The following is a 95437-nucleotide window of genomic DNA, read 5'->3' on the forward strand; positions in this document are numbered from 1 at the left end:
TATCCGATTTAATGGTGGTATAGACTATTTATTAAACCAAGTCACCAAACGCGTAAATTCCAAGAAGAAAGCGGAATTAGGCATCGCTTTTTTGGTTAGTTTAGTGAATTTAGCCATTGCAAATAATACAATCACCATCATCATTGTAGGGCCAATAGCGAAAGATATCTCCGATAAAAATGGATTAAATGGGCCTCGTGTAGCCAGTATTCTGGATACTATTTCCTGTTTCATTCAAGGTCTAGTTCCATATGGCGCTCAATTACTTGCTGCATTAGCGGCAGCAAATTTAGTCTTAAGAGATCAACAACAAGATTTATTGTCCCCTTTGGAAGTGATGCAATATTTATATTATCCCTTTTTAATAGGGCTCGTAACCTTTCTATTTATTCTATTCAGAAAGAAACAAGAAGCTTAACCTAAAATCGAATCCATCAATTTTAATTTGATGGATTCGTCTCGTTTATTTCAATTTTATAAATGGTTGATTATGTCTAAGATTAGAGGATAGGTGTTTTCTTTAACCTTTTTAATATCCGCTACCTCAAGCCATTCCGCTTGATCGATATCTTCTTCTAATTGTGGCGTTAATTTAGGGGTTTTATTTACCCCCATATCATACCATTTGGTTTGTTTAAGGACAAATTTATTACGCATATAATACGTATGATAGGTTGTTTTGATTTTCTTGCCTAGATAATCAATTTTTATACCGCACTCTTCTTCCACCTCTCTTAGGGCAGCATCTTTCATCTTTTCTCCTTCTTCCACTTTACCTTTTGGCAGGTCCCATTTGCCTAATCGATGAATAAATAAGTATTGACCATGGCCATTTCGAACCAAGCCTCCAGCAGCTCGAATAATTTTGTTGGTTGAAAATAGAGTTTTAAAAACTTTTTCAACATTTTGATGTATGTATAAATAAATGGTTTTTTCAGGTTGCTGGGATGATTCAATAAAAAGTTTTTCCAAATCAATGTCTTGTAAACCAATCGTTTGAACGTTTTCTTTAATATGAGGTGCGAAATCTGCCAAAATTAACAGAGATTGGTTCATATAAATTTTATAAATTTGTGCCATGAATTATTTAAATGAGGTTGAACAAAAAGTTGCTGAATCCTTATTGCAAATTAAAGCAATAAAATTACAACCTAAAAGTCCTTTTACTTGGGCATCGGGTTGGAAGTCTCCAATATATTGTGATAACCGTGTTACACTATCTCATCCAGCGATTCGGACATACATTAGACAAAAACTTTCTCAGCTTATTCAAGAGGAGTTTGGATCTATCGATATGATTTCGGGAGTTGCTACAGCTGGGATACCTCAAGGTGTGCTTGTAGCTCAGGATTTAGGATTGCCTTTTTCCTATGTACGCAGCAGTGCAAAAGATCATGGAAGACAAAATCTAATTGAAGGTGAAGTCGTAAGCGGTCAACGTGTTGTGGTGATTGAAGATTTGGTTTCTACCGGAAAAAGTAGTTTAGTTGCTGTTAAGGCATTACGTGAGGCGGGTTGTAATGTAGTAGGTTTAGTTTCTATTTTCACTTACGGTTTCGAAGAAGCACGTAAGAACTTTGAAGAAGCTAAATGTGCTTTGCATAGTTTATGTAATTATGATGCTTTAATCCGTGTTGCTGCATCCAACAGTTATATTCTAGAATCTGATATTGAATTTTTAGAGAAATGGCGTCAAGACCCAGCTAATTGGAATCCAGAAAATTAAGCTATGACCATTATTCAAAATACAACAGTTATTCAAAAACCGCTGCATGAGGTGTATACCTTTTTAGCAGATTTGAATAACCATGAACAATTGATGCCAGAAAACATTTATAATTGGACATCTACAGCTGATGAAGCTAGTTTCACTATTCAAAATATGGCTAAATTAGCATTAAGAATAAGTGAACGAATAGTGGATAAAGAATTGGTTTGTGTGCCATCTGCTGAAGCTCCATTTGCAATAACTTTGCGCTGGAAATTAGATTCTGACTCGGAAAATTCTACTCAAGCGACTTTTGTGATAGAAGCTGAATTGAATATGATGATGAAAATGATTGCTTCAGGACCATTACAAAAATTGGTTGATCATCAAGTAACTAGACTAAAGGAAGTGTTGGTTTAAAGCTGGTATTTTTCTTTTGATAACAATATTTAAGCAGCGATTCGCTGCTTTTTTTGTGTTAAGCAGCTAGCATAGGGATGATTTTTAATCTAGCAATGGCTATGGCTTTGTATAGCTATTGAAAATTTTACGTAATAGCGATTTATTGTTGAAGAAGGATTTTAAATGTGACAAATAGATTTAGTATTTTTGTACACTTTATCATTAAGTAATTAAAATAGAAATGGAGTTAAACCTTAAACGCCCTTTGGCATTTTTTGATTTGGAGACAACTGGTGTAAATGTATCGTTGGATCGAATAGTTGAAATATCCATATTAAAAGTATCACCAGGAGGGAAAGAGGAATCTTTAACTTTGCGTGTTAATCCAGAAATTCCAATTCCCGCTGAATCTTCCATGTTTCATGGAATTTATGATGAGGATGTACAAGGAATTCCTGCATTTAAAGAACGTGCTCAGGAAATTGCGGATTTTATAGCTGATGCGGATTTAGCGGGCTATAACTCAAATAAGTTTGATGTGCCTGTGTTGATGGAAGAATTTCTACGTGCAGGGATTGATTTTTCATTAGAAGGACGTGCCTTTGTAGATGTTCAAAATATCTTTCATCAAATGGAACAACGCACGTTAAAAGCTGCTTATAAGTTTTATTGTGATCAATCCTTAGCTAATGCTCATCATGCGGAGGCGGATGTACGTGCGACTTATGAAGTTTTGAAAGCGCAGTTAACCAAATACGAAAATGTACAGTATGAGGATAAGCATGGACTGGTTAGCCAGCCTGTAGTGAATGATGTGTTGGCATTACATGAATTTACCAATTTGAGTAAACCGGTGGATTTCGCAGGTCGGTTGGTTTATGACTCGGAAGGAGATCCAACCATTAATTTTGGAAAGCATAAGGGTAGAAAGGTTGTGGATGTATTTGAAGTGGAGCCAAGTTATTATGCTTGGATGCAAAATGGGGATTTTCCATTGTATACGAAAAAGGTATTGGAAAATTTATGGAATACGTATCGAAATAAAAAGAAAGAATCTAAGCAACAACTACAAGAGAGGGTGCCTGCTCAACCTAAACCGGCACATGCAGTAGAAAAGAAGGAAGTAGTGAGTAAACCAATTACTGAAAACATGCTTAAGGGTTTACAAGATAAATTTAAGAAATAATTGAACCAATAATATGATGTTATCAAAAGAAGAAGTGTTGGAACGAGTTCCTTGTTTAATCATTGGATCAGGCCCAGCAGGCTATACGGCTGCAATTTATGCTGCTCGAGCAGATATGAAACCGGTAATTTATACGGGTTTGGTACCTGGTGGACAATTGACGCAAACGACTGAAGTAGATAATTTTCCTGGTTATCCTAAAGGAATAACCGGACCGATCATGATGGAAGATTTGCGTGCGCAAGCGGAACGTTTCGGTACAGATGTACGTTTTGGATATGCTACCAAAGTAAATTTTTCAAAAGATGGAGGAATTCATCAAGTTGAAATTGATGGAATAAAAACAATAGAAGCAGAAACGGTAATAATTGCTACTGGAGCTACCGCAAAATGGTTGGGCTTGGAATCTGAAGAGAAATATAATGGGTTTGGAGTGTCAGCTTGTGCGGTATGTGATGGGTTTTTCTTTAAAGGGCAAGATGTAGCTATCGTGGGTGCTGGAGATACGGCAGCTGAAGAAGCTACTTATTTAGCGAAATTATGTAGAAAAGTGTACATGTTGGTACGCAGAGATGAATTTAGAGCTTCTAAAGCTATGGTTCACCGGGTTATGAATACCGCTAATATCGAAGTGTTGTATAATGCGGAAGCAAGTGAGATATTAGGTGATGGTCAAGTTGTGACGGGTGTTCGCGTAAAAAATAACCAAAGTCAAGAAACGAGAGATTTGGATGTTACAGGATTTTTTGTTGCTATAGGTCATAAACCAAATACGGAATTGTTTCAAGGAGTATTGGAAATGGATGAGACGGGCTATTTAATTACGAAAGCTGATAGTACTGCTACAAATATCCCTGGAGTTTTCGCTTGTGGCGATGTGCAAGATCACATCTATCGTCAAGCTATTACTGCGGCTGGAACGGGCTGTATGGCCGCTTTGGAAGCGGAGCGCTATTTAGGTGCGAAGGCTGATATTGCATAATATACGTACGTTATTTTATAAAAAAAGGAGAACTTAGCGTTCTCCTTTTTTTATGATATAATTTTCAGCTAATATTCATTAAATGAGTTGAAATTGTTTAAGGGCATTCCATATGCCATCTGAATCCACATCATCCGTGATATAATTTGCGATTTCTTTTACTTCTGGATTGGCATTGCCCATAGCGACTCCAATTTGTACATGCTCCAGCATACTAATGTCATTTCCACCATCACCAAATGCCATGGTATGTGCGATGTCTATACCAAAATGCTTGCAGAATATATCAATTCCGATTTTTTTACTTTGACCTTTTGGATTGACATCTGCAAATAGTGGGGTCCATCGAGAGGCTAATGAATTAGGCATTACCTCGTTCATGAATGCGGGTTCTTCTTCTGGTCCTAGAAATATATTTGTTTGGAGGATGCTAGCGGTATCTACGAGATCTAAATCAACCAACTTAGGTACTGGAAGGTTTAAATGGGCGTACATCCCTGCGATTTCTGGTGTTACATCATGAATCGTAATTTCATTTTCTGACATAAAGGAGAAACTTAAGGAATTGTTCTTCGCATAATTCAACACCGATTGGATGTCTTGACTATCAATGGTTTGTCTGTATAGGATTTCCATGTCTTTGGTGACGCAGTATCCTCCATTGAAGGTGATGTAACCATCAAAATCTAAAAATTTGACATGATCAATACTATTGATAGATCTACCAGTGGATAAAATGGTTTTAATTCCTTTGGCTTGTAAAAGACGGATAGCTTCTCTGCTGGATGGAGAAACTTCATGAGTTTTAAAACTCAATAAAGTACCGTCAATATCGAAAAATACGGCTTTTATGGGTGACTTTTGCATAATCAAAGTTAAGGCTATAAAATTTAATAAGCATTCTTTTCTTGTGATTATCCACGTAAAATATTGGCGATAATTTTTATGGTCAAATATTTGAATCCCGGATTAGATTATCTTGATTATCTTTGTGGGATAATTTCCCATGTATGTCGGTTTACGAAAAATTTATTTCTCAGCTTGAAACACAAATTCAACAACAAAGCCTTGTAAAACTATCTTTAGGTAATTACCATGGGGTGGATGCAGATCTCAAACAAGTGATTGGGAAATTGGTATTAATTAAAACGGAATTGAGAATTTCTGTCATATTTCGATATAAAACAAAAGATATCACCAAAAACTACTTCATTAATGAGTTTGTCGATTTACTCGCTACGCTGCTGGGATATAAAGGTTTTCGATCTATGCATGCGCTTTATCAGCATGGGGAAACACAATTGCAGATGAATAAAAAGGCGGAGTGGAAAGTGACCGAAAAAAACATCGTTACCGACCGTTCTATAGATCTTCAACACGACAAACAAAAAGAGCGAAAATTAAAAGATAGTAATCAAAAATACCTCCATAGCCTTAACTTAACCGATGCGGAAGGTGAAGTGTATAAAAATGCACAGCATAAATGGAAGCAAATCAATCATTACATCGACTTATTGTCGCAACCTTTGCAAGAGCTCCCGAAAACTAAAAAGTTGCAAATTGTAGATATGGGTGCAGGGAAAGGTTACCTTACTTTTGCGCTGTATGATTATTTACAACGTGTGCTAAATCGAGATGTAGAAGTTGTGGGTGTGGAATATCGGAAGGATTTAGTTGATTTTTGCAATCAAGTCGCTTTGGATGCTGGGTTTCTAGGCTTGAAATTTAAAGAAGGAAGCATTGAAGGGTTTGTTCCTGAGCAAAATTTAGATGTACTTATCGCTTTGCATGCCTGTGATACGGCGACAGATGATGCTATTTTTAAAGGTATTGAACATCAAGCATCTTTAATTGTGGTGGCTCCTTGTTGTCATAAACAAATCCGTAGGGAGTTAGAGCGCATCGAAAAGAAGAATGATTTGGATTTTATGATTCAATACGGCATATTTCTTGAACGCCATGCAGAAATGCTAACGGATAGTATCCGTTCATTAATACTGGAATATTTTGGGTATGAAACGAAGGTGATGCAGTTTATTTCGGATCAACATACGCCTAAAAATGTGATGATTGTAGCGAGTAAAAAAACAATCGATTCCAACAAACAACAAGAAATATTAGCTAAATTAAAGCAGATTAAGCACTATTTTGGCATAGAGAAGCATCACTTGGAAGTGTTGTGCCAACTGGACACGTTATCATAATTTATTTTTTTCTTTCGGTATAATTTCAATGGAAGGATGATTTACCTATCAGCCATGAACCTATTTTTCTGAAAATTTCAATTTATAAGTTGTTCAATTCAAATGGTTTGGATAGAATAAGTACTTGTATATAAGCCATAAATTAGCTATTTTTAGTTATCTAAAACAATTTAGTTTTTCATCATTTCCGATAAGTTTTTGTTATTGTAAAATGTGAGAGGCTGAATTGTGTTATAGACAAATCAACCAAATAAACTAAGGATTATGAATAATTGGAAAGTACCCGTTTCAGTAGGCTTTTTTTTGGCTATCTGTGGAAACCTCACTGCACAAAGTATAAATAATGTAAAAACCACGTTTCAAACTTCCCGTGAATGGAGGCCTACGATAGATAATCGCGCAGATGCGGTTATGGTCTATGGGATAGGTGGAAATCCGTCGGATAAACATCGTCGAGTTCCTTTTGCAGATCGTGTGAAATCGTGGAAAGACCGTGGCTATATCGTGCATTTTATGACTGGCATCGCCTGGGGTGAGTATCAAGATTATTTTACTGGAAAATGGGATGGTAAATGGCATTTGGATGAGGGGCAAGTGACACAAAATCAAGACACCATATGGCATGGACATATGGTTCCCTATATCGTTCCTACCGATAATTTTATAAAATATTTGAAAGAAATGCATGTTAAACCCGTAATAGATGCAGGTATAGATGCTATTTTTATGGAAGAGCCTGAGTTTTGGGCAAGAGCTGGTTACAGTGAGTCTTTTAAAAAAGAATGGAAAAAATATTATGGTTTTGATTGGAGACCTCAGCATGAATCTCCTGAAAATACTTATCTCTCCAATAAATTAAAGTATTGGTTGTATTATAAAGCGCTTAAAGAAGTGTTTAGTTATGCTAAAGCGTATGGAAAAACAAAAGGAATGGATGTGAAATGCTATGTGCCTACACATTCTTTAGTAAATTATTCTCAATGGCAAATTGTATCTCCTGAGGCAAGTTTGGCTTCCTTACCGGAGGTGGATGGCTATATAGCACAAGTTTGGACTGGTACTTCTCGGGAGCCCAATTTTTACAATGGTGTAGAAAAAGAACGTGTTTTTGAAACGGCTTACCTAGAATATGGGTCTATGGAGTCCATGACCGCTCCAACGGGACGAAAGATGTTTTTTTTAACGGATCCGATTGAGGATAGGCCTAGGGATTGGGTTGATTATAAAAAGAATTACGAAGCTACTTTTACGGCTCAGCTTTTATACCCCAATATTGCAGACTATGAAGTAATGCCTTGGCCAGAGCGTATTTATGAGGGCTTGTATAAAACGAGTGCGGATAGTGAGCAGAAAGAACGGATACCAAGGCATTATTCTACGCAGATGCAAGTGATGATCAATAGCTTGAATTCTATTCCGATCAGTACGAATAAATTATCGGGTACTAGCGGATTGTCCGTGTTGATGGCAAATTCTTTAATGTTTCAACGGTTTCCAGTTCATGCGAGTTACGATGACCCGCAATTAGCCAATTTCTATGGTCAGGTACTTCCATTTTTAAAATTAGGGGTACCAATTAAAACGGTTCACCTAGAGAATGTGGGTTATCCGGAGGCGTTAAAGGAAACGAAGGTGCTATTGATGACTTATTCTAACATGAAGCCTCTAGACCCATTGTCGCATGATCATATCGCCAATTGGGTAAAAGCAGGCGGTCAGCTGATTTTTAGTGGGACTGATACGGATCCTTTTCAAGGAGTTCAAGAATGGTGGAATACAGCAGGAAATAATTTTGCAGCACCTTCTGACCATTTGTTTAAATTAATGGGGATGCCAGCCTCAGCAATAGCGGGAACATATTCTTTCGGAAAAGGTCATATTCAAGTGCTTCGAAATGACCCTAAAGAATTTGCGACGCAGCCAAATGCAGGTAAAAAATTAATTGATGCAGTGCAAAAAAGCTTTGCTACTTTAAATGAAAAGTTGTTGTTTAAAAATCATTTTTATTTGAATAGGGGCGTTTATGAATTGGTCGCGGTATTGGATGAAAGTCTAAATCAAGATGCTTATACATTGAAAGGAACCCTGATCGATTTGTTTGATCCGAAACTTCCAATTTATCATGCTCGTCAGATTTTGCCCGGGACGCAAGGATATTTTTTAAATATTGATTTAGTTCAAGACAAAAAGAAACCTCAAGTGCTGGCGGCTTCCAGTAGGGCTTATGAGGAAAAAATAAACAGTAAGGGTTATTCTTTTGTCGCAAAAAGCCCGATTGAAACCAATAATGTTTCTAGAGTATTATTGCCTTCAAGGCCAAAAAGTGTTTTGATAGCTGGAAAAGAAGCTTATGATTTGAAGTTGTGGGACAAAGCTTCAAATACGTATTTGCTAGAGTTTGAGAACAATCCAGATGGTGTAATGGTTGAATTTAGTTGGTAATCCGGATTTTTACGCTTAAAATAGAATACAATTATCCCTGTGAAATCGCTCTCAAAATCCTATCTTTGTTTTCTGAAAAAATGAGGCATGAGAATTTCATATAATTGGTTAAAAAATTTTATAGATATAAATAAAACTCCAGAAGAATTATCTTTAATCCTAACAGATATTGGTTTAGAGGTGGAATCATTGGAGGTTGAACAGCGTATTCCTGGTGGCTTAGCAGGTTTAGTGGTCGGTGAGGTCATCACTTGTGAACAGCACCCTAATGCTGATAAGTTAAAAATTACTACTGTTCAAGTTGCTGGAACGGAGTTGTTGCCGATTGTTTGTGGTGCACCGAATGTTCGTGTAGGATTGAAAGTGATTGTAGCGCAGGTGGGTACGACTTGTTATCCAACGAGTGGGGAGCCATTTAAAATTACTAAATCTAAAATTCGTGGCGAAGTTTCTGAAGGTATGCTTTGCGGTGAGGACGAAATTGGGTTAGGGAACTCTCATGCAGGTATAGTAGAATTGAACAGCGATGTGGTGGTCGGGAGCTTGGTGAAAGATTATTTTGACATGCAAGATGATTACTGTTTCGAAATTGGTTTAACCCCAAATAGAGCAGATGCAGCATCGCATCTTGGTGTGGCGAGAGATTTGGCCGCTTATTTAAGAATCCCTTTAAAACCTATAGATAATTCCAATTTTACTGAAGCATTTGAGAAAGGTACTTCTGTAAATGTAATCGCTATAGATGATGCTCCTCGATATTCAGGATTGAATATTTCTGGGATTACAGTCGGAGAATCACCAGCTTGGTTAAAGGAAAAATTGCAGGCAATTGGTGTTCGAAGCATCAATAATATTGTGGATGTGACCAATTATATCTTGCATGATTTAGGTCAACCTTTACATGCATTCGATGCAGGTAAAATTTCTGGAAATCAAGTGCTTGTGCGTAAAGCAAAAGCAGGAGAGAAGTTTGTTACATTAGACAGTATAGAACGCGAATTGTCCGCAGAAGATTTGGTGATTGCAGATGCTGAAAAGCCGATGTGTATCGCAGGAGTTTTTGGTGGTGCGTATTCAGGTGTAACGGAAGAGACACAGGATATCTTTTTAGAATCTGCTTATTTTAATCCGGTTACAGTTCGTAAAACGTCTAAAAGACATGCGTTAAAAACAGATTCTTCTTTCAGATTTGAGCGTGGTACAAATCCTGATATTACAGTAGATGCGCTAAAAAAAGCAGCTTTGTTAATTGTTGAAATTGCTGGTGGGCAAATTAGTTCAGCAATTATCGATCAATACCCTACAACTATCCTTCCTTTTGAATTTCCGATTCGTTATGGAAACATTCAACGGGTGATAGGTAAGGCAATTCCTGAAGATACCATCAAAGAAATTATTTTAGGTTTAGGTATAGCCATAAAAAATGAAACGACAGCGGGATTTGATGTCTTGGTTCCTCCTTACAAAGTGGACGTTACACGCGAAATTGATATCGTAGAAGAGGTTTTGCGCATATATGGTTATAATAATATTGAATTAAAATCTCAAATTAAAGCTTCACTGAATACTTCGGAGAAGCCAGATAAGGAGTTGGTTTTGAATCAAGTGGCCGATTTCCTTATTGCGAATGGATTTCGAGAAATATTGTCAAATTCGTTGACGAAGGACTTGTTTTTAGAAAATCCTAATACAGCAGTGAAGTTATTGAATCCATTGAGTTCGGATCTGGATGTTATGCGTCAGAATTTGCTGTTTTCTTCTTTGATTTCCATAGGTTATAATCAAAAGAGAAAAAGTGCTGACCTCAAAATTTTTGAATATGGTCGTTCTTACCAATTGATTGAAGGGAAATATGTGGAAAAACAACTATTTTCTATTGCATTAGCTGGTAGAAAGAATGTAGAGCAATGGAATAACCCGGCTGTAGATGTTAATTTTTATGACATTAAAGCGGTTGTGGACGGTATTATCAAACGTTTGAACGTAGAAGGGATTCGTGTTGAGGATTATGAAGGAACATATTTTGATTTCGGTTTAAGTTATAAAAAAGGGGAGAAAGTCCTTGTTAGCTTCGGATCTGTTGCAAAAGACAATCTAAAGAAAGCGGATGTTTCTGGAGCGGTATTTTTTGCGCAAATAGATTGGGATTTGTTATTGAAAGTAATTAAAAAGAATAAAATCACGTATAAAGAAGTCTCGAAATTCCCTTCTGTACGTAGAGATTTAGCTTTATTGCTTTCTGATTCAGTGACTTTTGACCAATTGCGATTGATTGCCAACCGTACGGAGCGAAAATTATTGAAAGATGTTCAGATTTTTGACGTGTATAAAGGGGATAAATTACCCGAAGGTAAAAAGTCTTATGCATTAAGTTTTATCCTGCAGGATGAAGAAAAAACGCTCACGGATAAACAAATTGATGGAATAATTCAAAAATTAATTATTAACTTTGAGAAAGAAGTAGGTGCTTCGGTACGTTAACTTATTTTTAATAATTGCGAAATACTATGGCGTCTTTATCTTCCCAAATGAATGTTATCGTTGAGAAAACGAAAAATTTAATTCAATTGTGTGAAGCCCTTCAAGAGGAAAATGACCTATTAAAATTGGAAGTTCAATCCTTGCAAGTGGCGTTTGAGACGAGTTCTGAAAAAGTTAAACAACTGGAAGAGAATGTGAAAGCATTGGCAGTTGCAAAAACTTTAGATAATTCGTCCATTGATAAGGAAGCTATAAATGAAAAAGTACTTGACACAAAACAAAAAATTAACGATTTTGTGCGAGAAATCGACAAATGTATCAATCTTTTGAGGTAGCTATGAAGAAGTTGGAAAAAGATTTACAATGTTATAAAGCTCAATAAAATGGGAGATATTTCCATAAAAATAAATATAGCTGATCGCGTTTATCCATTACGTGTTGACACGGAAGAGGAGGAAGTTATTCGATATGCAGCTAAACTTATAAACGAAAAAATTAAAGAACTGCAAGACAATTATGCGGTTCGTGATAAACAAGATTTATTGTCCATGTGTGTGTTACAGTACGCTACAGGGATGATAAAAGCAGAGAAAAATGCACAACAACAAGATGTTGGTCTTGAGAAATCAATTCACGAATTGGATAATATATTGACAGATTTCTTTAAAAAATAAACGTTTACGTTCTTATTATTTAGAGCTTGTAACGACGAATTTGCCGCAATTAAATTCGGGTTGTCACTATTTTAAACTTAACGCTTCAATATCACGAGCAATATAAGATGAAGGCCATTTTGCGAAAGCCATCTAGGTCATGATCATACGCTCAAATCATGTGTAATCGAAGTTTAATAATACATGGTACCTGAAGATTTAATTGCGGTTTTTTTTTGAAAAAAAATGAACAATACAATAACATATAAATATTAACACATGGAGTTATCAACTACTATATCAATTATAATTTCTTTGGTCGTAGGGGTTTTTATCGGTCGATACTTGATTCAGATGCTTTTCAAGAAGCAAGAACAATCGGCTCATGAAAAAGCTGCACAGATTATTAAAGAAGCAGAACAACAAGCCGAACACAATAAGAAACAACGTCAGCTTGAAGCCAAAGAAAAGTTTTTGCAATTGAAAGCAGAACATGAAAAAGAAGTAAATCAACGAAATAATTCTATCGTTCAGAAGGAAAATTCTATACGTCAAAAAGAACAATCACTGAATCAAAAGTTAGAAACTCTTAACCGCGAAAAACAGGAATTAGATACTAAAAATAAAAAACTTGATCAACTAATCGAAGTTAACGAAAAGAAGAAAGAGGAAGTTGAAGTTCTTAAGGGGCAGCATATTAAACAATTGGAAAGTATTGCTGGTTTATCAGCGGAGGAAGCAAAAGAACAATTGGTTAGTTCCTTACGTGAAGAAGCCCGCTCTCAAGCCATCATTCAAATTAAGGATGTTGTGGATGAGGCTAAGTTAACAGCATCTAAAGAAGCAAAAAAGGTGGTTATTCAGACGATTCAGCGTACTGCTACAGAGGCTGCGATCGAAAATACAGTATCGATCTTTAATATCGAGAATGATGAGATTAAGGGCCGTATTATTGGTCGTGAGGGTAGAAATATTCGTGCATTAGAATCTGCAACTGGTGTAGAGATTATTGTGGATGATACCCCTGAAGCGATTATTTTATCAGGATTTGATCCTGTGCGAAGAGAAATAGCGCGATTATCATTGCACCGTTTAGTTACAGATGGACGTATCCACCCTGCTCGTATTGAAGAGGTGGTTGCTAAAACTAGAACACAGATTGAAGATGAAATTGTAGAAATTGGCGAGCGCACAGTCATAGACCTAGGTATTCATGGATTGCATCCAGAATTGATTAGGATGGTGGGTAGAATGCGTTACCGTTCTTCGTATGGACAGAACCTATTACAACACTCTAGAGAGGTTGCGAATTTTGCAGCTACCATGGCAGCGGAATTGGGGTTAAATGTGAAGCATGCGAAACGTGCAGGTCTATTACATGATATTGGTAAAGTACCTGATGATAATCCAGAATTGCCACATGCAATTTTAGGGATGCAGTTAGCGGAGAAATATAAAGAACATCCTGATGTGTGTAATGCAATTGGAGCTCACCACGATGAAATTGAAATGACTTCCATGATCTCACCAGTGGTGCAGGCATGTGATGCAATTTCAGGTGCACGTCCAGGAGCTCGTAGAGAAGTTGTGGAGAGTTATATTAAGCGATTGAAAGAACTGGAGAACTTAGCATTATCTTATCCTGGCGTTGAGAAAACATTTGCTATTCAAGCTGGACGTGAATTACGTGTAGTGGTAGAAAGTGAAAAGGTATCTGATGCGCAGGCAGAAATATTAGCTGCAGATTTATCTAATCGTATTCAAACGGAGATGACCTATCCTGGTCAAATTAAGGTAACCGTTATCCGAGAAACAAGATCAGTTTCTTATGCGAAATAATAAAATCTAACAATATATTTAGAGGCTTACCGATTCGGTAAGCCTCTTTTTTGTTCTTTAGCTGGGGATGTTAAAAGGCTCATTCCAAAACTTTTATTCCAATACCTTATTGAAAGGTCTTAAGCACTCCGATAAGAAAATCTAATTGTCTTTACTCATTGTAGGATTAAAATAATCGCTATAGCTAGTTTATTTGATATGCATTTTTCTAAGACCGAAGTCTTGATAAAAGAATTTCTTGTTCCACGAACTGCTGCAATGATTGTATTTTACCTAGGCTATTGTTTTTATTTGATAGCGTAAATACCTATTAACTTTGTCATGAAAGTTTTAGTATAGTTCTATTCTAGGAAGGGAATCGATGGATTTTAACTTACATAATAATGACCATTATAAACGAGTATTGTCGTTTTATTCATTATTTTTGCCAGATGAAAAAAAATGTGAAATCTACTCATCAAAACCCTCAATTTAATCGCCCTGTTGAAAAGATTTTTTTGGAATTGAATCAAGTATTTGGTTCAGGCAACTATTTAGCATATGCCATTTTCATGATTTTATTCTTTTTCGGGTTGATGGGATTGATTTGGATGATTCCATTTCCAAAACTAACTATTTTAGAGCGAATGAATGCTCAGACTTTTTTAAATTGGGGATCCTTTTTCATTGCGATTGTTATCTATTGTTACTTAAGGTTGGCCCCAACCTTGTCCTACGCTGTGCTGTTTAGTATTGGAATCATGAGCTATTTTATTGTACAATTGGAATATGTAGAAAGGGATGGTGGTCCAACTGTAGTATTGGTAACTAGCATCTTGATGCTTATAGGGCTTATAGGCTTGTGGTTTTCAGCAAATAAACAGAATGTTACGATAAATCAATTTACGAAGCTATTGACTTATGGACCTGTATGGCTATGGTCTAAAGTATTTACAAAATTAAATTGGAAATTCTAATACGCGCTAAGCTTCTTTTCCTGCTGAATATTTAAAAGCTCATAAATTTTTCTCGATAGCTGGGTGTTGTCAATAAATCCTTGAAAGTACTCAGCGCCGGGTCCATAAGCTGCTAAAGGTACAGGGATTCCAGTATGGTCTGTAGTAGCAAAATTACCAAACAACTTTCCATGTTGAGCATTAGCATCCAATAGCGTAAGGCCACCAGTTTCATGATCCGAAGTAACAATCACCAAAGTCTCTTTATTTTCATCCGCAAATTTCAAGGCCAATCCTACAGTTCTATCAAAGCTTAAATATTCTTGAACCGTAAAATCTAGGGCATTGCTATGTCCGCCACCATCTATTTTAGCACCTTCGATCATTAAGAAAAAACCTTTAGACTTTACACTAATATTGTTAAGGAATGTAATCGCAGGAATAAAGCTGGTTTCAATCATTCTTGAGGAGGTAATTAAATCCGATTGATTATCGCTTAATTTATTCCATTTATGATCCACTTCATCTTCCATAAATAAGCGTACTTTTTCTTTTTTCAAGGAAGAGAGGTTGTTGAGATCATTTTCAATATAAGTTCCCTTGTTGCTCATTTGTTTAAGAATGGCACTGTCATTTTCAATGAATAGCGAATGAGGAGCAGCGATCATTAAGTTTAAATTAGACTCCATTAAATCTGACGTGATTTTAGCGATATCATCCCGTTCTTTCACATGCGCATAGAAGGCAGAAGGCGTGGCTCCAATGATCTCATCATTACTGACTATTCCAGTTTTGTAACCCTTATTAAAAAGTACTTCAGGGATATTTAACACGCTATTTCCTAAAGAATCCACCCCGATGTACCTATTTTTAGTTTTATGACCAGTCGCAATAGCACTTCCACCTGCAGCAGAATCAGTATGATAATTGTCTGCCGATTGCGTAAATAGATACCCTGCATAAGGCATATTAAGTACATTTAAGGCCCCTTTATTAGCATATTTTGCAGCCCATAATTGAGAAAGTCCTGCACCATCGCTAATTAAAAGAATAATATTTTTAGGTTTTTTACCAATTGGGAATTTATTTTGAAGGGCATAGACTGCATGTGTTTTCTGTTCTACGTAGGAAGTCTTTGGGAGAGACCTTAAAAATTCAGCTAATTCAAAGGTTTTATCCGTATTGATGTAATCTATACGCAGTTTTAACCATTCCATCCAAGTAGTTTTCGTATCTGGGGCCGCCCAAAACCTTATTTTTTTGCCTAATTGATGTACTGAATCTACTTTTGTTGTTAACCTTAACAGATCCTCTTGAGTCAAGCGGCCTAGCCCATTCCAAGTGGTAATAGCACGCAGAGGAGCACTGATAAGACCAATTCTAGCCAGTTCACTTTGATTATAAATTTCATTTAAATTACCATCAAAATAGAATATCTCATCATACAATTTAAAATCTTTAGCAGCAGGTCTATTACCTGAAATCACTAATTTAACGGCTTTCGGATTATTTTTACTGTCGAAAAACTGCCTATAGGGTTTTAATAATTCTTCCAGTTTTCGCAAAATAGGAGCACCATCTGTTTTAGGATCAATTAATAATTGCAGTTGACCCTGATTAGGATAAAGAAAACCATCCTTACTATTCTTAAAAGCGTTTAATAGAGGTTTTAAATATAAGGCATCGAAGGTTCTATCCGGTTTGATATCCTTCCAATCATGAGCCACGTATAATTCATCATCCTTGAGAAAGAGATCCACTTCGATAGATCCGAAACCTAAGCTGTACGCTTGAATGAAAGCATTTGGACGCGAATAGTCATTATGTGAATGCGCATTAGCTAAGTAATGTGAAGGAAATTCCTGCGCTTGTGCATTGTTGAACCACAGCAGTAAAGAACTTAAGATACTATAAAACAGATAAGGTTTCATGAACAAATGATGTACTGTATAATGAATTTAAAATAGTCTTCTAAAATAGCTATTAATTATGAATCCTATAATTATTCTATATTAAGCTTATGTGTAATCGATTAAGAGCACCTTAAAATATATGATCACTTTATTATTTCATTAAAAATCTTTATAGTCATCTCTTAATTTTTTAGTAATTTACTTGTCAATTAATTTTATTCCATTAATGAAAGATTTAATTTATCCATTACATTTTCAATTTCGAATCAGTTCGTTTGCTAATGATTTTCGTGCCAAGGATTCCCAAGGGAATGATTTGTATTATGTTCGGGAAAAGATTTTTTCATGGAGAGACCATATTCAAGTATATCTTGATGAAACGAAGACGGAATTACTATATGAAATCATTTCCAATAAATTAATAGATTTTCAACAAACCTTTACCATTCAAGACCATTCAGGAAAAGTTATCGGAAAACTGCGAAGGAAAACCATCAAATCCTTATGGAAATCTACCTTTAATTTAATGGACGAATTTGATCAGCAAGATAGCACCATAAAAGAAAAGAATCCATGGACAAAATTCTGGGATGGATTATTTGGTGAAATTCCATTAATTGGGATACTATCAGGATATCTTTTCAATCCATCCTATGTGTTGCGGACTAATGAAGGAGAGGAGTTGTTTGAAATAGTCAAAGAACCATCTTTTTTTGGTCGTAAATTCTCCGTTCATAAACTGACCAACCAAGAAGTCAATGAAGAGCGATTTGTCTTAAGTTTAATGCTTATGATTTTGATTGAACGTACAAATGGTTAAACCAATTTAGCGATAAAGCTCTTTTTTCAAAATATATTCTATTTGTTCAGAACTATTATCTTCCGCAAGGTAAGTTTTGTTAAAGACTGCGCCTAATTTTTCAATCGCCTTTTGAGATCTTAGATTTTGATCGCGAACATGGAAATAAATGCTATCTAAACTTTCAAAAGCATATTCGATCATCAATTTTTTGAGGGAGCTGTTGTAGGTTCCACCCCAATACGCTTTCTTTAAAAAAGTAAATCCGATAGCCACAGATTTTTGAGCCTCATTGCATTGGTAATATGAAGTTGCCCCAATGACTTGTTCGGTTTTCAGATCAAGAATTAAGTAGGGGATATCGCAGGCCAATAACTTTTGAAAATACTGAGTAAAACCAACCGGGGTATAGCGATTTCGATCAGGATGTTGTTCCCAAATTTCAGGATCAGATGCTGCAGCATATACCCACTCAAAATCAGATTTTTCTAATGGAATTAAGTGGATAAGATCATTTTTTAGCTCCTTTCGTTCTAGCATATCCTTTATTTAATAATTCGTTTAATTTTATTTGATTTCTTTATCCATTTGTGCACAGCATCAAATTCATCCCCTTTAATTTTGTCATGAACAAACTGCAATTGCTTGATATGCTCTTCCAATACCTCCAAGACATTGGTTTTATTCTGTTTAAAAATAGGAGTCCACATATCAGGAGAAGATTTTGCTAGTCGTACGGTAGACTGAAAACCAGAACCTGCAAGTTCAAATATCCTACCCTGCGATTTTTCTTTTTCTAGGACAGTAAGTGCTAATGCAAAAGAAGTAAGGTGAGAAATATGCGACACATATGCGGTATGCGTATCGTGCTCTTCGGCAGTCATAAACGAAGTTTTCATTTCAAGTTGCTCCGTAATCGCGTCGGCAAGTTCAAAAGCATCTTCATCTGACTTGAAGGCTTCCACATAAACCATCATTTTATCTTTAAACAAATTTGGAATTGCGGCTTCCGGACCAGAATATTCTGTTCCTGCCATGGGATGTGCCGCTACATATCGGCCCCGTTTTGGGTGATCTTTTATTAAGTTTAAGATATTCGATTTCGTAGATCCCATATCGATGATCACTTGATCAGTAACCTGATCCAAAATACCAGGTAGCAGGGCTAAGATAGCGTCTACTGGAATCGTTAATATAATCACCTTAGCATTTGCTATCGCATTTTCCAATGATTGTATTTCATCGGCTAAGCCCAAGGCGATTGCTTTTCGTTGATTCGTTTCACTTTTCTCAACGGCAATAATTTTCTCGCAAAAATGTGTTTCCTTAAGTCGAATGCCTATGGATCCTCCAATCAGACCTATTCCGACAATTGCTATATTCATGTTATGTTTTTCAATTAATGTGTAGAAACCTGCTTGACCGCTTTTATTTTTTCAATAGCTCGGTCCAGGGTCGTTTGATTTGCGCATAAACTGATGCGAATATATTGATCTCCTGCAGAACCAAAAATTCCACCAGGGGTAATAAATACCTGTGTATTATACAATATTTCATCACTAAGCGCATAGGCATTAGCATAGCTGTTCGGTATTCTCGCCCATACAAACAAACCGACTTGCTTGGTATTGTAAGTACAATTTAAGATGTCCATGATTTCAAAGACCTTTGTTCTGCGCTTCGCATATTCAGCATTCAGTTCTTTGTACCAGGAAGCATCCAAACTTAATGCTTTTGCGGCCGCTAACTGTAAAGGTAAGAAGGTGCCAGAATCCATATTGCTTTTGAAACGTAAGATTTCCGCGATACGTTTTTCATTAGCCAATAGCATTCCGATTCGCCAACCGGCCATATTAGATGATTTACTCAAAGAATTCAGTTCTATGGCTACGTCCAATGCTCCTGGAACCGATAAAATACTTTCAGGATGATCGTTTAGGATAAAACTATATGGATTATCATGGCATAGCAAAATCTGATGCTTTTTAGCAAATGCAATAATTTCCTCAAAAAATGAAGTAGAAGCTAAGGTACCTGTTGGCATATGAGGGTAATTGATCCACATCATTTTCACGGTCGATAGATCTTGTTTTTCAAGTTCTTCTAAGTCTGGCAGCCAATTGTTTTCTTCTTTTAATTCATAAGGCAATAGTGTGGCTCCCGTAATGCGAACAGCGCTCGCATAGGCTGGATATCCTGGATTTGGAATTAAACAACGATCACCCTCTTGCAAATAAGTCATGCAAATATGAACGATACCTTCTTTAGAGCCAATTAATGGTAAAATTTGAGTATTCGGATCTAAACTAACTTGATAATACCGTTGGTACCAATCCGCCATAGCCGTTCTCAGTTGAGGTACACCTTTATAATTTTGATAACCATGGGTATTCGGTAAAGCGGCTTGTTCTTGCAGTGTTTTTATCACTTCGGGATGTGGAGGTAAATCAGGACTGCCAATACCCAAATTAATTACTTGAGCACCTGATTTATTCATCTCGTCTATTTCCCTTAGTTTTTTTGAAAAGTAATACTCTTCAGTTTGTTGTAGTCGTTTTGCAACTTCAATTTCCATTATTGCTTATTTTGTCAATAAAATTATAAAATCTAAGTCGTTTTATTAAATACAATAGCAATTAATGCCTATTTATTCTATAAAATTGTCAAATCCTTTTGATTTTTAGGAGCTTCAATCCATGCATCGACTTCGATCTATGCTTAAACACCTTTCATCCACGTACAGCGATACCTATAAAGAGCTGTTCGGAATGTCAATTTAGGACGATGAGGATGGTTTGCATCAGGCCTTATTTCAGGCAAAAGATATATGTTTCGCTTGATGGAAGGCAGTTGAGGGCCATGCAATTTGTGCGAAATAAATGTGCTTCAAAGCAGAAGGTACATGCAAAATTTTTCCTTCTCCATATACTTCGTTTAGAATCAGAAGCTGTTCGAGGCTTCGAGATTCGATTACTTAGCAATTTGTTGTCGTAGTGCAACATTTTAGCTGTAGGAATTTTCAAAAATCAAGATAGGCACAATTTTTCTTACCTTTGTAACTTAGTTTTTTAAATGAGAACATATTTTAGACTTCTTACCTTTGCCAAGCCTATTGAAAAATACGCTATCCCTTATATTATTTGTACGTTAATTATGGTTATTTTCAGTACGCTGAATTTAGCCCTCTTAGCGCCATTATTGCAAACCTTGTTTGATTCCCAAAATACGGTCATTGAACCGGTCGCTAAACCAGATTCTTTAAATGTGATGAAGTATTTCAGTTACATTTCTTATGAGCTGAATATGCGTTTTGGAGCGTATGATGCGTTAAAATTTACATGTATAGTGATTGTCGTATCGGTATTTATAAGCAATTTATTTCGGTATTTATCGCAACGAATAATGGAGAATTTAAGAATACATACGCTATTAAATCTTCGTAAATCTGTTTTTAGTAATGTCATGAACTTACATTTAGGCTTCTTTTCGAGCCAAAGAAAAGGCGATATTATTTCAAAAATTGCTTCGGATGTTCAGGTTGTGCAGTTTTCTGTTACCAGTACCTTACAAGTTGTGTTTAAAGAACCTTTGCAATTATTAGCGTATTTAGTGATGCTCTTTATGATATCCACTAAGTTGACTTTATTTTCTTTATTAGTTATTCCAGTATCTGGTTTTCTTATTGCGAAGATTGTGAAGACGCTTAAACAACAAGCTCAGGAAGGGCAGCGCAGTTATGCCAATATGATTAGTTACTTAGAAGAAGCACTATCAGGCATTAAAATCATTAAATCTTTTAATGCAATTGATTTTATCAAAAGCAAATTCAATAAAGAAAATGATCAATACGCTACGATCAATAGGAGGATGGTGCGAAGACAGCAAATGGGATCTCCAGTTTCTGAATTGCTGGGTGTCATTATGGTTGCCATTATTTTATTGTATGGAGGACATTTAGTCCTAGACGGCAAAGGAGATTTAATGGCTTCAGAGTTTATTGCATATATCGGTATCTTTTCTCAAATTATGAGACCTGCAAAAGCATTAACAGATGCGTTTAGCAGTGTACATAGTGGTATTGCGGCAGGGGAACGGGTATTGCAATTGATTGATGAAAAAAATATGGTCGCAGATAAGCCAGATGCTAAAGCGATTGAAAGCTTCCAACATCAAATTTCATTTCAGGATGTGAACTTTTCCTATGAAGATCAGCCAGTTTTAAAACATGTGCAGTTGGATATTCAAAAGGGACAAACCGTTGCTTTAGTCGGGCCTTCTGGAGGTGGTAAGTCTACCTTGATCGATCTAATCCCTCGATTTATGGATGCCAGTTCCGGAAAAATTACTATCGATCAAGTGGATGTTCGCGATTTAAAACAAGATTCATTAAGGCAATTAATCGGAGTAGTTAATCAAGAGTCCATATTATTCAACGATACGATATTTAATAATATTGCTTTTGCAAACGAAGAAGCTACGGAAGAGGAAGTAATAAATGCTGCAAAAATAGCCAATGCACACGAATTTATCATGAACAGTGAAAACGGTTACCAAACCAATATTGGTGATCGGGGATCAAAACTTTCAGGAGGACAGCGTCAACGTATATGTATCGCGCGTGCTGTATTAAAGAATCCACCTATTATGTTATTGGATGAGGCAACCTCCGCATTAGATACAGAGTCTGAAAGATTAGTTCAAGATTCCTTGTATAAGCTGATGGACAATCGTACGACCGTTGTGATTGCACATCGTTTAAGTACCATTCAAAATGCCGACAAGATTGTGGTATTAGAGGCGGGTAAAATTGTGGAAACTGGAACTCATTTAGAATTAATTGCGCACAATGGCTTGTATAAGCGGTTAATTGATATGCAACAATTTTCAGAGGGATAATTCAGGTATATACGGTCTTTTTAGCGTATCATTTTGTAATTTTGTAGGTAAGGAGTGAGACATGAAATCAACAGAAAATTTAAGATTTTTATTAAACTACGAGCGCTTAACGCAAGAGCTTAAGCAAATTGCAGATAAAGTCCTAGCTGAAGAACGAATTACTTTCGATGATGCAGTTTATTTATATGAACATGCCGAATTGGGGTATTTAGGAGTTCTTGCTAATTTTATTCGAGAAAAACGTCATGGAGATGTGACTTATTTCAATCGAAATTTCCATATTGAACCAACCAATGTATGCGTTTATGACTGTAAATTTTGTTCCTATTCCAGGTTAATAAAAGAACGAGCGGAAGGTTGGGAAATGGATGTTGATGGCATGATGGATATTGTTAAAAAATACGATCAAGAGCCTGTCACGGAAGTCCATATTACTGGAGGCGTAGTTCCAAAACAAAATTTAGAATTTTATGCAACGTTCTTTAAACGTTGTAAAACGCATCGTCCAGATCTACATATCAAAGGATTAACCCCAGTAGAATATTATTACATCTTTAAAAAGGCTAAAATTAGTCATTATGATGGTATGAAATATTTACAATCGTGTGGGTTAGATTCCATGCCTGGTGGGGGTGCAGAGATATTTCATCCAGAAGTTAGGGAAAAAATTGCACACGATAAATGTACCGCCGAGCAATGGTTGGATATTCATGAGCAAGCCCATAAATTAGGGATGAATACCAATGCGACCATGTTATACGGACATATTGAAGCATATTGGCATCGCGTAGATCATATGCAGCGATTACGTGATTTGCAAGATAAAACAGGCGGTTTTCAAACCTTTATTCCATTAAAATTTAGAAACAAGGACAACCAAATGCATTATGTTGCTGAAGTTTCTGTAGTAGAGGATTTAAGAAACTACGCTATTTCTCGTATATTTTTAGATAATTTTCCACACATAAAAGCTTATTGGGCAATGATTTCTAGGAATACCGCTCAAATGGCTTTAAGTTTTGGTGTCGATGATATCGACGGGACATTGGATGACACCACCAAAATATACAGTATGGCAGGTGCAGAAGAGCAAAATCCTGCGATGAGTACAAGGGAGTTAGTGGAGCTGATTAAGCATGTTGGTAGACATCCGATAGAACGTGATACGCTTTATCATGTGGTAACGGACTACAAGGAAGTGGTTTTTGAAGATGAAAATCCTAAAAAACAGTATTATTCACTACCCGTTGTAAATTAAGGAGTACATATCATTGAAAAAAACATTTTATTTTATACGTCATGGGCAAACTGACCTCAACTTGAAAGGAATTGTTCAAGGAAGGGGAGTCAATAGTCCATTGAATCAGAACGGACTGCAACAGGCCCAAGCTTTTTATGAAGCTTACAAACATATCCCATTTGATAAAATCTATACCTCTACGTTGTTAAGAACCCATCAAACGGTACAGCATTTTGTCAATGATGGTATTCCTATGATTGAACTGTCAGGCTTAGATGAAATTAGCTGGGGTATTTATGAAGGGAAAGAACAAAACCAAGAGATTTTAGCCGGATTTGAGCAGGTGGTTAACTCCTGGAGAAATAATGAGCTGGATTTAGCCATTCTTGAAGGCGAATCTCCTAATGCACTTGTATTGCGTCAGCAAGTAGCCATACAAACCATGTTGGAACAAAAGCAAGAACAAGAAGTTTTAGTTTGTATGCATGGTCGTGCATTACGTATTATGCTATGCCATTTGACAGGTGTTCCGGTATGTAAAATGGATGAGTTCCCACATACCAATACCGCCTTGTATAAATTGGAATACGAGCATGATCAATTTTCTATCGTTGATTATTACAACACGAAGCATTTAGATCGTTTAGTGAATGAATAAATATAGAGTTTCTGCAGTTTCCTATACCAATACCTTACCATTTTTAAGCGGAATACATCATTCAGAAATTATGCATGAAATCGAATTGTCCTTGGACTATCCGAGTGAATGTGCGCGAAAAGTAATGGAGGATGAGGCAGATTTAGGAATTATTCCCATTGCAGCCTTAGCAAATATGAATGAATATCATTTTGTTGCAGATTATTGCATTGGGACAAACGATTACGTGGATTCAGTTTTTATTTTTTCCGATAAACCAATTCAAGAAATTAAATCCCTTCGCTTAGATAAGCAATCTAAAACATCCAATGGACTTGCTCAGATCTTGTTGAAAAAGCTTTGGAAAGTGGATGTTCAGGTACTCCATGAAGGTGATGCAGACGCTTATGTATTGATTGGTGACCGTACTTTTGGGAAGAAAGACGAAGTTCCCTACGCTTATGATTTAGGTCATTATTGGAAGCAACTGACTGGTTTACCCTTTGCATTTGCTGTGTGGGTTTCCAATAAAGAATTGCCCCTTTCTTTTACACAGAAATTTAATCAAGCCTTAGCTGATGGGGTGGCTAATCCCGAGGCGGTGCTGGGTGAATTACCTGCTATTCCGAATTTTGATTATCAGTATTATTTAACAAAGAACCTTGATTTTCATCTTACAGCAGAAAAATTGAAAGCTATATCTTTATATTTAGAATGGTATAAAGAGTTGTAAATAAATGAATTGTATCTAAATATATAAAGCCTTACATAAATAATGTAAGGCTTTATATATTTAGCTCTTATCCATAGCGATCAACGCAATTTAATCCGAAATTCTAATGATTTATATCCTTCGATTATAGGTAAGATACCAATAACACCACCCAGGAAATAATCATAAAGAAACCACCAAGAGGCGTAATTGGTCCTAAAACACTAAGCTTAATTTTCCAAACATCTTGAAAACTCAATAAGTAAATACTTCCAGAAAATAAGATCGTTCCCCATATCATCCCATTGACAATCCAATTTTGATACGATTGCACAAAATTGAAATTAAATCCGATAAGAAGTAGGTATAAAGCAGCATACATTTGGTAGCGAACTGCGACTTCAAATGATGATAAACGCTCTTCAGTTAATATTTTTTTGAAGGCATGGGCTCCAAATGCTCCTAATACAATGGCTAATATGCCAAATATGGATCCTGTAATTAATGCGACTTGATTCAATGGATGAAGATTATAAGTTAATTAATGGGGATAAGTTTAGCAATCTGACTTAATAAAGTGGATTCCGATACTACGCCTGTTTTAGTCCAAGATTCACGACCATTTTTATACAAAGCAAGTTTAGGAATGCCTTTAATTTTTTTTAATTTTAATAAACCTGCATTTTTATCTGCGTCAATACGAACCACTTTCAGTTTATTTCCTAATTTTTTCTCTACGTTATCGATGCTCGGTTTCATTTCTTGACATGGAACACACCAAACGGCCGAATAAACAACCAATACGGGTGTTTTTGACTGTATTAGATGATCAAATTGTTCTAAGGATAGGCTTTCTACGTTTTCAGTCGATACATTTTTTATGACTTTATGGTCGGTATTTTTCCATTCCATCATGCCTCCTACATATTCATAGACCTCAAAACCTTGTTGTACAAGGTAATCTGCAGCTTGCTTACTTCGGCCGCCAGCAAGGCAATAGACATATACAGGTTTAGCCTTGTTTAAATTCTTTAGCGATGCTTTAAATTCAGACTGATCTTTCCAATCCGTATTTGTAGCCCGTTCTATATGGCCTTCATTATATTCTTTTGGCGTTCTAACATCCAATAATTGAATCTGCCCTTTTTGGACTAATTTATCCAGTTCATCAGCGGATATCTTTTGCTGAGCAAAAGATAAGATAGCTAAACAGGAGAAACATAGACTACAAAACAATTTTTTCATCCTTGTGATTTTAATGTTCCAATGCAATTTAAGAACCCTTTCTTAAATATTTAGTTAATATAACGATGGTCTGTCCTTCTACTTTTCCTTCAATTTGATCAGTATTATCAGCAACTAAACGAATATTTTTAACGACAGTACCTAATTTAGCAGATATGCTTGAACCTTTAACATCCAATGTTTTTATTAGCACCACGGTGTCTCCATCATATAAACGGGTTGCATTACTATCTTGATGAAATTCTACTGTAGCATCCGCTTCGTGATCGCCGGTTTTCTTTGCCCAGGCTAGGGTTTCATCATCCAAATACAAAATGTCCAAGTTATTGGCTGCCCAACTTTCATTCCGAAGTCTACTAAGCATGCGCCAAGCAACTACCTGTACCGCCGGATACGATGACCACATGGTATCGGCTAATACTTTCCAATGATCGGGATTGATTTGTTCTGATTTTTCTAGTTGATTTTTGCAAACAGAACAGACGAGTATGCTGTTATCTACATTAGGATTGCTGGTTGGAGGAACTTCATAAATGTCCAAATTGTTTGTTGATAAACATAACTCACAAGCTTGGTTACTTCTAATTTTTAAGTCGTCTAATAACATAGAATATAATGATATAATAATGGTCCAAAGATAAGAATTTTAAATGAGGGTAGGGAATCGCAGTTTCTTCTACAGCAATACACTTATGGCAGAGATTTTGTGTATAGTACACAACAGGTTAACTTAAAAAGAAAAGATATACTTATGAAATGGCAAGGCGGCCGCCGTAGCGGCAATATTGAAGATCGTCGAGGAATGTCTGGAGGACAAAAACTCACATTAGGAGGAATTGGTGGTGTAATTGTATTGGTAATAGGTTTTTTAATGGGCGGTGATCCTTCGGAATTACTAAATCAGATGCAACAGGGTTCTGGAGCAGGGGTAAGTCAAACGGAGGGTCCTGTAGAATCTACGCCTGAAGAAGACCGTCTTATCGAATTTGCTGATGTGGTATTAGCAAGTACCGAAGATGTTTGGGGCAGTATATTTCAAGAAAATGGAAAAACCTATCCTAAATCCAAAATTGCAATTTATCGGGAAGGCACAGAAACAGGAGGCTGTGGTTTTGGGCAAAAGCACTTTGGACCATTCTATTGTCCGGGGGATCAAAAAATATATTTAGATTTAAGTTTTAATCGAGAATTGTCTCAAAAATTTGGTGCAAAAGGGGAGTTCGCATTAGCTTATGTGATCGCGCATGAAATTGGCCATCATATACAACATGTTTTTGGTGTTTTAGCGCAGACGAATGCTATGCGTGCGAAAATGAGTGAACGGGAATACAATAAAATATCCGTAATGACGGAGTTACAGGCCGATTTTTATGCCGGCGTATGGGCGCATCATGCTAGCAAGCGTAGTGATGTTGCATTGACTTATGAAGACATTCTCGAAGGCATGCGTGCAGCAGCAGCTGTAGGCGACGATCATATTCAAGAACAAGCAACAGGACAATCTAATCCGGAGTCATTTACGCATGGCACCTCAGAACAACGCGCATACTGGTTTAAGAAGGGTTATGAAACTGGTGATGTAAATGCTGGAAATACTTTTAATGATCCGAGCTTACAATAAGTTATTGGACTAATAAATTACAGCCACGTATATCTGCATGGTCGAATCTTCCTAATATTTCAAAGGATTCATCCTCATGACATCTGCCTAAATCTTGGCTTGCTATAAAAGAACAGGAGTGATAATTGGCTAAATCTATGACATTGATAGCTCCTGTTTTTGATTGATCGACTAAGGTAAATGGATCATTCACTTCCCGAATTAAAATTTTCATCCATGGGGGTAATTTAAATAAACCATCGCCCGACGAATAGCCTTGAGAAAGTAATTCCGTCATTCCATATTCGGAGTGAATTTTAGACAGACCAAAGCCTTGTGAAAGGATCGCATGCAATTCTTCCCGAACCATTTCTTTACGTTTACCTTTCATTCCTCCAGTTTCCATGACGATTAAGTCTGGAAAATGTAGTTGATACTGTTCTATAAAATCAAGAAGGGCATAAGTGACACCAAATAAAATGGTTTTCACTTTTTTTTCTTTTAAGCGGAGCAGTGTATTAAAGAGCTCCTCATGATTGTATAAAAAATAATTACTCTCCTTTTGCTCCGATCGCTGCATTAAGTCATCCACCATAAAAATTAAGGATGAACCTTCACGTTCCAGGTAGGATGGAAGCAAGGCGAGTATGGCTATATCTTTAACCTCGCCGTAAAATTGTGCAAATGTTTTGCGAAAGCTTCGGATATACCATTCCTTGTCGGCCACTAAATGCCTTGAACTAATCATTCCAGTGGTACCAGAACTCGTAAAAGTGAGTTCCACAGGTTTGTTTTCAGTAATAATAGCCTGGCTTTTGAAAAACTGAATTGGCAAAAATGGAATCGCTTTATAGTGATGTATGGTTTGTGGCTTAACTTGAAGAATCTCTAGAAATTGTCGATAAATTGGGCTGTTTTCGGCTTGATACCTAAAGACGGCTAAACTACATTGATTAAATTCATCCTCCGTTTGGATATCGAATATTTTATCGGCAATGTTCATTGTTGCAAATATACGAATGAAAAATAGATACCTGGTGATGTAAGTCGTTATTTGCTTAGTTTTATATTAATTCTGCTGTTTCACATAGCGATGCTCGTAGCAATCGGAGCAGTCTTCGTTTAATATCAGCATAGAATCTTGTATCTGCACGGCTACTTTGATATCATTCTTTAGAAAATACCAAGAGGGTTCCTCTTGAAGCATTAATTTACCGTAATGTAGTTTGCTCGGCCAAGTACTTGTTAAGGTTCCATTTTCATATTGAAAGATGCTATCCTTTTCTATACGGAGTAGTAGCTGCGTTTCTGTAGATGCTGGGGTTCTTTTATGGCCAGCAATTCCTCCAAAACTTGACACCCATTCCCAATTGCCTTCCCATTTTAATTTTTTAGTTTGCTGCTTTTGGCTTGCACAGGCAGAACATAAAAGTATTCCACTTAGTATAAAATAGATTGTATTCCTCATGCTGATAAGCTAAGTTTTGTCCAGTATAGAACGAATTTAAGTTTTAATTGTTTGCTAAGATTCAGATAGGCTATGAAAAAAAGCGTTAATCGCTGTTTATTCCAATAATTTCGTGAATGACCTGCAGTTCCCATGCATAAGCATCGGTACAGCAAGGCATCTCCTTCGGTTTTTTTCATAGCTGGACCGAGTCATATCCGAAGGAGATCCGACTAAGATCCGTTGAAGTATTTGGCAAGCGAATGAAAAGAAAAGCGTAGTGGAAAGAAATATGATGAAAATGGGTAAATAAGATGATATAGACATAGCGATGAATAATTAGCGCTACTCATTAAACTTTAAAGCATAAAAAAAACCAGTATAGGAATACATATACTGGTTTAATGCTGTTATAGGTTCAAATTAGTTGAACCAATTCAATACATCCTCTTTACTAGGCATACTGATAGCTAGTTTCATTTTTTTGCGCATTCCTCCTAAATCATTGAATACTTTATTCGGATTTGCTTCTTTTAAAGATTCGATGGTTAAAAAGCCCATTTTTTGTAAAACAGGAACCCATTCTTCTGGAATACCTAACGCAAGGTAGTCTGCAAGGGATGTTGCTTTTGCCACTTTTTCAGGACGCATTTGCGGGAAGAATAATACTTCTTGAATCGACGGGTTGTTGGTTAAGAACATAATTAATCGGTCCATACCAATCCCTAATCCAGAAGTAGGAGGCATACCATATTCCAATGCACGAAGAAAATCTTGATCTATGAACATTGCTTCATCATCTCCTTTTTCCGATAAACGAAGCTGATCTTCAAATCGTTCGCGTTGATCAATAGGGTCATTTAACTCGGAATAGGCATTGGCTATTTCCTTACCGCAAACCATCAATTCAAAGCGTTCGGTCAATTCTGGATGTTCTCTATGCTTTTTAGTTAATGGAGACATTTCGATCGGATAATCGGTAATAAACGTAGGTTGGATAAAATTACCTTCACATTTTTCACCAAAGATCTCATCAATTAATTTGCCTTTACCCATGGTATCATTTACTGCAATCCCCATGTCTTTGGCTGCTGCTCTGATTTCATCCTCCGATTTTCCGGTAATGTCAAAGCCGGTAAATTGTTTGATAGCCTCGGTCATACTTACCCGTGGGTAAGGTGCCTTAAAATCAATTTTATGTTCATTAAATGTAGATTCGCTTGTTCCGTTTACCGCAATGGCACAATGTTCCAATAGGCGCTCTGTAAAGTCCATCATCCAATGGTAATCTTTATAAGCGACATAGATTTCCATCGCCGTAAATTCTGGATTATGCGTACGGTCCATACCTTCATTTCGAAAGTTTTTAGAGAACTCATATACCCCATCAAATCCACCTACGATTAATCTTTTTAAATATAATTCATTGGCAATACGCAAATAAAGAGGCATGTCCAAGGTATTATGATGAGTAATAAATGGCCTAGCAGTTGCTCCTCCAGGGATAGATTGTAAGATCGGAGTCTCCACTTCCATATAACCTGCGTTGTTAAAGAATTCACGCATGGAAGAATAGAGTTTACTGCGTTTTACAAAGATATCTTTGTTTTGCGCATTAACGATTAAATCGACATAGCGCATACGGAAACGTTGTTCTGGATCGGTAAATGCATCAAACGTTTTGCCATCCGCTTCTTTGACAATCGGTAAGGGTCTTAAGGATTTAGTTAATACTTTTAAGCTTTGAACATGGATACTTATTTCCCCAGTTTGCGTAGTAAACACATAACCTGTAATACCAATAATATCACCGATGTCTAGAAGTTTTTTAAAGACGGTGTTATATAATGTTTTATCTTCTTCAGGACAAATATCATCACGCTTTACGTAGGCTTGAATTCTTCCGGTCGAGTCCTGTAACTCTATGAAAGAAGCACTACCCATGACGCGACGATTCATAATACGTCCAGCAAAACTTATATTTTTATAATTTAGTTTATCTCTTTCGTAATGCTGTTGAATATCTTCAGCAGTTGCATTTATTTCGTACTCTTCGGCAGGGAAAGGGTTTATTCCTAAATCTACCAAAGCTTGAAGGTTTAGTCTACGTTGTTGTTCTTGTTCTGATAATCCAATACTCATATTTTTTTTTCGGATATGTAATGATTTGCAAAAGTATGAAATTAGAACTATTATCTCTATAAATGTCTATAAAAAAGCAGTTGAACTGCGTAAAGAAGTTTGGATTTAAGCATATTATTTAAGACCTTTGAAAAGTCTACGCCGATGAAGTGATTGAATCTAAATAGATAGATAATTTATGTTAGAACTTTTTTGCTTTTAAAAGGAAAATAAGTTATCTTTGCACCTCAAATGTTGAATATATAGTAATCATAAGATAAAATGAAAAAAGATTTGCATCCTTCAAACTACAGATTAGTTGTATTTAAAGATATGTCTAATGACTATTCTTTTATTACTAAATCTTGTGTTGATACAAAAGAAACCATTACTTGGGAAGATGGCAATGAATATCCATTAGTGAAATTAGAGATCTCTCATACTTCACACCCATTTTATACAGGTAAAATGAAGTTAGTTGATACAGCAGGACGTATTGATAAATTCCGTAGCCGTTACAACAAATAAGAAATATAATTCCTGCAAAGGAAGAATTGGAATCCCGATAATCATGTTATCGGGATTTTTTATGTAATTTTAATTATGTTCAAGACGGTTGTTTTATTTGATCATGCCGCATGGCGCAATCAGTTGCTGCCATTGTCCGCTACTCGGCCGGTAGGAAATTTGAGGGTGGGGATTTGCACTTTGGATAAGAAATGGGAATTATTATTGGGTTGCCCAGTTACCTATGCTACTGTGCCTTATTTGCAATCATTTGAACAGGATCAATCCACATTACCTAAAGATCTTTTAATCATCAAGGCCAATGTGTTGCCATCTCGGGAACTCTTGGATGAACTCGTATTGCTTCAATCGGATGAGGTATTAATGGATGTTGCAGGATGGGTTGCTTTTCGTTCCGAGGGTATACCGATTGATTTAGATCATTTTTTTACCGAGCGAAAACAAAAATTTGTTCAGCAAAGCATTTCATCGATAGAACATCCGGAGGATATTTTTGTAAAAAATAAAGAACAGCTGTTGTTTGATTTTGAATTACTAACTGCGGGTCGTAGGTCTCAGGAAATCAGTACTAGCAATCAATTATTGGGTTCTTGGATTTTTGTGGAAGAAGGCGCGAAAGTAGAAGGTTCCTTTTTAAACAGTTTAGAAGGTCCAATTTATATTGGCAAGAATACTATTGTTGAAGAGGGTAGTTTCATTCGTGGCTATGTCGCTATCGGAGATCATGCTCGCGTAAAAATGGGCAGTAAGATTTATCCCAATGTCAGTATAGGTCCTCATTCAACCGTGAGTGGAGAACTTAATAATACAGTGATATGGGGCTATTCTGCCAAAGGCCATGAAGGCTATTTGGGCTGTGCAGTTTTAGGGGCCTATTGTAACATTGGGGCAGGTAGTTCGAATTCAAACTTAAAAAACAACTGGAAGACGGTAAGCATGTATGCCTATAGTTCAGGTCATTATCGAGATACGCAATTGGCTAAATGTGGAATGATCATGGGCGATTTAGCGATGTTGGGAATCAATTCTGCGGTGTCCACAGGTACAGTCATTGGTGTAGGAGCTCAAGTGGCGACTTCGCAAATAATATCTAAATTTGTACCTGATTTTATGTGGATGACGGATGAAGTCAAACAATCTTACGAATACGAGCGATTTATGGATATGCTGGTACGTAGAAATCTTGTTGCTAATTTAGCTAAATCGGAAAATATTGCCATATTTGAATATATATATAAACAAACCCAACGTCTTCGTGACGAGGTAATCAATACTTAAAAACAAATTATTTTATGCGTAAAAACATTGTAGCAGGAAACTGGAAAATGAATTTAGATTACGAGCAAGGTTTAAGCTTGTTTTCAGAAATTGTAAATATGGTGAAGGATGAGGTTCGCGGAGATCAACAGGTTATTATCTGTAGTCCATTTATTCATTTGGCTAGTCTTTCTAAGTTAAGTGCTGGAGTTACGAATGTAGCTGTAGGAGCACAAAATATCAATGAGGCAGCTTCTGGAGCTTATACAGGAGAAATTTCTGCAAGCCAAGTGAAATCTACAGGTTCGGAATATGTAATATTAGGGCATTCAGAACGCCGTGCTTATTATGGAGAGACCGACAGCTTATTAGCAAAGAAAGTTGATGCAGCTTTAGCAAATGGATTAAAACCTATTTTCTGTATTGGTGAAACCAAAGATGAGCGCGAGTCTGGATCGTATTATGATGTCATCAAAACACAATTGAGTGCAGGATTATTTCATTTAGATGCGGAAGCATTTGCTGCCATAGTATTAGCGTATGAGCCTGTTTGGGCTATAGGAACTGGTCTTACTGCAAGTCCGGAGCAAGCACAAGAAGTACATGCATTTATTCGTAAAACATTGGCAGAACAATATGGACAAGCAGTAGCTGATCAAACCAGTATTTTATACGGTGGAAGTGCAAACCCAGCGAATGCAGAAAGTTTGTTTTCACAACCTGATATAGATGGAGGTTTAATAGGTGGAGCATCTCTAAAATCTCGTGATTTCTTGCAAATTATCAACGTATTTAACGGATAAGTATGAAATACTCAGCAGTTACTTTTACATCATCCAATATGGAGGGATGGCAAAAGGATTTGCTTATCGCTGAATTAGCAGGTCTTGGTTATGATACTTTTGAGGATCAGGACCAAGGCTTTGTAGCGTATATACCAGATGCGAATCTGGATATTCAAGCCCTTGAAACATTATTGCTTCATGAGGTGGATGGATATGCTATTCAGTACCAAGTGGAAGAACTGGAAAATAAAAATTGGAACGAGTTATGGGAAAGTAATTTCAATCCTATACTGGTGGATAATCAATGTTATGTTCGGGCTACTTTTCATGAAAACAAACCTCAATACCCCTATCAGATTGTCATAGATCCTAAAATGTCCTTTGGGACAGGCCATCATCAAACAACATCTATGATGCTTTCTTTTATTTTGGAAAACAATTTTCAGGATATGGAGGTTTTAGATATGGGCTGTGGGACAGGTATCCTTGCGATTTTGGCTGCTAAAAAAGGAGCAAAGCATGTGTTGGCCGTAGACTATGATCCGATATGTGTGGATAGTGTGGCAGAGAATAAGCAGTTAAATCAAACTTTCAATATTACTGAAAAAGAAGGATCCAAGGAAGCTATTGCCGATATGACCTTTGATGTAATTTTAGCCAATATAAATAGGAATATTTTATTGGATCAAATGGATGTCTATGCGCAAGATCTAAAACCACAAGGATCTTTATATCTTTCTGGATTTTATGATGGAGAAGACTTAGATATTTTAACAGAAAAATTAAAGAGCTTAGGCTTTCAATTTATAGAAAAAAAAGTAATGGACTCTTGGTGTTCGGCTAAATTTAAAAAAAATAACTAGATGCGTATTCATTTTATAGCTATAGGTGGTAGCATCATGCATAATTTAGCTATTAATTTGGCAGAGCAGGGGCATCAAGTTACGGGTTCTGATGATCAAATTGTGGAACCCTCCAAATCGCATCTACTTGCTGCGGGTTTGCTACCTAAAGAATTAGGTTGGTTCCCCGAAAAATTAAATGAAGATATTGATGCGGTCATACTTGGTATGCATGCCGAAGTCAATAATCCTGAACTTCTACGTGCGAAAGAATTAGCGGTAAAAATCTATTCATTTCCAGAATTCGTTTTTGAGCAAAGCGTAGATAAAATAAGAGTGGTTATTGCAGGAACCTACGGTAAAACGACTATTACGAGTATGGTGATGCATGTGTTGAAAAAGCTCGGTAAGTCATTTGATTACTTGGTTGGTGCTCAGTTGGAAGGCTTTGACGATTTATTGCAATTAAACCCAGAGAATAAATTGATTATCATCGAGGGGGATGAATATTTTGCTTCTTCTGTAGATCGTCAATCTAAGTTTTTAATGTATAAACCAAATATTGCATTAATTAGTGGGGTCGAGTGGGATCATTTTAAAATGTTGATTTCAGAACAGGATTATTACAAGCAATTTGAAGACTTTGTACGCACGATAGTACCCAAGGGTACATTGATCTATAATAAAGATGATAAACGCACCAGGGATGTGGTGGAGCACACGATGGACAATAAAATCAACAGGCATGGGTACAAGCTTCCTGAATATACCATAAATAAAGGGGTTACTTATGTTCATGTAGGTCAAGAAAACATTCCTTTAAAGATCTTTGGAAAACATAACCTATCCAATATAGCGGGAGCATTCACCGTTTGTGAATGGGTAGGCGTGAAGCGAGACGAATTTTATGCGGCAATCCAAGATTTTAAAAGTTCAATCCGCTATTTAGAATTTGTTGCCAGTCAGAATGGCAGTGTGGTATATCAAGATTTTGCACATACACCAAGTAAATTACGTTCCAGTATTCATGCGGTTAAGGAACAATTTCCTAACCAAGCCTTAGTTACTGTAATTGAGTTAAATACTTACGATAGTTTAGATCATCAGTTCATTGAGCAATATGCAAATTCGATGAATGAATCGGATTTTGCTGTTGTATTCGTTAATATTTCTCTTATAAAAGAAAAAAATATTTCCTTAGGAAATTTTACTGAGAGTTTAACTGTAGCGTTCAATCACCCATCTTTCCGTGTAATTACACAACTTTCTGATTTAGAGGTCTTTTTAGAGGATTTTAAGTCTAATGGTTACAATTTACTATTTATGAGTTCAAACAATAACAATGGAGTAAATATGTCTAGCTTTGCGGATAAATTTTTGAGAAATTTTTAAGATTCTTTCAGTTTTTTTTTAAATTTTTAATATTCTCGTTTTGATTTATGCTTTATTTGCTTAAATTTGATAATTACTTAATAAATAAATATTTTACATTTTACCCATGAATGCATTAGGAAAGAAAATCAGATTACTTAGACATCAAAAAGGTTGGAGTCAGGAGGATGTGGCTAAAAGGCTAGACATCTCAATTCCAGCGTTTTCCAAGATCGAAACAGGAATTACAGATGTCAATTTGTCTAGGTTAAATCAAATTTCAAAATTATTTGGTTTATCACTAGTTCAATTATTGTCCACTTCTGATCCAGAAGAAGATAAACAAATTCAAAATGAAGTTAATGAGTTGCAAAAACGCCTTCAAGCTCGTGAAGTAGAGGTTATTGATTTGCAAAAGAAGGTAATTGATCTATACGAACAATTGCATAAAAAATAATTTAATTTCTAAATTTTTTAAAATAGCCCTTGGATTTTCCAAGGGCTATTTTTTATTAAAGACAATTTTTAAGTTTAGGTAAATGAGTAAAGATTAATTTATTTTCATTTTTAAAATTTCTATATTTTTAAAAATTGTTCTTCCCTCTTACTTGAAAATCAATGTTGTAACGTTAAATTTCAATAGAATACAACTTATAATCTTATATTTTATTTTTACTATTAATCTTAAAATAATTAGCTGTTTAAACGAGTAATTTCTACAAACTTTGATTTTAAATAGATGTTCATAAGCTGTTTGGATAATTATTATAGTGAAAAGAGCTGTACGCATACGGAAGCTAGGAAGGGGAGATGCGAGGGAAAGTTTGGAGTAAGGTAATTGTGTCAGGTCCTTACTTCCTGCTGATTTTTGGGCAATCCTGCTGGCGTCAACTCGGAGCACTATTTCCTAAATATGCAGGATGATGAACAAAAAAAAAGCGCAATTATTCGTTGCGCAATTCCTTGTTGTTTAAAATAAGATGGTTATTATCCTAAATAGGATTTTAAGATTTTGCTTCTAGAGGTGTGTCTTAAGCGTTGTAATGCTTTGTCTTTAATTTGACGAACACGTTCTCTAGTAAGGCTAAATTTCTCTCCAATTTCTTCTAGTGACAATTGATGATTAGAACCTAATCCAAAGAATAAAACTATAATTTCTCTTTCTCTTTCGGTAAGAGTAGCTAAAGAGCGTTTAATTTCTTCAGATAATGATTCATCAATCAAAGAACTGTCCGTGTCTGGGTCGCTATTTTCCAATACATCAAGTAAGGTGTTTTCTTCTCCTTGAACGAATGGAGCATCCATAGATACGTGACGACCAGAATTACTTAAAGTGTCAGATACTTTATCTACTGTAGTTTCCAAAATATCTGCTAACTCCTCTGGAGAAGGTTCACGTTCATATTCTTGCTCTAATTTCGAAAAGGCTTTGCTAATTTTACTTAATGAACCTACTTGATTTAAAGGTAAACGAACGATACGGGATTGTTCCGCAATTGCTTGTAGAATAGATTGACGAATCCACCATACTGCATAAGAGATAAATTTAAAACCTTTAGTTTCATCGAAACGCTTTGCTGCTTTAATTAAGCCTAAATTGCCCTCGTTGATCAAGTCACCTAATGTAAGACCTTGATTTTGATATTGTTTTGCTACGGAAACAACGAAACGTAGATTGGTTTTTGTTAATTTCTCTAATGCCACTTGATCGCCTTCGCGGATACGTTGAGCAAGTATTACTTCTTCTTCGGCGGAAATTAAATCTACTTTACCGATTTCGTGTAAATACTTATCTAACGATTGCGATTCACGATTAGTGATGGATTGTGTAATTTTGAGCTGTCTCATTTAAATATATAAACCTTTCTATTCTGAAATGTTTGCAAACATAACGAATTTTATCGAATTTTTTCTAATCTAATTGTAAATTATTAACTCATTATGAGTTAGTTAGCGATGCTGAGTTGACGTGATACTAACTACAAAAATCATTCCAAAAGACCCTAGCTAACTGTAAATGTGATTGATATTTTACAAAGTTTAACAAATACCTAAATCTTCAAACCTCTAAGATTCAATTAATGGAAAAACAAATTGAAAACTTATTTGTTTTTCCATCAAGTCTATAATATTAATTTTTTTTATTATGCCAATAGTTATACATCTAGATGAAATCATGACCAAAAGGAAGATGTCACTGAATGATTTAAGTGAAAAGGTTGGGATCACATTGTCTAATTTATCCATTATAAAAAATCAGAAATCGAAAGCGATTCGATTGAATACGTTGGAGGCCATTTGTAAGGTGTTACACTGTCAACCTGGAGATATACTTAGATTTGTTGAACAATAGAATTGCTCTCAAACCGATAACCTCTTAAAAAGTCGATGTCATTCATCCTTTTTTTACCTTCAATTTGTAGGTCTGTCAAATGAATAAAACCATCGTTGCTAGCTACTTTTAGTAAATTTTTTCCATTTGTTAAGAATGTTCCTGCCGGATATTGATGGGCTACAAGCTCTTTTTTACTAGCAAATATTTTTAATACTTTTCCGTCAAGCAAGGTATAGGCTGTTGGGTATGGACTTAGCCCTCTAATTTTATTGTAAATATCATTGCTGCTTTGATCCCAATGGATAAGGCAATCTTCTTTAAATATTTTGGGCGCATGCTTCCAGGTTTCAGAGGAGCTGATGCTGTCTTGTGGAATTGGGTTTAGCTGATTTTCTTTGATGGCCTGCACTGTTTTTAGCAGGAGTTCAGCACCCGCATGCATTAAATTGTCATGTAAGTCGCCTGCAGTATCCGTTTCTTTTATGGCTACTTCTTGGGCAAACAAAATGTTTCCTGTGTCAATCTCATGTTGTAATAAAAAGGTCGATACCCCCGATTTGGTTTCCCCATTGATTACGGCATGGTTGATAGGTGCAGCACCTCGGTAGTTCGGAAGTAAGGATGCATGTACATTGACGGTGCCTTTTGGAGGCATATTCCATACCATTTCTGGAAGCATTCGGAAAGCAACAACGATTTGTAAATCGGCATTAAATGATTCAAGGGTTTTGATAAACGCAGGGTCTCTCAGTTTTTCAGGTTGTAAAACAGGAATTTGATGACTGCTTGCAAATTGTTTTACAGCAGATTCATGCAATTTCTGACCTCTACCTGCGGGTTTGTCAGGAGCTGTAACCACTGCGACGACTTCCTCTCCTTGTTCAATCAATGCTTTTAACGAGGCAACCGCAAAATCAGGTGTACCCATGAAAATAATACGCATATCTATTTTATATTTTGTCCATATTGTATCGTCATTGCTTATGGCAGGATGACATTTTTTTATAACTTTGCGAAGTTACAAATTTAATTTAAGCTTGAATTTTCCTTATTTCCTAGCAAAGCGAATAACCTTATCAGGACAACGAACGTTTTCCAAGTTAATAGTACGAGTGACTATTGGGGCTCTTTCATTGGCTATTTTGGCGATCATCATGGCTGTGGCTATACTCCAAGGTTTCAAGCAGGAGATTACGGATAAACAGCGAGGGTTTTTTGGGGATGTGATCATCGTAAAAAATGACCGCAATGACTCGTATGTGAACACCCCAATCTCCTTAAGTGCTGAAGAAATTGAAAAGTTAGAGCAACATCCTAACATCATCAATATCTATCCTTTTGCTACCAAAGCAGGCATTATGAATGTGGATGGAGAGGTAGAAGGCGTACTTCTCAAAGGAATCGATGCGGATTATGATCAAGAATTTTTATCAAAAACCATTCTAGAAGGAGAAACTATTGATTTTAAAGATGATCAATCGGAAAATCAATTACTCATTTCTTCCCTCATCGCAAATCGATTAGAACTAAAAGTGGGTGATAGTTTTATCATGCATTTTATTCAAGAATCGGTACGAAAAAGAAAATTTGTCGTTCGAGGAATATTTAGCACGAATTCGGAAGAGCTAGATAAAATGTATGTGATTGGGTCCTTATCCTTAATTAGAAAATTAAACAATCTAGAGAACAATGAAGTAGGGGGATATGAAGTCCGGGTGAAAGATTTTAATCAATTGGACCAAACCACTACGGATGTCAATGAAGAACTTCCGGTGGCTTTATATGCGACGAATGTGGTCGAACAATTGCCGGATATTTTTAACTGGCTTAATATGTTGGATATGAATGATAATGTCATTTTTATCTTGATGGTGATTGTAGCCGTTATCAATATGATTTCCGCATTATTAATCAGTATTTTAGAACGATCGTCCATGATCGGATTATTGAAAGCATTGGGTATGCAGAATTCAAAAATTAGAACCATATTTTTATATAATTCTTTATATTTAATTGGATATGGGCTAATTTTAGGGAACATATTAGCGATTTTACTTTACGCCTTTCAGAAAAGTACCCAATTTTTTAAATTAGATCCCGCGGTTTATTATGTGTCTTATGTTCCTATGGAAATTTCATGGATAACAGTGCTAATACTCAATTTATTATTGATTATTATCGCCCTGTTTACCTTATTTATACCGTCCATGTTAATCTCCAGAATCTCTCCCATTAAAACGCTACAGTTTAAATAATAAGCCGGGCAACAACAGCCAAAGGCTTTAAATTTGTCAATTTTTCCTTATCTTAACCCTGATGAATCAGGAATGTTGTTCATTAATTTTGTTTTATACTTTGCATTTATGGATAATAAAATATTCAATCACTTAGTTCATGCATTCGAGGCCCCGCTCACTAATCCGGTTCTCATATTTTCACTCGTACTCCTTATTATTTTATTATCTCCAATACTATTAAGACCGATCAAAATACCTGGAATAATAGGATTAATCATTTCGGGGATGATCATTGGACCTCATGGATTAAATTGGTTAGAGAAAAATTCAGCTGTTGATTTATTTTCTACGATTGGCTTACTCTATATCATGTTTATCGCAGGGCTTGAACTGGATATGAATGAATTTAAAAAGACCAAGCATAAAAGTATTATGTTTGGAATTTTCACTTTCATTATTCCCATTTCTATTGGTTTTCCGGTATGCTATTACCTGCTGGATTATAGCTTGTTGACCAGTATTTTAATCGCAAGCATGTTTGCGACTCATACATTGGTTTCTTATCCTATTGTGAATCGGTATGGTATATCTAAAAAAGAAGCCGTAGCAATAACGATAGGTGGTACGATATTAACAGATACGGCTGTGTTAATTATTTTGGCAGTCATTAAAGGAGCATCTCAAGGGGAAATAAATAATGAGTTTTGGGTAACCTTAGGGGTTTCTTTTGCTATTTTCTTGTTTATAATGTTTGGGATCATCCCTAAAATTGCGAAATGGTTTTTCGAAAAAGTGGAAAGTGAAAAAACAGGGCATTATATATTTGTCTTAACGGTGGTTTTTTTCGCTGCATTTATGGCTGAGTTAGCGAATTTAGAACCCATTATTGGGGCTTTCGTGGCAGGGCTGGCACTGAATAAATTAATTCCTCATTCTTCTGCGCTAATGAACCGGATTGAGTTTATTGGGAATGCGATATTTATACCTTTCTTTTTAATTTCTGTGGGTATGATTGTCGATATCAGCGTATTTGTACATTCCGAAGGTTGGACCGTTTTCTATGTTGCTGGCGTATTAACCATAGTAGGGGTCGTTGGTAAGTTTTTAGCGGCGACAGCTACTCAATGGACTTTTAAGTATTTGACTGTTGAACGAAATTTAATCTTTGGTTTAAGTAATGCTCATGCTGCAGCTACTTTAGCTATAATAATGGTTGGATACAATAATCAGATTATAGATGAGAATGTATTAAATGGAACCATTATTTTGATTTTAGTTTCTTGTATTATCGCTTCCGTAGTGACGGAGAATGCCTCCAAGAAGATTGTATTAGCAGGGCATCAGCATGTAGAACATGTGGAGCATGTGGAGGAGCATGATGAACAAATATTAATTCCTATTGCCAATCTGAACAATATGGAGCCTATTTTGGATTTTGCAACGTTAATCAAATCTAAAAAATCACCACATCCGATAAACATATTGCAAGTTGTTGCTAATAATGAGCTTGCAGAGGAGAATTTGCAATTGGCAAGACAATCCTTAGATAAACTAGCAAAATATGCATCGGGATCTGAAACAGAAGTGGACTTAGTTACTGAAGTGGATTTTAATATTGCCAATGGAATTGGTCGTGCTTCTAAGGAAATTTTTGCAGATTGTATTATTTTGGGCTGGCCAAGTGCCGCGAGTTTTGTGGAAAAGATAGTAGGAGAGAAATCCGAAAGTATCTTAAATCGTACCGATGCAAATTTGTTTATGTGTCGTATAGAAAAGCCTTTAATCACAAACAAATTAATCACCTTATTTGTTCCTCCATTGGCAGAATCAGAAGTGGGATTCGCGTATTGGATGGAGAAGATCACGAGGTTAGGTCAAGAGTTGTCTTTAGCGGTGAAATTTGTTTGTAACGAGCGGAGTAAGACCTCTATAGAAAAGGAATTGGATCTTTTAGGGTCTAGTGTACCAAGCTCATTTGAGCTCTATGAAGATTGGGATAATATTTATGGATTAGCGACCTTTAGTAACACGGACTCATTATTGGTGTTTGTGTCGTCCAGGTATGGAGACCTATCTTATCGCGATTCATTAGATGGTTTAGCAAAGCGAGTGGGTAAGTATTATAAAAATCAAAATTTGTTATTGATATTTCCTTCTAGATTAGAAGATCGACATATCGATGAATATGAAGATGTACAAACGGCACCAATATTCCGCAAAATAAGTCGTGAAATTGGGAATATGTTTAGTAAGGAAAAATAAAATAGAATACGATGGAATTTGAAAAAGTAAAAATCGACGCACACGGAAAATTAAGTGTTCCTCATCAAGTGGTCATCCCATTTATTATAGGTGATGGCATAGGGCCAGATATATGGAAAGCCTCAGTACGTGTATTTGATGCAGCTATTGCTAAGACTTATCAAGGAAATCGTCAGATCAATTGGCTGGAAGTTTTAGCGGGTGAAAAGGCTTATAATGAAACTGGAGAGTGGCTTCCGACTAAAACATTGGAGGTATTTAAGGAGTATTTAGTCGGCATAAAAGGACCACTTACTACACCGATTGGTGGCGGTATTCGATCTTTGAATGTGGCATTACGTAAAGAACTAGACCTATATGTGTGTCAACGCCCTACGAAATGGTATGAAGGCGTTCCTTCACCAGTAAAACATCCTGAACGTGTAGATATGGTTGTGTTTCGTGAAAATACAGAGGATATATACTCCGGTATTGAGTTTGCTGCAGGCACCTCAGAGGCGAAACAATTGCAAGATTTTTTAAAGAATACCTTAGAAGTTCAATATAATTTTAATAATAGTACGGGACTTGGTTTAAAGTTAGTTTCCGAAGAAGGGACAAAACGGTTGGTACGTTCGTCCATTGATTTTGCATTAGCAGAGCGTAGAAAATCGGTGACCATTGTTCATAAAGGCAATATCATGAAGTTTACTGAAGGAGCTTTTAAAAATTGGGCATACCAAGTTGCTGAACAAGAATATGGCGATCAGGTTTATACCTGGAATCAATGGGAACAAACAAAAGCTAAAGCAGGAGTGGAAGTTGCAAATGCGGAACAGAGTAAAGCATTGGCGGATGGTAAATTACTGATTAAAGATATCATTGCGGATAATTTTTTACAACAAATTTTATTGGCACCACAAGAATTTGATGTGATAGCGACATTGAATTTGAACGGTGATTATATATCGGATGCATTAGCAGCCATGGTAGGAGGGATAGGAATTGCCCCAGGAGCCAATATCAATTATAAAACCGGGCATGCTATTTTTGAAGCCACGCATGGGACAGCTCCTCGTTTCGCGGATACAGACAGCATGAATCCTTCTTCAGTCATATTGAGTGGCGTGATGATGTTGGATTATTTGGGATGGAATGAAGCAGCAGATGCGATTGTAAATGCGGTAGCCGCTACGATTAAACAGAAGACCGTGACCGTAGATTTTTATAATTTAATGACGGATGCAAGCCTGTTAAAAACAAGCGAATTTGCTGATAAAATTATTGAAAAGTTATAGTAAATTTCTTGTAAATGATTGTTATTCCCGAATTTATTAAACAGTCCGCCATTTTCAATGAAGAAGAATTAAGGCAATTGGCATCCATTGCTTCAGTTCCTACTGCTCAAGAAATTGACGAATTTCAATATGAACCTGATGTTCAAGAATTATTGAATGCGTTTATAGGAGATGAGCAAAGTAGGTTGACACATCAGTTTTTGAAGGCGAAAGAGTATTTGAAAAATGGTGAGTTTATGGAAGCTTGGAAGATCATTCTAATCTGATAGCTGCAGTATTCCCTGTGCTGGAAGAAATGGAGGAGAGATTGGGCTAAATAAACCTTGCTATCCCAAAATTACCCACTAGCTAAACGTGATGAAGGTGGTTAGCGGCTGTTGAAAGCTCTATTTTTAATTGCACCCAGGTAATGCTCAGAACTTAGGGGATGATTTACTAAGCGGTATACAAATTTTGATTAATTGCTCAACGCAAAAAGTTTTTAAAAAATAAATAAAGGGCTGCACATTTTCATGGCAACCCTTTTTGATTTTCATAGGTATAGAAAATCTTGTTTTATTTTTTAAGGTCGTAACGATCTGCATTCATCACTTTAGTCCATGCAGCAACAAAATCTTTTACGAACTTTTGTTGCGCATCGCTTCCAGCATAAACCTCTGCAATGGCTCGAAGTTCCGCATTGGAACCAAACACTAAGTCTGATCTCGTTGCGGTCCATTTTGGTTGGCCAGTTTTACGGTCTGAACCTAAGTACTCTTCTTTGTCAGCATCTGTTGCTTTCCAAGAGGTATTCATATCCAACAAATTCACTAAGAAATCATTGGTTAATTGACCCGGTCTAGCGGTAAATACACCGTGTTTAGATCCATCGAAATTCGTATCAAGTACACGCAATCCGGCTACTAATAAAGTCATTTCAGGAGCACTTAATTTTAATAATTGCGCTTTATCGATTAATAATTCTTCTGTTGATGAAGTAAATCTAGCTTTTTTGTAATTTCTAAAACCATCGGCTATTGGTTCTAGGTAATTTACAGACTCGATATCCGTTTGTTCTTGCGTAGCATCCATTCTACCTGGAGAAAAAGGAACTTTAATGAATGAACCTGCCAAAGAAGCCGCTTTTTCAATTCCAGCATTACCCGCTAATACAATTAGGTCGGCAATTGAAATTTTCTTACCAGTCGCTTGAACATTATTGAAGTTAGATTGTATTCCAGTCAATACATTTAATACTTTTTGTAATTGCGTTGGATTGTTTACTTTCCAAGTATTTTGAGGAGCTAAACGTATTCTAGCGCCATTTGCACCGCCACGTTTATCAGATCCTCTAAAAGTAGATGCAGAAGCCCAAGCAGTAGAAACTAATTCCGAAACAGTTAAGCCAGAATTTAAAAGTTGGTCTTTCAATAATTGTTCGTCAGCCTCGTTAATTAACTCATGATTTAAAGCAGGAATTGGATCTTGCCAAATTAATTCTTCCGCTGGAACATCTGGACCTAAATAACGAGTTCGAGGTCCCATGTCGCGGTGAGTTAATTTGAACCATGCGCGAGCAAAAGCATCGGCAAAGGCGTCAGGATTTTCAAAAAAATGTCTAGATATTTTTTCAAATTCTGGATCGAAACGTAGCGTTAAATCAGTAGTAAGCATAGTAGGCTTACGTTTTTTATTTGGATCAAATGGATCCGGAATAATATCATCTGCATCTTTAGCTACCCATTGGTGTGCACCAGCAGGGCTTTTGGTTAATTCCCATTCAAATCCAAATAGATTTTCAAAGAAATTATTACTCCATTGGGTAGGAGTCGTGGTCCAAATTACTTCTAATCCGGAGGTGATAGCATCAGCTCCAACACCAGAACCGTAGGAGCTTTTCCATCCTAATCCCTGTTCTTCAAGACCCGCCGCTTCAGGTTCTTTACCAACATTGTCTGCTGGACCAGCGCCATGTGTTTTTCCGAAGGTATGACCACCAGCAATTAAGGCTACTGTTTCTTCATCATTCATAGCCATACGACCGAAAGTATCGCGAATATCTTGTGCAGAAGCTAATGGGTCAGGGTTACCATCTGGTCCTTCCGGATTTACATAGATTAATCCCATTTGTACAGCAGCCAATGGGTTCTCTAAATTGCGGGAATGAATTTTTCCATCCGCATTATCTTCAGCAGATAAAACCCCATGATCTTTGTCCGTTACGCCTTCAGAACCATGTTTATAGCGTACATCTCCGCCTAACCAAGTGGTTTCAGCTCCCCAATATACATCCTCATCTGCCTCGAATACATCTTCACGTCCTCCTGCAAATCCAAAGGTTTTGAATCCCATAGATTCTAAAGCGATATTTCCTGTCAGTATTAATAAATCTGCCCAGGATATATTATTGCCATATTTTTGTTTGATTGGCCACAATAAACGTCTGGCTTTATCTAAACTTACGTTGTCTGGCCAGCTATTTAAAGGAGCAAAACGTTGTTGTCCAGCACCTGCACCACCACGACCATCACCAACGCGATATGTACCAGCACTGTGCCATGCCATACGTACAAATAAACCACCATAATGACCAAAATCGGCAGGCCACCAATCTTGAGAATCGGTCATTAATGCATGTATGTCTTGTTTAAGGGCATCCAGGTCCAGTGAGTTAAATGCATCGGCATAATTAAAATCACTTTCCATCGGATTACTTAAATTAGAATGCTGTCTTAAAAGATTTAATTTTAATTTTTTAGGCCACCAATCTTGGTTAGTTGTTCCACCTCCAGCAACAGTGTGTTTCATACTACCATTGTGAAAAGGGCATTTACTGATGTCATTAGATCCGTTTTCCATATCTCATTTAGTATTTATATATTTTTAATTCATTAAAACATATTCATTTATATTTTATAAGATCTTAGAGGTTTTCCCGATCTTATGTATATAAATTTACTACATTTTTTATAAAATTAATTGAATTCACTAGGATATTATAATAGATTTTATCTATAATTCATGTTAAAAATATATAAAGTCTGATTTTTCTATGCTGAAATGAATTTCAATAAATTTATGCTTGTAAAACTTTTTATATGCTACCAATTATTGAAAGCAAAATACTCGGGATATGGATTGTTCAAATTGTAAATAGGGATTCGTAGATACGGTTTAAATGGACGTAATATTTTAATTATTAACTTGAATAATCAAAATAATTCTTTTATTTTACGACATAAGAATTAATACAAGCCGAAGTTTGAAAACGATTTGAACTGGTTTAAGTATTAAGACCACCAAGTTATAATCTTAGAAATCATGCTGAAAGGAAAAGTTTGATTTTTATACCTAACCCTAAAATAACTAATGATTAATCGACGGAAATTTATATGCAATTCAGCATGGATATTGGGATCCAGCATGTTGTTCAATAAGCACGCATTAGGCGATGTTTTTACGTCAAGATATGATAATCAAGCCCTGAAAATGGGATTAATCCCGGCACATTTTCCCTCTGCATTGCATGCTTTTGTGTGGAGAAATTGGAGTTTGGTACCCATTGAGCGTATGGCCAAAACGGTGGAGGCTAGTGTAAAGGATATCAAAGTGATGGCAAAAAGAATGGGTTTAACGGCATATAAAACCATTAGCAAGGAGCAATGGAATCGCAGTTACCTTACGGTCATCCGAAGAAATTGGCATTTGCTCCCTAAGGAACAACTATTAATACTTTTAGGATGGTCTGCTGAACATTTAGAATTTACGCTAAAAGAAGATGACTTCTTTTTTGTTAAATTGGGTAATTTAAAGCCAGAATGTCCAACATTAAAATGGAAAAGCCTCGATGAAATCCCTGCAGAGGTAGTAAATCAATTTAATACAGATTTGAAAGTCTTATTTCCTCAGGGTATTCCTCGTTTACAAGAGCCCTATTTTCAGTTTGTAAAGGAATTGTCAAAACCTCTTCAAAATAATAATTTAAAACCAATAGATTCTCAATTCTCTCCAAGAATTGCCTATCCTTATTTCGCATTATTTGGAGATTCTTTATTAGGGGATTCCAGTGCATCTTACCCGGATAATTATTTGGCGCGGATGGCGAATTCTGGTGTTGATCACATCTGGATGCATATTGTATTGAGTAAGATTACTCCCTTTCCTTGGGATTTGAAACAGAGTGAACATTGGGAAGAGCGATTAGCGAATTTAGGCTTGTTGGCACAAAGGGCAGCAAAAAAAGGAATTCGAATATTTCTTTACTTAAATGAACCTAGGCATCAATCGAATGAATTTTTTAAACTACATCCTGATCTGCAAGGGGCAGGCAATGCATTATGTACCAGTCATCCGGAGGTGCAAAAATATTTAGAGAATTCTTTAGCCATCATTACGGAGCAGGTGCCACAATTGGGTGGATTCTTTTCCATTACTGCATCTGAAAATCCGACAAACTGCTGGTCACATTTTGCTGGAGCTTCCTGCAAGCGTTGCGGACCTCGCGGTGCAGGTGTTGTAATTTCGGAGCTCAATAATTTGTATAGCCAAGGAATTAAGGATGGAATAAAAAAATGGGAGATTGCTCAAAGCAAAACCATTGCAATCAAAGATCGTCCTAAACTGATTGTTTGGGATTGGGGTTGGACGGATGCATATGCAGATGAAATTATCCCTAAATTAAATGCGGAGAACTTGTCGTACATGAGTGTTTCCGAGTGGGATTTGGAAATCGAACGTGGAGGGGTGAAAACGAGGGTAGGGGAATATTCCATTTCTTCGATAGGTCCAGGGCCACGGGCAAAAAGGCATTGGCAAATTGCTAAGCAATATCAAATTAACTGTATTGCGAAAATTCAAGCGAATAACAGCTGGGAAATCGGAGCAGTGCCCTATATTCCTGCCTTATTCAATATTGGCCAACACATAGAAAATTTAAGAAATTCAGGTGTTAAGGGCTTAATGCTGGGTTGGAGTTTGGGAGGTTATCCTTCTCCAAACTTGGAAGTAGTTTCTTTATTAGGATCTGATTTTTCCTTAACAAAGGAAAAAGCCATACAAAAAGTGGCAGAGAGTAGATTTGGAAGTGCTTCATCATTGATGGTTCAGGCTTGGAAATCGTACAGTATTGCATTCTCTGAATTTCCTTACCATGGAAATCTAGTGTACAGCGCTCCGCTGCAGGCAGGTCCATCTAATTTATTATGGTCTAAAAAGACAAATTATGCAGCATCTATGGTCGGTCTACCTTACGATGACATCAATGGTTGGAGAGCGATTTACCCGGTAGAAATTTTTATTCAACAAATGGATAAAGTTGCAAAGGGATTTTCCGAAGCATTAACTGTTCTTAAGCAGGGATTGGCTGATTTGAAATTATCTTCTGCGGAAAAGAGAACTATTCAATTGGAAATGCAGGTGGCAGAGGCCATCACCTTACATTATCAGAGTGTGGTGAATCAGAGTCGATTTATTCTATGGAGAGATCAATTGGAGTTGGAGAAGCAACAAAATTCAAAACTTAAAAGCGCTATTGTCCAGTTGCTAAAAGACGAATTGCATGTGGCTAAATTACTTGCGGAATTGCAATCTAAAGATTCTAGAATAGGCTTTGAAGCATCCAATCATTATTTTTATGTGCCGCAAGATTTGTATGAGAAGATGTTAAATTGTCAATATTTAATTCGATACTATAGCTAATCAAACCATGAAAAATCAATTGCCCAATACGTTAAGTTGCATCCTCATCCTTTTAGGGATTATTGTGCTGAGTTCATGCGGTTTTACTCGAGGAATGCAAGCCTCTAAAAAATCTATAATCCATGCCAGTTCCTACAATATCCGATACAATGGAAAGGCCGATGTGGAGAGTGGAAATGGATGGGATATCCGGAAGTTTGAAGTTGCCAAGCTTATACAAAGGCATGGTTTTGATATGGTAGGTACCCAAGAAGGAGACTTCGCTCAAATGAAAGAACTCAATAGCTTGATGCCAGAATTTAAGCATGTTGCTAAACCGTATGGTGGAAAAACGAATGATATTCATACTTGTAGTATACTTTATAAAGATGCATTATTTGAATTATTGGATGAAGGTGTGTTTTGGTTAAGCCAAACAGCAGATGTGCCAAGTATAGGTTGGGATGCGACAGACCAGCGGATTTGTCAATGGGCAAAATTTAAAATCAAAGAATCAGGAAAGATTTTTTATTTTTTCAATGCGCATTTTTATTATCAAAAAAAGGAAGCAAGGTTGCAGTCGGGGGCATTAATGGTTAGAAAGATGAAGGAAATAGCGGGGGATCATTCGATCATATGTACTGGAGATTTTAATTCTACAGTTGAAAAAACGCAGATTAAGCAAATTAAAGCACATTATTTGGATGCATATGATGTGAGCATTGCGGCGAGAAAAGGGGTAGAAGGAACCAATATCGCAGCTGGTGTTTTTACTGGCCCATCCAAAGGAAGGATAGATTTTGTATTTATCAGTAAAGATATACAGGTTTTGAATTATGAAGTGTATTCCGATGTATATGATGGGTCTAGGTATCCTTCGGATCATTTGCCCGTAGGAGTTACTTTGAAATTTTAACCGTATTCAGTATAACGAGTAAGAATGAATTATTTCATTCTTACTCGAAGTAATTTATCATTCGCTGTCATGTACAAATGACCATCTGTAGCGAAAGCACAATTTGCTGATCTAACCCCAGAGCGAATTCTTCCAATAGGTTTTCCTTCCGGATCAAAAACTACAATTCCATCACCTGCAGCAGCAAATAAATTCCCTGATTTATCAAACTTAAATCCATCTGTTGCTAATCCTTCATCAGGGAAAAGCTTTTTAAAATCTATAAATATTTTACCTTCTCCAACTTTACCCTGATCTAGTAGGTCATATGACATGATATAAGGGTTTCCACCATCACTTAATGCAACATATAAAGTCTTTCCATCATTAGCAAGTGCAATGCCATTAGGTCTACCTAAATTGGAAATGATTTGTTCCACTTTTCCAATTTTATTTAACCTGTATACTCCGTTTTCTTTGATTTCTCTGGTAGTGGTATCGCTTTCACGTTCGGGAAGTCCATAGGGAGGATCAGTAAAATAGTAATCGCCGTTTGCGTGTTGGCAAAGATCGTTTGGAGAGTTAAACTTTTTATTCTCCCAGTTGTCGATCAAACTTTCTTTCTTTTTGGTTTTGAGATCTATCACAGATAACCTGCGATTACCATGGTCGCAAGCAACTAATTTACCATCCTGATTAATGATGAGTCCATTTGTTCCAGGTTCATCGCTATACCAGGCTTCGCCTTCATATCCTGAAGGTTTTAGGAATTCTTGCATGCCATTCTCTTCATCCCACTTATAAATTGTATTTAATCGAGGGTCACTAAATAATAAGTAATTCCCGTCTTTGACCCATACAGGACCTTCAGCCCAAGTTAGTCCTGTACCAATGATTTCAATAGCCGCCTTAGGGTCTATTAATTTTTCCATACTTGGGGATAATATTTCAATTTTTCCAATGCTAGGGTATTCTTTAGGAGCCGGAGTATGGCAGCTAAATAGAATAGATAGAATCCAGATGTATTTCATATTGATAGTTTAGCGTTGTATGTGCTGATAAAAAAAGGTTTATTTTGATAATTCTTCTAAATTATCAAAATAAACCTTTCCCACCTAATTTCTTCCGTGAATTATTCTACGATAAATTTTCCCTGCATGACTCTCCAATGGCCAGGAAACGTACATATAAATGGGTACTCACCTTTTTGAGTAGGAACAGTAAATTCCAGCACAAATGTTTCATCTCGCGCAACCAATGGGGTTGCAAATAGGACTTCAGGAAGGTCTGGGATAAATTGCTTTTCATAAGCATCTTTCATACTCGCCATCGCATCGGCTGCAGTACCTACCTTTTCGGCTGCTCCAGGTTTTACTATCACTAAGTTATGAGCCATCTCATCTGGATTATGAAAATGCATCGAAATCTGACTTCCTGCTTTCAATTTGATTACTGTTTGATCATAGGCCATTTTACCTAATACAGTGCCTATTTTTAAGTTTATGGTATTGCCATTTGCTGCAACGGATTCTTGTGGTGCCGCTTCCGGTTGTTGAATACGTTTTTTGAAATCCATTACTGCTTTACTTTTAGCGAGAATTTCATATTCTTTTTCCGATAAAGGTTGCATAGTATATTGACCTGCCAATGGATCGTGATGAAAAAATCCTGGAAGTTCTAAAGCCTTAGCGGTAGCTACAGGACTTAACATCATATCGACCTTTTGAGGTTCATTAGCTAAGAATTCTGGGTCTTTTTGAAACAAGTTCATCCAAACAGGTTTAAGATGTTTGAAACTCTCCCTTAGTGCATAGCCTATATAATCATCGATTGGACTATCCATTGCTTTTAATAAGGCATTTAAGGTCTTTTCATCTTCAAAATGGCTTAATGATACAATAGCTTCCAACCTTACTCGAGGGGATGGGTCTTGAACAAAAGGTATTAATTTATCTTGTACTCGTTGAATTTGATCTTGACTATAAAATAGAGATTTTACCGCTGCAGCACGAATAAGCGGATCTTTAGAAGCCATCAATTGTTCCATTATTTTTTGATTGGGTTCTTTCAGTCTTTGATAGGTCCATAAGCCCTCTAAAAGCTGATATTCATAATTGCTGTCTTTGCTGTCTAAATTTTTTATCCAATCAGTTAATGCATCAAGAATGTCTGATTTTGGTAAATTACTTAACTGTATCCTTGCTCTATAACGCACCCTGTCTTCAGCATCTTTAAGTTGATCCAATAATTGAGGGATAGTTAATTTTGTCATATCAACTGCTTTAGACAGTTCATTGGACTTATAGGTTATCTTCCAAATTCTACCATGTGTTTTATCACGTTCAGGATCTCGTAAAGTCCGTTCACCATGGTTAATGACAATGTTAAACCAATCCACTAAGTAAAGACCGCCATCAGGACCAAATTGAAGGTCAACAGGTCTAAATTGAGGGTCTATGGATTGGAGTAAAGGTTCGATTTCATGCCCTACAATGCCACTACCTTCATCCTTCAAGGTATGTTGGGTGACTCCTTGGAAGCCTAAGAATGTATTAAACAATATGTTGCCTTGAACATTGGCTGGAAAATTTTTACTGGAAATAATTTCCATTCCGCAGGTTTTAGGTTTGATCTTATTGGTCAGGAAATCCTTCATGGCCACATGTTTTATTGGATAATCCGTTGCTACGGTTAATGGTGGTGCAAAATAGTTCATACCAGTAGAAACATCGCCAATTAAATGCGTTCCATCTTTGGTGAACACATTTCCCCAAGGATTTGCATAAGCATAAGAAACATAAGGTTCCATCTTCATTGACAATGGATCATAACGCCATGTTTCACCATAGGCGCCGCGTTGAGGACCGTAAGGTGTTTCAATTTGCGTATGTAAAAATGTTCCCATGTGCATGTAAAGGGCACCATCTTGTCCCCAAGTTAATGCATTTACGGAATGGTGTACATCTTCGGTTCCAAAGCCATGGAGAATAATTTCTTTTACGTCGGCTTTATTATCACCATCGGTATCCTTGAAGAACATGAGGTATGGAGGTTGAGAAACATAAACACCACCATTACCAAGCTCAAAGCCTAGTGGCATATATAAACTATCGGCGAATACCGTATGCTTATCTGCTTTTCCGTCTTGATCAGTGTCTTCGAGAATTATGATCTTATCATTAGGAGGAATACCAGGATAATAATGAGGGTATGAAGGCATTGTAGAAACCCAACATTTACCAGCAGGGTCAAAAGTTATTTTTACAGGTTTTTCAATTGGAAAGTCTTTCTCTGAAGCAAATAACTCAATTTGATAGCCTTCATGCACTTTAAATTGCTCATCCAATGGAATTGGCAATTTATTTACCGACATGCTAGCCTGCTTGTTCATACCGCTAAATAAAACTTTGTTGATTGCTTCTAAGTTTGTTGGAGTTCCTGGAGCAGCAGCTTTCCAAACTAATGAATCTAAACTTGCAATCATACTATCCAATTTTAAAAATTCGGAAGGGTAATAGACCGGTCCTCCTGCAGGCTGAACCCAAGGTTCTTTACGACTCCCATAAATATACTCTCCGTTTACAGCACGGTATTTATGAAAGAACTGTTGGTTTTTATGATCTATAGCTTTTTTAAAATTTTGGTATTCGTCATTTTCTTGCCACTGTTGAATCTTAAAGTTCAACATTTTAGCCATGTATTCAGACACTGCTTTGTAGCCTTTATCATTGAGGTGTATACCATTAATGGTGATGGAATCTTTAGCATCTCCTAAATCTTTCGTGAAGTCATATAAATTTATAAAACCCACATTTAGTTCAGCAGCTACATCTTGCATCGCGCTGCGGTAAAGTTTTAAGTTTTTATTATGCTCAGAAGGATTAGGTAAATAACCTCCTAAGGCTTCATGAGCTATGGGAGAAACTAATATAATTTGAGGAGTAGATTTTCCATTGTATTTTTGAGATTTTAAATGATTGACAAAGCCTTGCAATTCAGTTTTGAAATTTTCTAGACTATCAATTCCTTTAAAAGCTTCGTTTAACCCATAACTTGCAAAAATTACGGAAGCTTTTTGTTCTGTTAAATGCTGGTCAACCGTTCCAAAATTAAATGGACGTACATGCAAATTAATTTCATCAGCACTCCAACCAAGATTTCTTACTGTAAGATTCTGATTAGGGAAATTTTTATATAATAATGCTTCAAAATAATTGTAATGTTGCAGTCTCTCGGCAAATGTGTTACCGATAAAGACTATATGCTCTCCATCTTGAACTTTAAAATCAATGGGTTTAGATTGATTACAAGATGTGTTCATCCAGATCAGTAAGCCAATCGTAGAAATGAGGGTAATTCGCTTGAAAAAACTTTTCATAAGGTGTTTAATATCATTGGAAATTGAGGATCTATATTAAAATATTTTAATATGCTAGATATATGCATGACAGCAAGGTAATTCGAGAATTATCAAAATTGTTTTAAAACTATTTTTAAAGATCTTAGGTTTATTATTCCCCAATATACTTGATTATGAATAAGAAACTGTCATGTGCTGTCATGAGGGGGTACTTCCAAACAATTAAACTAAGAGAGGGGCTAAAATAAGTCTTCCAATTGATGGCGGAAGTGTACATGTCTTCCTTTGTTGCTCTCCAAAATGAAATCATTCAAACTATCGCTATTGTAATTCGAAAAATCGCCAATAATGGAAACAGGCATTTGATATTGAACAAACTTTTGTAATATTTCGCCAGCAAGTTTAGTTTTTAAATTAAAAAAATCCTTAGTGATGTTTTTTTCGTAAATAATCAGATGATCATAACCTTGATAGGAGCAATTACCAATTAAATCTAAGGCATCCTCTACGGAATTTAAAACAATATCCTCTGTTATTATTTCGGCAAATTTTTGGTTACGGATGCTATGCTCGTTTATGATCATGGTTATTTATTTTCAGTAATAATAATAAAAAAAATCTATTTAAAGAACCTTTCAAGAACAACATAAACTTTTCTATCATCAAATATTTATATTTGTAAGGAATGACCTAATAACTAAATTTCTTTTGATTAACTATTTACTATACCTGTTATTTATTTTTCAATTTTTGTTTGTTCCTGCAATAGCGAATGAGCGAGATTCTTTGCTTACCGTATTAGATGAAGCCATACTAAAACGGGAGCAATTTAAATTGACCAAATTGAACCGAATAGATTCCATTAAAAAGAAATTGTTAATCATAGCGGATAAGGTTCAACGGTATGAGATTCAATCAGAATTGATTTCGGAATACCAATCATTTAATTGTGACTCAGCACTGGTATATATCGATCAAAACATCAAGCTTGCGCAAGATTTATCCCAACAAGAATGGATTCAGGAAAGTAAACTTCGGCAGGCATTTGTACTATCGATGTCTGGTTTTTTCACACAAGCTTGGGAGGTATTTGAACAAATAGATTATCAACAGTTACCTAAGCATTTAAAAGTTCTTTATGGCTGGGGTATTATTCGGTACCATGAAAATTTGATTATATACACTGAAAATAACAGAAAATCTACCTTTCATAAACAAGAAATAGGCAAGTTTCGAATGGAGTTATTATCCTTGTTAGACCATCAGTCTGATATATATTTAAAGGAAAAATCATTTCAATTAAAAGCGGAAGGTGAATTAAAGCGTTCTGCAGAAATCCAACAACAACTATTTTCTAAAGAACAAGTTCACACGCATGCATACGCGATGTCAGCAATGGGACTTGCCATGGTATTTCGAGAATTAAATCAACAAAAGGAATTTGAACATTACTTAATCCTTGCGGCGATAACGGATGTGAAGTTGGCAATAAAAGAAAATGAATCATTATTAACCTTGGCAATTTACCTGCACGAACAAGGGGAGGTTAATCGAGCCTATAATTACATTCATGCGGCATTAGACGATGCTAATTTTTATAATTCAAGGTTTAGAAATTCTGTAATTGCACGGATTCAACCTATCATTGAGGCGACTTATATAGCAAAAATTGAAGACCAAGGGAAGAATCTCAAAAGATATGCTATTTTAATCTCCATAATCGTATTAGGTTTAGGGATAACATTATATATTTTATACCATCAAAATAAAACGATTTCTAGCGGTAGGAAAAAATTAAAAGGCATTAATCAAGAGCTATTGCAATTAAATCATCGACTAGACGAAGCAAATTTAATACGTGAGCGTTATATAGGGTATTATATTAATCAATGTGCAGTTTATCTTGATAAATTGGATGATTATCGAAAATTTGTGCAGCGTAAAATTAAAAGTGGACAAATTGATGAATTAATAAAATTCACTTCTAGCAATAAACTATTAGAAAAAGATGCATTAGCATTATTTACTGAATTTGATAAATCATTTTTAGAAGTTTATCCCACTTTTGTCGAAGAATTTAATTCCCTATTGAAAGAAGAAGAGCGCTATACTACCTTGAAAAATCAACTGAATACGGAATTACGAATATTCGCTTTAATTCGATTAGGGATTACCGATGTGAACCAAATTGCTGTATTTCTACGTTACTCTATCCAAACCATCTATAATTATAAAAGTAAGGTAAAAGGTAAAGCTATTTTTGAAGGTGATTTATTTGAAGAAAAGGTAAAGAAAATCGCCTCCATATCTTCTAGTTTATTCTAAAAGATTTACCAAATTATTTTATAAATCTTACCTATTTAATTGCTAATCAATTGATTAAGGTCTTTGTGGGCTTTAATAAGTTTACCAAGCATATTAAAGACTAGGCATTAGAGCAATAGTATTTTATTTTTGTGTTTATGGATAGACTCGAAAGAGGTCTTTCTGAAAAAACCTATTTTATTACACATATTTTTTTTCGTTATTAATTGATTACTATGCGATATTCTCGGACAATATTTCTGAAAATTGGGCTTTATTGCCTATCTGGATTTTTAGTAAATACTACGGTACAGGCTCAGCAAATTACCCCTTTTAAAGAAGCAGACCGGGTGGTCTTTTTAGGAAATAGTATCACAGATGGTGGTCATTATCATTCTTACATTTGGTTATATTATATGACCAGATTCCCGGAGATGAATCTTAAAGTTTTAAATGCTGGAATAGGAGGTGATCGTGTGATCGAGATGGTTAAACGATTGGATGCCGATGTTTTCGCTAAGCAACCTACAGTGTTAATTAGCACCTTTGGAATGAATGATTCGGGTTACTTTGAATACAATCAAGAGGAGCCTGAAAAATTTGCAGATTTGAAAGTTCAAGAATCTTTTAATGCCTACCAAGAGATGGAAAAAAGATTTTTAGGCTTAGTAAATACACGTATCGTTTTATTAGGAAGTACACCTTATGATGAGCATGTTGTCATCAAAGACAACCAACCATTTAAAAATAAAAACAATGCGATGAAAAGGATTGTTAAATTTCAACAAGAGTCTGCGAAGAAAAATAATTGGGAGTTTTTTGATTATAATGAATCCATCTCAAAAATAAATTCAAAATTTCAAGAAAAAGACCCCTCATTTACCATCTCTGGAGCTGATCGTATACATCCCGATAATAATGGCCATATGGTGATGGCTTACGAATTTTTAAAAGCACAAGGTTTTGCAGGTAAAAAAGTTGCAGCAGTACATCTAGATGCAAAGCATACATCAGTACTCTCATTAGAAAATTGTGCGGTAGATAATATTCAAAAAACCAGTAAATCCATTTCCTTCGATTATTTAGCGAACGCATTACCTTATCCATTGGATAGTACAGCGAGAGGTTGGGGCGCTAAATACAGTCAATATGATGCACTCAAGGTTGTTCCCTTTATGGAGGAAATGAATGAAGAATTATTAAAAGTTTCCGGTTTAAAAGGAAGCTATCAATTAAAGATTGATGAGGAAGTGATTGCTGAATTTTCAGCAACCGCTTTAGAAAAGGGTATCAATTTATCGCTTTTAACCCAAACTCCCCAATACCAACAGGCCATAAAAGTGATGTTTTTGAATGAAGAGCGATGGGAGATTGAAAGGAGATTTCGTGATTTAGCTTGGGTACAACACTATTTTTTTCAACCTAAAGGTTTATTAAATGCCGATAATCGAAAAGCAATAGAGGTCATGGATCAGCATGTTGCTAAGGATGGTTGGTTGAGGGCTAAACGAGATTTATATGCGAAAGCCATGCACCCGGAAATAAGGCAAGCATGGAACGCAGAAATTTCGATGCTAGAAAAATTAATTTACCAACTCAATAAGCCGATCAAGCGTAGGGTATCATTAGTTCAAATTTCTAAATAAAATGGGTTTGAACTTAAAAAAACTGCTTAGCATCAGTGCCTTGTTTTTTTGTACATGGACTGTCCATGCACAACAGGTTTATTTTGTAGATGGATACCATGGAGGAGTTTATGGCCATTACCCCATGTGGGTCACCAAATTTACTGTAGACCATTTAATCAAACATCCGGAATGGCGAATAGGCATGGAGATAGAGCCTGAAACTTGGGATACCGTTCAGGTCAAAGATCCAGAAGGATACCAGTTGATGCAAACCTGGGTAAATTCCAATCGGGTTGATTTTACCAATCCAACCTATGCACAACCATACTTATATAACATTTCAGGGGAAAGTATCATTCGTCAATTTACCTATGGCTTTAAAAAACATAGGGCACATTTTCCATCGATTACGTTTAGCACTTATGCGGTAGAAGAACCTTGTTTTACGAGTTGTTTACCTCAACTCTTAAATCAATTTGGATTCAAATATGCAGTTTTAAAATGTCCCAATACACTGTGGGGTGGTTATACGAGAGCTTATGGAGGAGAATTATTAAATTGGATTGCACCAGATGGCAGTTCCATATTGACCGTACCGCGCTATACCTCTGAGGCCTTTGAAGAAAATTCTACCTGGCAAACAACCGCTTGGAATAATTCAGATCGTTTTATAGAGCAAAGTCGTTCTCAGGGTATTCAAAACCCAATAGGTATGACTTATCAAGATGCTGGTTGGGACAATGGTCCTTGGTTAGGAACAGGAAATCGAATTAAGAATAATTCAATTTATACGACTTGGACAGAATATTTTGAAAAATATGCACCTAAGAAATCCGATGATCATTGGAAATTAACACAAGAGGACATTCAAGTAAACTTGATGTGGGGATCGCAGGTATTGCAGCAGATTGCTCAACAAGTACGTTCAGCGGAAAATGCATTACTACGAGCTGAAAAAATAGCAGCGATGTCAACTCTTGAAAAAGGATTTAAAATAGATCAAGATAGTTTAAGCGAGGCGTGGCGCACATTGATGATGGCCCAACATCATGATTCATGGATCGTGCCTTACAATAAATTGAATCCAAATCAAACATGGGCACAGGCTATAAAAGACTGGACAAGCTATAGCACGATAAAGGCCGAGGAATTTATTCAACAAGCTTTAGGAGCTCCTGTGACGAGTAATGTAGAATCGAATAAAAACACGGCATATGTACGAGTTTATAATACCTTGGGTCATTTAAGAACTGAAATAGTAAGCGTTCATCTTCCTAGCCATTGGGTAGGAGCCGAAGTTATAGATGAGGATGGCCGTTCAGTTCCTAATGAAATAACCGCAAGCGGATCTTCAAGTCGATTAGCTTTTCAAGCAGCGGTTTCAGCTGTTGGGTATTCGACCTATGAAATCCGTGAAGTCAAGAAGGAATCAAAGGCTAAGCAACATGTAACTTTCGATCAAGAAGGTAACTGTCTGATTGACCATGACTTGTACCGAATCGTTTTGGATAAATCTCGAGGGGGTACTATCAAAAGTTTAAAAGTTAAACAGTTGAAAAATAAGGAGTTTGCAAATCAATCATCTGCATATTCCATGAATGAGATATCGGGACATTTTTATAAGGAAAATAGTTTTAAATCCACTAAAGATAGTCCAGCCACGTTTAAGGTCCTTCATGATCATTCTTTATCCGTTCAAGTGGCCATTTACACGGAGATTGCAGGGCATCCAGTAATTCAAACCATTACCTTAAATAAAGGGCAAAAACGTATTGATTTTGATTTACTGATCGATTGGAAAGGGGAAGTAGGAATAGGAGAATATGCGCAAAAACATAAATGGACGGACAATAGACGGGCTTATACGGATGATCGATATAAATTGAAGATTCTTTTCCCAACAAGTATAAAACAACAAGAGGTATATAAAAATGCACCTTTTGATGTCTTGAAAAGCAATTTAGATAGTACCTATTTTGGACGATGGGATGATATAAAACATAATGTTATTTTAAATTGGGTCGATGCATATGATCCACAATCAAAGTTAGGCTTAGCAGTATTAACAGATCATACCAGCAGCTATGTTCATGGTCCTGACCTTCCTTTGGGTTTAACCATTCAATATTCAGGGGTTGGTCTTTGGGGAATGGATTATAAAATAACCGAAGCGTTAAAAATGAAATATGCCCTAATTCCTCATACTAAAGTATGGGATGAATCCGCAATTTCTGAGGAAAGCAATACCTATAACGAACCTTTGTACGCTTTTTACGCCGATAATTTAAAATTAGAAAACAAAGAATTTCTAACCATGGAGCATAATGGTTTTGAAATTTCTTCCATTCAGGAGTCAGAAGATCAGGTGATCGTTCGATTTTTCAATGCTTCTTCGAAAAAGGATAAACAAGCCATTAAACTTCACTTTCCTGTACAATCTATAACGGAGGTTCGATTGGATGGAAAGGAGTTAGGTGCAGTTCCTATTCAAGAAAAGAATGGACAATCCATTATGAGTCTAACTATACCTCGATTTGGACTCAAAACAATAACAATTAAGCGATAAATGAAAAATTACATGATTAAATATTGCAGCTATATTTTTAGTCTTTTCAGTATTGCGTTGATCAGTGGATCCTGTGCGAGTAAAATGAAAGCCACAGCAAAAGGGCCTGCAGATTACGTCAACCCATTTATAGGAGCAAGTACCAGTGTAGGAGCTGCAGAAGTATACCATGGATTAGGTAAAACATTTCCAGGAGCTACTACTCCATTTGGTATGGTTCAAGTGAGTCCAAATACGATTACTGGGGGAGATAATAGTCCAGGCTATAGTTATGAACATAAAACGATTGAAGGATTTGCCATGACTCAAATGAGTGGTGTAGGTTGGTATGGTGATTTGGGTAATTTTTTAATTATGCCAACGACCGGAACTTTTTCAAACATTGCAGGCAAAGAAAATGGCAGCATTTCAGGATACCGATCCAGTTATTCCAAAGACACAGAAAAAGCTGAAGCTGGCTATTATAGCGTCTTTTTAGAACGATATGGTATTCAAGTAGAGACGAGCGCTGCAGCACATAGTGGGATGTTGAAATTCACTTTTCCGAAGAATGAGCAAGCAAGGATTCAGATTGATTTAGCAAGAAGAGTAGGAGGAACTTCGTCGGAACAATATATTCAAGTATTGGATGATTATACCATTCAGGGTTGGATGAAATGTACTCCGGAAGGAGGGGGTTGGGGTAATGGAGATGGGAAAGCTGACTATACCGTTTACTATTATGCAAAATTTGATAAACCATTAAAAAATTATGCATTTTGGTCTGCAGATATTCCGGATAACTGGGTTCGTAAATTGGAGGAAGTGGTCACTGTGCCTTACCTGACTCAAGTTTCTAAAGCATCCATCATTAAAAATAAGAAAGAGCTGCAAGGAAAACACATCGGGTTTTACACGGAGTTTTCAACCGAAGATCAAGAAGAAGTGCAAATGCAAGTTGGTATATCATTCGTAGATGTCTCAGGTGCAGCAAAAAACATGAAAACAGAAATCGAAGGGAAAACGTTTGATGAGGTTCGCGCAGAGGCTAAACAAGCTTGGAATAATGCGTTATCCTCCATAGACGTTCAAGGAGGTACTGAAGATCAAAAAACAGTATTTTACACCTCCCTTTACCATACGATGATTGATCCAAGGATATATACAGACGTAGATGGTCGGTATGTTGGTGGGGATAAAAAAATATATCAAAACAGTGACTTTCAAAAACGGACCATATTTAGTGGTTGGGACGTTTTTAGATCACAATTTCCCCTTCAAACATTAATCAACCCATCTATGGTCAATGATCAAATAAATTCATTGATTACATTGGCCGAAGAATCGGGGAATGAGTATTTTGAACGGTGGGAATTTTTAAATGCCTATTCCGGATGTATGATAGGTAATCCTGCATTATCCGTACTTGCAGATGCCTATGTAAAGGGCATTCGAGGATATGATGCTGAGAAAGCCTTGAAATATGCGGTCAATACGTCAAAGAAATTTGGGAATGATAAATTAGGTTATTCCAGTGCGCCTTTTTCAATTTCAAATACATTGGAATATGCCTATACAGATTGGTGTATAGCTCAACTCGCTAAAGGTCTTGGGAAAGGAGATCTTCAAGAAGAATATCTGAAAAAAGGCTTGGCATATCAACACATTTTTGACCCTGAAAAAGGGTGGTTCCGTCCAAAGAAGGAGGATGGCAGTTGGGAACCTTGGCCTGAAAATGCCAGACTAAAAGAATGGTATGGAACCATTGAATGTAATCCATATCAACAAGGTTGGTTTGTTCCTCATGATATCCCTGGTATGGTGAAATTGATGGGAGGAAAAGAAAAAACCCTGGCTGACCTAACCGACTTTTTTGAAAAGACCCCTGATCACTTGTTATGGAACGATTATTATAACCATGCGAATGAACCAGTTCATTTAGTTCCATTCTTATTTAATCATTTGGACGCCTCTTGGCTTACCCAGAAATGGACTCGACATATTACAGAAAATGCCTATAAAAACTCCGTAGAAGGAATAGTTGGGAATGAGGATGTAGGACAAATGTCTGCTTGGTATGTCTTAGCAGCTACCGGTATTCATCCATCTTGTCCAGGAACGACACGATATGAAATCACCAGTCCTATATTTAATGAGATAACTTATGCACTAGATGCACAATATTTTAAAGGTAAAAAGTTTAAAATAATCGCACACGATAATTCAGCAGCCAATAAATACATTCAAAAAGCACTCTGGAATGGAAAACCTTATGACAAAAATCATTTGGATTTTCAAGATATGGTCAATGGCGGCACTTTAGAATTGTTTATGGGGAATACAGCTAATAAAAATTGGGGAAACACTAATTAATAAAACCTATTATGAGTAGAAATTGGATAATATGCTGGTGCTTACTGGTACTTGTTGGTAGTAAAAAAGTAGATGCACAGGAACGAGATTTAGTTAAATATGTCAATACGTTGCAAGGGACTGATTCAGAGTGGTCACTTTCTTATGGCAATACCTATCCTACTGTAGGATTACCCTTTGCGGTACATTTCTTTTCTGCGCAAACAGGAAAGAATGGAGATGGTTGGAAATATCAATATAAAGCAGAAACCATACGTGGTTTTCAACAAGTTCACCAGTGTAGTCCTTGGATGAATGATTATGCTGTTTTCTCTTTGATGCCGGCTATAGGCACTTTAAAAGTCAATGAAGATGAAAGAGCTTTAAAATTTAACCATAAAAATGAAATTGCGAAACCACATTATTATGCAGTGACGTTCGATAATGGCATTAAAGCCGAGGTGAGTCCAGTAGAACGTTCAGGACATATGCGTTTCAGCTTTCCCAAAAAAGAAAATGCCTATCTAATATTAGATGGTTTTTTGAAAGATTCTGAAGTGAAGATTTTTCCAAAGGAGCGTAAAATTGTAGGTTATGTCAATAATGGAAGATTTGTACCTAAAAATTTCAGGAATTATTTTGTAATTGAATTTAATCAGGATTTTAAGAGTTTTGGTACTTGGGAAAATGAAAAAGGGGAAATCAAAGCAGGCAATACCTTTGATTCTGGAAAAGGAAAAGGAGCTTATTTAGAATTTAAATCCGGATCGAAAGTGGAAGCCAAAATCGCTTCATCTTATATTAGTCCAGAACAAGCGCAATTGAATTTCGATAAAGAAATCGCTTCACATAAAAATTTGGAAGTAACAAAAGATAAGGCGCATCAGGTTTGGAATAAGCTGTTGAATCGTATTCAAGTCGAAGGCGGAACCGAAGAGGAAAAGGCTACTTTTTACTCCTGTATGTTCCGAGCAAACTTGTTCTCTCGTAAGTTTTATGAGTATAATGAACAAGGTAATCCATATTACTATAGTCCATACGACGATCAAGTACACGAAGGGTATATGTATACGGATAATGGTTTTTGGGATACTTTTCGTGGCCAATTTCCATTGAGTAATATTTTACATCCGACTATGCAGGGTCGATATATGCAATCCCTTTTAGACGCACAAAAACAATCTGGATTTTTCCCAACCTGGTCAAACCCAGGGATGTCAGGAGTAATGATAGGAAACCATGCAATATCCTTACTTACAGATGCTTGGGTAAAAGGTATTCGCACATTCAATCCTGATAGTGCTTTAGCAGCATATTACCATGAAACGACCAATGTGGGCTTTTATAAGGGGTCAAATGGTCGTCAAGGTTGGAAGGATTATTATACCAAAGGATACATTCCATACTACGATGATTTGCATGAAAGTACGGCTAAGACCTTAGAATATGCATATGATGATTTTTGTGCGTATCATTTGGCAAAATTAACGGGAAACAAATTCTATGAAGAAGTTTTTGCAAGGCAAATGTATAACTATCGGAATGTATTTGATCCAAAAGTAAATTTCATGCGTGGTCGATTGCCAAATGGGGCATGGATGGAACCATTCGATGCGGTAGAGTGGGGAGGTGCATTCACTGAAGCGAACTCTTGGCAATACACTTGGTCTGTCATTCATGACATCAATGGTTTAATAAATTTAATTGGCGGAGAGGAAAAATTCAACCACAAATTAGATTCCTTTTTTACGATGGATCAGCGGGTGAATTATGGTTCTTATAAACAAGAGATCCATGAAATGCGCGAAATGCTATTGGCAAAAATGGGTCAATATGCGCATGGGAATCAACCGACGCAGCATGTTCCATATTTGTATAATTACAGTGGGCAACCTTGGAAAGCACAAAAACAAGTCAGAGAAGTTTGCGCTAGATTATACAATAGTTCCGAAAAAGGTTATCCTGGCGATGAGGATCAGGGACAGATGTCGTCTTGGTATGTGTTGAGTGCTATGGGAATTTATAGTGTTTGTCCAGGAGTAGATCAGTATGTCATTGGAAGTCCTGTATTTAATAAAATTACCATTACCCATGAAGATGGGAAGCAATTTATTATTCATGCTGAAAATAACAGTGCAGAAAATGTATATATCGAAGAAGCACAATTAAATAAAAAGGTTTACGATAAAAATTATATAACCTACCAAGATATTATGAATGGTGGTGAATTGCATCTTCAGATGCGTTCAACGCCAAATAAAGCACGTGGAATTGCTTTAGAATCTCGTCCATTTTCATTAAGTCGTATAAACTAAACTATAAGGAATACTGCTTTTCAAAGTGGAAAGCAGTAATATAAGTCATTCAATAAACTTTTACATTATAAACCATTGATTATGAAAACAAGTTTTTTCATCGCAATCGTTATGGCCTTTTTGTTTAATAGTTCTTGTAATAAACAAGGATTTTTGGATCAAACACAATCCACAGATTTGAACGAGCAAGTCGTCTTTTCGGATAGTGCCTATACGATTAATTTTCTTTCTGGAATTTATTCGGAAGTTGGATTTTCAACATGGCCAAAGCGATTTGGTGGAGGTGGATTAGATGCAAGTACCGATGAGGCGGAAGGCGCAGGCATGGGTAGTATAAATACCTTTATTCAATTTGCTACAGGAACGGTAAACTCCAATATCATCACCAAAGATGCTTGGAATATTAGCTATACCAACATCCGTAGAGCAAATATATTGTTGAAAAACCTACCGAACGCCAAGTTTGCAAATAGCATAAAGGTGAGGACGAAAGCCGAAGCTCGATTTTTAAGAGCATATTACTATTTTATTTTATTAGAACATTATGCGGGAATACCCTTAATGGGCGATTCGGTTTATAAAGCAACCGATGTAATACCAGCGAAAAGGGATCGGTATGAAGATGTTGTAAATTATATCGTCAGCGAATTAGATCAAGCCGCTGAAGACCTTGATTGGGAACAAACCGGGGAAAATTATGGTCGTGTGAATAAAGCAGCCTGTTATGCCTTGAAATCTAGGGTTCTACTTTATGCAGCTAGCCCATTATTTAATGGACAAACGCTAACGACTCAAGCAGATTTAATGGATGTCGTGGGTTACCCAACAACCGATGCAGCGCGATGGAAAAAGGCGGAGGATGCAGCTCTTCAAGTCATCGAATCGCAAGCTTATCAATTGCATTTAAATAATAGCACAGAATTAGGGTTTGGGTTCTATCAAGTTTTTCAATTGCGCAAAAATGTTGAATACATATTTGCCAGAATGCAAGATGCCAACCGCAATTTGGAAGGTATATGGAATCCACCAACTTTTGGAGTATCAAGCCCAGGAGCCTATCCATATTTAGAAACCGTAAATGCCTTTGGAATGAAAAATGGTCTTCCTATAGATGATCCAAACTCAGGTTTTAATCCTATTAAACCATATGAGAATCGAGATCCTAGACTAGCAAATACCATTACACGGGATCAATCCATGGTATTTCATCGGGATGGATTGGCGAAAAGACCAGTCAATATTTATATCGATAAAACCAATCCAAATACTACCATATCAGGCCAAGATGCTATTTATAAGGGTACGCCAACAGGCTATTACACCTATAAAATGATTCATAGGGATGTAGCTGCAGACTGGTTTAATACAGTAACACCACGTTGTATGCCTATCATTCGGTATGCCGAGATACTGTTGAATTATGCGGAAGCAAGAAATGAACAACTGAATACACCAGATAGCAAAGTATATGAAGCTGTAGAAGCTATTAGAGAGCGCGCAGGTTTAGTTCCATTTGAATTGCAGGAAGGCTTATCGCAATCCGAGATGCGAGCAATCATCAGAAATGAGAGGCATAAGGAATTAGCATTTGAAGGACACCGTTTCTTTGACGTTCGCCGTTGGAATATAGCGGAACAGGTAGAGTCTGTTCAATTGCATGGTACAGAGCCTGTTAAGACGACTTCGGGAACAGCTTATAACTCCGTTCCTGTCCGTAAAAGAGTGTTTAACAAGCGTATGTATTTATGGCCTATACCACAATCCGAAATTGCTAAGTCCACTGATTTAATTCAAAATCCAGGATATTAAAAAAATGTAATTATGAAAAGCCCAAAATTTATCAAACTCCTTTTGGCATCGGTCGTATGTTTCTGTGTTTTCCAATCCTGTGAAGATGAAGCAACTGCTATCCTTGTCGAAGAACCTATAAAAGATATTGCTGGAACTTGGAAAGTTATCCAGATCCATAGAAATGGAGAAGATTTAAGTAAAAGAATGAAATTTGAAAATTTTCAAATGGTATTCAAAGCAGATGGAACCTATACACTTTCAGATGATCTACCGTTTTTGGTAGATGGTCCAGGTAAGTATGCCTTAAATGATCCACAGTATCCCTTTAGTTTAATTTTATCGCCAACAGATCAGGAAGAACATTTACCTGTAAAATTTCAATTTCCAATAGTGGAAGGGCAACGTCAACTAAGTTTAAACCTTAGTTTGGGTTGTACCAGCAATACTTATCAATATGTTTTCCAACGTGTAATAGCTGAATAATGAGAGGACTATCTAAAACATTAGTATATCTGTATCTAGGATTCGGATTATTTTTCGTTGTCTTTTTAATGTATTGTGGGTTAAAATCACTCACCGTAACAGTTCCCAAAAATGCACAAATAAACGAGGTTGTTACGTTTACGATGCATTGTGGTGCCGAACCAAGAATTCAATCTGGTACTTATACCACGCAGCTTTTAGCTGGAATGATGGTGCCAAAAAGTTGGAATGCAAGGCAATCTATGGTTCTGACATTTACGAGTCCAAAAGGAAATGGAACGATGCGTATCATTCCAGATACGGAAACAGAACCAGTTTCAGGCTTAAATTGGCATCAAGCAGCCAAAAAAATGTTTGGCATAGGTCCAAATTTAGTAGACGATATGGAATGGATCGTATTCCGCAGTGTACAAGCATATACTTTTTCGAACAATGAAGATATTGATTTTACAGTCAAGGCAACTTGCAATGTAGGTGCTGAAAACATGTTGGTATCTCTTGGATTCTATGTGGGTTCCTCCATTGAAAATTTACGTCAGGAAGATACAGACTATAAAAAATTCACATTCTCCGATGTATTTGAAGTCATGGGTGCTGATGGAGATTTAATTGATTTTGTAAATCCCCAATTGGGAACGGTTCAACCTGTAAAAAGTTTAGATAATGATATTATCACCCTAACATTTGATGCAGGTGTTACCAATACCGTACTAGATGCTGAATCCAATATCTATATCAAAGTGAACGCGTATGATACGGAAGGCGAATTAATAAGTTCATTAAATCAACCGAATGAAAAAACCAAATTGACGGATGTCGGTGGCTTACGGTATATGATAGACCTATGGCCAAGAGGATTTTTTGACGTAGCTAAAAATAAGCAGATAGCGCGATTGGAGTACTATTTTACAGATCAAACTGGGACAAAAGTGGTGGGTTATGGAAATACGGATGAGCCATTCAAATTTACTTTCCGTTGTGATTAACCTTATTAATTTTTAACCTATTCACCATTATTAACAAGATAATTATGATAAAACGATATATAGGAATTAGTTTAATCGGTATCCTACTTGCCACTTCAGATGTATATGCGACGCATTTGAGTTGTAACAATGGCAAGTTTCGTACAGAGGAATCTAATTTTGTACTTGTAGATCATACCATTCAAGTGGTCGACGATTATGGCAAACCACTTCAAGGTGTAAAAATATATACAGTAGATCAATCTGAAATTGGAGAGACTGATGAGGAAGGCAAAATTTCCTTAGCTAGTCAACAAACCTATCTGCTTAAGCATCCATTATTTTATACCATTCAGTTGAATCATGTAACTACCGACCGTGTTGCTATGAAATCGAAAATGATGGGCACGAAGGATACATTAACAGTGGTATACGACAACCTTGTAAAGGATCAAGCCTTAGGTGCTATTTCTGTATTATATAACAATCAATTAAAGACCAGCGCCAATGCTTTATATTTAAATGCCCTCACTGGACGAATCGCTGGATTGCATACGCAAGAGGTAAGCGGTTTTAGATCCGCACGTACAGCAGCAATTACCGCACAAGATTTGGCAGGATCTCTACCTACAGATGCCACGAAATACAGCACCAATATGAATGACAATTCAGAGGTCGCTTTTAACTTGAGAGGGCAAAGTCCAGTTATTTTAATCGACGGTGTCCAACGAGATATTTTTTCTATAGATCCGGAAAGCATCGAATCTATTTCAGTAGCAAAGGATGCTTTATCTAGTATTTTATTAGGGCAAAGAAGTTCTAGAGGAGTTCTGCAAGTGATTACGAAAAAAGGCCAGATTGGCGCGCCAAGAATATCTTTTACCGCTCAAACAGGAATTCAAGAGTCTCTGAATTTACCCAAACCCTTGGATGCCTATCAATATGCTTACTTATACAATGAGGCATTACTAAATGCAGGAAGACAGCCTGTTTTTAGTCAAGGAGATTTTGATGCGTATAAAAATGGAACAGATCCATTACAATTTCCCAATGTCAATTGGTATAATCAAACGTTGAAAAACAATAATCCCATCAGCAAATATAATCTTTCTGTAAATGGGGGGATTAAAAATGCACGTTATGCTCTTTCATTGAGTTATTTAAACCAGCTGGGGATGTTTAAATCTTCAGATGAATTCGCCTATGAGACCAACTTGCAAAACCAACGCTATTTGATCAATAGTTCCATTGATGTGGATGTTACAGAAGATTTCACCATTGGATTACAGTTTTTTGGTAAGATTCAAGACGGTAGACAACCAGGAGCCGGAACCCAAAGGATTTTAGAATCGTTATATCAAACACCGAATAATGCTTACCCTATTGTCAATCCGGATGGATCTTATGGTGGTTCATCGGTTTATACTCGAAATTTATTTCAGCAGGTAACAGGTTCTGGCTATTTATTAGACAATAACCGTGATTTATTAACGAATTTGGATTTTCATTATAAATTAGATCAGTTTTTACCGGGACTTTATGCGAAAGGGAAGCTCAATGTTTCAGCCAGCTCTTCAAGTTTGATCGATAGAAATAGACAGCAACCTGTTTATGATGTTCGATATAATGATCAAAATGAGTTGGTTTACGTACGTTTCGGAACAATTGCGGATCAACCTAATTCATTCGCGACAACCTCTACTGCAAATTTTTTCTACTTTCAAGGTGCATTAGGTTATAATACCATTGTTCAAGAAGACCATCAGGTTTCGGCTCAAGTGTTTTTAGATCAACGCACGGCAAATTATCAATTTGATTTACCAGCAACCCATAGTAATTATGCTGTTACTGGAAAATACGCTTATCTAGATAAATATTCTGCTGAACTAGCACTTAATTATTCGGGTTTTAACCGCTTTCTGCCTGGAAAGAAATATGGGTTATTTTATGCAGTTGGACTAGGCTGGGATATCCTGAAAGAAAATTTCATGGAAGGCCAAGAAGATTGGTTGAATAAACTTAAACTCCGCGCTACATACGGAAGAACAGGAAATACCAATGAAGGTTCTTTAGGTTATTACAGTTGGCGATCATCCTATGGCCAAGGAGGCAACAATGGTTATGAATTCGGATCTGAATATGCGAGAGTGCATTCCTTGGTTGAGAAAGGTTTAGCAAATGTGCAGGGCACATGGGAAAAAGGTGATAAGTTTAATCTGGGTATAGATGCATCGTTTTTTCAAAATACCTTAAACTTGAGCGCTGATGTTTACCACGACACCTATTTTGATTTACTGCAACAAAGAGGTTCTACCATTGATCTAATTGGAATTCCTTACCCGAATGAAAATATTGGCAAGAACAGGTATCAGGGTCAGGAATTGAACCTTACTTACCAAAATCATATTGGCAACTTCAATTATTTCATTAATGCAAATGCCAGTCGCATGAAAACCGAAGTGTTATATATGAATGAAGTTTATCGACAATATTCATGGAATAAACGAACAGGGATGCCTGTAGGTCAGACATTTGGTTATTTAGGAGATGGGTTAATTCAAACGCAGTCTGAAGCTAATAATGCGCCAAAATTAGCAGGAAATGAAGTACATCCAGGAGATGTAAAGTTAATTGACTTGAATGGAGATGGCATCATCGATCAGCATGACCAGACGGCTATTGGAAATCGGAAGCCCACTATTTTCTTGGGGACAACCTTAGGATTCAGTGTTCAAGGATTTGATTTTAGTGTTTTGTTACAGGCAGTGCTAAATCGCACTTATCAACAAACAGATTATTCATTCGGATCAAATGGTGAAAGCCAAGGTTTTGACTATTTATTGGGCCGTTGGACACCAGAAACGGCAGCAACAGCGACATATCCACGATTGACAATTGGATCTGATCCGACGAATACGCCTTTTTTAAATAATTCTAGTTTTTGGACTCGATCAGGGGAATATTTGCGCATACGTAATTTGGATGTAGGCTATACTTTACCATTTTCACTAACCAGTAAAATGAAAATAGCTGGAATACGGGTTTTTGCCAATGCACAAAATTTATTTACCATCACTCCTTATAAACGACTAGATCCTGAAATTAATGCTGGAACAGCGTACCCTGCTCAACGGATCTACAATTTCGGAATCAATATCAAATTATAATAACCTAGCACGACATTATCATGAAAATTAATCATATAAATTGGTTCTTGATGGCTGGAATAGGGATATTAAGTTTTTCCTGTACTAGCGATCTGGAAATTGAACCTATCGAACTGCAAACCCTAGAGCAGGTTTTTGATCAGCAGGATTCTGCCGGAGTGAATGCCAATCGTTTTCTGGCAGATACCTACCGTTTCTTACCGAATACGGGCAATCGCGTAGGGGGTGATTTCTTAGATGCGGCCTCAGATGATGCGGTTTCTTCCAATCCTACAAATACGTCGGTACAACAATTGGCCACAGGTAGTTTTACAGCTGATAGCTATCAAGATAATCTATGGGCAGACTACTATCAAGGTATCCGTCAGGCCAGTATTTTTATTAACAATATAGACCGAGTTCCATTAAAAGGAAACATTGAAAATGGAACCCCTTTAAATAGGGTATGGAAAGCAGAAGCTAAATTTTTAAGAGCAATATTTTATTTTGAATTGCTGAAGCGCCATGCGGGTATCCCATTATTGGGCGATAAAGTTTATCAAATTGAAGATAATATCGAATTGCCAAGAAATACATTTGAAGAATGTGTGAATTTTATTGTTCAACAATGTGATGCGATCAAAGACAGTTTAAGAACAGATCCTTTTAACTTGACGGATTATGGTCGACCAACTAAATCTGCTGCATTAGCTTTAAAATCGCGGGTTTTGTTGTATGCAGCAAGTCCCTTATATAATGGTGGTAACATTGATGCACAAAATGCCTTAGTTGGTTATACCAATTTTGATGCTACTCGTTGGCAATTAGCAGAAGAAGCAGCCAAAGAATTAATAGATCAAAATTTATTCGTTTTAGAACCTGATTTTAATAATGTATTTATCAGCAGAAACAAAGAACGAATATTCTCCAAACAAGGCGGCAATAATACCAGTATGGAAAATAACAATGGACCTGTGGGCTATTCATCAGGAGTAAACAATGGTCGTACCAGTCCTACACAAGAATTGGTCGATGCTTTTGGAATGGCAAATGGTCTTCCCATTACGGATGCAAACGCTGGCTATAATCCAGAGCAACCTTATGAAGGCCGTGATCCTAGGTTTTACGCAACAATTTTCTATAATGGTGCACAATGGTTAAGCCGAGCTGTACAAACGTATGAAGGTGGAGGTGATAAGCCTGGAGGAACCAAGCAGCAGACCAAAACAGGTTATTACCTACGTAAATTTATGGGCAATTTTGAAAATTCCACGAATTACAGCAACGTAAATCATGACCATATTTTGTTTCGTTATGCAGAGATCTTACTGAATTATGCCGAAGCCAGAAACGAGCGACTGGCAAGTCCTGATGCTATCGTTTATCAAGCTGTGGAAGCTATTCGTGAACGAGCAGGATTGTCACCCTTCGCTTTAGCACCTAATCTATCCAAGGCAAATATGCGTCAAATCATCCATCAGGAGCGAAGGAAAGAACTAGCATTTGAAGAACATCGATTCTACGATGTGAGGCGTTGGAAACTAGCAGAAACTCAGTTCAATCTGCAATTGCATGGAACCCTGATCTTTCAAACAGGAACTGGAATTCTTCGTCAACCGAATCCCATCTTGAAAATGAATTTTAATCAAAAAATGTATTTGGCTCCAATACCTTTTAGCGAGGTAATCAAAAACCCAAATATGATGCAAAACCCAGGTTGGTAATACTTAATATCCTTAGAGAATTATGAAAAATCGAATTCAATTTATTATATACATGGTTATTGTACCGATATTCTTATGGGCGCAAACACCAACAACCGGAATTGTAAAAAACAATTCAGGCCCTTTAGCAGGGGTAACTGTGCAAGAGAAAGGTGCCTCTTCGGTGCAAACAGATCAAAATGGCCGCTATAGTATTGTCTTAAAAGGAAGCAAAGTATTGGAATTCCGTTCAGTCGGTTATGCGACGGTGGAACGCAAGGTAAGCGATGGACAGGCTATCGAAGTAATTCTGAATAGTAATAGTCAAGATATTAATGAAGTAGTCGTTGTAGGATTTGGAACAACCAAGAAGTTGACCAATACAGGTGCTGTAAGCTCCATTAAGGGGTCTGAAATTCGGCAAGTACCTACCTCCAGTGTTCAGAATGCGCTGTCAGGTCGCCTTCCAGGATTTGTTTCCGTGCAACGCTCTGGCCAACCCGGTAGAGATGCGTCTGATTTCTATATACGTGGGGTCAGTTCTTTAAATCCCGATGGTAATCAGCCTTTAATTATTGTGGATGATATAGAATATACCTATGATCAATTAGCACAAATTAACGTCAATGAAATTGAGAGTATATCCATCTTAAAAGATGCTTCAACCACTGCTGTTTTTGGTATAAAAGGGGCAAATGGTGTTTTGGTAGTTAAAACAAGACGTGGAGAATCTGGACGACCTAAGATAAACGCCCGTATTGAATCGGGTATGCAAAGTCCAGTGACGAAATTGAATTTTCTTGATGCCTACGAAAGTGCATTGTTGTGGAATGAAGCTATTACCAATACGGATGGTGATAATACCAATCAAAAATTCTCTCCGGATGCATTGAATCATTTTAAGAATAACGATGATCCTTATGGCCATCCGAATGTGAATTGGTATGAGACGATCTTTAAACCGAGAAGTTTCCAATACAATTCAAATGTAGATATTTCTGGAGGTGGTGAAAGTGTAAAATACTTCGTAACGGCAGGTGCTTTTTCACAAGATGGAAATATTCATGATTTCGTGAATTCTGGCGATCAAGTTAATACCAATTACTACTTTCGTCGCTTTAATCTACGATCCAATTTGGATGTACAAGCAACGAAAACTTTGAAATTACGCTTAGATTTTCGCTCCAATTTTAATCGTATCAATTCACCACGTGCTGGTAACGTCGTGGGTGAAGTATTTAATTTTAGTAAAATAAGACCTTGGTCAGCACCATTTCTGAATCCAAATGGATCCTATGCTTATGCCAACGATACACAGGAATTACTGCCTACGATCAATGCTCGATTGGCAACTTCAGGATATAATTTAGACCGCAGAAATGATATTAATATCTTATTTGGTGGTACGCAAGATTTGAAAGCCGTGTTAGATGGCTTATCCTTCTCTACCCGTGTTGCTTATGCCAGTATAGAATCCAATGGCCGTGAACAAGGGCGTGATCAAATTCCCGTATATAAGTATTCTCCATTGTCAGATTCCTATCAACTGAAAGGAGGAGCGCCTTATGTCCTTGAAAATTATACATTAAGGGCTTATCAAGGTGATTACAATAACCGCGTGAATGTTCAAGCCAATTTAAACTACAGTAAATCGTTTGGAGATCATCGCATTAATTCCCTTTTATTATATAACCGTGAATCCTATAAAACTAAAGGTGATAAAAAAACGAATTGGATTCCTCAAAATTTTGAAGGATTTACATTCCGTACGGGTTATGATTATCAGGAAAAATACTTATTGGATTTAACTGGAGCGTATAATGGATCAGATCGCTTTCAAGCCAATGAACGGTATGGTTTTTTTCCAGCGGCTTCAGTGGGTTACAACTTAGCGAAAGAGGAGTTCTTTAAAGATCGTTTTGACTTTGTAGACTTATTTAAATTCCGGGCCTCTTATGGTATTGTAGGTTCTGATAAAGTGGCGGGAGATCGTTATTTATTTCAACAGGTGTATAACGAAGGTGGTAGTTATTCCTTTGGGGAAACTCACCAAGGATCTGGAACTATTTATGAAGGTAGTTTAGGGAATAGTAACGTGACTTGGGAAAAACAAAAATCGTTTGATTTGGGTTTTGATATGAATTTGTGGAAGAACAAATTATCGTTAACCTTTGATTATTTCAACAATATCCGTTACGACCAATTGGTAACTTCCCAATCGTTACTGGCTAATATTGGGGTAGGAGTATCTCCAGAAAATATTGCTCGAGTACGAAATCGTGGGGTAGAGTTTGAATTAAACTTTAACAATCATATCGGCGAATTTAATTACCATGTAAAAGGTGTTTTAACGTATTTTAAGAATAAGATTATATTTCAAGATGAACCAACTCCTGCCTTCCCATGGTTACAACTAACTGGTCAACAGATTAACCAACCATTAGGTTATAAATTTGATGGATTTTATACTGCAGATAATTTAGATTTAAGTCCTAAGCCTACCGGAGGTTATCAAGTACAGCCAGGGGATTTAAGATATAAAGATCTAAATGGAGATGGGCTTATTGATGATTTTGACCGCACCTATATCGGGAAACCGAATGTTCCAAATACCAGTTTTGGATTGACCTTAGGCGGAAGTTATAGGGGCTTTAGTTTCAATGTATTGTTTCAAGGAACTACAGGTTATAGTTTTAGTGTTCAAGGAAGTGGTATTGAACCCTTTCAAAGCCAATTTCAACCAATCCATCAACAAAGGTGGACTCCTGAAACTGCAGGGGCAGCGAAATTCCCAAGGTTAACGACGAATCCAACAACAATCAACAGCCCGTCAACCTATATGTCTGATTTTTGGCTAATTGATGCGACTTATTTGCGGTTGAAAACAGTCGAGTTGGGGTATCAATTACCAAATAAAGTTTTACCATTCAAAATTAATAACGCGAGGATATACTTAAGTGGTTATAACTTGTTTACTTGGACGAATTATTCCTTGTATCAACAAGATCCGGAGGTAACTTCCAATACTGCTGGAGACGCTTACCAAAATCAGCGTGTGGTTAATTTAGGTATTCAAATAGGCCTATAACCTTTCATCAAATAGTAATTTGCGTCTTTAAATTTTATATTTTTAGGCGCAATATTTTTTATACATGTTTCCAACAATAGGTCATTTCATTAATCATTTTTTCGGTACTTCATTTGAATTGCCGATACCTACCTTTGGCTTTTTTGTTGCATTGGCTTTCTTTTTTTCATTCTTAGTTTTTCGATCTGAATTTAAAAGAAAAGAAAAGAATGGTGAAATCAGCGCTTTTATCCCTTCAAGTGTTGCTACCTGGAAACATAACCTATTCCTTGTTGTTGGGTTTGGAATTTTAGCCTTTCTAATTGGTTTCAAAGGGTATGCGCTTATTCTGCAACCTCAATTTATGGTAAGAGATCCTTTTGACCTGCTTTTTTCCATGGAGGGACATTGGACGATGGGAATAATCATGAGTTTATTGACCGTGGTTATTGTAGTCATCATCATCTCCAGAAAATCAAAACAAACGACGGTTATTGATCCAATACGGCCATACCAACTAACCCCATTAATGCTTTTATGCTGTGCTATTGCCGGATTCTTAGGGGCAAAATTATTCAATATTGTAGAAGATTGGGGTATGCTTCAAACCTATGGTTTTTTTGAAATGCTGAAAAGAAGTGGCCTTACATTTTATGGAGGCTTGGTATTTGGTGCCATTGCTTATTTCATAATCGGCATACGCTATGGTATTTCTTGGAAACCATTAGTAGATATTGGAGCCATGGGCATGTTGGTTGCTTATTCCGTGGGCAGAATGGGCTGCCATTTTTCGGGCGATGGAGATTGGGGAATTGTAAATATGAACCCAAAGCCTTTTTCCTGGTTACCTGATTCGCTTTGGGCATCTTATTTTCCTCATAATGTTATTGAGCAAGGTGTACAGATCGCTGGTTGTTCGGGTAAATATTGCATGGTATTAACTGATCCTGTTTTTCCTACCTCTGCTTATGAAGTTATAATTATCGGTTTAGCGTTTATCATCCTGTGGTTATTTAGAAATCGTTTTAAGACAGCTGGTTTAGTAGCTTGTATATACTTTTTTATTATTGCTATTGAACGTTTCTTGATTGAGATGATTCGAGTGAATTATAAATTTGATGTATTGGGAATTCCTTTAAGTGAAGCGCAAATCATCAGTGTTTTTATAGGGATAATCGCTATCGTATTGGCCATTTACCTCAGAAAAACAAACCTTAAACCAATGAAATGATGCCATCTGAATCAGCATCATCCAAAAGGCTTCTACGAGCTTATGCTGCACGATGAAATGCAGATTTTGTATGCCGAGTGATTGAAGCTCCTATTCAGTTCGTTTTATTTCCAATCGGCAGCATTTTTCTTTTGAAATACATCAAGAGCTGGAATTTTATGTTTTATGCCGTTTTTGATTTGGATACCTATTATGGGAAGATTCAACGTATTTTAATCGAATCTCCTTCGAAATTTTGCGTTTGATTTCCAATGAAAATCCAATGAAGATCCAATGAAGATCCGAAGAAGATCTATAGCAATGAACGGAATAAACCGAGTGCAATTGTTCCTAAGAAACGCCAAAAATAAAGAGAAATAGTTTTTTGCTTTGTTTTTATGGGCTAGCGTTTTGAACTACTACAACGCACTGTTCGTTAAATGGGAACAGGAACATGATTATGAAGTTCAAATGAGTAGATTTTAATACGATGCTGTACTTCTTAATGGGATAATTCGAAGTGATTTTACAATAATAATACCTCTCCGTATAATAATTAACTGGCACTATAAGGTTAAAACATAATAAATTCGTTTGTTTTTCATTCGGATAAATGCTAAGGCTTGGGTAATATAATTTTCCACTGTTTTTTTTGAAATCATTAATTGTTCTGCTATTTCTTCATTCGTAAGATTTTCAAACCGACTCAACAAAAAGACTTTTCTACACTGATTTGGCAGTTTCGATATAAGCTCTTCAAGCGCTATAAATAATTCTTTTGCCTCCAGTTGTTGGTAAGGATTAGTTTGAGAGATTTCCTCTATATAGACACTTAAATGAATAAGGTATTTAGTTTTTACTTTGCATGACCTGTAATAATTGAATACTTGAAATTTTATGGAATTTATGAGATAACCATAAATTGAACTCCTAATGGCTTTAGTATTTTCCCAAAACTGAATAAATACATTTTGTACAATGTCTTCCGCAATTTTTTTATCACCAACCTTTTGATACGTGTAATGGAGAAGTGTTTCAGCATAACTCGTGTAAATTAATTCAAAAGCTTCATGTTGATCTGTTTTCAGTAGTTCTATTGCTTTTATTTCGAAAGCGTTTTCGATTTTGTTCACGTTTTTTTAATAATAATGAAAATAATTATAGGTGTATATAATTATTTAGGTTACTAATAGATTAAAATGCTGGAATGAAAATTCTCAATTTCAATAAAATTATTAAAAATATAAATAATAATATAAAATTTTCTTCAAAAGAAAAGATACTTAATAATTGGATTGAGACTGTAAAACATCAACAACCAGTTCAATGGTCTGAAGCAGAATTAATGTCCATTAAATTACGAATCAAGCGGGAAATAAGGAGAAAACGTAAAATCTATCGATTTCTATATGCAGGTGCAGCGATGTTTATTGGATTGATTTTATTTAGCATTCTGTATCGGAATACACCGTTCAATAAGCCTATTGTCGGTGAAGAAATACATGCCCAAATACTACCCGCTCAATTCAGCGGAATATTAAAACAACCTGGTCAAAAAGATATTGATTTAACAAAATTGAAAATTGATTCCAGCTATGTTTTCGCGGATATTTCTTTACAAAGAATCGATAGTCAACTAATTAAAGTCCTGCCAACTCATTTGCATAGGTCAATTTTAAATAGAATTGTTTCGCCGAGGGGATCTAAGATTTCTATACTGTTTGCGGATGGAAGCATGGTTAAAATGAATGTAGCATCTGAATTAATATTTCCTTCCAATTTTAATGAACAAGAGCGGGAGGTAACATTAATTGGAGAAGCATTTTTTGATATTAAGAAAGACTCCAAAAATAGGGGCTTTAGCGTTCAGGTTGGGAACAATCGAATTGAAGTCCTGGGAACAAAATTTAACCTATCCAATCAAAAGGATTCCAGTTTAAAAGCTACCCTATATGAAGGCTTAATCAAAGTAAAAACGGAAAAACAGGAATTTAAATTGGCTCCAGGGGAAGAGCTAGTTATTCATACCAATGGGCAATATAAAAAATCTTTTTTTCTAAAAGACAGGATGGTCAATTGGCATGACGGTCAATTTAATCTTGATGGAAAAAATATCGTTCAAATCATGGATGAAATTGCAGCTTGGTATAATGTTGAGGTTATTTATAAGCATGTAAACCTTCAACAGCATTATATGGGACAGGTATCAAGAGCGTTGGATCTCCATAGCCTTCTTGAAACTTTAAGCCTAGTAAATGCAAATACATTTGAAATAAAAGGAAGGAGGATCATCGTGAGGTAGAATTTTATAAATGGATTAAATCAATAAATAAAAAACCAATTTAATAATAAATTATGAAACAAATTTTCGGATTAATTATCGCTCTGATAATTCAAATCGATATTTCAACTGCTTCTCAGCAAGTTAAATTTAATAAGAATGATCTTACAATCATGGAATGCTTGGATGCAATTAAAAAACAAACTGGCTATCAAATTATTTATTTGAACAAGAGTATAGATCTTACTCATTCAGTTCAACTTAATTTAGACCAGTATTCCATTGAAAATATCCTGGATAGCATTTTTAATGGAAAAGATATAGGGTATAAAATTAAAAATAGAACCATTGGATTATTTAAAAAGGAGCCTACTAAGTCCGTTCATTATCCAATTCAAATCATCGTTAAAAATGAGAACGGTATGCCGGTTATGGGGGCTTCTGTATTTGCAGATAACGATAAAAAAGCATTAGGTCAGACAGATTCCAAAGGCTGTTTTGGATACGATTTTCCCAATGGCTGCAAGCAAATTACGATCAAACATGTCAATTACAACGATATTACGACAGCTATTAATAACCGTAGGATAATTGAAGTAATATTACTTGAAAAAGAAAATAAGTTAGAAGAAGCTGTGATTACGGGAATATATACCCGTGAAAAAGAAAGCTTTACGGGATCTTCGAATACTTATACGGCAAAAGATTTAAAGGCAGTAAGCAATGTCAATTTATTACAAGCCCTGCGAACACTAGATCCATCGTTCTCCATGGACGAAAATGTGTTAAATGGATCTGACCCAAATGCATTGCCGGATGTAAATATTCGGGGGAAAACAAGTGTCATTAATTTGCGTCAGCGGTTTTCAGGCGATCCAAATCAACCACTATTCATTTTGGATGGATTCGAATCTAGTTTATCTGCAATCTTTGATTTATCGATGGATCGGGTAGAATCAATTACTATTTTAAAGGATGCGGCTGCCACTGCGATATACGGTTCTAAAGCGGCAAATGGGGTTATAGTAATCGAAACGTTAAAGCCTAAAATGGGTGAATTAAGGTTAACCTACAGCAATAGCTCCAATTACAGTTTTGCGGATTTAAAAGACTATAATTTAATGAATGCGGAGGAGAAAGTTTTATTTGAAAAGCTTTCAGGGCATTATGGGCCATTGGATGAACATGAAATGATTATCGATGAGGCCCAAGCTAAAAAATATAATGTACGGTTAGCGGAGGTGAAACGAGGTGTCGATTCCTATTGGATGGATGAACCATTGCGAAAAGCGATTTCTTCGAGGCACAACTTATTTGCTGAAGGTGGAGATCGAAAAATTAGATATGGCTTAGGCTTTAATTATGGGAATACAATGGGTGTTATGAAAGGATCAAATAGACGTATCGTTTCAGGACGAGTACGGTTAATTTATCGATTAAAAAAACTCAACTTTTCCAATAATTTCACCGTAGATCATACGCAAAGTGAAAACAATGTAGTCAGCTTTTCTGAATTTTCACGAATGAATCCCTATTATCGAAAATATGATGAATATGGCCAAATTTTGAAAATAGTGGAAACTTTTTCGGAAGGAATATCTGGTAAAGTAAATCGATACAATCCAATGTATGATTTCAATCGAAAAAGTTTTGATCGAAATAACAATGTAGAATTCAGAAATAATTTTGACATGGATTGGCGAATGATTGATGAAGTAAGAGTCCGAGGTAGATTTTCTTTTGCTAAAGGAATCAGTAAAAGCCAAGTATTTATATCGCCATTAGCGACTTCTTTTGATGGAAGTAATGCGATAAACAAGGGAAGGTTTACGGAGGCCAATGGTGGAAATTCCAGTTTTGATTTTGATTTAAGTAGTACCTATGGGAAAAGCCTTGGTACAGATCAGAAACATATGATTAATGCAATAGTGGGCATGCGCGCAAATCAGAATATCAATGAGCGTGTTTCTATTGCGGTCTCTGGGTACAAGGATGAAGAATACTGGGCACCTAAATTTTCTAATGGATATGTTTCAGGTTCGAGACCGAATTACACCTTTAATGATCGAAGATCATTAAGCTTTTATTCGAACGCTGGATATTCCTTTAACAACAGGTATCTGTTTGATTTTAATTACCGAATGGATGGGTCTTCTTTGTTTGGTGTATCCAATAAATTCACCAAGACTTGGGCTTTTGGAATTGCCTGGAATCTTCACCAAGAGCCATGGTTTCAAGGGGTAAATAAATACATCTCTTACTTTAAACTTCGTTCATCTATTGGTAATCCAGGAAATCAAAACTTTGATGCTTATATGTCTATGAATATATATACATACAATCTAAATTATCCGAATCCGTTTGGGTTGAGTGCGCTCATCAGTACATTTGGGAATCCTCATTTAAAGTGGCAGAAAACATTAGATAAAAATTTCGGCTTGGATTTGGAAATTTTTGACAGGAAATTATTCTTTAACAGCGATTTTTTCTATAAAATAACTGATCCACTCCTCATATATATTCAAGTTCCTCCTTCCACAGGATCCTCAGAAATTGCAGAAAATATAGGAGCACAAAAAACAACAGGTATAACTTCGACATTGATCTTTAGAGCTATCCAAAATGATCATTTTCAATGGAACCTCAATATTAATTACCGGAAAATGAATTCGACTTATTATAAAATTGGGAATGTCTTGGATAATTTGAATGAGGAAAATGTGAGTAAAAATCTTCAACGATATTACGATGGTGCGAGCACAACCGATTTATGGGCTGTACAGTCCTTAGGAATCGACCCCGCAACTGGGAGAGAAATTTTTCTAAAAAAGGATGGCACACAAACTTTTATCCACGATTATAAAGATGAGAAAGTTCTGGGTAATTCGACCCCAAAGGCTGAAGGCGTAATAGGAACCATGATCAATTATAAAGGTTGGAGTTTCAGCGGGAACTTTAGGTATCGTTATGGAGGTCAATTGTTTTTGAACACCTTATATTCTAAAGTAGAAAACATATCCAGTGAATCTTTACGAAATAATCAGGATCGAAGAGCATTGTATGATCGCTGGAAAAATGTAGGTGATATCTCCAGTTTCAAAGCCATTTCACTGAGTAGCAGCACGCCTATATCATCAAGGTTTTTAGCTGATGAAAATACCTTTAGTTGTGAATCCATTTCTTTAGGGTACGAAAGTCTTGGTGATTGGCATAGGAAATTAGGTTTGAATTCATTTCAAGGAAGGATTTATCTCAATGAGATATTTCGGATTTCTACGGTCAAAAATGAAAGAGGTATTAATTACCCTTTCGCACGCACAGTTTCATTTTCAATTTCTGGAAGGTTTTAATGGTTTTATTATGAAAATGTTTATCAGATTAACGCTACTAGTTAGCACGGTATTTTTAATTACGATTTCTTGTAACAAGTATCTTGAGGTAAAACCTCAAGATAATATATTAGAAAGTCAAGTTTTTTCATCGATTAATGGATTCAACTTGGCTATCAATGGAGTCTATTCTGAATTAAATGATCAAACTTTATATGGGGCAAATTTAACTTATGGATTGCTTGACGTCATGGCACAATTGTATAATTTGACGGAAAGAGAACATATTTTTGCTCCATATATTACTTATGAATATAGTAATAGTGAGTACAAATCAATTATAGAGGCGATCTGGAATAATGCCTATAAATTTATTGCCAATTTAAATACAATCGTTTATCATACAGATTTGCAACAGGCAATGCTTGGAGAGCAATATTATGGAATTTTCAAAGGGGAGGCGCTTGCTTGTAGAGCTATGCTTCATTTTGATTTATTGCGTTTGTTTGGGTCTAGTTATGAAAATGAGAAGGATGCTTTAGTATTGCCATACATGACGCTGAATAGTCGGAAAGTTGAACCCTTATTATCAAATGAAGAAATTATTGAAAAGATAATTCAAGATTTGTTATTAGCAAAAGATTTATTAGAACCTACAGATCCTGTCTTAAAAGAAGGGGCCTTAAATTTAGATAATCCAGTTTCCAATCTTCTAAATTATCGGCAATATCGCTTAAATTATTTTGCAGTTAAAGCTTTATTAGCGCGTGCTTATTTATGGAAAGGAGATACCCAGTCTGCAAAAAAATATGCTTCTGAGGTTATCGAAGAAGGACAGAAAAAAGGAAATGAAATATTTCCATTTGTTACACAAGATGCTGTAACTAATAGACCAAATTTTCCCGATCGTATATTTTCTACAGAAGTCTTATTTGCTTTGTATAATACGAGCCGTATTAATGTACAGAATATGGGTTTTTCAAATGCCCTTGCACCAATACAAATTTTAACTTTTGTTGGTTCCCTTAGTGATGGAAGAGTGCCTCAGCTTTATCCGAATGAAAATGATTTTAGAAGAAAGCTTCATTGGGAACAAAAAGTTGCTGGCGGTGGAACTGAAGTATTATACTTTACCAAGTTTTTAGATGTAACGGATGGAAATAATGTATCGCTAGCCTATCGGTATATGTATCCTTTAATACGGATTTCTGAAATGTATTTAATTATGGCTGAGACATCGGATAATTTAAATGATGCTGAAAAGTATATTAATATTTTACAAACAAACCGAGGATTACCTGATGTCAGTCTGAATAGTGGATCTGAATTAAATGATTTTATCCTAAATGAGTATATCCGAGAGTTTATCGGAGAAGGTCAAATTTTTTTCTATTTCAAAAGGTTGCAAAAAGAAAACATTCCTAGTCCTATTCGTCCTGGAATTGATTTGTTTCCTATGGAGAAAAATTACTATGCTTTTCCATTACCTGAAAGTGAAACTAGCCAAAGAAATTAATATGAAAAACGTAACTATAAAAATATACTTATTGGGTATTTGTTTGCTACTGGTAAGTTGCGAAAAGGATTTGATGAAATATGAAGGTGAAGAAGGTGTTTATTTTGCAGTACAATGGGGGTCTGACAAAGCAGATTCTACAACTTGGGCTTTTCAAAGTTATTCACCTGTGGATTTTATTAATTTACAAGGATCGCAGCACCAGTTAAAACTTCGGGTGATGATAACTGGCGAACCAAAAAGTTATGATCGATATTTTGGAGTTGAATTAAATAGCGATAGTAGTACTGCCGCTTTAGATGTGGAGTATGAATCTTTTTTAACGCAGTACACCATTAAAGCTGGCACAATATATACGGATATTCCAATCACACTTTTGCGCTCTGAAAATTTACAAAAAGAGATGAGAATCTTGGGATTAAACCTAATTCCTTCTAAGGATTTTAGTTTATCAATACCTGTATGGTATCATTTACCTCCTCACGTTTCTTCAGAAAGGTATAAAATTTTTAATTCATCGTATCATAAAATAGAGTTAACGGATTTTATTACTAAACCTCAGGTATGGTTTGGTGGAAATGCTGAGGGTCGTGAAATTGGACTTTGGGGTGAATTTACATCGAAAAAATTTAAATTGTTCTGTTTGCTTAATGATTTAATTTATGATGATTTCAAAAATTCAACAATTATGCATTATGTGCGTGTCAATGTTATCAATCAGGTCATGGCGGCCTATTTACAGAATCAAATGGATAAAAAAACACCAGTTTTAGAAGATGATGGTCGGCTCATGTGGGTATCTGGTGTAAGTTGGAATTCAATAATAGGCACTCCTTATAAACCCGTATTATGAAAAAAATAATTTATTTCTTAGTTTTTGTTTTAGGTATCGTTTTTCATTCCTGTCGTAAAGAATTTGAAAATTCCAATTATAGAGATATTAATGAAATAGCTATTTCAGAATTAGGTCAATCTCATCGTTTGTTGTATAAGATTGATACCTTGAAAATATCGCCTAATTTGAATTTTACAATTAATGAATACGAGGAGGATAGGTTTAGTTATGAATGGAAATTAGTGTCTAGTGAGCGGACTGATATTATTACTAAAAAAGGAGTTATCATAGGTACAGTCAAAAATTTGAAATATCCCGTAACGGCTACTCCCGGTGTATATACCTTATATTTAAAAGTAACAGACAAAGAGACAAATATTGTCTGGTCTAGTTTTACGTTTTTGGAAATTGCAATTCAATCGGGTACAGGTTTTTTACTTATTGGTGAAGATGATGAAGGATTTGTTGAAGTCGAAATGATTGCTATGAATTCTGACGATACAAGTATTGTAAAAGGTTTGAGCAGGGATAATGGGGTTCCGCGATTTAAAGGTGCTGTAGACATTCTTCATACAGGTAGTTTTCCATTAAGACCAGCAAATGTCAAACAATGGGTACTAGGGAAGGAGCATGCCTATTATGTTAATCACGCTACATTTGAAACAAGTCCGAATCAGGTTTTTAAAAATTTACTATTTGCAAGCTATTCACTTCCTTCCAATATAATTCCGGTGGATATTGCTCCAAGAATTAATAGAATCGGGGGAAATACAGCAAATAGTTTGAAAAGGACAATTGTTACGAATACAGGACATAGCTTTAATGCCGATTTAACTAGCGGTGGAGGTGATTTTTATGGTAATCCGACCAATCGCTTATCGGGAATAAATTCGCCCACATTTCCTGTTTTTCCTTACATCATGCATGGGCCAGGTGCGTGGACTCATTATACATTATTTGATACTGAAAATAGAAGATTTGTTTATGCAAGTTCCTCCGCAACAAATATGAACCTGCTTCCCGATAGACCTAATGATCCTTTTCCATGGAACCAAAGTGAAGTAAACCGTTCTTTAGTGTTTGTCAGAAATACCAGGAATACGGATGGTGGTTCAACTAATGGAAATACCTTAGCTTTAATGAAAAATTTTGAAACAGGTCAATATTTTATTTATAAATTTTATGCAGCAAATGTTCCGCAGAAAAGAAATGGATATGTGGTAAGCGATGCGTATTCGAAAGAATTGGAAAAGTCGAAACTATTTGCCTTTTCGAGCACCAGAACTGCGCTATATTTTGCCCAAGGTTCTAAACTCTTCGCTTATGATTATAATTTAGGAAATGAACAGATGATTTTTATTAAAGATTTTGGAGAGGAAATAACCATGATTTACAGCGATATACAAACAAATAGCTATTTGGATTTATATGTAGCAACTTATTCCATAGCAAATAAAGGAACTATTCATAAATTGGAATTACAAAATAACACCAATACCATAGAACTAAAAGTCAACGATAATGTGAAATGGAAAGGACTTGCAAAGGTTATCAATATGAGTTGGAAAAATTCTACTCATTAGAAAATCAAGGTGCTTGTAGTAGGTGTTGAACGTAATTGATAATAAGGGGTATACCGAATAATTCCATAAATTTTGGAGGATTTTTGATGCGTGTGTTTGCTAGTGCAGCTTACTACAAAATTCCCTCAACAATTGCTGGGTTTACCCGGATGGGAAAGGAATGAAAATACGTAAAGTTTGGAATTGGTCATTGCTGTATATTCTTACTATTCAAATAGAGGTAATTTCTTGAATACCTCTTTAATATACAAAGCGGATTGGTCTAATACTAGTTTTAGTATTAGACCAATTCTTTCCCTTCAAAACCACAGAATTCAAGAAAACATAGGACTTCATCTGCGGAATAATTATCTCCTTCAACACGTAATACATGATCTGTATCGTCCAAATCAAATGTTGCACGCTTTAATTCTAGAATACCTTGCAACAAATTGCTTAATTCAAAAGCATCTCTAATTCTAGAAACATCAGTTTTAAAAATTTTTATCATCATCGCCTTGCTATTTTTGGAATATCGTTTTTATGAGCTCTTATAAAATAAAATATATACATAGACGAATCCAATACTAAATTAGCTACTGTTAGGTAAAAATTCTTGTAGTTTTCTACCAAACAAACATATTTTTATACAAAACATAATATTATAACTAAAAAGACACCTAATTTAGTGCCTGAATTACCAGTCGATTGATTTCCATATTTTTGAATTTCACTTGAATGCTAATTTCAAACAATTCCATTTTGCAACGATGTGTCCTGATTTTTACCCGCAACAACAATTTTTCGTAGATTTTATTACGCATAAGAAATATCGGGTCTTCCGACATATCTTATTTCTCTTGTTATTTTTTCTGTTTTTATGCCATGAATCGGATTTTGTAATTTATACTGCAGAAGTTAGGTTATCGATCATTGTTATCATCTATAGTTTTTTTGTTTTCATGATGTACATAAATATGTATGTGCTGATTCCTAATTTTCTGATGCAAAGGCAATACATATTCTATGTCCTAGTTTTATTTTTATTGGATGCTATAGTTATATATGTTATAGGAAATGGATTAAAAATGTATTTAATAACGATGGGTGTATTTATTACCTCTGCTAGGGGTTATGATTATTTCGATGGGGTATTTCTTTCTGTGATTTTAATATCGACTAGCACCACATTTAAATTATTTCAACAATGGATTATCAATATGGAACGGATTTCCGAACTGAAGCAATTATCCTATAAACATGAATTAAATGCATTAAAAAATCAAATTAATCCGCACTTTTTGTTTAATATGTTGAATAACATCAATCACCTCATACGTACTAAACCTGATCAAGCGAATGAAGTAGTTTCAAAACTTTCTGGATTTTTAAGGCATCAGATTTATAAGTCAGATGATGAAAATGTGCTACTCATTTCTGAAATTGAATTTTTGAAAAACTTTTTAGATTTAGAGAAAATACGGCGAGATGATTTCAGCATTCATATACAAGTCACCCATGTAACTCCGAATGATCAAGCTATAAATACCATTAATTTGCCCGCCAATTTGTTTACCACTTTTGTAGAAAATGCAGTTAAGCATAGTGCCAGTTTATTAAATAAGGAAACGTCGATATATATAGAATTTAAGATCCATAGCCATAAATTGGAATTTATTTGTAGAAATAGCACAGAACATATTCCTATTCAAAATAATAAACATCGTGGATTGGGCTTATTAACCATAAAAAAAAGACTGGACTTAATCTATCAAGATCAATACGACTTGCAGATTAAATCCAATGAATTTGATTATACTGTTCAACTAATTTTGCCAATATGAATTGCATAATTGTCGATGATGAGCCTTTAGCACGTGCGGAATTAGCCCACCTGATTCATGAAGTAAGTAATCTTAACATTGCTGGAATGTTTTCGAGTGTTAAACTTGCACAAGATTATTTGGCCTTACATACCGTAGACATTATATTCTTGGATATCCACATGCCCGGTATGTCGGGTTTAGAATTTGCAGCCACGATCAATAAAACGACTAAAATCATTTTTACTACGGCTTATTCGCAATATGCATTAAAGAGCTATGAAGTGGAAGCTATCGATTACTTACTTAAGCCTATAGAAGGTAAACGCTTAGTCAAGGCTATTGATAAAGCTAGCAGGTTTCAAGAGGTTGAACCGAAGACTATAGCTGCAGATAATGTACTTCCTGTAGAAGATTTCATCATTATTCGTTCAGAAAGGATGCATCACAAAGTTTATTTTCAAGATATCTTATTTATTGAAGGAATGAAAGACTATTCCATCATTTATGGACTTGATGAAAAATGGATTACCGCCATGAACTTAAAAACTACACATTTATTACTTCCAGCCGATCGGTTCATACGGGTTTCTAAATCTTATATCGTGGCCATTGCAAAGGTCGAACGATGCGATAACAAGACCTTAATGATTAAAGATAAGGAAGTCCCATTAGGTGATCGGTACAGGGACCAGTTTTTAACTTTATGGAAGAAAACGCATAATAGGTAATCAATGAACTTAAACAGCTTATGACTGTAGGTACAGATGAAGAAAATTACAGTAATTCTTCGCATGAGCAACCATGGTGATTTACATGCTGTATAATATCCAATGGGGAAAATCGTAAACCTTCCACCCGCAAAATACAATCGATATCTTCCAAATCAAATGTAACTTGTTGAATTCCTAATTTGGTTTTGATTGAATTCTTAATTTCTTGAACTAAATTCAGGTCATTGACATTGGTTTTAAATACTTTGATCATCATGATGCTATGGTTTGTAAATCTTTCTTAATTTTATCGCTTATTCAACTAAATTAGGCTTTCCTAGCTAAGCTATTTTCTTTTTTCTACATAAGGGAAGATATTTTATACGAAAGGTTTTTTAGGCTATTGGCTACCTTTTAAATCAGAATAGTTGTCTAAAATATTTAATAATGTCTAGGTATTGTTACCTGTGCATACCTACATAATTAATTAATCTTTCTTAAGTATGACAATTACATACGTTGCATTTCCTTACTTTTGCGGACAGAAAGTCAAAAATTAAGATGTATAGAATTTGTTTATTTTTTAAGTTAATGGTCCTGTTAACTGCTTTATCTTCTTGCGAACTGATTGATATACATCCCTATGCAGGTAAGCTAACGGGAACCTTAGACATAAATAACAAAAATATCGCAGCCATAGAATCAAACTTTGCATCAAAAGATACGATTAGATTTGCATTTATTAGTGATTCTCAACGTTGGTATGATGAATTAGGTGATTTTGTAGAGCATATCAATCCAAAGGATGATATCGACTTTATTATTCATGGGGGAGACCTGGCAGACTTTGGTCTAACCGATGAATTTTTGATGCAAAGAGATCTGCTCGAAAAATCAACTAAACCTTATGTTGTTTTAATCGGTAATCATGATTTATTAGCGAATGGGGAAGAGATCTTTGAAAAAGTTTTTGGTAGTCCAAATTTCTCTTTCATTGCTGGAAAAACTAAATTTCTTGGGATGAATACCAACGCGTTAGAGTCTAATTATGCTAACCCAGTGCCCAATTTCTCCTTTATCAATTCGGAATTGAAAAATGAGCAGGCTCCCTATAATCAAACCATTGCTATGATGCATGCTCGGCCAACTTCTGAGCAATTTGATAATAATGTATCGAATGTGTTTCAATACCATATTAGGCAATTTCCTAATCTACTTTTTGGATTGCATGGACATGAGCATCGATATATGAAAGAGGATGTTTTCAACGATGGTATATTTTATATTGGAGGTCCAAATATTGGAAAGAGGCAATATTTAGTCTTCACCATTACTCCAGGTTCTTTTACTCATGAAATACACTCTTACTAATATGCGTGATATCATCTTAACCTTTGCCATTTTGTTCATCGTTTCCCTGGGAAAAGCGTCAACAATGGATGCTTCATTGAATGCGGATAGTCTTAATAATGTGGAAATTAAACAGGCAATTTTTCACATTAAACCTTCTAGCTATTTAGTACAGACAGGAGGCTCTATAGGATTAATTGCTGTCGGAGCGGGATGGGACTATGGTAAGAAGAAACAATGGGCTACGGAATTGTTATTGGGATATGTGCCTAAATACGATACCGATAGAGTGAAATTGACACTTAGCATTCGCCAGCTTTACAGCCCTTGGAAGATTCCCATTAATACTTCTTTTTCCTATTCTCCATTACGCACTGGATTATACCTGAGTACAACCTTGGGGAAACAGTTTTGGTACAGTGCCCCTGAAAAATATCCAAAAGATTATTATACTTTTTCGACAAAACTTAGAGCAAACATCTTTCTAGGGCAATCTTTTGAATGGAATATGCCTAAAAACCCGAAGATCTTAAGAAAGCTTGCTTTTTACTACGATGTGCATGTTTCTGATCTGATGTTAATTAGTAGGATTCAAAACAAGAGCTTATCAGGTTTTAATTTTATGGGATTGGCATTAGGACTTAAATTGCATTTATAGTTGTACCCCAATGCATTTTCCTTTTCATGAAGGATGGTTTATTTTAGCAAATAATTGATGGAATATTTTGTACTGCTGATCAAGTTCGGCTATCCTTAATCTTGTTTGCGTTGATAATAAATTATTTCCATTCCCACTCTTCTTCTAAGTGGTAATTTACCTTTAGGTGATCTGCAAGTTCTGTAAATTGAGCTCTGATTTCCGCGACATTTTGCAGTTTGTCTTTAGGTAAAATAAGTGTTTGTCCATCTTCCAAAATAATAAATATCGCATAAGCTATTTCATAAAATTCTTTTACAGCGCTGCTCGGAACAATTGATTCGTACAAATCATCTTTTACTTTCAGCTGGTCATGATCAAATTCAAACTTGACCTGTATGGATTGCTTATCCCCATACTTATCTTGAATTATTCCTTTATAGTGTTTGATGTAATAACGACTTTCCCACTTAGGATAAATGAAATAATACGTTACTGCACAAATGGATAAAAATAGGAGGGGGATGTAATCGTTAGATATTAAACTAATTAGCCCTAAGAATATAAATAGAATAGGCGATGTAATCCTGCTTTTGCGTCTTTTGTTGTTTATTCGTTCTGATTTTGAGGCAATAAATAGTTGTGTTATTAATTGGTCATTCTTGTCAATGGTATAGTTTATGGTCGTCATTTAATATTCTTCTGGATTATGGCTATTCTGGTTATTCAATACCCTACCTTTCAGCTACAAGGAAAAGCTTGATATCATCATTAAAGATGGATATTATTTCGGTTCACTACCTGATTAAATAAACAATTGTTCTAATTTTTCATCATTTCCATCAATGAAATCATTTAAATAGATCAGCGAAGCTTCTAAATTATAGCCCCATTTATCATCGACAACCATTTTTTCTTTTTCCCCAAATAATCCAAAAAATACATTGTTTTTTTTAGGTCTTCGATACCATAAGGAGAATTCAAGTTCTTGCTGATCATTGAAATGTGCTGAAAGTCCAAAACTACTTTTTGAAATTACATTTAAAAAATCTAAGGATGGATTGTAATAAATTTCTTCAGGTTTTAATTGCTCCATGATGTTCAGCTTCTCCATCCAAGGATAATTCTTTGCAATTTGTAGGAGTTCTTCTCCTTTAAAGTTTTTTGAAATACTAATAATTTCCTTTTCTAAAGGATCACAAATGGAATAGGTGAAAATCATATTGCTCTGCATAATCTAGGATATATAAGCAATTTAGTGTTTTTCCTATAAGTAAAAAAATAAAAGATTTTATAATTAATGGGGTTCATATTGCTAGTAATAAGGTGATTATGATTTTTTTTAATTAATTAGTTTTAATAAAAGATATCCTAAGGTATAACCAAGAGCATAAAGGTTACTTAAAATAGATATTAATTAATAATCTATTAATTTATTTTATAAGGTTTTAATTGTAAAATATGAATTTATAATTACAGGTGTGGAAATATTTCGAATATTTTAATAAAATTAGATTGATAACTCTAATAAGGCATGGTGTTTGATAAATAGTGCTAGATTAAAAATGATATTTATGAAAAACATTAGATTATTAGCACTAGCATTAGTAGCCCTTACATTTATTTTTACCGCTTGTAGTAAAGATGACGATCCTGCAGTAGAAACAGGAACTAAAAAAGTACAGTACAAGATCATTGGATCAAGTGATGTAAAAATCAGTACCATTGTCTATTATGATGGAAATGACGCAGTTTCAAAAACTGGAGAATTTGGAAATGAATGGACAAGTGAAGCAGGAATAGAAACAAGAACGCCTATGGTAACTGCAAATGGAGTAGGGTTAACCGATGCATCGACGTTAAAGGCTCAAATTATTATCGATGGAAAAGTGGTAAAGGAAAGTGCAGCATCAACTGGTAAATTTCTTCAAACGAGCACATCGCTTTTTTAAGTATAAAGTTATTTATATACAAAGCCTAGTCCTTGGATTAGGCTTTTTTATTTTTTAACCAATTAAAACTTCCAAATTCCACTAGGAACTTGGATGTTTTATTGCTGATAGATTTTATAGATAATATTTTATGAAATTCTTCAGTATTTTTCGATTTCTATCTTTACTTATTTGAGGCGAAAATGGATGATACATGGGATTATCATGATCAGCTTAAGTGCATGCTACTATTTATTTCATATGATATTAAACCATATGAAATAAATAGTATCTTACTTATATACAAAGGGATTCATCTATGATTTTATTTTCATACGATATAATCTATTTATATTACGACCGAACCAAGTATAACTTTAGCTCAATACCTTTTCATTAATTTTTTTGAAATAAAATTGATTTGTAGCGAAGTATTTGAAAACTTCAAATCGTCAGATCAAATTATACCTAATACCATTTTCTCCTTTTTAGGTTTTAATAGTATTTTATTGCTTTTGAACTTTATGATATGCATAATGCAGAGAATTTTGTAAGGTTATTTTAATGAATGTTTTTTCCATTGTATTGCTGACAAAAGATAGGAGTAAGGGTTACTGGTAATACCATATGTAAATCGTCAGCAAAAAGTGGACACGATATTTTAAAAACTTAAGGAGTGTTTTCATCAAAAACGTTAGATTTAAT

The 95437-nt window shown here is 35.9% G+C and carries 76 protein-coding genes (1 of these 76 running past the window's edge); 53 read left to right on the top strand and 23 right to left on the bottom strand.

Translation table 11 applies throughout. The annotated features are described in order from the left end of the window. Positions 1 to 418, top strand: the end of a protein-coding gene (locus tag ACFRAE_RS11695; protein WP_422797340.1) for a Na+/H+ antiporter NhaC family protein. The gene continues 896 nt to the left of window position 1, outside the view; the window shows 418 of its 1314 coding nt (coding positions 897–1314); the start codon falls outside the window, past its left edge; its stop codon occupies positions 416 to 418. A 56-nt stretch (positions 419 to 474) separates the two neighbouring features. Here ACFRAE_RS11695 and ACFRAE_RS11700 read toward each other — a convergent pair whose 3' ends face one another. Next, entirely contained in the window at positions 475 to 1080 is a 606-nt protein-coding gene (locus ACFRAE_RS11700; protein ID WP_422797341.1) for an NUDIX hydrolase, read from the bottom strand. On the opposite strand from ACFRAE_RS11700, the gene pyrE reads away from it, so the two are divergent. From pyrE to trxB, 4 genes are all read left to right on the top strand, one after another. Beyond that, positions 1079 to 1726 carry an orotate phosphoribosyltransferase gene (gene pyrE, locus ACFRAE_RS11705; RefSeq protein ID WP_422797342.1) on the top strand — a complete coding sequence of 216 codons (648 nt, stop codon included), beginning with the start codon at positions 1079 to 1081 and terminating at the stop codon, positions 1724 to 1726. The two genes, ACFRAE_RS11700 and pyrE, sit on opposite strands and share 2 nt — an antisense overlap. A 3-nt stretch (positions 1727 to 1729) precedes the next feature. Then, on the top strand, positions 1730 to 2128 hold the full coding sequence (locus ACFRAE_RS11710; protein ID WP_422797343.1) for an SRPBCC family protein: 399 nt from the start codon (positions 1730 to 1732) through the stop codon (positions 2126 to 2128). Positions 2129 to 2351: 223 nt separating this feature from the next. After that, complete coding sequence (locus tag ACFRAE_RS11715; RefSeq protein WP_422797344.1) at positions 2352 to 3296, top strand: exonuclease domain-containing protein; 945 nt, start codon at positions 2352 to 2354, stop codon at positions 3294 to 3296. Between the two features lie 13 nt (positions 3297 to 3309). Continuing rightward, a complete protein-coding gene (trxB, locus tag ACFRAE_RS11720; protein ID WP_422797345.1) occupies positions 3310 to 4278 on the top strand; it encodes a thioredoxin-disulfide reductase in 969 nt (322 codons plus the stop codon). 78 nt (positions 4279 to 4356) lie between these two features. Here the strand turns inward: trxB and ACFRAE_RS11725 are convergent, their stop codons facing one another. Further along, positions 4357 to 5145 carry a Cof-type HAD-IIB family hydrolase gene (locus ACFRAE_RS11725; RefSeq protein ID WP_422797346.1) on the bottom strand — a complete coding sequence of 263 codons (789 nt, stop codon included), beginning with the start codon at positions 5143 to 5145 and terminating at the stop codon, positions 4357 to 4359. Positions 5146 to 5288: 143 nt separating this feature from the next. Here ACFRAE_RS11725 and ACFRAE_RS11730 point away from each other — a divergent pair, with 143 nt between their 5' ends. The 7 genes from ACFRAE_RS11730 (at position 5289) to ACFRAE_RS11760 (ending at position 14853) form a co-directional block, all read left to right on the top strand. Further along, complete coding sequence (locus ACFRAE_RS11730) at positions 5289 to 6482, top strand: class I SAM-dependent methyltransferase (RefSeq protein ID WP_422797347.1); 1194 nt, start codon at positions 5289 to 5291, stop codon at positions 6480 to 6482. Positions 6483 to 6746: 264 nt separating this feature from the next. Further along, positions 6747 to 8924 (top strand): hypothetical protein, encoded by a 2178-nt coding sequence (locus ACFRAE_RS11735; protein ID WP_422797348.1) that lies wholly within the window; start codon positions 6747 to 6749, stop codon positions 8922 to 8924. Between the two features lie 87 nt (positions 8925 to 9011). Next, positions 9012 to 11405, top strand: coding sequence for a phenylalanine--tRNA ligase subunit beta (pheT, locus tag ACFRAE_RS11740; protein ID WP_422797349.1), 2394 nt, complete (start codon positions 9012 to 9014; stop codon positions 11403 to 11405). Positions 11406 to 11431: 26 nt separating this feature from the next. Next, on the top strand, positions 11432 to 11740 hold the full coding sequence (locus tag ACFRAE_RS11745; protein ID WP_422797350.1) for a hypothetical protein: 309 nt from the start codon (positions 11432 to 11434) through the stop codon (positions 11738 to 11740). A 48-nt stretch (positions 11741 to 11788) separates the two neighbouring features. Beyond that, positions 11789 to 12079 carry a cell division protein ZapA gene (locus ACFRAE_RS11750; RefSeq protein WP_422797351.1) on the top strand — a complete coding sequence of 97 codons (291 nt, stop codon included), beginning with the start codon at positions 11789 to 11791 and terminating at the stop codon, positions 12077 to 12079. Between the two features lie 258 nt (positions 12080 to 12337). Beyond that, the gene (gene rny / locus ACFRAE_RS11755; protein WP_422797352.1) at positions 12338 to 13897 is read left to right on the top strand and encodes a ribonuclease Y; all 1560 of its coding nucleotides are present in this window, start codon (positions 12338 to 12340) and stop codon (positions 13895 to 13897) included. Positions 13898 to 14328: 431 nt separating this feature from the next. Beyond that, positions 14329 to 14853 carry a hypothetical protein gene (locus ACFRAE_RS11760; protein WP_422797353.1) on the top strand — a complete coding sequence of 175 codons (525 nt, stop codon included), beginning with the start codon at positions 14329 to 14331 and terminating at the stop codon, positions 14851 to 14853. Here the strand turns inward: ACFRAE_RS11760 and ACFRAE_RS11765 are convergent. Beyond that, the gene (locus ACFRAE_RS11765; protein WP_422797354.1) at positions 14850 to 16763 is read right to left on the bottom strand and encodes an alkaline phosphatase; all 1914 of its coding nucleotides are present in this window, start codon (positions 16761 to 16763) and stop codon (positions 14850 to 14852) included. The two genes, ACFRAE_RS11760 and ACFRAE_RS11765, sit on opposite strands and share 4 nt — an antisense overlap. Positions 16764 to 16971: 208 nt before the next feature. Between ACFRAE_RS11765 and ACFRAE_RS11770 the strand changes: the two genes are divergently transcribed. Further along, positions 16972 to 17565, top strand: coding sequence for a hypothetical protein (locus ACFRAE_RS11770; RefSeq protein ID WP_422797355.1), 594 nt, complete (start codon positions 16972 to 16974; stop codon positions 17563 to 17565). A 6-nt stretch (positions 17566 to 17571) separates the two neighbouring features. Here ACFRAE_RS11770 and ACFRAE_RS11775 read toward each other — a convergent pair whose 3' ends face one another. From ACFRAE_RS11775 to ACFRAE_RS11785, 3 genes are read right to left on the bottom strand one after another with little or no spacing between them, the layout of a single operon-like run. Continuing rightward, positions 17572 to 18084 carry a GNAT family N-acetyltransferase gene (locus tag ACFRAE_RS11775; protein WP_422797356.1) on the bottom strand — a complete coding sequence of 171 codons (513 nt, stop codon included), beginning with the start codon at positions 18082 to 18084 and terminating at the stop codon, positions 17572 to 17574. 5 nt (positions 18085 to 18089) lie between these two features. Next, positions 18090 to 18929 (bottom strand): prephenate dehydrogenase, encoded by an 840-nt coding sequence (locus tag ACFRAE_RS11780; RefSeq protein WP_422797357.1) that lies wholly within the window; start codon positions 18927 to 18929, stop codon positions 18090 to 18092. A gap of 14 nt (positions 18930 to 18943) precedes the next feature. Next, on the bottom strand, positions 18944 to 20119 hold the full coding sequence (locus ACFRAE_RS11785) for a pyridoxal phosphate-dependent aminotransferase (RefSeq protein WP_422797358.1): 1176 nt from the start codon (positions 20117 to 20119) through the stop codon (positions 18944 to 18946). Positions 20120 to 20616: 497 nt separating this feature from the next. Here ACFRAE_RS11785 and ACFRAE_RS11790 point away from each other — a divergent pair, with 497 nt between their 5' ends. The 4 genes from ACFRAE_RS11790 (at position 20617) to ACFRAE_RS11805 (ending at position 25050) form a co-directional block, all read left to right on the top strand. Beyond that, positions 20617 to 22440: an ABC transporter ATP-binding protein gene (locus ACFRAE_RS11790; protein WP_422797359.1), complete on the top strand. Its 1824-nt coding sequence runs from the start codon at positions 20617 to 20619 to the stop codon at positions 22438 to 22440. Positions 22441 to 22501: 61 nt separating this feature from the next. Next, positions 22502 to 23698 carry an aminofutalosine synthase MqnE gene (mqnE, locus tag ACFRAE_RS11795; RefSeq protein ID WP_422797360.1) on the top strand — a complete coding sequence of 399 codons (1197 nt, stop codon included), beginning with the start codon at positions 22502 to 22504 and terminating at the stop codon, positions 23696 to 23698. 13 nt (positions 23699 to 23711) lie between these two features. Further along, the gene (locus ACFRAE_RS11800) at positions 23712 to 24338 is read left to right on the top strand and encodes a histidine phosphatase family protein (protein ID WP_422797361.1); all 627 of its coding nucleotides are present in this window, start codon (positions 23712 to 23714) and stop codon (positions 24336 to 24338) included. After that, positions 24331 to 25050 carry a menaquinone biosynthetic enzyme MqnA/MqnD family protein gene (locus ACFRAE_RS11805; protein WP_422797362.1) on the top strand — a complete coding sequence of 240 codons (720 nt, stop codon included), beginning with the start codon at positions 24331 to 24333 and terminating at the stop codon, positions 25048 to 25050. The genes ACFRAE_RS11800 and ACFRAE_RS11805 overlap by 8 nt, the downstream gene beginning before the upstream one ends. A gap of 124 nt (positions 25051 to 25174) precedes the next feature. Here the strand turns inward: ACFRAE_RS11805 and ACFRAE_RS11810 are convergent, their stop codons facing one another. The 3 genes from ACFRAE_RS11810 to ACFRAE_RS11820 are packed head-to-tail and all read right to left on the bottom strand — an operon-like array spanning position 25175 to position 26881. Next, entirely contained in the window at positions 25175 to 25549 is a 375-nt protein-coding gene (locus ACFRAE_RS11810; protein ID WP_422797363.1) for a DUF423 domain-containing protein, read from the bottom strand. Between the two features lie 17 nt (positions 25550 to 25566). Continuing rightward, positions 25567 to 26274 carry a rhodanese-like domain-containing protein gene (locus ACFRAE_RS11815; RefSeq protein WP_422797364.1) on the bottom strand — a complete coding sequence of 236 codons (708 nt, stop codon included), beginning with the start codon at positions 26272 to 26274 and terminating at the stop codon, positions 25567 to 25569. 28 nt (positions 26275 to 26302) lie between these two features. Beyond that, on the bottom strand, positions 26303 to 26881 hold the full coding sequence (locus ACFRAE_RS11820) for a PhnA domain-containing protein (RefSeq protein WP_422797365.1): 579 nt from the start codon (positions 26879 to 26881) through the stop codon (positions 26303 to 26305). Between the two features lie 144 nt (positions 26882 to 27025). On the opposite strand from ACFRAE_RS11820, the gene ypfJ reads away from it, so the two are divergent. Further along, the gene (ypfJ, locus tag ACFRAE_RS11825) at positions 27026 to 27895 is read left to right on the top strand and encodes a KPN_02809 family neutral zinc metallopeptidase (protein ID WP_422797366.1); all 870 of its coding nucleotides are present in this window, start codon (positions 27026 to 27028) and stop codon (positions 27893 to 27895) included. A 1-nt stretch (position 27896) separates the two neighbouring features. Here ypfJ and ACFRAE_RS11830 read toward each other — a convergent pair whose 3' ends face one another. From ACFRAE_RS11830 to lysS, 3 genes are all read right to left on the bottom strand, one after another. Continuing rightward, positions 27897 to 28877: an acyl transferase gene (locus ACFRAE_RS11830; protein WP_422797367.1), complete on the bottom strand. Its 981-nt coding sequence runs from the start codon at positions 28875 to 28877 to the stop codon at positions 27897 to 27899. A 66-nt stretch (positions 28878 to 28943) separates the two neighbouring features. Further along, a complete protein-coding gene (locus ACFRAE_RS11835; protein ID WP_422797368.1) occupies positions 28944 to 29342 on the bottom strand; it encodes a hypothetical protein in 399 nt (132 codons plus the stop codon). Between the two features lie 402 nt (positions 29343 to 29744). After that, the gene (lysS, locus tag ACFRAE_RS11840) at positions 29745 to 31463 is read right to left on the bottom strand and encodes a lysine--tRNA ligase (protein WP_422797369.1); all 1719 of its coding nucleotides are present in this window, start codon (positions 31461 to 31463) and stop codon (positions 29745 to 29747) included. 261 nt (positions 31464 to 31724) lie between these two features. Here lysS and ACFRAE_RS11845 point away from each other — a divergent pair, with 261 nt between their 5' ends. From ACFRAE_RS11845 to ACFRAE_RS11870, 6 genes are all read left to right on the top strand, one after another. Further along, positions 31725 to 31970 carry a type B 50S ribosomal protein L31 gene (locus ACFRAE_RS11845; RefSeq protein WP_422797370.1) on the top strand — a complete coding sequence of 82 codons (246 nt, stop codon included), beginning with the start codon at positions 31725 to 31727 and terminating at the stop codon, positions 31968 to 31970. A gap of 75 nt (positions 31971 to 32045) precedes the next feature. Further along, on the top strand, positions 32046 to 33248 hold the full coding sequence (locus ACFRAE_RS11850; protein WP_422797371.1) for a putative sugar nucleotidyl transferase: 1203 nt from the start codon (positions 32046 to 32048) through the stop codon (positions 33246 to 33248). 14 nt (positions 33249 to 33262) lie between these two features. Further along, a complete protein-coding gene (tpiA, locus tag ACFRAE_RS11855; protein WP_422797372.1) occupies positions 33263 to 34030 on the top strand; it encodes a triose-phosphate isomerase in 768 nt (255 codons plus the stop codon). A gap of 2 nt (positions 34031 to 34032) precedes the next feature. Then, a complete protein-coding gene (gene prmA / locus ACFRAE_RS11860; protein WP_422797373.1) occupies positions 34033 to 34875 on the top strand; it encodes a 50S ribosomal protein L11 methyltransferase in 843 nt (280 codons plus the stop codon). Next, positions 34876 to 36246 carry a UDP-N-acetylmuramate--L-alanine ligase gene (locus ACFRAE_RS11865; RefSeq protein WP_422797374.1) on the top strand — a complete coding sequence of 457 codons (1371 nt, stop codon included), beginning with the start codon at positions 34876 to 34878 and terminating at the stop codon, positions 36244 to 36246. A 106-nt stretch (positions 36247 to 36352) separates the two neighbouring features. Beyond that, positions 36353 to 36682, top strand: coding sequence for a helix-turn-helix domain-containing protein (locus tag ACFRAE_RS11870; protein ID WP_093096800.1), 330 nt, complete (start codon positions 36353 to 36355; stop codon positions 36680 to 36682). 530 nt (positions 36683 to 37212) lie between these two features. Here ACFRAE_RS11870 and ACFRAE_RS11875 read toward each other — a convergent pair. After that, on the bottom strand, positions 37213 to 38073 hold the full coding sequence (locus ACFRAE_RS11875; protein ID WP_093096797.1) for a sigma-70 family RNA polymerase sigma factor: 861 nt from the start codon (positions 38071 to 38073) through the stop codon (positions 37213 to 37215). Between the two features lie 298 nt (positions 38074 to 38371). Here ACFRAE_RS11875 and ACFRAE_RS11880 point away from each other — a divergent pair, with 298 nt between their 5' ends. Then, on the top strand, positions 38372 to 38578 hold the full coding sequence (locus ACFRAE_RS11880) for a helix-turn-helix domain-containing protein (protein ID WP_422797375.1): 207 nt from the start codon (positions 38372 to 38374) through the stop codon (positions 38576 to 38578). On the opposite strand, the gene fmt is transcribed toward ACFRAE_RS11880, so the two are convergent. Then, entirely contained in the window at positions 38559 to 39503 is a 945-nt protein-coding gene (gene fmt, locus ACFRAE_RS11885) for a methionyl-tRNA formyltransferase (protein ID WP_422797376.1), read from the bottom strand. The two genes, ACFRAE_RS11880 and fmt, sit on opposite strands and share 20 nt — an antisense overlap. A gap of 94 nt (positions 39504 to 39597) precedes the next feature. Between fmt and ACFRAE_RS11890 the strand changes: the two genes are divergently transcribed. From ACFRAE_RS11890 to ACFRAE_RS11905, 4 genes are all read left to right on the top strand, one after another. After that, positions 39598 to 40815, top strand: coding sequence for an ABC transporter permease (locus ACFRAE_RS11890; RefSeq protein ID WP_422797377.1), 1218 nt, complete (start codon positions 39598 to 39600; stop codon positions 40813 to 40815). Positions 40816 to 40923: 108 nt separating this feature from the next. Next, positions 40924 to 43059, top strand: coding sequence for a cation:proton antiporter (locus tag ACFRAE_RS11895; protein WP_422797378.1), 2136 nt, complete (start codon positions 40924 to 40926; stop codon positions 43057 to 43059). Positions 43060 to 43070: 11 nt separating this feature from the next. Further along, complete coding sequence (icd, locus tag ACFRAE_RS11900) at positions 43071 to 44336, top strand: NADP-dependent isocitrate dehydrogenase (protein WP_422797379.1); 1266 nt, start codon at positions 43071 to 43073, stop codon at positions 44334 to 44336. Between the two features lie 14 nt (positions 44337 to 44350). After that, positions 44351 to 44602 carry a hypothetical protein gene (locus tag ACFRAE_RS11905; protein ID WP_422797380.1) on the top strand — a complete coding sequence of 84 codons (252 nt, stop codon included), beginning with the start codon at positions 44351 to 44353 and terminating at the stop codon, positions 44600 to 44602. Positions 44603 to 44891: 289 nt separating this feature from the next. Here ACFRAE_RS11905 and katG read toward each other — a convergent pair whose 3' ends face one another. After that, positions 44892 to 47174, bottom strand: a complete 2283-nt coding sequence (gene katG, locus ACFRAE_RS11910; protein WP_422797381.1) for a catalase/peroxidase HPI — start codon at positions 47172 to 47174, stop codon at positions 44892 to 44894. Between the two features lie 510 nt (positions 47175 to 47684). On the opposite strand from katG, the gene ACFRAE_RS11915 reads away from it, so the two are divergent. Continuing rightward, positions 47685 to 50012 carry a hypothetical protein gene (locus ACFRAE_RS11915; protein WP_422797382.1) on the top strand — a complete coding sequence of 776 codons (2328 nt, stop codon included), beginning with the start codon at positions 47685 to 47687 and terminating at the stop codon, positions 50010 to 50012. Positions 50013 to 50019: 7 nt separating this feature from the next. After that, entirely contained in the window at positions 50020 to 50907 is an 888-nt protein-coding gene (locus tag ACFRAE_RS11920) for an endonuclease/exonuclease/phosphatase family protein (protein WP_422797383.1), read from the top strand. Between the two features lie 29 nt (positions 50908 to 50936). On the opposite strand, the gene ACFRAE_RS11925 is transcribed toward ACFRAE_RS11920, so the two are convergent. The 3 genes from ACFRAE_RS11925 to ACFRAE_RS11935 form a co-directional block, all read right to left on the bottom strand. Continuing rightward, a complete protein-coding gene (locus ACFRAE_RS11925) occupies positions 50937 to 51917 on the bottom strand; it encodes an SMP-30/gluconolactonase/LRE family protein (RefSeq protein ID WP_422797384.1) in 981 nt (326 codons plus the stop codon). 101 nt (positions 51918 to 52018) lie between these two features. Beyond that, positions 52019 to 55264, bottom strand: a complete 3246-nt coding sequence (locus ACFRAE_RS11930) for a PVC-type heme-binding CxxCH protein (protein ID WP_422797385.1) — start codon at positions 55262 to 55264, stop codon at positions 52019 to 52021. A 221-nt stretch (positions 55265 to 55485) separates the two neighbouring features. Further along, complete coding sequence (locus ACFRAE_RS11935; RefSeq protein WP_422797386.1) at positions 55486 to 55830, bottom strand: DUF4180 domain-containing protein; 345 nt, start codon at positions 55828 to 55830, stop codon at positions 55486 to 55488. A gap of 124 nt (positions 55831 to 55954) precedes the next feature. Here ACFRAE_RS11935 and ACFRAE_RS11940 point away from each other — a divergent pair, with 124 nt between their 5' ends. The 12 genes from ACFRAE_RS11940 (at position 55955) to ACFRAE_RS11995 (ending at position 78776) form a co-directional block, all read left to right on the top strand. Next, positions 55955 to 57571 (top strand): DUF6377 domain-containing protein, encoded by a 1617-nt coding sequence (locus tag ACFRAE_RS11940; protein ID WP_422797387.1) that lies wholly within the window; start codon positions 55955 to 55957, stop codon positions 57569 to 57571. Positions 57572 to 57786: 215 nt separating this feature from the next. Beyond that, positions 57787 to 59196 (top strand): SGNH/GDSL hydrolase family protein, encoded by a 1410-nt coding sequence (locus ACFRAE_RS11945; RefSeq protein ID WP_422797388.1) that lies wholly within the window; start codon positions 57787 to 57789, stop codon positions 59194 to 59196. Between the two features lies 1 nt (position 59197). Continuing rightward, on the top strand, positions 59198 to 61744 hold the full coding sequence (locus tag ACFRAE_RS11950; RefSeq protein ID WP_422797389.1) for a glycoside hydrolase family 38 C-terminal domain-containing protein: 2547 nt from the start codon (positions 59198 to 59200) through the stop codon (positions 61742 to 61744). After that, entirely contained in the window at positions 61745 to 64096 is a 2352-nt protein-coding gene (locus ACFRAE_RS11955) for a GH92 family glycosyl hydrolase (RefSeq protein ID WP_422797390.1), read from the top strand. Positions 64097 to 64107: 11 nt separating this feature from the next. Next, positions 64108 to 66390 carry a GH92 family glycosyl hydrolase gene (locus ACFRAE_RS11960; protein WP_422797391.1) on the top strand — a complete coding sequence of 761 codons (2283 nt, stop codon included), beginning with the start codon at positions 64108 to 64110 and terminating at the stop codon, positions 66388 to 66390. 81 nt (positions 66391 to 66471) lie between these two features. Beyond that, complete coding sequence (locus ACFRAE_RS11965) at positions 66472 to 68199, top strand: RagB/SusD family nutrient uptake outer membrane protein (RefSeq protein ID WP_422797392.1); 1728 nt, start codon at positions 66472 to 66474, stop codon at positions 68197 to 68199. A gap of 12 nt (positions 68200 to 68211) precedes the next feature. Further along, positions 68212 to 68664, top strand: coding sequence for a DUF5004 domain-containing protein (locus tag ACFRAE_RS11970; RefSeq protein WP_422797393.1), 453 nt, complete (start codon positions 68212 to 68214; stop codon positions 68662 to 68664). After that, positions 68664 to 69650 carry a DUF4961 domain-containing protein gene (locus ACFRAE_RS11975; RefSeq protein ID WP_422797394.1) on the top strand — a complete coding sequence of 329 codons (987 nt, stop codon included), beginning with the start codon at positions 68664 to 68666 and terminating at the stop codon, positions 69648 to 69650. Before ACFRAE_RS11970 ends, ACFRAE_RS11975 begins: the two co-directional genes overlap by 1 nt. 44 nt (positions 69651 to 69694) lie before the next feature. Next, the gene (locus tag ACFRAE_RS11980; protein ID WP_422797395.1) at positions 69695 to 72796 is read left to right on the top strand and encodes a SusC/RagA family TonB-linked outer membrane protein; all 3102 of its coding nucleotides are present in this window, start codon (positions 69695 to 69697) and stop codon (positions 72794 to 72796) included. A gap of 20 nt (positions 72797 to 72816) precedes the next feature. Beyond that, entirely contained in the window at positions 72817 to 74499 is a 1683-nt protein-coding gene (locus tag ACFRAE_RS11985; RefSeq protein WP_422797396.1) for a RagB/SusD family nutrient uptake outer membrane protein, read from the top strand. Between the two features lie 22 nt (positions 74500 to 74521). Next, the gene (locus ACFRAE_RS11990; protein ID WP_422797397.1) at positions 74522 to 77566 is read left to right on the top strand and encodes a SusC/RagA family TonB-linked outer membrane protein; all 3045 of its coding nucleotides are present in this window, start codon (positions 74522 to 74524) and stop codon (positions 77564 to 77566) included. 64 nt (positions 77567 to 77630) lie between these two features. Further along, positions 77631 to 78776, top strand: a complete 1146-nt coding sequence (locus tag ACFRAE_RS11995) for a prolipoprotein diacylglyceryl transferase (RefSeq protein ID WP_422797398.1) — start codon at positions 77631 to 77633, stop codon at positions 78774 to 78776. Positions 78777 to 79321: 545 nt separating this feature from the next. On the opposite strand, the gene ACFRAE_RS12000 is transcribed toward ACFRAE_RS11995, so the two are convergent. After that, positions 79322 to 79888, bottom strand: coding sequence for an RNA polymerase sigma-70 factor (locus ACFRAE_RS12000; protein ID WP_422797399.1), 567 nt, complete (start codon positions 79886 to 79888; stop codon positions 79322 to 79324). A gap of 74 nt (positions 79889 to 79962) precedes the next feature. On the opposite strand from ACFRAE_RS12000, the gene ACFRAE_RS12005 reads away from it, so the two are divergent. From ACFRAE_RS12005 to ACFRAE_RS12025, 5 genes are read left to right on the top strand one after another with little or no spacing between them, the layout of a single operon-like run. After that, entirely contained in the window at positions 79963 to 81057 is a 1095-nt protein-coding gene (locus ACFRAE_RS12005) for a FecR family protein (protein WP_422797400.1), read from the top strand. Positions 81058 to 81110: 53 nt separating this feature from the next. Then, the gene (locus tag ACFRAE_RS12010) at positions 81111 to 84386 is read left to right on the top strand and encodes a SusC/RagA family TonB-linked outer membrane protein (protein ID WP_422797401.1); all 3276 of its coding nucleotides are present in this window, start codon (positions 81111 to 81113) and stop codon (positions 84384 to 84386) included. A gap of 10 nt (positions 84387 to 84396) precedes the next feature. After that, on the top strand, positions 84397 to 85881 hold the full coding sequence (locus ACFRAE_RS12015) for a RagB/SusD family nutrient uptake outer membrane protein (protein ID WP_422797402.1): 1485 nt from the start codon (positions 84397 to 84399) through the stop codon (positions 85879 to 85881). Between the two features lies 1 nt (position 85882). Beyond that, complete coding sequence (locus ACFRAE_RS12020; protein ID WP_422797403.1) at positions 85883 to 86734, top strand: DUF4843 domain-containing protein; 852 nt, start codon at positions 85883 to 85885, stop codon at positions 86732 to 86734. Continuing rightward, positions 86731 to 88299, top strand: coding sequence for a PKD-like family lipoprotein (locus ACFRAE_RS12025; protein ID WP_422797404.1), 1569 nt, complete (start codon positions 86731 to 86733; stop codon positions 88297 to 88299). The genes ACFRAE_RS12020 and ACFRAE_RS12025 overlap by 4 nt, the downstream gene beginning before the upstream one ends. 280 nt (positions 88300 to 88579) lie before the next feature. Here the strand turns inward: ACFRAE_RS12025 and ACFRAE_RS12030 are convergent, their stop codons facing one another. Beyond that, entirely contained in the window at positions 88580 to 88792 is a 213-nt protein-coding gene (locus tag ACFRAE_RS12030) for a hypothetical protein (protein WP_422797405.1), read from the bottom strand. Between the two features lie 574 nt (positions 88793 to 89366). Between ACFRAE_RS12030 and ACFRAE_RS12035 the strand changes: the two genes are divergently transcribed. Beyond that, a complete protein-coding gene (locus ACFRAE_RS12035; protein WP_422797406.1) occupies positions 89367 to 90122 on the top strand; it encodes a sensor histidine kinase in 756 nt (251 codons plus the stop codon). Continuing rightward, positions 90119 to 90832 (top strand): LytR/AlgR family response regulator transcription factor, encoded by a 714-nt coding sequence (locus ACFRAE_RS12040; protein WP_422797407.1) that lies wholly within the window; start codon positions 90119 to 90121, stop codon positions 90830 to 90832. The genes ACFRAE_RS12035 and ACFRAE_RS12040 overlap by 4 nt, the downstream gene beginning before the upstream one ends. Before the next feature lie 46 nt (positions 90833 to 90878). Here the strand turns inward: ACFRAE_RS12040 and ACFRAE_RS12045 are convergent, their stop codons facing one another. Continuing rightward, positions 90879 to 91091 carry a hypothetical protein gene (locus tag ACFRAE_RS12045; protein WP_422797408.1) on the bottom strand — a complete coding sequence of 71 codons (213 nt, stop codon included), beginning with the start codon at positions 91089 to 91091 and terminating at the stop codon, positions 90879 to 90881. A gap of 284 nt (positions 91092 to 91375) precedes the next feature. Here ACFRAE_RS12045 and ACFRAE_RS12050 point away from each other — a divergent pair, with 284 nt between their 5' ends. Together ACFRAE_RS12050 and ACFRAE_RS12055 are read left to right on the top strand one after the other, a co-directional pair. After that, complete coding sequence (locus tag ACFRAE_RS12050; protein ID WP_422797409.1) at positions 91376 to 92185, top strand: metallophosphoesterase family protein; 810 nt, start codon at positions 91376 to 91378, stop codon at positions 92183 to 92185. Then, positions 92166 to 92822, top strand: coding sequence for a hypothetical protein (locus ACFRAE_RS12055; RefSeq protein WP_422797410.1), 657 nt, complete (start codon positions 92166 to 92168; stop codon positions 92820 to 92822). Before ACFRAE_RS12050 ends, ACFRAE_RS12055 begins: the two co-directional genes overlap by 20 nt. A gap of 121 nt (positions 92823 to 92943) precedes the next feature. Here the strand turns inward: ACFRAE_RS12055 and ACFRAE_RS12060 are convergent, their stop codons facing one another. Both ACFRAE_RS12060 and ACFRAE_RS12065 read right to left on the bottom strand, forming a co-directional pair. Next, positions 92944 to 93492, bottom strand: coding sequence for a hypothetical protein (locus tag ACFRAE_RS12060; RefSeq protein ID WP_422797411.1), 549 nt, complete (start codon positions 93490 to 93492; stop codon positions 92944 to 92946). A 114-nt stretch (positions 93493 to 93606) separates the two neighbouring features. After that, positions 93607 to 94035, bottom strand: a complete 429-nt coding sequence (locus ACFRAE_RS12065) for a hypothetical protein (protein ID WP_422797412.1) — start codon at positions 94033 to 94035, stop codon at positions 93607 to 93609. 340 nt (positions 94036 to 94375) lie between these two features. On the opposite strand from ACFRAE_RS12065, the gene ACFRAE_RS12070 reads away from it, so the two are divergent. Beyond that, a complete protein-coding gene (locus ACFRAE_RS12070; RefSeq protein ID WP_422797413.1) occupies positions 94376 to 94753 on the top strand; it encodes an MmpS family transport accessory protein in 378 nt (125 codons plus the stop codon). The last annotated feature ends 684 nt before the right edge of the window (positions 94754 to 95437 follow it).

The sequence above is a fragment of the Sphingobacterium sp. HJSM2_6 genome, from assembly GCF_049316305.1.
Lineage (GTDB): Bacteria > Bacteroidota > Bacteroidia > Sphingobacteriales > Sphingobacteriaceae > Sphingobacterium.

Excerpts from the sequence above, each read along its gene's own strand:
- trxB (WP_422797345.1), top strand. The coding sequence starts at position 3,310 with ATGATGTTATCAAAAGAAGAAGTGTTGGAACGAGTTCCTTGTTTAATC.
- ACFRAE_RS11895 (WP_422797378.1), top strand. The coding sequence starts at position 40,924 with ATGGATAATAAAATATTCAATCACTTAGTTCATGCATTCGAGGCCCCG.
- ACFRAE_RS11750 (WP_422797351.1), top strand. The coding sequence starts at position 11,789 with ATGGGAGATATTTCCATAAAAATAAATATAGCTGATCGCGTTTATCCA.
- ACFRAE_RS11975 (WP_422797394.1), top strand. The coding sequence starts at position 68,664 with ATGAGAGGACTATCTAAAACATTAGTATATCTGTATCTAGGATTCGGA.
- ACFRAE_RS11815 (WP_422797364.1), bottom strand. The coding sequence starts at position 26,274 with ATGAAAAAATTGTTTTGTAGTCTATGTTTCTCCTGTTTAGCTATCTTA.
- ACFRAE_RS11915 (WP_422797382.1), top strand. The coding sequence starts at position 47,685 with ATGATTAATCGACGGAAATTTATATGCAATTCAGCATGGATATTGGGA.
- ACFRAE_RS12060 (WP_422797411.1), bottom strand. The coding sequence starts at position 93,492 with ATGACGACCATAAACTATACCATTGACAAGAATGACCAATTAATAACA.
- ACFRAE_RS11745 (WP_422797350.1), top strand. The coding sequence starts at position 11,432 with ATGGCGTCTTTATCTTCCCAAATGAATGTTATCGTTGAGAAAACGAAA.
- tpiA (WP_422797372.1), top strand. The coding sequence starts at position 33,263 with ATGCGTAAAAACATTGTAGCAGGAAACTGGAAAATGAATTTAGATTAC.
- ACFRAE_RS11760 (WP_422797353.1), top strand. The coding sequence starts at position 14,329 with ATGAAAAAAAATGTGAAATCTACTCATCAAAACCCTCAATTTAATCGC.
- ACFRAE_RS11770 (WP_422797355.1), top strand. The coding sequence starts at position 16,972 with ATGAAAGATTTAATTTATCCATTACATTTTCAATTTCGAATCAGTTCG.
- ACFRAE_RS11870 (WP_093096800.1), top strand. The coding sequence starts at position 36,353 with ATGAATGCATTAGGAAAGAAAATCAGATTACTTAGACATCAAAAAGGT.
- ACFRAE_RS12025 (WP_422797404.1), top strand. The coding sequence starts at position 86,731 with ATGAAAAAAATAATTTATTTCTTAGTTTTTGTTTTAGGTATCGTTTTT.
- ACFRAE_RS12065 (WP_422797412.1), bottom strand. The coding sequence starts at position 94,035 with ATGCAGAGCAATATGATTTTCACCTATTCCATTTGTGATCCTTTAGAA.
- ACFRAE_RS11920 (WP_422797383.1), top strand. The coding sequence starts at position 50,020 with ATGAAAAATCAATTGCCCAATACGTTAAGTTGCATCCTCATCCTTTTA.
- prmA (WP_422797373.1), top strand. The coding sequence starts at position 34,033 with ATGAAATACTCAGCAGTTACTTTTACATCATCCAATATGGAGGGATGG.
- ACFRAE_RS11925 (WP_422797384.1), bottom strand. The coding sequence starts at position 51,917 with ATGAAATACATCTGGATTCTATCTATTCTATTTAGCTGCCATACTCCG.
- ACFRAE_RS11880 (WP_422797375.1), top strand. The coding sequence starts at position 38,372 with ATGCCAATAGTTATACATCTAGATGAAATCATGACCAAAAGGAAGATG.
- ACFRAE_RS11930 (WP_422797385.1), bottom strand. The coding sequence starts at position 55,264 with ATGAAAAGTTTTTTCAAGCGAATTACCCTCATTTCTACGATTGGCTTA.
- ACFRAE_RS11865 (WP_422797374.1), top strand. The coding sequence starts at position 34,876 with ATGCGTATTCATTTTATAGCTATAGGTGGTAGCATCATGCATAATTTA.
- ACFRAE_RS11980 (WP_422797395.1), top strand. The coding sequence starts at position 69,695 with ATGATAAAACGATATATAGGAATTAGTTTAATCGGTATCCTACTTGCC.
- ACFRAE_RS11985 (WP_422797396.1), top strand. The coding sequence starts at position 72,817 with ATGAAAATTAATCATATAAATTGGTTCTTGATGGCTGGAATAGGGATA.
- ACFRAE_RS11950 (WP_422797389.1), top strand. The coding sequence starts at position 59,198 with ATGGGTTTGAACTTAAAAAAACTGCTTAGCATCAGTGCCTTGTTTTTT.
- ACFRAE_RS11785 (WP_422797358.1), bottom strand. The coding sequence starts at position 20,119 with ATGGAAATTGAAGTTGCAAAACGACTACAACAAACTGAAGAGTATTAC.
- fmt (WP_422797376.1), bottom strand. The coding sequence starts at position 39,503 with ATGCGTATTATTTTCATGGGTACACCTGATTTTGCGGTTGCCTCGTTA.
- ACFRAE_RS11955 (WP_422797390.1), top strand. The coding sequence starts at position 61,745 with ATGAAAAATTACATGATTAAATATTGCAGCTATATTTTTAGTCTTTTC.
- ACFRAE_RS11725 (WP_422797346.1), bottom strand. The coding sequence starts at position 5,145 with ATGCAAAAGTCACCCATAAAAGCCGTATTTTTCGATATTGACGGTACT.
- ACFRAE_RS11700 (WP_422797341.1), bottom strand. The coding sequence starts at position 1,080 with ATGGCACAAATTTATAAAATTTATATGAACCAATCTCTGTTAATTTTG.
- ACFRAE_RS11960 (WP_422797391.1), top strand. The coding sequence starts at position 64,108 with ATGAGTAGAAATTGGATAATATGCTGGTGCTTACTGGTACTTGTTGGT.
- ACFRAE_RS11905 (WP_422797380.1), top strand. The coding sequence starts at position 44,351 with ATGATTGTTATTCCCGAATTTATTAAACAGTCCGCCATTTTCAATGAA.
- ACFRAE_RS12045 (WP_422797408.1), bottom strand. The coding sequence starts at position 91,091 with ATGATGATCAAAGTATTTAAAACCAATGTCAATGACCTGAATTTAGTT.
- ACFRAE_RS12070 (WP_422797413.1), top strand. The coding sequence starts at position 94,376 with ATGAAAAACATTAGATTATTAGCACTAGCATTAGTAGCCCTTACATTT.
- ACFRAE_RS12005 (WP_422797400.1), top strand. The coding sequence starts at position 79,963 with ATGAAAATTCTCAATTTCAATAAAATTATTAAAAATATAAATAATAAT.
- ACFRAE_RS11835 (WP_422797368.1), bottom strand. The coding sequence starts at position 29,342 with ATGAGGAATACAATCTATTTTATACTAAGTGGAATACTTTTATGTTCT.
- ACFRAE_RS11830 (WP_422797367.1), bottom strand. The coding sequence starts at position 28,877 with ATGAACATTGCCGATAAAATATTCGATATCCAAACGGAGGATGAATTT.
- ACFRAE_RS12055 (WP_422797410.1), top strand. The coding sequence starts at position 92,166 with ATGAAATACACTCTTACTAATATGCGTGATATCATCTTAACCTTTGCC.
- ACFRAE_RS12040 (WP_422797407.1), top strand. The coding sequence starts at position 90,119 with ATGAATTGCATAATTGTCGATGATGAGCCTTTAGCACGTGCGGAATTA.
- ACFRAE_RS12020 (WP_422797403.1), top strand. The coding sequence starts at position 85,883 with ATGAAAAACGTAACTATAAAAATATACTTATTGGGTATTTGTTTGCTA.
- ACFRAE_RS12050 (WP_422797409.1), top strand. The coding sequence starts at position 91,376 with ATGTATAGAATTTGTTTATTTTTTAAGTTAATGGTCCTGTTAACTGCT.
- ACFRAE_RS11945 (WP_422797388.1), top strand. The coding sequence starts at position 57,787 with ATGCGATATTCTCGGACAATATTTCTGAAAATTGGGCTTTATTGCCTA.
- ACFRAE_RS11935 (WP_422797386.1), bottom strand. The coding sequence starts at position 55,830 with ATGATCATAAACGAGCATAGCATCCGTAACCAAAAATTTGCCGAAATA.
- ACFRAE_RS11970 (WP_422797393.1), top strand. The coding sequence starts at position 68,212 with ATGAAAAGCCCAAAATTTATCAAACTCCTTTTGGCATCGGTCGTATGT.
- ypfJ (WP_422797366.1), top strand. The coding sequence starts at position 27,026 with ATGAAATGGCAAGGCGGCCGCCGTAGCGGCAATATTGAAGATCGTCGA.
- ACFRAE_RS11820 (WP_422797365.1), bottom strand. The coding sequence starts at position 26,881 with ATGTTATTAGACGACTTAAAAATTAGAAGTAACCAAGCTTGTGAGTTA.
- ACFRAE_RS11845 (WP_422797370.1), top strand. The coding sequence starts at position 31,725 with ATGAAAAAAGATTTGCATCCTTCAAACTACAGATTAGTTGTATTTAAA.
- ACFRAE_RS11995 (WP_422797398.1), top strand. The coding sequence starts at position 77,631 with ATGTTTCCAACAATAGGTCATTTCATTAATCATTTTTTCGGTACTTCA.
- mqnE (WP_422797360.1), top strand. The coding sequence starts at position 22,502 with ATGAAATCAACAGAAAATTTAAGATTTTTATTAAACTACGAGCGCTTA.
- ACFRAE_RS11790 (WP_422797359.1), top strand. The coding sequence starts at position 20,617 with ATGAGAACATATTTTAGACTTCTTACCTTTGCCAAGCCTATTGAAAAA.
- ACFRAE_RS11765 (WP_422797354.1), bottom strand. The coding sequence starts at position 16,763 with ATGAAACCTTATCTGTTTTATAGTATCTTAAGTTCTTTACTGCTGTGG.
- ACFRAE_RS11875 (WP_093096797.1), bottom strand. The coding sequence starts at position 38,073 with ATGAGACAGCTCAAAATTACACAATCCATCACTAATCGTGAATCGCAA.
- pheT (WP_422797349.1), top strand. The coding sequence starts at position 9,012 with ATGAGAATTTCATATAATTGGTTAAAAAATTTTATAGATATAAATAAA.
- ACFRAE_RS11805 (WP_422797362.1), top strand. The coding sequence starts at position 24,331 with ATGAATAAATATAGAGTTTCTGCAGTTTCCTATACCAATACCTTACCA.
- ACFRAE_RS12035 (WP_422797406.1), top strand. The coding sequence starts at position 89,367 with ATGTATTTAATAACGATGGGTGTATTTATTACCTCTGCTAGGGGTTAT.
- ACFRAE_RS11710 (WP_422797343.1), top strand. The coding sequence starts at position 1,730 with ATGACCATTATTCAAAATACAACAGTTATTCAAAAACCGCTGCATGAG.
- ACFRAE_RS11850 (WP_422797371.1), top strand. The coding sequence starts at position 32,046 with ATGTTCAAGACGGTTGTTTTATTTGATCATGCCGCATGGCGCAATCAG.
- ACFRAE_RS12015 (WP_422797402.1), top strand. The coding sequence starts at position 84,397 with ATGAAAATGTTTATCAGATTAACGCTACTAGTTAGCACGGTATTTTTA.
- ACFRAE_RS11965 (WP_422797392.1), top strand. The coding sequence starts at position 66,472 with ATGAAAACAAGTTTTTTCATCGCAATCGTTATGGCCTTTTTGTTTAAT.
- icd (WP_422797379.1), top strand. The coding sequence starts at position 43,071 with ATGGAATTTGAAAAAGTAAAAATCGACGCACACGGAAAATTAAGTGTT.
- ACFRAE_RS11730 (WP_422797347.1), top strand. The coding sequence starts at position 5,289 with ATGTCGGTTTACGAAAAATTTATTTCTCAGCTTGAAACACAAATTCAA.
- ACFRAE_RS12010 (WP_422797401.1), top strand. The coding sequence starts at position 81,111 with ATGAAACAAATTTTCGGATTAATTATCGCTCTGATAATTCAAATCGAT.
- ACFRAE_RS11780 (WP_422797357.1), bottom strand. The coding sequence starts at position 18,929 with ATGAATATAGCAATTGTCGGAATAGGTCTGATTGGAGGATCCATAGGC.
- lysS (WP_422797369.1), bottom strand. The coding sequence starts at position 31,463 with ATGAGTATTGGATTATCAGAACAAGAACAACAACGTAGACTAAACCTT.
- ACFRAE_RS12030 (WP_422797405.1), bottom strand. The coding sequence starts at position 88,792 with ATGATGATAAAAATTTTTAAAACTGATGTTTCTAGAATTAGAGATGCT.
- rny (WP_422797352.1), top strand. The coding sequence starts at position 12,338 with ATGGAGTTATCAACTACTATATCAATTATAATTTCTTTGGTCGTAGGG.
- ACFRAE_RS11990 (WP_422797397.1), top strand. The coding sequence starts at position 74,522 with ATGAAAAATCGAATTCAATTTATTATATACATGGTTATTGTACCGATA.
- ACFRAE_RS11715 (WP_422797344.1), top strand. The coding sequence starts at position 2,352 with ATGGAGTTAAACCTTAAACGCCCTTTGGCATTTTTTGATTTGGAGACA.
- pyrE (WP_422797342.1), top strand. The coding sequence starts at position 1,079 with ATGAATTATTTAAATGAGGTTGAACAAAAAGTTGCTGAATCCTTATTG.
- katG (WP_422797381.1), bottom strand. The coding sequence starts at position 47,174 with ATGGAAAACGGATCTAATGACATCAGTAAATGCCCTTTTCACAATGGT.
- ACFRAE_RS11735 (WP_422797348.1), top strand. The coding sequence starts at position 6,747 with ATGAATAATTGGAAAGTACCCGTTTCAGTAGGCTTTTTTTTGGCTATC.
- ACFRAE_RS11775 (WP_422797356.1), bottom strand. The coding sequence starts at position 18,084 with ATGCTAGAACGAAAGGAGCTAAAAAATGATCTTATCCACTTAATTCCA.